At 56.1% G+C, this 115,343-nt stretch carries 97 protein-coding genes and 1 pseudogene (1 of these 98 running past the window's edge); 42 read left to right on the top strand and 56 right to left on the bottom strand.

Annotated features, from left to right (window positions below):
• The 6 genes from EJA72_RS10610 to EJA72_RS10630 form a co-directional block, all read left to right on the top strand.
• On the top strand, positions 1-1,166 hold a 1,166-nt coding region (locus tag EJA72_RS10610), incomplete at its 5' end, for an RHS repeat-associated core domain-containing protein (RefSeq protein ID WP_178129250.1).
• Complete coding sequence (locus EJA72_RS10615) at positions 1,163-1,582, top strand: hypothetical protein (protein WP_157711419.1); 420 nt, start codon at positions 1,163-1,165, stop codon at positions 1,580-1,582. The genes EJA72_RS10610 and EJA72_RS10615, both read left to right, overlap by 4 nt.
• A 463-nt stretch (positions 1,583-2,045) precedes the next feature.
• Positions 2,046-2,558 carry a DUF2247 family protein gene (locus EJA72_RS10620; RefSeq protein ID WP_157711420.1) on the top strand — a complete coding sequence of 171 codons (513 nt, stop codon included), beginning with the start codon at positions 2,046-2,048 and terminating at the stop codon, positions 2,556-2,558.
• Between the two features lie 49 nt (positions 2,559-2,607).
• Positions 2,608-2,940, top strand: coding sequence for an RNase A-like domain-containing protein (locus tag EJA72_RS28950; protein WP_178129303.1), 333 nt, complete (start codon positions 2,608-2,610; stop codon positions 2,938-2,940).
• Positions 2,937-3,236, top strand: a complete 300-nt coding sequence (locus tag EJA72_RS10625; protein ID WP_157711421.1) for a contact-dependent growth inhibition system immunity protein — start codon at positions 2,937-2,939, stop codon at positions 3,234-3,236. Before EJA72_RS28950 ends, EJA72_RS10625 begins: the two co-directional genes overlap by 4 nt.
• 506 nt (positions 3,237-3,742) lie before the next feature.
• Complete coding sequence (locus EJA72_RS10630) at positions 3,743-4,066, top strand: hypothetical protein (RefSeq protein WP_157711422.1); 324 nt, start codon at positions 3,743-3,745, stop codon at positions 4,064-4,066.
• Positions 4,067-4,493: 427 nt separating this feature from the next.
• Here EJA72_RS10630 and EJA72_RS10635 read toward each other — a convergent pair whose 3' ends face one another.
• Both EJA72_RS10635 and EJA72_RS10640 read right to left on the bottom strand, forming a co-directional pair.
• On the bottom strand, positions 4,494-6,284 hold the full coding sequence (locus EJA72_RS10635; RefSeq protein ID WP_157711423.1) for a bifunctional diguanylate cyclase/phosphodiesterase: 1,791 nt from the start codon (positions 6,282-6,284) through the stop codon (positions 4,494-4,496).
• 135 nt (positions 6,285-6,419) lie between these two features.
• A complete protein-coding gene (locus tag EJA72_RS10640; RefSeq protein ID WP_178129252.1) occupies positions 6,420-8,501 on the bottom strand; it encodes a carboxy terminal-processing peptidase in 2,082 nt (693 codons plus the stop codon).
• Positions 8,502-8,643: 142 nt separating this feature from the next.
• Here EJA72_RS10640 and EJA72_RS10645 point away from each other — a divergent pair, with 142 nt between their 5' ends.
• Positions 8,644-9,606: a zinc-binding dehydrogenase gene (locus EJA72_RS10645; protein WP_178129254.1), complete on the top strand. Its 963-nt coding sequence runs from the start codon at positions 8,644-8,646 to the stop codon at positions 9,604-9,606.
• 141 nt (positions 9,607-9,747) lie between these two features.
• On the opposite strand, the gene EJA72_RS10650 is transcribed toward EJA72_RS10645, so the two are convergent.
• The 6 genes from EJA72_RS10650 to EJA72_RS10675 form a co-directional block, all read right to left on the bottom strand.
• The gene (locus EJA72_RS10650; protein ID WP_157711425.1) at positions 9,748-10,401 is read right to left on the bottom strand and encodes an HAD family phosphatase; all 654 of its coding nucleotides are present in this window, start codon (positions 10,399-10,401) and stop codon (positions 9,748-9,750) included.
• 34 nt (positions 10,402-10,435) lie between these two features.
• Positions 10,436-11,425, bottom strand: a complete 990-nt coding sequence (locus tag EJA72_RS10655; RefSeq protein WP_157711426.1) for an ABC transporter ATP-binding protein — start codon at positions 11,423-11,425, stop codon at positions 10,436-10,438.
• Positions 11,422-12,222 (bottom strand): ABC transporter permease, encoded by an 801-nt coding sequence (locus EJA72_RS10660; protein WP_157711427.1) that lies wholly within the window; start codon positions 12,220-12,222, stop codon positions 11,422-11,424. The genes EJA72_RS10655 and EJA72_RS10660 overlap by 4 nt, the downstream gene beginning before the upstream one ends.
• On the bottom strand, positions 12,209-13,054 hold the full coding sequence (locus tag EJA72_RS10665) for an ABC transporter permease subunit (RefSeq protein ID WP_178129256.1): 846 nt from the start codon (positions 13,052-13,054) through the stop codon (positions 12,209-12,211). Before EJA72_RS10665 ends, EJA72_RS10660 begins: the two co-directional genes overlap by 14 nt.
• The gene (locus EJA72_RS10670) at positions 13,051-13,857 is read right to left on the bottom strand and encodes an alkaline phosphatase family protein (RefSeq protein ID WP_157711428.1); all 807 of its coding nucleotides are present in this window, start codon (positions 13,855-13,857) and stop codon (positions 13,051-13,053) included. The genes EJA72_RS10665 and EJA72_RS10670 overlap by 4 nt, the downstream gene beginning before the upstream one ends.
• A gap of 165 nt (positions 13,858-14,022) precedes the next feature.
• Positions 14,023-15,087, bottom strand: coding sequence for an ABC transporter substrate-binding protein (locus EJA72_RS10675; RefSeq protein ID WP_157711429.1), 1,065 nt, complete (start codon positions 15,085-15,087; stop codon positions 14,023-14,025).
• A gap of 351 nt (positions 15,088-15,438) precedes the next feature.
• Here EJA72_RS10675 and EJA72_RS10680 point away from each other — a divergent pair, with 351 nt between their 5' ends.
• On the top strand, positions 15,439-16,152 hold the full coding sequence (locus EJA72_RS10680; RefSeq protein ID WP_157711430.1) for a UTRA domain-containing protein: 714 nt from the start codon (positions 15,439-15,441) through the stop codon (positions 16,150-16,152).
• A gap of 30 nt (positions 16,153-16,182) precedes the next feature.
• Here EJA72_RS10680 and EJA72_RS10685 read toward each other — a convergent pair whose 3' ends face one another.
• Positions 16,183-16,950 carry a class III extradiol ring-cleavage dioxygenase gene (locus EJA72_RS10685; RefSeq protein WP_157711431.1) on the bottom strand — a complete coding sequence of 256 codons (768 nt, stop codon included), beginning with the start codon at positions 16,948-16,950 and terminating at the stop codon, positions 16,183-16,185.
• Positions 16,951-17,052: 102 nt separating this feature from the next.
• Here EJA72_RS10685 and EJA72_RS10690 point away from each other — a divergent pair, with 102 nt between their 5' ends.
• Complete coding sequence (locus EJA72_RS10690) at positions 17,053-17,709, top strand: thiopurine S-methyltransferase (protein WP_157711432.1); 657 nt, start codon at positions 17,053-17,055, stop codon at positions 17,707-17,709.
• 97 nt (positions 17,710-17,806) lie between these two features.
• Here the strand turns inward: EJA72_RS10690 and htpX are convergent, their stop codons facing one another.
• Together htpX and EJA72_RS10700 are read right to left on the bottom strand one after the other, a co-directional pair.
• Positions 17,807-18,694: a protease HtpX gene (gene htpX / locus EJA72_RS10695; RefSeq protein WP_157711433.1), complete on the bottom strand. Its 888-nt coding sequence runs from the start codon at positions 18,692-18,694 to the stop codon at positions 17,807-17,809.
• A gap of 317 nt (positions 18,695-19,011) precedes the next feature.
• Positions 19,012-20,223 carry a pyridoxal phosphate-dependent aminotransferase gene (locus EJA72_RS10700; protein WP_008030363.1) on the bottom strand — a complete coding sequence of 404 codons (1,212 nt, stop codon included), beginning with the start codon at positions 20,221-20,223 and terminating at the stop codon, positions 19,012-19,014.
• Positions 20,224-20,449: 226 nt separating this feature from the next.
• Between EJA72_RS10700 and msrB the strand changes: the two genes are divergently transcribed.
• The 3 genes from msrB to EJA72_RS10715 all read left to right on the top strand — a co-directional run bounded on the left by msrB (position 20,450) and on the right by EJA72_RS10715 (position 21,984).
• Complete coding sequence (msrB, locus tag EJA72_RS10705) at positions 20,450-20,845, top strand: peptide-methionine (R)-S-oxide reductase MsrB (protein WP_157711434.1); 396 nt, start codon at positions 20,450-20,452, stop codon at positions 20,843-20,845.
• A 195-nt stretch (positions 20,846-21,040) separates the two neighbouring features.
• The gene (locus tag EJA72_RS10710) at positions 21,041-21,526 is read left to right on the top strand and encodes a glutathione peroxidase (protein WP_150635967.1); all 486 of its coding nucleotides are present in this window, start codon (positions 21,041-21,043) and stop codon (positions 21,524-21,526) included.
• Positions 21,523-21,984 carry a MarR family winged helix-turn-helix transcriptional regulator gene (locus tag EJA72_RS10715; protein ID WP_157711435.1) on the top strand — a complete coding sequence of 154 codons (462 nt, stop codon included), beginning with the start codon at positions 21,523-21,525 and terminating at the stop codon, positions 21,982-21,984. The genes EJA72_RS10710 and EJA72_RS10715 overlap by 4 nt, the downstream gene beginning before the upstream one ends.
• Here the strand turns inward: EJA72_RS10715 and EJA72_RS10720 are convergent.
• Positions 21,968-24,289 carry a response regulator gene (locus tag EJA72_RS10720; protein ID WP_178129258.1) on the bottom strand — a complete coding sequence of 774 codons (2,322 nt, stop codon included), beginning with the start codon at positions 24,287-24,289 and terminating at the stop codon, positions 21,968-21,970. The two genes, EJA72_RS10715 and EJA72_RS10720, sit on opposite strands and share 17 nt — an antisense overlap.
• A 169-nt stretch (positions 24,290-24,458) precedes the next feature.
• Here EJA72_RS10720 and EJA72_RS10725 point away from each other — a divergent pair, with 169 nt between their 5' ends.
• Both EJA72_RS10725 and EJA72_RS10730 read left to right on the top strand, forming a co-directional pair.
• Positions 24,459-25,349, top strand: coding sequence for an ATP-binding protein (locus tag EJA72_RS10725; RefSeq protein WP_178129260.1), 891 nt, complete (start codon positions 24,459-24,461; stop codon positions 25,347-25,349).
• Positions 25,346-25,828 (top strand): GAF domain-containing protein, encoded by a 483-nt coding sequence (locus tag EJA72_RS10730; RefSeq protein ID WP_157711437.1) that lies wholly within the window; start codon positions 25,346-25,348, stop codon positions 25,826-25,828. The genes EJA72_RS10725 and EJA72_RS10730 overlap by 4 nt, the downstream gene beginning before the upstream one ends.
• Here EJA72_RS10730 and EJA72_RS10735 read toward each other — a convergent pair whose 3' ends face one another.
• The 8 genes from EJA72_RS10735 to EJA72_RS10770 all read right to left on the bottom strand — a co-directional run bounded on the left by EJA72_RS10735 (position 25,829) and on the right by EJA72_RS10770 (position 39,686).
• Positions 25,829-28,774, bottom strand: a complete 2,946-nt coding sequence (locus EJA72_RS10735) for an HD domain-containing phosphohydrolase (protein WP_157711438.1) — start codon at positions 28,772-28,774, stop codon at positions 25,829-25,831. It abuts the gene before it with no gap.
• A gap of 48 nt (positions 28,775-28,822) precedes the next feature.
• The gene (locus tag EJA72_RS10740) at positions 28,823-32,467 is read right to left on the bottom strand and encodes a transporter substrate-binding domain-containing protein (protein WP_157711439.1); all 3,645 of its coding nucleotides are present in this window, start codon (positions 32,465-32,467) and stop codon (positions 28,823-28,825) included.
• A gap of 8 nt (positions 32,468-32,475) precedes the next feature.
• Positions 32,476-33,102, bottom strand: coding sequence for a response regulator transcription factor (locus EJA72_RS10745; RefSeq protein WP_157711440.1), 627 nt, complete (start codon positions 33,100-33,102; stop codon positions 32,476-32,478).
• Between the two features lie 245 nt (positions 33,103-33,347).
• Positions 33,348-33,605 (bottom strand): hypothetical protein, encoded by a 258-nt coding sequence (locus EJA72_RS10750; protein ID WP_256679678.1) that lies wholly within the window; start codon positions 33,603-33,605, stop codon positions 33,348-33,350.
• Between the two features lie 516 nt (positions 33,606-34,121).
• A complete protein-coding gene (locus tag EJA72_RS10755) occupies positions 34,122-36,053 on the bottom strand; it encodes a TniQ family protein (RefSeq protein WP_157711442.1) in 1,932 nt (643 codons plus the stop codon).
• The gene (locus tag EJA72_RS10760; protein ID WP_157711443.1) at positions 36,046-36,984 is read right to left on the bottom strand and encodes a TniB family NTP-binding protein; all 939 of its coding nucleotides are present in this window, start codon (positions 36,982-36,984) and stop codon (positions 36,046-36,048) included. Before EJA72_RS10760 ends, EJA72_RS10755 begins: the two co-directional genes overlap by 8 nt.
• A gap of 8 nt (positions 36,985-36,992) precedes the next feature.
• Positions 36,993-38,927, bottom strand: a complete 1,935-nt coding sequence (locus tag EJA72_RS10765) for a DDE-type integrase/transposase/recombinase (protein WP_157711444.1) — start codon at positions 38,925-38,927, stop codon at positions 36,993-36,995.
• Between the two features lie 96 nt (positions 38,928-39,023).
• Entirely contained in the window at positions 39,024-39,686 is a 663-nt protein-coding gene (locus EJA72_RS10770; RefSeq protein ID WP_157711445.1) for a hypothetical protein, read from the bottom strand.
• A gap of 2,287 nt (positions 39,687-41,973) precedes the next feature.
• Here EJA72_RS10770 and EJA72_RS10775 point away from each other — a divergent pair.
• Positions 41,974-42,390 carry a hypothetical protein gene (locus tag EJA72_RS10775; protein ID WP_157711446.1) on the top strand — a complete coding sequence of 139 codons (417 nt, stop codon included), beginning with the start codon at positions 41,974-41,976 and terminating at the stop codon, positions 42,388-42,390.
• A gap of 125 nt (positions 42,391-42,515) precedes the next feature.
• Here the strand turns inward: EJA72_RS10775 and EJA72_RS10780 are convergent, their stop codons facing one another.
• The gene (locus tag EJA72_RS10780; protein WP_157711447.1) at positions 42,516-42,725 is read right to left on the bottom strand and encodes a hypothetical protein; all 210 of its coding nucleotides are present in this window, start codon (positions 42,723-42,725) and stop codon (positions 42,516-42,518) included.
• Between the two features lie 106 nt (positions 42,726-42,831).
• Here EJA72_RS10780 and EJA72_RS10785 point away from each other — a divergent pair, with 106 nt between their 5' ends.
• The 4 genes from EJA72_RS10785 to EJA72_RS10800 all read left to right on the top strand — a co-directional run bounded on the left by EJA72_RS10785 (position 42,832) and on the right by EJA72_RS10800 (position 45,760).
• On the top strand, positions 42,832-43,614 hold the full coding sequence (locus EJA72_RS10785) for an NAD-dependent protein deacylase (protein WP_157711448.1): 783 nt from the start codon (positions 42,832-42,834) through the stop codon (positions 43,612-43,614).
• Between the two features lie 171 nt (positions 43,615-43,785).
• Positions 43,786-44,013: a BPSL0761 family protein gene (locus EJA72_RS29500; RefSeq protein ID WP_306109993.1), complete on the top strand. Its 228-nt coding sequence runs from the start codon at positions 43,786-43,788 to the stop codon at positions 44,011-44,013.
• Positions 44,014-44,551: 538 nt separating this feature from the next.
• Entirely contained in the window at positions 44,552-44,929 is a 378-nt protein-coding gene (locus EJA72_RS29670; protein WP_372240697.1) for a BPSL0761 family protein, read from the top strand.
• Positions 44,930-45,298: 369 nt separating this feature from the next.
• Positions 45,299-45,760, top strand: a complete 462-nt coding sequence (locus EJA72_RS10800) for a hypothetical protein (protein ID WP_157711449.1) — start codon at positions 45,299-45,301, stop codon at positions 45,758-45,760.
• Between the two features lie 89 nt (positions 45,761-45,849).
• Here EJA72_RS10800 and acnB read toward each other — a convergent pair whose 3' ends face one another.
• The 5 genes from acnB to EJA72_RS10825 form a co-directional block, all read right to left on the bottom strand.
• Positions 45,850-48,450: a bifunctional aconitate hydratase 2/2-methylisocitrate dehydratase gene (gene acnB / locus EJA72_RS10805; RefSeq protein ID WP_178129262.1), complete on the bottom strand. Its 2,601-nt coding sequence runs from the start codon at positions 48,448-48,450 to the stop codon at positions 45,850-45,852.
• A gap of 70 nt (positions 48,451-48,520) precedes the next feature.
• Positions 48,521-49,186 (bottom strand): TetR/AcrR family transcriptional regulator, encoded by a 666-nt coding sequence (locus EJA72_RS10810; RefSeq protein ID WP_157711450.1) that lies wholly within the window; start codon positions 49,184-49,186, stop codon positions 48,521-48,523.
• Between the two features lie 85 nt (positions 49,187-49,271).
• On the bottom strand, positions 49,272-50,813 hold the full coding sequence (locus EJA72_RS10815; protein ID WP_157711451.1) for a DHA2 family efflux MFS transporter permease subunit: 1,542 nt from the start codon (positions 50,811-50,813) through the stop codon (positions 49,272-49,274).
• Positions 50,806-51,990 (bottom strand): HlyD family secretion protein, encoded by a 1,185-nt coding sequence (locus EJA72_RS10820; protein WP_157711452.1) that lies wholly within the window; start codon positions 51,988-51,990, stop codon positions 50,806-50,808. The genes EJA72_RS10815 and EJA72_RS10820 overlap by 8 nt, the downstream gene beginning before the upstream one ends.
• The gene (locus tag EJA72_RS10825; RefSeq protein WP_256679673.1) at positions 51,980-52,468 is read right to left on the bottom strand and encodes a MarR family winged helix-turn-helix transcriptional regulator; all 489 of its coding nucleotides are present in this window, start codon (positions 52,466-52,468) and stop codon (positions 51,980-51,982) included. The genes EJA72_RS10820 and EJA72_RS10825 overlap by 11 nt, the downstream gene beginning before the upstream one ends.
• Before the next feature lie 1,303 nt (positions 52,469-53,771).
• Here EJA72_RS10825 and EJA72_RS29675 point away from each other — a divergent pair.
• A pseudogene (locus EJA72_RS29675) lies at positions 53,772-53,897 on the top strand (HAMP domain-containing protein); the annotation flags it as partial.
• A gap of 147 nt (positions 53,898-54,044) precedes the next feature.
• A complete protein-coding gene (locus EJA72_RS29680) occupies positions 54,045-54,758 on the top strand; it encodes a methyl-accepting chemotaxis protein (RefSeq protein WP_372240701.1) in 714 nt (237 codons plus the stop codon).
• Positions 54,759-54,809: 51 nt separating this feature from the next.
• Here EJA72_RS29680 and EJA72_RS10835 read toward each other — a convergent pair whose 3' ends face one another.
• Positions 54,810-55,844, bottom strand: a complete 1,035-nt coding sequence (locus EJA72_RS10835) for an AraC family transcriptional regulator (protein ID WP_157711453.1) — start codon at positions 55,842-55,844, stop codon at positions 54,810-54,812.
• A 110-nt stretch (positions 55,845-55,954) separates the two neighbouring features.
• On the opposite strand from EJA72_RS10835, the gene EJA72_RS10840 reads away from it, so the two are divergent.
• Both EJA72_RS10840 and EJA72_RS10845 read left to right on the top strand, forming a co-directional pair.
• A complete protein-coding gene (locus EJA72_RS10840) occupies positions 55,955-57,124 on the top strand; it encodes an acyl-CoA dehydrogenase family protein (RefSeq protein WP_157711454.1) in 1,170 nt (389 codons plus the stop codon).
• Between the two features lie 9 nt (positions 57,125-57,133).
• Positions 57,134-58,246, top strand: a complete 1,113-nt coding sequence (locus EJA72_RS10845; protein WP_157711455.1) for an acyl-CoA dehydrogenase family protein — start codon at positions 57,134-57,136, stop codon at positions 58,244-58,246.
• A 168-nt stretch (positions 58,247-58,414) separates the two neighbouring features.
• Here EJA72_RS10845 and EJA72_RS10850 read toward each other — a convergent pair whose 3' ends face one another.
• From EJA72_RS10850 to EJA72_RS10885, 8 genes are all read right to left on the bottom strand, one after another.
• On the bottom strand, positions 58,415-60,796 hold the full coding sequence (locus tag EJA72_RS10850; protein ID WP_157711456.1) for an enoyl-CoA hydratase-related protein: 2,382 nt from the start codon (positions 60,794-60,796) through the stop codon (positions 58,415-58,417).
• 26 nt (positions 60,797-60,822) lie between these two features.
• Entirely contained in the window at positions 60,823-63,276 is a 2,454-nt protein-coding gene (locus EJA72_RS10855; RefSeq protein WP_157711457.1) for a CaiB/BaiF CoA-transferase family protein, read from the bottom strand.
• Positions 63,277-63,385: 109 nt separating this feature from the next.
• Complete coding sequence (locus EJA72_RS10860; RefSeq protein WP_157711458.1) at positions 63,386-64,522, bottom strand: amidohydrolase family protein; 1,137 nt, start codon at positions 64,520-64,522, stop codon at positions 63,386-63,388.
• A gap of 47 nt (positions 64,523-64,569) precedes the next feature.
• Positions 64,570-65,646, bottom strand: a complete 1,077-nt coding sequence (locus EJA72_RS10865; RefSeq protein WP_157711459.1) for an acyl-CoA dehydrogenase family protein — start codon at positions 65,644-65,646, stop codon at positions 64,570-64,572.
• A gap of 14 nt (positions 65,647-65,660) precedes the next feature.
• Complete coding sequence (locus EJA72_RS10870; protein WP_157711460.1) at positions 65,661-66,845, bottom strand: acyl-CoA dehydrogenase family protein; 1,185 nt, start codon at positions 66,843-66,845, stop codon at positions 65,661-65,663.
• Complete coding sequence (locus EJA72_RS10875) at positions 66,842-68,128, bottom strand: MaoC family dehydratase N-terminal domain-containing protein (protein WP_157711461.1); 1,287 nt, start codon at positions 68,126-68,128, stop codon at positions 66,842-66,844. The genes EJA72_RS10870 and EJA72_RS10875 overlap by 4 nt, the downstream gene beginning before the upstream one ends.
• 36 nt (positions 68,129-68,164) lie before the next feature.
• On the bottom strand, positions 68,165-68,995 hold the full coding sequence (locus tag EJA72_RS10880; RefSeq protein ID WP_157711462.1) for an enoyl-CoA hydratase: 831 nt from the start codon (positions 68,993-68,995) through the stop codon (positions 68,165-68,167).
• Between the two features lie 23 nt (positions 68,996-69,018).
• Positions 69,019-70,557 (bottom strand): class I adenylate-forming enzyme family protein, encoded by a 1,539-nt coding sequence (locus EJA72_RS10885; RefSeq protein ID WP_157711463.1) that lies wholly within the window; start codon positions 70,555-70,557, stop codon positions 69,019-69,021.
• 401 nt (positions 70,558-70,958) lie between these two features.
• Here EJA72_RS10885 and EJA72_RS10890 point away from each other — a divergent pair, with 401 nt between their 5' ends.
• The 6 genes from EJA72_RS10890 to EJA72_RS29685 all read left to right on the top strand — a co-directional run bounded on the left by EJA72_RS10890 (position 70,959) and on the right by EJA72_RS29685 (position 79,005).
• Entirely contained in the window at positions 70,959-72,044 is a 1,086-nt protein-coding gene (locus tag EJA72_RS10890) for an amidohydrolase family protein (RefSeq protein WP_157711464.1), read from the top strand.
• Positions 72,045-72,092: 48 nt separating this feature from the next.
• Complete coding sequence (locus EJA72_RS10895; RefSeq protein ID WP_157711465.1) at positions 72,093-73,406, top strand: phenylacetate--CoA ligase family protein; 1,314 nt, start codon at positions 72,093-72,095, stop codon at positions 73,404-73,406.
• On the top strand, positions 73,403-74,092 hold the full coding sequence (locus EJA72_RS10900; protein ID WP_157711466.1) for a hypothetical protein: 690 nt from the start codon (positions 73,403-73,405) through the stop codon (positions 74,090-74,092). Before EJA72_RS10895 ends, EJA72_RS10900 begins: the two co-directional genes overlap by 4 nt.
• Positions 74,093-74,107: 15 nt before the next feature.
• Positions 74,108-75,664 carry an AMP-binding protein gene (locus EJA72_RS10905; RefSeq protein WP_157711467.1) on the top strand — a complete coding sequence of 519 codons (1,557 nt, stop codon included), beginning with the start codon at positions 74,108-74,110 and terminating at the stop codon, positions 75,662-75,664.
• A 305-nt stretch (positions 75,665-75,969) separates the two neighbouring features.
• Positions 75,970-77,676: a DUF1302 domain-containing protein gene (locus EJA72_RS10910; RefSeq protein ID WP_157711468.1), complete on the top strand. Its 1,707-nt coding sequence runs from the start codon at positions 75,970-75,972 to the stop codon at positions 77,674-77,676.
• 531 nt (positions 77,677-78,207) lie between these two features.
• Positions 78,208-79,005, top strand: a complete 798-nt coding sequence (locus EJA72_RS29685) for a DUF2889 domain-containing protein (RefSeq protein ID WP_157711469.1) — start codon at positions 78,208-78,210, stop codon at positions 79,003-79,005.
• Between the two features lie 63 nt (positions 79,006-79,068).
• On the opposite strand, the gene EJA72_RS10920 is transcribed toward EJA72_RS29685, so the two are convergent.
• The 3 genes from EJA72_RS10920 to EJA72_RS10930 form a co-directional block, all read right to left on the bottom strand.
• Complete coding sequence (locus EJA72_RS10920; protein ID WP_157711470.1) at positions 79,069-80,361, bottom strand: MFS transporter; 1,293 nt, start codon at positions 80,359-80,361, stop codon at positions 79,069-79,071.
• 51 nt (positions 80,362-80,412) lie between these two features.
• The gene (locus tag EJA72_RS10925) at positions 80,413-81,627 is read right to left on the bottom strand and encodes a M20 aminoacylase family protein (protein WP_372240698.1); all 1,215 of its coding nucleotides are present in this window, start codon (positions 81,625-81,627) and stop codon (positions 80,413-80,415) included.
• A 75-nt stretch (positions 81,628-81,702) separates the two neighbouring features.
• On the bottom strand, positions 81,703-82,608 hold the full coding sequence (locus tag EJA72_RS10930) for a LysR family transcriptional regulator (protein WP_157711471.1): 906 nt from the start codon (positions 82,606-82,608) through the stop codon (positions 81,703-81,705).
• A 288-nt stretch (positions 82,609-82,896) separates the two neighbouring features.
• On the opposite strand from EJA72_RS10930, the gene EJA72_RS10935 reads away from it, so the two are divergent.
• The gene (locus EJA72_RS10935; protein ID WP_157711472.1) at positions 82,897-83,868 is read left to right on the top strand and encodes a nitronate monooxygenase family protein; all 972 of its coding nucleotides are present in this window, start codon (positions 82,897-82,899) and stop codon (positions 83,866-83,868) included.
• A complete protein-coding gene (locus EJA72_RS10940) occupies positions 83,865-84,638 on the top strand; it encodes an enoyl-CoA hydratase/isomerase family protein (protein WP_218574361.1) in 774 nt (257 codons plus the stop codon). Before EJA72_RS10935 ends, EJA72_RS10940 begins: the two co-directional genes overlap by 4 nt.
• Before the next feature lie 120 nt (positions 84,639-84,758).
• Here the strand turns inward: EJA72_RS10940 and EJA72_RS10945 are convergent, their stop codons facing one another.
• The 4 genes from EJA72_RS10945 to EJA72_RS10960 are packed head-to-tail and all read right to left on the bottom strand — an operon-like array spanning position 84,759 to position 87,603.
• Complete coding sequence (locus EJA72_RS10945) at positions 84,759-85,079, bottom strand: 2Fe-2S iron-sulfur cluster-binding protein (RefSeq protein WP_157711473.1); 321 nt, start codon at positions 85,077-85,079, stop codon at positions 84,759-84,761.
• Between the two features lie 40 nt (positions 85,080-85,119).
• Complete coding sequence (locus EJA72_RS10950) at positions 85,120-85,875, bottom strand: TetR/AcrR family transcriptional regulator (protein WP_157711474.1); 756 nt, start codon at positions 85,873-85,875, stop codon at positions 85,120-85,122.
• Positions 85,876-85,881: 6 nt separating this feature from the next.
• Positions 85,882-86,304, bottom strand: coding sequence for a DUF3237 domain-containing protein (locus EJA72_RS10955; protein WP_157711475.1), 423 nt, complete (start codon positions 86,302-86,304; stop codon positions 85,882-85,884).
• A gap of 24 nt (positions 86,305-86,328) precedes the next feature.
• Positions 86,329-87,603 (bottom strand): cytochrome P450, encoded by a 1,275-nt coding sequence (locus tag EJA72_RS10960; RefSeq protein WP_157711476.1) that lies wholly within the window; start codon positions 87,601-87,603, stop codon positions 86,329-86,331.
• Between the two features lie 202 nt (positions 87,604-87,805).
• Between EJA72_RS10960 and EJA72_RS10965 the strand changes: the two genes are divergently transcribed.
• A complete protein-coding gene (locus EJA72_RS10965) occupies positions 87,806-89,056 on the top strand; it encodes an NAD(P)/FAD-dependent oxidoreductase (protein WP_157711477.1) in 1,251 nt (416 codons plus the stop codon).
• A 57-nt stretch (positions 89,057-89,113) separates the two neighbouring features.
• On the opposite strand, the gene EJA72_RS10970 is transcribed toward EJA72_RS10965, so the two are convergent.
• Together EJA72_RS10970 and EJA72_RS10975 are read right to left on the bottom strand one after the other, a co-directional pair.
• Positions 89,114-90,463, bottom strand: coding sequence for an aldehyde dehydrogenase family protein (locus EJA72_RS10970; protein ID WP_157711478.1), 1,350 nt, complete (start codon positions 90,461-90,463; stop codon positions 89,114-89,116).
• A 13-nt stretch (positions 90,464-90,476) separates the two neighbouring features.
• Entirely contained in the window at positions 90,477-91,583 is a 1,107-nt protein-coding gene (locus EJA72_RS10975) for an NAD(P)-dependent alcohol dehydrogenase (protein ID WP_157711479.1), read from the bottom strand.
• A 268-nt stretch (positions 91,584-91,851) separates the two neighbouring features.
• Here EJA72_RS10975 and EJA72_RS10980 point away from each other — a divergent pair, with 268 nt between their 5' ends.
• The 4 genes from EJA72_RS10980 to EJA72_RS10995 all read left to right on the top strand — a co-directional run bounded on the left by EJA72_RS10980 (position 91,852) and on the right by EJA72_RS10995 (position 98,672).
• Positions 91,852-93,285 (top strand): DUF1329 domain-containing protein, encoded by a 1,434-nt coding sequence (locus EJA72_RS10980; RefSeq protein ID WP_157711480.1) that lies wholly within the window; start codon positions 91,852-91,854, stop codon positions 93,283-93,285.
• A 260-nt stretch (positions 93,286-93,545) separates the two neighbouring features.
• Entirely contained in the window at positions 93,546-94,655 is a 1,110-nt protein-coding gene (locus tag EJA72_RS10985; RefSeq protein ID WP_178129267.1) for a YCF48-related protein, read from the top strand.
• A 30-nt stretch (positions 94,656-94,685) separates the two neighbouring features.
• Positions 94,686-97,190 (top strand): RND family transporter, encoded by a 2,505-nt coding sequence (locus EJA72_RS10990; RefSeq protein WP_157711482.1) that lies wholly within the window; start codon positions 94,686-94,688, stop codon positions 97,188-97,190.
• Between the two features lie 39 nt (positions 97,191-97,229).
• Complete coding sequence (locus tag EJA72_RS10995; protein WP_157711483.1) at positions 97,230-98,672, top strand: MFS transporter; 1,443 nt, start codon at positions 97,230-97,232, stop codon at positions 98,670-98,672.
• A 68-nt stretch (positions 98,673-98,740) separates the two neighbouring features.
• On the opposite strand, the gene EJA72_RS11000 is transcribed toward EJA72_RS10995, so the two are convergent.
• Positions 98,741-99,862, bottom strand: a complete 1,122-nt coding sequence (locus EJA72_RS11000; RefSeq protein ID WP_157711484.1) for a nitronate monooxygenase — start codon at positions 99,860-99,862, stop codon at positions 98,741-98,743.
• Positions 99,863-100,005: 143 nt separating this feature from the next.
• Here EJA72_RS11000 and EJA72_RS11005 point away from each other — a divergent pair, with 143 nt between their 5' ends.
• Entirely contained in the window at positions 100,006-100,953 is a 948-nt protein-coding gene (locus EJA72_RS11005) for a flavin reductase family protein (RefSeq protein WP_178129269.1), read from the top strand.
• A gap of 48 nt (positions 100,954-101,001) precedes the next feature.
• On the opposite strand, the gene EJA72_RS11010 is transcribed toward EJA72_RS11005, so the two are convergent.
• The gene (locus EJA72_RS11010; protein ID WP_157711485.1) at positions 101,002-101,880 is read right to left on the bottom strand and encodes an acyl-CoA thioesterase II; all 879 of its coding nucleotides are present in this window, start codon (positions 101,878-101,880) and stop codon (positions 101,002-101,004) included.
• Positions 101,881-102,066: 186 nt separating this feature from the next.
• Between EJA72_RS11010 and EJA72_RS11015 the strand changes: the two genes are divergently transcribed.
• Genes EJA72_RS11015 through EJA72_RS11025 form a run of 3 tightly spaced genes read left to right on the top strand, consistent with a single transcriptional unit; the run spans position 102,067 to position 104,232 of the window.
• On the top strand, positions 102,067-102,840 hold the full coding sequence (locus EJA72_RS11015) for an SDR family NAD(P)-dependent oxidoreductase (protein ID WP_157711486.1): 774 nt from the start codon (positions 102,067-102,069) through the stop codon (positions 102,838-102,840).
• A gap of 10 nt (positions 102,841-102,850) precedes the next feature.
• Positions 102,851-103,867 carry a phosphotransferase family protein gene (locus EJA72_RS11020; protein ID WP_178129271.1) on the top strand — a complete coding sequence of 339 codons (1,017 nt, stop codon included), beginning with the start codon at positions 102,851-102,853 and terminating at the stop codon, positions 103,865-103,867.
• Positions 103,867-104,232 (top strand): DUF6285 domain-containing protein, encoded by a 366-nt coding sequence (locus EJA72_RS11025; RefSeq protein WP_157711488.1) that lies wholly within the window; start codon positions 103,867-103,869, stop codon positions 104,230-104,232. Before EJA72_RS11020 ends, EJA72_RS11025 begins: the two co-directional genes overlap by 1 nt.
• Positions 104,233-104,269: 37 nt before the next feature.
• Here the strand turns inward: EJA72_RS11025 and EJA72_RS11030 are convergent, their stop codons facing one another.
• From EJA72_RS11030 to EJA72_RS11055, 6 genes are all read right to left on the bottom strand, one after another.
• Positions 104,270-105,064 (bottom strand): enoyl-CoA hydratase/isomerase family protein, encoded by a 795-nt coding sequence (locus tag EJA72_RS11030; RefSeq protein WP_157711489.1) that lies wholly within the window; start codon positions 105,062-105,064, stop codon positions 104,270-104,272.
• 38 nt (positions 105,065-105,102) lie between these two features.
• On the bottom strand, positions 105,103-105,894 hold the full coding sequence (locus EJA72_RS11035; protein ID WP_157711490.1) for an enoyl-CoA hydratase-related protein: 792 nt from the start codon (positions 105,892-105,894) through the stop codon (positions 105,103-105,105).
• A gap of 60 nt (positions 105,895-105,954) precedes the next feature.
• Positions 105,955-106,386 carry a Zn-ribbon domain-containing OB-fold protein gene (locus EJA72_RS11040; protein WP_157711491.1) on the bottom strand — a complete coding sequence of 144 codons (432 nt, stop codon included), beginning with the start codon at positions 106,384-106,386 and terminating at the stop codon, positions 105,955-105,957.
• A complete protein-coding gene (locus EJA72_RS11045; RefSeq protein ID WP_157711492.1) occupies positions 106,383-107,576 on the bottom strand; it encodes a thiolase in 1,194 nt (397 codons plus the stop codon). The genes EJA72_RS11040 and EJA72_RS11045 overlap by 4 nt, the downstream gene beginning before the upstream one ends.
• 116 nt (positions 107,577-107,692) lie before the next feature.
• A complete protein-coding gene (locus tag EJA72_RS11050) occupies positions 107,693-108,538 on the bottom strand; it encodes an alpha/beta fold hydrolase (RefSeq protein ID WP_157711493.1) in 846 nt (281 codons plus the stop codon).
• 39 nt (positions 108,539-108,577) lie between these two features.
• Positions 108,578-109,216, bottom strand: coding sequence for a TetR/AcrR family transcriptional regulator (locus tag EJA72_RS11055; protein WP_157711494.1), 639 nt, complete (start codon positions 109,214-109,216; stop codon positions 108,578-108,580).
• Between the two features lie 129 nt (positions 109,217-109,345).
• Between EJA72_RS11055 and EJA72_RS11060 the strand changes: the two genes are divergently transcribed.
• Both EJA72_RS11060 and EJA72_RS11065 read left to right on the top strand, forming a co-directional pair.
• Positions 109,346-110,353 (top strand): NADPH:quinone oxidoreductase family protein, encoded by a 1,008-nt coding sequence (locus EJA72_RS11060; protein ID WP_256679674.1) that lies wholly within the window; start codon positions 109,346-109,348, stop codon positions 110,351-110,353.
• Positions 110,354-110,551: 198 nt separating this feature from the next.
• Positions 110,552-111,358 (top strand): FadR/GntR family transcriptional regulator, encoded by an 807-nt coding sequence (locus EJA72_RS11065; RefSeq protein WP_157711495.1) that lies wholly within the window; start codon positions 110,552-110,554, stop codon positions 111,356-111,358.
• 14 nt (positions 111,359-111,372) lie between these two features.
• Here the strand turns inward: EJA72_RS11065 and EJA72_RS11070 are convergent, their stop codons facing one another.
• The 4 genes from EJA72_RS11070 to EJA72_RS11085 all read right to left on the bottom strand — a co-directional run.
• Positions 111,373-112,332, bottom strand: a complete 960-nt coding sequence (locus EJA72_RS11070) for a cache domain-containing protein (RefSeq protein WP_372240699.1) — start codon at positions 112,330-112,332, stop codon at positions 111,373-111,375.
• 220 nt (positions 112,333-112,552) lie between these two features.
• On the bottom strand, positions 112,553-113,305 hold the full coding sequence (locus EJA72_RS11075; protein WP_157711496.1) for an enoyl-CoA hydratase-related protein: 753 nt from the start codon (positions 113,303-113,305) through the stop codon (positions 112,553-112,555).
• A gap of 19 nt (positions 113,306-113,324) precedes the next feature.
• Positions 113,325-114,521, bottom strand: a complete 1,197-nt coding sequence (locus tag EJA72_RS11080; protein ID WP_157711497.1) for an acyl-CoA dehydrogenase family protein — start codon at positions 114,519-114,521, stop codon at positions 113,325-113,327.
• Positions 114,522-114,531: 10 nt separating this feature from the next.
• A protein-coding gene (locus EJA72_RS11085; protein WP_157711498.1) for an acyl-CoA dehydrogenase family protein crosses the window boundary here: on the bottom strand, positions 114,532-115,343 show its 3' portion. It continues 301 nt past the right edge of the window; 812 of the gene's 1,113 nt are visible here — the last part of the coding sequence; its start codon lies beyond the right edge, outside the window; the stop codon is at positions 114,532-114,534.

A 115,343-nucleotide genomic window follows, 5' to 3' on the forward strand; every position in this document is an offset into this window, starting at 1 on the left:
AAAGCTTCGCCCACGACCCGGCCGGCAACCTGCTGATGCAGGACCGCCCCGGCGCCGCAACCGTCAAAGGCAACCGCCTGCTGATGCAAGGCGACCGGCATTACGACTACGACGCCTTCGGCAACCTGATCCGCGAGCGCCGTGGCAGCGGGCAACAACTCGTCACCGAGTACACCTACGACTGCCAGCACCGATTGGTCGGCGTCACGTTGCCGGATGGGCGTTGCGCCAGTTACCGCTATGACGCCTTCGGCCGCCGCATCGCCAAAACCGTCGACGGCAAAACCACCGAATTCTTCTGGCAAGGCGACACTTTGGTCGCCGAAAGCAGCCGCACGCACTACCGCAGCTACGTCTACGAACCGGGCAGCTTCAAACCGCTGGCCATGCTCGACGGTAAAGGCCCGCGCAAGGCCTGCCCGTTCTACTACCAACTCGACCATCTCGGCACGCCGCAGGAACTGACCGATTTTGGCGGCGAGATCGTCTGGTCAGCGAAGTACAACGCCTACGGCAAGGTCACGCAGTTGGCCTTCGGCGGCGGCGAGCAACTTGAGCAACCGTTGCGCTTTCAAGGGCAGTACTTCGATACCGAGAGCGGCCTGCATTACAACCGGCATCGGTACTATGATCCGACGGTAGGGCGGTACTTGACGCCAGACCCGGTGAAGTTGGCGGGTGGGTTGAATCAGTACCAGTACACGCTGAACCCGACGGGGTGGGTTGATCCGTTGGGGTTGAGCGGGAATTGCCCGCAGTCGGGGAAGCCGGGGTGTGCGGCGCCGGATGATACGACTGGCGTTAGGGTGGATGAGGGTGGGCCGGCGCTGCCTACTATAATCAGCGGAGTGGATCCAAGCACTTTGAAAAGAGCTCATTCGATAGAGGGCAAAAAGTCCACAAAGAAAGTAGAAGCTATGGCTGGAGAAATGCAAAAAAGCGGGTACGACGAAAATTGGCCAATCGATGTTGTGGAACATAATGGTAACCGCTATATAGTCGATGGACATCATCGGGCCTCTGCGGCCAGACAAACCCACACTAAAGTTAGTATCGTATTGATAAAAGATATTGTGGGGCATCGTAGTATTTTTAATAGTATCGAAGAAGTCAAGCAGTCAGCTGATAACGTCGGGCATGATAGGTTGGTGAGATCAAGAAGATGAAGAATAAAAGTCTGGAATATTTGATTGATGACTTTCTGGATCAGGTAAAGAGGGCTACGGACTTACTTGAGAGTCGGTTTGGCAAAAAATGTATACTTCCGCTTTGGGGAACAAAGGAAATTCCACAGCGAGGTGAGATTTTAGATGGCATAAGCTACGAACTGCATGGTGTCGGTTGTAGGGTGTATTTTCCGGGGGTATGCGTTGATTTCGATTATGGGCCAGACGAGCGGGTCGATGGGTTTGATGTGTGGAGACTATATAATTACGCATGTGAAGTTCCCCTGCTGCATCCAAAATATTTAGTTCAGGATGTGCTTAAGAGAGACTTCGGCGAATACCTGATTGCTGGAAAGGTAGAGAGAATTTCTGGCTCAATGTCGAGGCTCTATTTTAAGAGTGAAGTTAGTTGGTGATATTGCATTATGTGAGTTTAAGGAGGGGCGGTTTTTTTAGGAGGCATAGTGGGCGGATGTGTTTTTTCTGCTAGGGTTGATGAGGGAGCGCCAAAACTTCCAGAGCCCAGGGATAACTCAGCTCATAATGTGGCTCTTTTTGAGAGGCAACGCACGGGCTATGCAGCACAAGAAATAAATGCTGCTCAACCATTAGGAAGCGCTCTGAAAGAAGATCCAATGCACAGAGCCCCTAGCCAAGTTGTTGATCAGATACCTGCTCAGGGAGTGTCTTTTCACTAAAGGGTGGTGATGGATTAAATAATACGCTCACACAGTTGGTAGGGGTGGTGAATAACAAAAGTGGTATTTATGAATGGATTTAAATTTAAAGCTAAAGTTAACTCATTAGAAATTTATTCCGGATGGAAAAGTAAATGGAACACCAAATCAGACTCCATCCAGGCTGCCTAAGTAGATGCTAATGAAAAAACTATTGCTCGATGGCCAATACATACACAACAAAACCCCGTGGCTAAACTGGGCTGAACTTCTCTATGGGTTCGAGCACGGATTTATAGATGAAAAAGGAGTTTCGGACTACGCATGCGAAGCCTTAACTACTGAATCCTCACAAGAAGCTATTGAGCTGGCCTCACTGCTACTTGAAGAAAAATATTTGGTAAGCAACCTACTTGAATCACTGGTAAACAAAGAGCCGTCACCCAAAACGGAAGAACCTGCAAAGCCTTGGGTTTTTTTATTGCTCTCGTTTCTATTTGAGCATCAAGATGAGTATGAAGATTCACTTGGAATAGTGGGGGAGCTATACGCAGACTTCGATTATCCAGTAGAGATCTCCTCTATAATTAGGTATATGCCTCCTCCTGAAGGGCCTGAAGGGCCAGAAGGGTCTGAAGGGAAACTATTTGAAAAATGGAAAGAGGTTATTCTCACTTACAAAGTTTTTTTTGAACAGCAAAATAGATTCACCTAGCAACGATAAATGTAGAAAATGTAAATAAATCTGTCCCGTTATTTTATCCATCAAGAAGTATGAGGGGAGAGCGGACAAGCAGTTAGCTAAAAGGTTAGAAGCTGAGCCAAATATCCCTGCCGCATCAACGTTTCCTGATCGAGCTACCGCGGAGTCGGCTTCTTCGAAAGCATTGGATGCTAATAAAGCAAAAATCGAAAAATTCCTAGAAGGAAAAAAAGGGAAAACGACAGTTACTCATACATTCCCCTACCCAGTAGGCGTCAGCTTACTCAATGGAAGTAACGGCCATTTACCGGCATCAAAGGTGTTGTTGGTACTGGTAAAGGATGTCCGACGGTCTGAGGGATATTTTTTGCTAACAGGATTTGCACAAATATGAACAAAGATCTGTCCGAGTTACATGATTTTTTTGGTGCTTACTTTCATCAGGATTGGATGGTTGAGCACGGGACGGCTGAACAAGTGATCGATGTTTTTTTAGCTGACTCCGACCCTGGGGAATTAACGTTGGTCCGGGAAGAGCTCAATGTACTGCTTGATCAGCGGAAGGGCGAAGTGGAGTTAAGGGAATATCTATTCAAAGAGCTGAGCTGTTACTACTGCTACTGGAATGAGTGGAAATCAGGCGAGTTATGGTTGCGTCATATTTCTATCAAACTGGATAGAAGAACTTGATGAAAAAAATTTCGTCCCCCTCTGTTTATGTGATGAATAGATTTTATGACCGCTTCGCGCTCAATCGCGGGCAAGCACGCTCTCACAGGATTGAAGGCGTTCCCATTTTTGGCGGCCGGCTTCGGACCTGTGGGAGCGAGGCTTGCCCGCGAAGGCGGTCTGACAGTCAGCGAAATTTCTGGGCAAAGTCTTCGGAAATTTCCTTCAAGTTGTAGCGGTTTCCATGAACTGGTGTGAAATTTGTTCCCTCGATAGTCTTTGGTGGTCGCTGCAAAAGCAGTGGCAGGGTGTAGGAACCCTTCAAAACTAGAGATCACGCTTTGGCGTTGACACCTGTATTTGCGGCCGTGCACGTGCGTCCGTAAGATCAGTTGCGGCGGCTGTGCGCGGGCACGCTTCGGTGTGGTCGAGTTCTCTGGTCTCGATATTCCTACCCCGCGTATAGCTGCCACCCAAGCCTGTAGGAAGGCCGATGGTAGCTCCATTTACTACCAGAGGTCACAAGCATGAAAACCCTTCACCCCGATCCACCCTACGAAAAACCAATCCCCCACCCCGAAAACCGCTTCATGGCGCTCACCAGCAATTGCAGCGACATGCCCACCCTGTTCGTCGATACCCAAGCGCCGCTTGATGTTTTGTATGACGCGGCGAGCTATCGAATTCGTGCCGTTACCCAAGTGCTTGAGAACCTGTCGATGCGGGGTTCGATTGAGTGTGAGTCCTTTATCCTCAGTGATTTTGCGTTGCTGTGCGCCATTCCGTTGCGTGATGGGTGTGATGTGCTGGATGTGGTTGGGCGGCGGTTGCGGGTTCGATCTAACGATTAGAGCTTAGTGGAACCTGTGGCGAGGGAGCTTGCTCCCGCTCGGCTGCGCAGCAGTCGCAAAAAAGGGCGGTACTGTGTGTCAGGTATAGCCGGGTTGCTGGTTTTGGGGCTGCTTCGCAACCCAGCGGGAGCAAGCTCCCTCGCCACAGGGTTGTGTGTGCAGTGAGGAGAAATTGTTGATCCGGACTCAAGCCTTGGGTGGTGCGGTGGGTCAGGAATTACCGGGTTGCTGGTTTTGGGGCTGCTTCGCAACCCAGCGGGAGCAAGCTCCCTCGCCACAGGGTTGTGTGTGCAGTGAGGAGAAATTGTTGATCCGGACTTAAGCCTTGGGTGGTGCGGTAGGGCAAAATTACTGGGTTGCTGGTTTTGGGGCTGCTTCGCTGCCCAGCGGGAGCAAGCTCCCTCGCCACAGAGGCGAGGTCAAACAGTTAGCGATGCCCCATCAGCAATTCATTTTCTTGCACAGTCACCGCCAAACTATCAATCACATGCACGCTATGGCCCGGCACATTCTTCGCGTGATGTTTGGCCTGGGAGGCCATTTCCGCGAGCTGGCTTGCATCGAGTTGCTCACAGGCCTCTGGGTGCAAATGCACCACGCCAATCGACAGCGACAACAAGGGAAATTCTTGCCGCACCCCTTGGCGATTCGGGGCGATGAAGCAGCCGGCTTCCAGGTGTTCGCTTCGGTAGAAGCGTCGGCACTGGCTCTGGAAGTCGTCCAGCAGCTGGTTCAAACGTTTGCGCCAGTCTTCGGGGCCGAGCACCAGCAGGAAGTCATCGCCGCCGATGTGGCCAACGAAGTCGCGGGACGGGTCGACGCGGTCATTCAGGCATTGCGCCAGGCACAGCAGGACTTCATCCCCGCGGCCATAGCCGTAGATGTCATTGAAGGGTTTGAAGCTGTCGATGTCGACGTAGCAGATCACCGATTCCCGCTGCTGTTGTAGCACTCGCGTCAGGCATTGCTGGATCGGCACGTTACCGGGCAGAAGGGTCAGCGGGTTGGCGTAGCGCGCTTGCTGGATTTTCAGTTCGGTAATCAGCTTGAGCACATCGATGACCCGGCCCAAACCCAGGTAGCCGCCATTGAGGGTGATGATGAAGTCTTCTTCGATCCGCTGTCGGGCGCGACTGGTGATCAGCCGGCTGACCTGTTGCAGCGACTGACTCATTTCAACCGCGAGAAAATCGTCGTTCATCAACCGGCTGATGGGTTTGCGGGCGAACAGGTCGGTGGCAAAGGGCTTGAGCAGGGCGTCCGAGAGCGAATGCCGATGGACGATGCCGCAAGGATGGCCTTGCTCGTCGAGCACCGCCAGCGAGTTCAGGTTGGCTTGGCGGCGGAAGGCTTCCAGTACCGTGGCGGTCGGCGTATCGCGAGGCACCGCCGGTTGGTCGTTGAGCAGGGCACTCAGGTCGCTGCCTTCCTCGTTCAGCGCGATGGCGGTGGTGTCGTGTTTGGGCATCAAGGCCCGAGCATCCCTGGGCGGATGCTCTTGCGGGCGGCACAGCAAATAGCCCTGGACCAGATCGACCCCCATGTCGGTCAGCACCGCGAGCTCTTCCGGCAGCTCAATGCCCTCGGCAATCACTTGTGCCCGGGAGGCCTTGGCGATTTGCAGAATCGAGCCGACGAACTCTCGCTTGAGGGCATCCTGATGGATGCCGTCGATGAAATGCCGGTCGATCTTCACGTAATCCGGCCGCAATTCGGACCAGAGTCGCAAGCTTGAATAGCCCGCCCCCAAATCATCCAGCGCGATGGAAAAACCCATCGCCCGATAGTGATGCAGGGCGTTCTGCAACAGCTGGAAATCGTCGGTCGGTGTTTGCTCGGTCAGCTCGATCACCACCTGGCTCGGCGGTATGCCGAAATCCTCCAGCAACTGCAGGGTACGGCCGGGTTGATGGGCGGCTTCGAGCAGGGATTCCGGAGACACGTTGAGGAACAGCTTGCCGGGCAATTGCTGTTCGTTGAAACGTCGACATGCACTTTCGCGGCAGGCAATTTCCAGCTCGCTCAGGCGGCCGGCCTGGCGGGCAACGGCGAACAGCGCGATAGGGGAATGCAGCGGACTGTTGGACGGGCCGCGACTGAGGGCTTCGTAGCCGACAATGCGACGTTCAGAGAGGGAAATGATCGGCTGGAACAGGCTGTGCAAGCCGCTTTGAGCCAGTATGGAACTCAAGGCACTCAGCTGTTCTGTCGTGGTCATGGCTTTCTCTGGCGATAAAAAAAGGACTGCGAGCGGACTCTTGTTTAGAGAGGCGCGCGCAATCCCTTATTTCACGACAGATTGATGACTGTTTGATGACGCTCCGGGGAGCATCAGCATTAAATCGCCATCACCTTAGTGCTTTGCTACCGCGCTGTTGAGCTTCAGGTAGTCCAACAGAATCCGGCCCGTCTCGCTCAGGTAGGCATCGTCTTCAGGTTTGGTCTTGTCCGGCTCGGCCGCGAGGGCGTCTTCGTCTTCTTTCTTCAGCTCTTTGAGCGGCTCTTCGCCCTTGGCCTTGCGGCGGATGTTTTCCATCACCAGCTGCTTGGACTCGATATCGGCATGCTGTGCGCGACGGTCGGCTTCGTTGAGGCTGACGGTTTTTTCTTCCATCAGCTTCTGGGCCAGGGCCAGTTTGTCGCGGATGAACACGAACTCGGCGTCCTTGGCCGAACGCAGGTCATGCTCGGATTTGAGTTGCGCGATATACGGCTTGAACGGGTCAACCGCCGGCTTGATGGCCGCCTTGATGGTGTCCCATGGCATGGCTTCAGGCAGTGCGCTTTCGCCGATTTCCTTGGTGTCGATGATCGACGGGTAATCGATGTCCGGCAGTACGCCCTGATGCTGGGTGCTCTGGCCGGAAACCCGGTAGAACTTGGCCAAGGTCAGTTTCAGTTCGCCATGGTTCAGCGGCTGAATGGTCTGCACGGTGCCTTTGCCGAAGGTCTGGCCGCCGATGATCAGTGCACGGTGGTAGTCCTGCATGGCGCCGGCAAAAATTTCCGAAGCCGAGGCGGACAAGCGGTTGACCAGCAACGCCATCGGGCCTTTGTAGAAGGCGCCCGGGTTTTCATCTTCCAGGACGTCGACGCGGCCATCGGCGTTACGCACGAGAACGGTCGGGCCTTTGTCGATGAACAGGCTGGTCAGCTCGGTGGCTTCCTGCAAGGAACCGCCGCCGTTGTTGCGCAGGTCGATGACCACGCCGTCGACCTTGTCTTTCTGCAACTCGGTCAGCAGCTTCTTGACGTCGCGGGTGGTGCTCTTGTAGTCCGGATCACCGGCACGGAACGCCTTGAAGTCGAGGTAGAAGGCCGGAATCTCGATGATGCCGAGCTTGTAGTCCTTGCCATCCTGCTTGAGGTTCAGGACCGATTTTTTCACCGCCTGATCTTCAAGTTTCACCGCTTCGCGGGTGATCGGCACGATCTTGCTGGTCTGGTCGTTCGGCGCGTTGCTGGCCGGAATCACTTCCAGGCGCACCACGGTGCCTTTCGGACCGCGGATCAGCTTGACCACTTCGTCCAGGCGCCAGCCCACCACGTCGACCATCTCTTTGTTGCCTTGGGCAACGCCGATGATCTTGTCGGCCGGGGCGACCAGTTTGGTCTTGTCGGCCGGGCCTGCCGGCACCAGGCGCACGACTTTGACCTGGTCGTTATCGCTCTGCAGCACGGCGCCGATGCCCTCGAGGGACAGGCTCATGTTGATGTCGAAGTTTTCCGCGTTATCCGGCGACAGATAGTTGGTGTGCGGGTCGTAGGACATGGCAAAAGTATTGATGTACGCCTGGAAGATGTCTTCCGGACGGGTCTGGTCCAGACGCGACAATTGGTTCTTGTAGCGCTTGGTCAGGGTTTCCTGAATCTGCTTGGAGTCTTTGCCGGCGATCTTCATCCGCAGGACTTCGTCCTTGACGCGTTTGCGCCAAAGGTCATCGAGTTCTGCGGTGGACTTGAGCCAAGGCGCGTCCTTGCGATCGATCAGCAAGGTTTCCTTGGTGGTGAAGTCGATCTTGTCGACGCCCTTGTTCAGCTCCGCAAGGGCGAAGTCCAGACGCGCTTTGACGCGGTCCAGGTAGCGCTTGTAGATGGTGAACCCGGCGTTCAGGTCGCCGCTTTTGAGGAAGTCGTCGAACTGGGTTTTCCACTTGTCGAATTCGGCAATGTCGCTGGCCATGAAGTAGCTGCGCGACGGATCCAGCAGCTTGAGGTAGCTGTCGTAGATGATCACCGAGCGCGCGTCATCGAGTGGCGGCTTGCTGTAGTGATGGCGCTTGAGCAGCTCGACGACGTTCAGGCTGGCGATTACTTCGTCACGATCAGGCTGAAGCTTGTCCCAGCTATTGGCTGCGAACGTATTGCTCGACATCGGCATCAGGCCGATACCGATGAATAGGGCGAGGGCGGTGCTTGGGAACAGATGCTTCATGCTGATTCGACGCGGGGACAATTGATCACGCATATTAGGCCGTCTTTGAAGTCGCGCCGGTTCCACAAAGGGCCGGTCACATAATGCAAGAAAGCCCGGCGCTACCGCTACGGGCTCAGTCCAGACTCACTATGGAGGCACTGTGAAAGCATTGCAAGGCGTTGACGGTCAAGTGGAGTGGGTTGAAGAGCCGAGTCCTACCTGCGATGTAGGACAAGTTCGGATTCGAGTGGCGGCAGCGGGCCTCAATCGCGCCGATTTATTACAGAAGGCAGGCCTGTATCCGCCGCCGCCGGGGGCCAGTCAGGTGCTGGGTCTAGAGTGTTCGGGGGTGATCAGCGAGGTCGGCGCAGGCTCGTCCTGGCAGGTCGGCGATCGGGTTTGCGCCTTGCTGGCCGGGGGCGGGATGGCCGAAGAGGTGGTTGTCGACGGACGGCACGTGCTGCCGGTTCCCGACGAAATGTCGTTGGCCGAAGCCGCCGCACTGCCCGAAGTGTATGCAACCGTCTGGCTGAATTTGTTTCAACTGGCTGCGCTAAAACCCGGTGAGAAAGTTCTTCTGCACGCCGGAGCAAGTGGAATTGGTTCAGCCGCCATTCAGCTGTGCAAGGCGTTCGGCAACCCGTGCTGGGTCAGCGTCGGTTCCGCCGAGCGTTTGGCGTACTGCGAAGCGCTGGGCGCCCAGGGCGGCGTGTTGCGTACCGGGGATCTGGACGGCTTGAATGACCTGGGACCGTTCGATGTGATCCTTGACCCCGTCGGCGGCAACTACGCCACGCTGAACCTGAAACTGCTGGCCCGTGATGGTCGCTGGGTGTTGATCGGGTTGATGGGCGGGCGTGAGGCGAAACTGGACCTGGCCCAGGTGTTGGCCAAGCGCGTGCAGTTACTGGGGTCGACGTTGCGTGCCCGCGACGATCAATTCAAGGCCGATCTGTTCAGTGACCTTAGCCAGCATGTCTGGCCGCTGTTTGCCGAAGGGCGATTGAGCCCGCAACTGGCCCGGACGTTTGCGATCAAGGACGCCGAAGCGGCATTTGCGGAGTTGGCGAGTAACAAGGTGGCGGGGAAGTTGGTGTTGGTGATTGACGAAAGCCTGACCTGAACCCTTGCACCCAAGGCTCGGCGCAATCCTTGTAGGAGCGAGCTTGCTCGCGATGAATGTGAAGGCAACGCATTTTTCCAGGCAATAAGCGTTATCGTTCACGTCCATCGCGAGCAAGCTCGCTCCTACAGGGGATTGGGGTTACTTCCAGAGATGAATCGGCCAGCCGGCTTTTTCGGCGTGCTCACGCAGTGCCGGATCCGGGTTCACCACGTGTGGGAAATCTACCTTCAGCAGCAGCGGCAAATCGTTGCGTGAATCCGAGTAGAAACTCGCGCCCTCCAGGTTTTCCTCTTCCGCGTCCAGCCATTCCAGCAAACGGGTGATCTTGCCTTCGCGGTAGGTCAGTGTGCCGACCGTGTGGCCGGTGTAAACGCCATGCGCCACTTCCAGTTCGATGCCCAGAATCTCGTCGATGCCCAATCGGTCGGCAATCGGCCGGACCAGGTGCGTGCCGGACGCCGAGATCACCAGAATCCGGTCGCCCGCCTTGCGATGGGCGGCGATGGTTTTGGTGGCGTCGCTGAAGATGATCGGTTCGATGAAGTCTTCCACCCACGGCCCGACCAGATGTTCGACCTCTGCCGGAGTGCGCCCGATCATCGGTTCGAGGCTGAAGGTCATGTAGTCCTCCATGCGCAGCTTGCCGTGGCTGTAGGCATCCATCAGTTCGTTGTTTTGCCGCATGAACGACTCGGGATCGACCCAGCCGAGCCGGCCCATCTGTTCGCTCCAGAGGGTGGCGCAGTCGCCGTGGATCAGGGTTTCGTCCAGATCAAAAATTGCCAGGGCCATCAGTGCAGTTCTCTCTTCAACATCAGCAAGGGCATCAGGCTACCTCACGGAGGGCCGTCGGATCGATGGAAAGTGCCAGGCGCTGACCATCGGGGTGCAGATCAGCCGCCGAGCGGTTCAGCACGTCCACCACCAATTCCACGCCCCGGGCTTCGACCCGGTAGCGAATTACGTTGCCCAGAAGGCTATGACTGCGGACCTGGGCATCAAGCTCGCCGTTCAGGCTTAGCTCAATGGCCTCCGGACGGATGGCAATGCGATGGGTGATCGGCCGTTGCAGCAGTTTGGTGGCACTGTCGGCGTCCAGCAGGTTGTAGTTGCCGATGAAACCGGCGGCAAACACGTCGACGGGCGCGGTATACAGGGTTTCGGCGTCGCCGCTTTGTACGATCTTTCCCTGATTCATCAGGAAAATCCGGTCAGACATGGTCAGCGCTTCTTCCTGATCGTGTGTGACGAAGATCGTGGTCAAGCCCAGTTCGCGCTGGATCTGACGGATCTGTTCGCGCAAGTGCTTGCGAATCCGCGCATCGAGGGCCGACAGCGGTTCGTCCAGCAACAACAGCCGTGGCCGGGTCACCAACGAGCGGGCGAGGGCGACGCGCTGGCATTGGCCACCCGACATCTGATGCGGGTAGCGAGAGGCGAAATCTTGCAGCTCCACCAGCCTCAGTACTTCGGCGACGCGCGTGCGGCTGTCTTCGGCATTGACCTTTTGCATGCGCAAACCGAAGGCGACGTTTTGCTCGACGGTCATGTTGGGGAACAGCGCATAACTCTGGAACACCATGCCGATGCCGCGCTTCTGCGGGCTCAATGGCACGATGTCGACGCCATCGAGCAGGATCTTGCCGCCATCCACCGAAGTCAGCCCGGCGATGCAGCGCAGCAGCGTGGATTTACCGCAACCGGACGGGCCGAGCAGGGTGACGAATTCGCCTTTCTGGATCTCGCAGTTGATGTCGCTGAATACCGTGGTGCCTGCGTAATTCTTTTGAAGATGTTGGACGCTGACATAGCTCATTCGCTTTTGTCCTTGTTCAAGATAGTGGCCGCCCAGGTCAGAACCAGCACGAAGAAGAAGTAGGAAATCACCAGCGCGCTGGTGAAGTGGCCGCTGCTGTTGCGCATGTTGTTGAGGTAGACCTGCAGGGTTTCGAAGCGGGTGCCGACGAGGATGTTGGCGAACACGAACTCACCGAACAGGAACGAGAACGACAGCAGCAACGCCACCATCAAGCCTTTGCGCAGGTTCGGCAGCACCACCAGAAATGCCGCTTGAAAGGTGCTGGCTCCGAGCAGTTGGGCGGCGTCCATCAGGTCGCGCAGGTTGATCGCTTGCAGGTTGTTGGTGATCGCCCGGTACATGAACGGCAGTGCCACGGTGAAGTAGCAGCCGATCAATATCCACGGCGTGCCGACTATCGCAAACGGCCCCGAGCCGTACAGCTGCAACAGGCCGACCGACGACACCACCGGCGGCACCGCGAAGGGCAGCAGGATCAGGATGTTCATCAGCGCGTCGAGTTTCGGGAAGTGGTAATGCACCACGAACAGCAGCGGCAAAATCAGCACCACCGACAGAATCAACGCGCCCACGCAGACCAGCAGCGACTGCCCGAACGCATGCAGGAAACGCGGGTCACTCCACAGCTGGACGTACCACTTAAACGTAAAGCCGCTGGGCAGGATGGTCGCCGACCAGCTGCTGGCGATCGAGTAGATCAGCGTACCGGCCAGGGGCAACAACAGGATGGCAAACAGCAAATACACCACGACCCGATGGTAGACACCGGCGGGGCCCAGCTCAGCGCGAGACATGGTAGCTCCTCTTCAACAGCAACTGATGCACGATGGTCACCAGGGTCATCAGCGCGACCAACACCACGGCCAGGGCACTGGCGAGGTTCGGGTCGAGGGAAATATCCCCGGAAACCATGGCAGCGATGCGGATCGGCAGCACGTTGAAGTTGCCGGTGGTCAGGGCATACACCGTGGCGTAGGCGCCGAGGGCGTTCGCCAGCAGGATCACGAAGGTGCCCAGCAGCGCCGGGGTCAGCACCGGCAACCCGATGTGCCGCCAGAATTGCCAGCCATTGGCGCCGAGCAGTTCGGCGGACTCGCGCCAGTCTTCGCGCAGGGCATCGAAGGCGGGGTAGAGCAGCAGCACGCCCAGGGGAATCTGGAAGTAGGTGTAGAGAATGATCAGCCCGGTTTTCGAGTACAGGTTGAAATCCTGAATGATCCCGGCCTGCTTGAGCATGATGGTGAAGCTGCCGTTGAAGCCCAGCAGAATAATGAACGCGAAGGCCAGCGGCACCCCGGCGAAGTTGCTGGTCATGTTGGCGAAGGCGTTGACGAAGTTGCGCAGTTTCGAGTCGACCCGACGTAACGAATAGGCACCCAGCACGGCAATGATGATGCCGAACACGCTGGACCAGAAGCTGATTTCGAGGCTGTACTGGATCGCCTGCAGGTAGAACTTCGACTTGAAAATCTTGGTGAAATTTTCGATGCCCCAGCCGAACTCTTCCGATTGCAGACTGTTGATCATCACCCAGATCAGCGGGGCAATTTCGAACACGAAGAAGAACAGGGCAAAAGGCACCAGGCACAGCGCCGCCAGCCATTTGCCGCGAGTGATTGCATTCACTTGAGGAGCTCCCGGCACACAGGTTTGTCGTGGGGCGCGCCCAGCAATTCGCAGACCGTGCCGCAGATTTCCGTTTGTTTCGGCACGGCGTTGGCGTTGAGGCTGAACGCGTCGCCGAGGACGAACAGCGGGACTTCGCGTTCTTCGGGGAGCAGGCCGTTGTGGGAGCGGTCGTTGTTCATGCCGTGATCGGCGGTCACCAGTACCTGATAACCGGCATCGAGCCAGCCTTGCAGGTAGTCGGCCAGAATAATGTCGGCCGAGCGGGCGCTGTTGCGGTATTGCGCGGTGTCGAGGCCGTGCTTGTGCCCGGCGTCGTCGATGTTCATGGGATGCACCAACAGGAAGTTCGGCGCGTGGCGCAGGCGCAGGTTTTCCGCGTCGGCGAACAGGTGCGAATCCGGGTAGTGATCGTTCCAGTAGAAATGAGCGTGCTGAATCGGCAGGTCGGGGTTATCGGTATGCCGATCCCGGGCGGCCACGAACGGCGAACGGTTATACAGCTCGCTGACCCAGTGATAGGCCGCAGCGGCGGTTGTCAGGCCGGCATCGCGGGCGTAGTGGTAGATGCTGCGCTGGTTGGACAGGCGCGAGACATTGTTGTGCACGATGCCGCTGTCGATCGGCGTGACGCCGGTCAGGATGCATTCGTAAAGCGGGCGGGACAGGGCCGGCAATTCGCACTCCAGTTTATAGAGCGCCGCGCGGCCTGCGCCGACGTAAGCCTGCAGGTGCCCCATGGCGTGGCGTGCGACTTCGTAATTAAGGCCGTCGAGCACGACAAGGATGACGTTGTGCTTCATAGGGGACTCCGCAAAACTCGGGTTTATCTCGGTCCACTGTGGGAGCGAGCCTGCTCGCGATGAGGGACTGACAGTCAACATCAAGGTTGAATGTCAGATCGCTATCGCGAGCAGGCTCGCTCCCACAGGGATCTCCAACAGCCCTTCAAACGGTGGGTTACCGCATCACTTCATCTCGACGATGACTTCTTCGTTCCACTTCTGAGGCAGGGCCTTGGACGTTTTTTCCCACGCATCCGCGTCCTTGATCGGCGTCACGCCTTTGTACTGCTCGTTAGGCAGCAGCTTGGCTTTCACCTCTTCGGGCAGGGTCAGGTGATCGGCACGAATCGGACGGGCGTTGCCGCGCGCCAGGTTGATCTGGCCGGCATCGCTGAAGATGTACTCGCGGGCCAGTTTGGCGGCGTTCGGGTTCTTCGCGTATTTGTTGATGATGGTGGTGTAGCCGGAAATCACCGAGCCATCGGATGGGATCAGAACAACGTAGTCGTCCGGGTTGGCCATCTTGGCTTTGTAGCTGAGACCGTTGAAGTCCCAGACCACACCTACTTCGATTTCACCCTTTTCCATGGTGGCAATTGTCGGGTTGGCCATTGAGAGGCGGCCTTGCTTGGCGATGTCCGCAAACAGCAGCAGGGCGGGTTCCAGGTTTTTCTCGTTACCGCCGTTGGCCAGTGCAGCAGCCAGGACGCCGTTTGCCGCCTGGGCTGCGGTGCTGACGTCACCGATGGAGACCTTGTATTTACCGGTTTTCAGGTCGGCCCATTTGGTCGGTGCATCGGAACCATGCAGCAGCTTCTTGTTGACGATAAAGGCGATGGTGCCGGTGTAGGCCAGTGCCCAGTTGCCGTCCTTGTCCTTGGCCCAGTCCGGGACTTGATCCCAGGTGCTCGGCTTGTAGGGTTGCACGACGCCCTGCTTGACCGCGATCGGACCGAACGCCGCGCCCACGTCGCCGATGTCGGCGGTGGCGTTGTCTTTCTCAGCGGCAAATTTGGCGATTTCCTGCGCCGAACTCATGTCGGTGTCGATGTGTTTCAGGCCGTAAGTCTTGGCCAGGTCGTCCCAGGTGCCTTTCCAGTTGGCCCAGTCATCGGGCATGCCGACACTGTTGACCGCGCCTTCCGCTTTCGCAGCGGCTTCCAGGGTTTTCAAATCATCAGCCGCCATGGCGGCGGTGCACATGGCAATGGTCGAGCCTAACAGTGATGCCAGGAAAAACTGTTTCATTCCGAAGCTCCTATGGGCGTTTTCAACGCTGCGATTGCGGTTGTGTTGGTCTAGGTCAGCAATACCTGAGCCAATCTAGGCAGGTTCGATGACATTTTGATGTCGACGACCGGTAGGCCTCTATTTTTTGCACGGCGCTGCTCAGGCTTCCGGTTAAGCGTAGACCATGGCTAAAAGGCTGATATAGAAGGACTTGGCCGTGAAATTGCAGAGGTCTGGACCAACCGTTCGGCGGCTTTGTCATCTGCCAGTCATGTACCGTGCCTAGTCTTGCAGGCAGTTGATGGAGCACGGTTGATTCCGTGATTCCGCCCCGAAACAGTGCTGGTCTAGTCCAGATAGGTAACGTTGATGCGCATCGAGACAACCAAAGCGGTGACAGCCATCGGGCAAGTTCTTCAGGAACAGCTCGACCACGGGCTGTTGGCGCCCGGCAGCAAGTTGCCGGCCGAACGCAAGTTGAGCGAGTTGTTCGGTACCACGCGGATCACGGTGCGCGAAGCATTGTTGCAGTTGGAGGCCCAAGGGCAGATTTATCGGGAAGAGCGGCGGGGCTGGTTCGTGTCGCCGCCACGGCTGGCGTACAACCTGATGCAGCGCAGTCATTTTCACGCCATGGTCAGTGCTCAGGGGCGGGTGCCGTCCACCGAAGTGATTTCAGCGCGGCTGCAACCTGCGTCGGCGGCGGTCTGCGCCTGGTTGCAGTTGCCGGCGTTGTCGAGCGTGATTCAGATTCGCCGGGCGCGCAGGATTGATGAGCGGTTGGTGTTGTACGTGGAGCACTACCTCAATCCGCAGTACTTTCCCGGGATCCTGGAGTTCGATTTGAATCAGTCGATCACCGAGCTGTATGCGCGGCATTACGATCTGCACTATGGGCGGGTGCGCTTCGAGATCGTGCCGACGGCGTTGTCGGTGGATGCGGCCGCGGCTTTGCGGGTTTCGGTGGGCAGCCCCGGGCTGCGCATCGCCCGGGTCAATTACGATCAGCATGAACGACTGATCGACTGCGATCTGGAATTCTGGCGGCATGATGCGATTCACGTCGGGGTCGATGTGGTCTGAACCTGGCCGCCGCAGGTTCCGGACTCCGGGTTAGCCGAAGCGGTAAATGTCCATGCCCAAGGCGCCCATGGTGAAACCCTGGTGGACCACACCGAAGCTTCCTCCCGCACCGCGGGCGAAATACAAAGGCAGCAAATGCTCATCGCTTGGATGATTGCGCACCGCGTTCGGTGCTTGCTGGCGATAGTCGTGCAATGCGCTCTCATCGTTCGCGGCAAGCTTTTCGATTATCCAGTCACGAAAGGCCTTCGCCCAGGGTTCGACGCTTTCCGGACCGGCATGCCAATCCAGTTCACGCAGGTTGTGGGTGATGCTGCCGGAACCGATGACCAGCACGCCGTGCTCGCGCAGGCTGGCCAGCGCATGACCGACGCGGGTTTGCAGGTCTGGGCCGCCACGGGTTGGCAGCGAGACTTGCACCACCGGAACATCCGCTTGCGGATACATCAATGACAGCGGCACCCAGACGCCATGGTCGAACGGCCGCTTGGCATCAATACGTGCCGGCAGGCCGCCGATCTTCAACAGTTCGACAACTTCTGTCGCCAGTTGCGGATTGCCGGGTGCGGGGTATTGCACTTCGAACAGCGCCTTTGGAAAGCCGCCGAAGTCATGCCAAGTGTCCGGCTGGGGATTGCCGCTGACCAGCAACTCGTTGCTTTCCCAGTGCGCGGATACAATCACGATGGCCTCGGGTTTCGGCAATTCGGCGGCCAGACGCGCGAGGGCCGGCCCGCTGGCACCCGGTTCCAGGGCTAACATGGGTGAGCCATGGGATATATAGAGGCTAGGGAACATGAAAGAGCTCCTGAGAGTAAGATGGCATCATCTTCAGTCAGATCATTGATCTAAATCTAATATAAGTTTTAGCGTCTTTTGATCGAATTTTTGGGATTAATTATGCAGCCGGAGTTTTGGCACAAGCGGTGGAAGTCGAATCAGATCGGCTTTCACCTGCCGGAAGTGAATCCATATCTGCAGCGTTTCTGGCCGCAATTGGCTCTGGAAGATGGCGCGCGCGTGTTGGTGCCATTGTGCGGCAAGAGCCTCGATCTGCTGTGGCTGGCACGCGAAGGTCATGAAGTATTGGGAATTGAGCTGTCGGAAAAGGCCATTGAGGATTTTTTCAGCGAGCATCAGTTTGATCCTGACGTCAGCGAGCAAGGGCCCTTCAAGGTCTATCGAGCGGGCTCGATCGAGCTGTGGTGCGGTGATTTCTTCGAGTTGACGGCCGGCGATGTGGCCGATTGCTCAGCCTTGTACGACCGTGCCGCACTGATAGCCCTGCCGCCATTGATGCGTGAGCAATATGCCGCCCACCTCAACCGGATTTTGCCGAAGGAGTCCCAGGGGTTGTTGATTACGCTGGATTACGACCAGGCGCAAAAGGACGGTCCGCCGTTTGCCGTGCTGGACGATGAAGTGCAGCGGTTGTTCGGGGCGTCGTGGGAGCTGAAGATTCTGGAGGATCAGGACGTGCTGGCGTCGAGCTGGAAGTTCGTCGAGAGTGGCGTTACTCGGCTTGAAGAGCGGGTTTATCGGGTTTCCAGCCGTTAAGGTGTGTTGAGTTTGCTGGCCTGAAGAGCGCTGCAATAATCAGACAGACAAAAAAAGGCCCGCATCACTGCGGGCCTTTTGTTTAGTGCAGAGCCTGTCAGCCCCGACGACGCAACGCGTCAATGCGCTCTTCCAGCGGCGGGTGGCTCATGAACATGCGAGCAAACCCTTGTTTGATGCCGCCGTTGATGCCGAAGGCATTCAGGGTGTCCGGCATGTGGACCGGCAAGCCCTGTTCCGCCCGCAGGCGTTGCAGTGCGCCAATCATCGCGCTGGTGCCGGCCAGGCGTGCGCCGGCTTCGTCGGCGCGGAATTCGCGTTTGCGCGAGAACCACATGACGATGGCGCTGGCCAGAATGCCCAGGACCAGTTCGGCGAAGATGGTCGCCACGTAGTAGGCAATGCCCTGGCCTTCTTCGTTCTTGAAGATCACCTTGTCGACAAAGTTGCCGATGATCCGTGCAAAGAACATCACGAAGGTGTTCACCACACCCTGGATCAGCGCCAGGGTCACCATGTCGCCATTGGCGACGTGGCCGATTTCGTGGGCCAGTACGGCTTTCACTTCATCAGGCGAAAAGCGTTCGAGCAAGCCCTGGCTGACTGCGACCAGTGCGTCGTTCTTGTTCCAGCCCGTGGCGAAAGCGTTTGCCTCGTAGGCCGGGAAAATCCCGACTTCGGGCATCTTGATCCCGGCTTCGCGAGACAGTTGCTCGACGGTCTGCAACAGCCATTGCTCGTGACGGGTGCGCGGTTGGCTGATGATTTGGGTGCTGGTGCTCATCTTCGCCATCCATTTGGAGATGAACAGCGAGAACAGCGAACCGGCAAAACCAAAGACCGCACAGAAAATCAGCAGCTGATTGAGGTTGAGGTCAACCCCATTGGCCGCCATGAACCCGTTGAAGCCGAAAAGGCTCAGGGTGATGCTGGCAATCAGCACGACCGCCAGGTTAGTGGCCAAAAACAGCAGGATGCGCATCATGGTTGTAGAAATCTCCTTGTGCTAAAGATGTAGCGTACTGCGGGGTATATAAGGTGCTGCACCGGGCTATTCAACCAAGTGACTATTTCAAACTGTGTCCTACGGCAACAGTCTAGCTGGTTGAAGGACGTTTCCGACGCTGATGCAGGACGAGTTTGTCAGCCGATTACCCACACAGGGCCCCGTCGTTGTTAGACGCGAGCCCGTGTCGGGTCATCAGTCGGGAATTGCAGAGGTAATGCGCGGAACGGCGCAAAGATATGTTGCTGAATCAATCACCGTGCGATTCGCGCAAGCGTCGCACGGTGACAGGTCGCTTACTGGCGATAGGACTTGAGGAAATTGCCGATGCGGCCGATGGCCATGTCCAGATCGTCCACGCGGGGCAGGGTCACGACCCGGAAGTGGTCCGGCCATGGCCAGTTGAAGGCCGTACCCTGGACCACCAGCAGCTTCTCCGACAGCAGGAGGTCGAGCACGAATTTCTCGTCGTTGTGGATCGGGCAGACTTTCGGATCGATGCGCGGGAACGCATAGAGCGCGCCCATCGGCTTGACGCAGCTGACGCCAGGAATGTCGTTGAGCAGTTCCCAGGTACGATTGCGTTGTTCGAGCAGGCGACCTTGCGGCAGCACCAGATCATTGATGCTCTGATAGCCTCCGAGAGCGGTCTGGATCGCGTGCTGGCTCGGCACGTTGGCACACAGGCGCATGTTCGCCAGCATGTCGATGCCTTCGATGTAGCTTTGGGCGTGGTGTTTCGGACCGGAAATGGCGATCCAGCCCGAACGAAAACCAGCCACGCGATACGACTTGGACAGACCGTTGAAGGTCAGGCACAGCAGGTCTGGCGCCAACGAGGCGGTGCAGATGTGCACGGCATCGTCGTACAGGATCTTGTCGTAGATCTCGTCGGAAAAAACCACCAGGTTGTGCTGGCGGGCCAGTTCCAGCATGCCCAGCAGGACTTCCTTGGAATAGACGGCGCCCGTCGGGTTGTTCGGGTTGATGATCACCAGGGCCTTGGTGTTCGGGGTGATCTTGGCCTTGATATCGGCCAGGTCTGGCCACCAGTTGGCCTGCTCGTCGCACAGGTAATGCACCGGATTACCGCCCGACAGGCTCACGGCAGCCGTCCAGAGCGGGTAGTCTGGTGCCGGGACCAGTACTTCGTCGCCGTTGTTGAGCAGGGCTTGCATCGACATCACGATCAGCTCGGAGACGCCGTTGCCCAGGTAGATGTCTTCGATGCCGACGCCTTCCACCTGCTTTTGCTGGTAGTACTGCATGACGGCCTTGCGCGCGCTGAACAGGCCTTTGGAGTCGCTGTAGCCCTGGGCGGTCGGCAGGTTGCGGATCACGTCCTGAAGGATTTCATCCGGCGCTTCGAAACCAAAAGGCGCCGGGTTGCCGATGTTCAGCTTGAGGATGCGATGGCCTTCCTCTTCCAGGCGTTTGGCGTGCTTGAGCACTGGGCCGCGAATGTCATAGCAGACGTTGGCGAGCTTGTTCGATTTGCTGACCTGCATGGCGATGTGTTCCTGAAAATGAACGATCCAGGCGGCGTATGAACGACCGTGCTGGGAATCCTGCGTATTCACACAGGCCTGACGCCTTGAGATGCCGCACCCATAAATCCGTTTGAATGCGCGTGGTCTGGCTGCCAGACTGGCGTTTGACGAGGCGCAATCATACGTGCCGCCCGATCCGTGGAAAAGGTACAGATCGGGCTTTTTCAGCTGCTGAGGTGTGATGATGGAAAAGTTGGAAAAAACCCTGGAAGAATGGCGGGCGATGCTTGATCCGGAGCAGTACAACGTCTGCCGCCTCAAGGGCACCGAACGGCCGTTCTCCGGCAAATACAACGACACCAAAACCGCGGGTGTTTACCACTGCATCTGCTGCAACGAGCCACTGTTCGACTCCAAGACCAAATTCGACTCCGGCTGCGGCTGGCCGAGCTTCTACGCGCCGATCGGCGACAGCGCCATGGTCGAGATCCGCGATGTCAGCCACGGCATGATCCGTACTGAAGTGGTTTGCGCCAAATGCGATGCGCACCTGGGACACGTATTCCCGGACGGCCCGCCGCCGACCGGCCTGCGTTATTGCATCAACTCGGTGTGCCTGGACCTGGTACCGCGCGGGTAACGCAACTCCTGTAGGAGCGAGCTTGCTCGCGAAGAACGTTAACGAAAACGCGTTTAATCAGAATGAACGCGCCATTGTTCGCGTCCTTCGCGAGCAAGCTCGCTCCTACAGGGGATTGGTGTTCAATATTTGAATTGCACACAATTCAATTGCTCGCTATTTTTAACCGATCGTCCTCCATTCAGAGCCAAAACCATGAGCGACAACCTCCTGAGCATCCCTTGCACCACCATCAAAGGTGAGCAAAAGACCCTCGCCGATTACGCCGGCAAAGCCGTGCTGGTGGTCAACACTGCGAGCAAATGTGGTTTCACCCCACAATACAAAGGCCTCGAAGAGCTGTGGCAGACCTACAAGGACCAGGGGCTGGTGGTACTCGGCTTCCCCTGCAATCAGTTCGGCAAGCAAGAGCCGGGCAACGAAGGGGCGATTTCCGAATTCTGCGAGCTGAATTTTGGCGTGAGTTTCCCGCTGTTCAAAAAGATCGACGTTAACGGCGCCGGTGCTCATCCGTTGTTCGTTCAACTGAAAAAACGCGCCCCGGGTGTACTCGGTTCCCAGGGCATCAAGTGGAACTTCACCAAGTTCCTGATCGGCAAGGACGGCCAATTGGTCAAGCGCTTCGCTCCGGCGACCAAGCCGCAGGACCTAAGCCGCGAGATCGAAGCCCTGCTCAAATGAACACCTTTGCCGTCGATTCACTGAAGCTTGACAGTCAGCTGTGTTTCAAGCTGTACGCCGCTTCCCGGGCCGTCATCCGCGCCTACAAGCCGATGCTCGATCAGCTCGGCCTGACTTACCCGCAATACCTGGCGATGCTGGTGTTGTGGGAATGGCAGGACGCTGCGCCGGAGCAGCCGACCGTCAAGGCACTGGGCGAACGCCTGGCGCTGGATTCCGGCACGCTGACGCCGTTGCTCAAGCGTCTGGGGCAATTGCAGTTGGTCCAGCGTCAGCGTTCGGTACGGGACGAGCGTGAGGTGCATCTAAGCCTGTCGCCCGCCGGCAAGGCATTGCGCGATCAGGTCGGGCCGCTCAAGTCGAAACTGCTGTGTGACAGCGGGGTCGATCTGGATCGCCTGAATGACCTGCGCAATGGCCTCGATCACCTGCTGGGGCAAATCAAGGCACTGTCGTAGTGGGAATCCACAGGTCGAGTAGCGCGGCGAGCTCTTCCCGGCGGAAGGGTTTGGCCAGGTAATCGCTCATGCCCGCGGCACGGCAGCGTTCGCGTTCCTCGGACATGGCGTTGGCGGTCAGGGCGACGATGGGCAATTGTGGCCAGCGCCCGCTGCGGCGGATTTGCCGGCTGGCTTCGTACCCGTCCATCACCGGCATGTTGCAGTCCATCAGGACCAGATCGAAGTCGCTTTGCTCAAGTTGGTCCAGGGCCTCGCCACCGTGGCCGGCGACGCTCACCTCGCAACCGAGTTTTCCGAGCATCCCTTTGGCGACCAATTGATTGACCGGATTGTCCTCGACCAGCAGCACGCGTGCACGCCGTTGCGGTGAGAGGCTTTCGAGCCGGAGATCGTTGGGGGGATTCAGATCCGGCTGGAGGTTTCGCCGCAGTGCCTGATACAACGCGTTGCGCGCCAGCGGTCGTGCCTGTTGCTGCAACGGGGCGAGGGCGCTGGCTTCTTCGCTGGGCATGAAACTGCCGTAGGCCGTGACCAGCAGAATGAGCGAAGTGCAGGTGGGGCGCAGGCCGAACAGGCATTCGGGGCAATCGGTGATCACGATGTCCGGATTCAGATCGAGCATCGAGTCATCGAGCGCGCGCTGCTGGTAGTCGATCCCCCAGCCGGGCAACAGACTTTTCAACAGCTCCGCCAGACCGCTGTTTGCAGCGGTGATCGCGATCACGTTGCCCCGCAGCAGTCCAGGAGCCAGGGCCCGGGTGTGACTGGGCAATGGCAGATCGGCGCAGAACTGGCTGCCGAAGCCTGCTTCCGAACTGATCGTTAATCGCCCCTGCATCGCTTCGCACAGATTGTAAGTCAGCGCCAGGCCCAGCCCTGTGCCGCCGAACTGCCGGGTGATGCCGGCGCCGGCCTGAGTGAACGGCCGAAAGATTTTCACCTGTGCATCCTGGGGGATGCCTATTCCGGTGTCGCACACTTCGATTCGGACGCCGTCGCCGATTGTTGAGAGCCGCACGTCGACGCGGCCGAACCGGGTGAATTTGAGGGCGTTGGACAACAAATTGCTGACGATCTGCCGGACACGGGTGGGGTCCCCTAGGACCAGGGCCGGAAAGTGCGGGTCGATCAGGCAGGTCAGCTCGACGCTTGGCGCGGCGTTTTGCGACAGCAGGTTGGCGGTGTCTTCGATCAGCGCCCCGAGGTCGAACGGAATGTGTTCGAGTTCGAGCTGGCCGGCATCGAACTTCGACAGGTCGAGAATATCGTTGAGCAGTTCCACCAGGACTTTGCCCGAGTCATGGGCGATGGACAGTTGCTGCTGTTGTTCGGCATTGAGCGGGCCGTCCAGCGAGAGCGCGATCATGCCCAGCAGGCCATTGAGCGGCGTGCGGATTTCGTGGCTCATGTTGGCCAGGAACGTCGAGCGCGCTTCGGCCATGTCCAGGGCCGTGCTGCGGGCCGTTTCCAGCTCCTGATTGGATTGGCTGAGCCTGGCATTGCTGGCCTTGAGTTCCGTGGTGCGTGCCGAGACGATGTTCTCCAGCTGGCTTAAATAGTCGGTCAGGCGGTTTTCGGCGTTGCGCCGTTGCTGGATTTCGGTACCGATGTTTTCGAATTGCTGGTTAGCCACTTTGACCAACACGCCGATTTCATCCTTTTCATGGCCGGTCGGGCATTCCAGCAAGGTGGGTTCCGGACTGCGCGGATCACGGCCGCTGAGTTCGCGGATGACCCGCACCAACGGCTTGGTCAGCATGAAGTAGAACAAGGTGACCAGGATGCCGGTCAGCAGCAGGCTGCGGGCGAAGCCGTTGAGCAAGGTCACTTCGGCCCGCCGCAGGAACCGGCTGCCGAATGCGAAGGTGTCGACGTCCAGGCGTAAAGTGCCCAGGGACTCCGTCGGCAGGTGGTGGAGGTAGAGCCGGTCTTCGAATTGGCGGTTGGCGCCGAACAGGAAGTCACTGAGCACCCGATAGCCACTTTGCAAACCCTGGCGCTCTACGCTGGCCAGTACGTTGCCATTGTTATCGGTCAGTTGCGCGGAGACGATTGCCGGTGAGCGTAACAGGCCCAATGTCAGTTCCCGGGCGAGTTCGGCGTCGATGTTATAGGCGATGCGCGACGCGGGGTTATGGCTGATTTCCAGCAAGGAGCGTATTTCACGGTTGATGGAGGCGTCTTCACTGGCATAATCGATGCCTATTTGCAGCAGACTGAGCAGCGTACCCAGGATAAAACCGACCAGCACAGTAAGCCGGGCTTGCTTGTACGACAGCCGGTGGGTGAACTTGATATCCATGGGGTGTTGAACCACTTTCGTTTCCCTTCGCTGCTCAAGCATAGTCGATCATGCCGGGATGCCGATGCCCCTCGCGAGCCCTTGTGCAACAAGGAATGAACCGAGAGTCACGCGTCATGTGTCATTGCTGCATTGTCATCATTACTGTGAATGTGTCCGAGGAGAAGTCGTGGATTCCCGATTGAATGCTTTTCTTGAACGCGCCGATGCGGTCCTGGCCCGCATCGAGCCGCTGCTGCCCGCGCCTCGGCAAACCATCGACTGGACGCAATGCCTGGCTGCACGCTGGCAGCGCGAAGGGCGAAGCGGTTTTCTGTTGCCGCTCCACGTCAGCCTCGACATGCGCCTCAGCGACCTGATTGGCGTTGACCGGCAGCTGGAGCAGTTGGGGCGCAATACCCAGCAATTCATCGACGGTATGCCCGCCAACCATGCGCTGCTCTGGGGCTCGCGCGGCACCGGCAAGTCGTCGCTGGTCCGGGCGTTGCTGGCCGAGCATGCCAAAGCCGGTTTGCGCCTGATCGAGATCGAGCGCGATCACTTGGCGGACCTGCCAAGGGTAGTCGAACAGATCGCCAAATTGCCTCAGCGCTTTGTCCTGTTTTGCGATGACCTGTCGTTCGAGTCGGGCGAGGGCGATTACCGTGTACTCAAGAGCGTGCTCGACGGTTCGCTCGAACAGGCACCGGATAACGTTTTGCTGTACGCCACCTCCAACCGCCGCCATTTGGTGCCGGAGAAGGAAAGCGATAACGAAAACTGGAAACGTGTCGACGGCGAACTGCATCCCAGTGAGGCCGTTGAGGACAAGATCGCGCTGTCGGACCGTTTTGGCCTCTGGCTGTCGTTCTACCCATTTACCCAGGAGCATTTCCTGAACGTGGTCGAGCACTGGATCGGCCAACTGGCCGACAAGGCCGGCCTGCCGTGGCAGCGTGACGAAGAACTGGACATCCTTGCGGTGCGCTGGGCCACGGGCCGCGGCAATCGCAACGGGCGTTGCGCCTATCAATTTGCCCGCTATTGGGTCGGGCTCAAGCTGTTGGAGCACAAGGCATGATCGATTTACAACACAGCGGCCTAGGCCTCGAAGGCTACGGCATGCTGCACGCTCAGCTGGAATCCTTGCTGTCGGACGAGCGCGACTTTATCGCCAATGCCGCGCAGTTTTCGGCGTTTCTGTACAACCAGCTGGATAACTTGAACTGGGCCGGTTTCTACCTCAATCGCAACGAGGAACTGGTGCTGGGTCCGTTCCAAGGGCAGATCGCTTGCGTTCGTATTCCCTTCGGTCGTGGTGTCTGCGGTACGGCGGCGGCGACCTTGCAGACTCAGCTGGTCGAAGACGTTCACGCGTTCCCTGGGCACATCGCTTGCGACAGCGCATCGAACAGCGAGCTGGTCGTGCCACTGGTCAAAAATGGTCGCTTGATCGGCGTGCTTGACCTCGACAGCCCGAAACTCGCGCGTTTTACCGCGGAGGATCAGGCCGGTATCGAACAGTTGGCGGCGATTTTCCTGCGTCTCACCGACTGCTGATCAGGCCCGCAGGCCTGCCTTGAGCAGCAGGCTTGCCGGTTCCACAGCGTCGATCTGTTGTGGATCGAGGAATCGATCGGCGTACTGCCGGTAGATTCCGGCGTTGATGAACAGCTCGAACAATTGCGGGTCGATGTGGGCATCGCGGCACATCATGGCCATGATGCCCAGCGCTTCGCTCAAGGACTTGGCTTTCTTGTAGGGGCGATCGGCAGCGGTCAGGGCCTCGAAAATATCGGCGATCGCCATCATTCGTGCCGGCAGGCTCATTTCTTCGCGCTTCAATTGTTTGGGATAACCGGTGCCGTCCATTTTTTCGTGGTGGCCGCCGGCGATTTCCGCCACGTTCTTGAGGTGGCCGGGAAAGGGCAGGTGACTGAGCATCAGGATCGTCTGCACCATGTGATGATTGATGATATAGCGCTCCTCGCGAGTCAGCGTGCCCCGGCCAATGCTCAGGTTGTAGAGCTCGCCCCGGTTGTACTTGTAACGCGGCACATCGAGTTTGAACCCCCAGGGATTGTCTTCCGGAATCAGTTCGCTTTCGGCGCGCTCGAACAGATGCTCGGGTTTGTCCGCCAGCAGCGGTTCGCTGACCGGCAGCGTCGGCGCTGTTGTTCGGCCCTGGCGCCGGTTTTCTTCCCAGGAAACGCCCAGTCGATCATCCAGGGTTCGGGTCCAGGTGCGTTGGGCAATGCTGCGCAACCGTTGCAGATCGGCCTCGGCCATGGCCTCGCCGCCAAGGTTGCAGCGGGCAATGAAGGCGAAATCATCGTCCAATGCAGCCAGACTCGTATTACGCAGCTCGGCCAATGTTGGCTCGTCGCCGCCCAAGGCAATGGCTTGCCAATAATTGACCCAGGCATCGCGCTTGAGCACTTCGAAACGGGTGCGGATTTCGTGGATGCGGTCGTTCAACGTTTCCAGCTTCGTGGCTTTATCGACCACATATTCCGGGGTAGTGACCTTGCCGCAATCGTGTAGCCACGCCGCAATATGCAGCGCCTCCCACTCGTCTTCGGTGGGGTGATAGCCGCTGAAGGCCGGGTCCTGGCTTGCCGCCGCCGCCTGGGCCAGCATCAGTGTCAGCGCCGGTACCCGTTGGCAGTGGCCACCGGTGTAAGGGCTTTTGGCGTCAATCGCCCCGGCCAGCAGTTGAATGAAAGCGTCCATCAGTTGTTTTTGCCTGGCTTGCAGCCGCTGGCTTTCGATACTCACCGCCGCCGCGCCGGAGACGGCCTGGAGAAACGCGATGCGGTCCGGGCGAAGTTTTTCCAGATCGCTTTCGCTGCCACTGTCGGCCAGCAACAACACCAAAAGACCCACGGTTTCGTTATGCCGGTTGTGCAGGCGAATACCGATCAGATGAACCCGGGGGCTTTCCAGTGCCAGAAACACCTTGGACAGGTCTCCCGCCTGATCGAAGCCCAGATGGGTGACTACATTGTCGGCGGTCGACAGCTGCTGCAGCCATGCAGGGCTTTGTGAACTCATGAGCTCGTGCCCTTGAACGCCAAATGACGTCAGTGCCTGGGGCGCTCCATTGATGACCAGGCCGTGCGGCTCCATGCGATCGTCATCATTTTCGCGCAGATAGATCAGCCCGGCCTGGGCCTGGCCAATCTTCACGGTTTCAAACAACACCCGTTCCAGTAAGGGGGAGAATCGGGTCTCGGCACTCAGGCTGTCGGTGATCTGGAAAAAGCTCGCCAGGGTTTCTTTCATGCGGGCCATCGACACGCTCAGTTGATCGACTTCCAGTACCGGAGAGCGGCGAGCGGCCGGAAAATTGAAATTGAAACTGCGAATGGCGTCGGCCTCCTGCACCAGCGCACGCAGGGGTTTGACCAGGATTCTTGAGGTCAACCAGCCGAGTGGCAGGCACAGCAACAGCGTCCCGAGGGTAATCAGCGCGCCTTGCCAACGCATGCGGTAAGCATCCACCAGCAACTCGTCTTCCGGTACCAGTAACGCCAATTGCAGGCCTTGGGGGCCGCCTTCCTGCATATGGCTGCGAGCAACGATCCATTGACGCCCGGCGATGTCCAGCCGATTGCCCTCAAGTGGCTTTTTAAGCAGCGCGCCGAGGCTCGGGCTCAGGTCGGCGGCTTTGATGAGGCGGGCGGTCTGGTCATCGATGATCAGCTTGCGGCTGTCGGGATAAGCGATGGCATCGCCCTTGGCGTCGAACAGCACGATTTCGGTGCTGGGGGTGACGACGTGCTTGGCCAGCGTGGCGGAAAGTTCGGCCAGGGTCAGGTCTGCCCCCATGACCGCGTTGACGCCGCTGCGTCGGGCCAGTGTGGTGCCGATCTGGTGCGTGGAAAAAAAGATGTAGGGTTCAGTGGTGATCTGATTCTTGTCGCTGCTGGCGCTGGAGAACCAGGCGCGGGTGCGTGGATCGTAGGGCTCTTCGGTGTTGTCCTGTCGGCTGATGAGCGACAGGTCCTGATCGAAAAACAGCACTTGCGAATGGACCTGGTCGTGAGTGTTTCGCTCAATGCTCCACACTTGATAAGCCGCAGTTCCCGGGGCTTTGAGCTGGGTCTTCAGCTCGGCGGTCCGCAACGGACGTACCATGAAAAAATCCCCGTTGGCATAACCCAGGTACAGCGATGCCAGATCGGGATTGTCTTTGAGGGATTGGCTGAAGGGTTTGAGCAATGTCAGGCGCTGTGTCAGGTCTGCCGCCTGGGTCGCCGGGTAGTCTGACAGCAGGCCCAGCAGATGACGGATGGGTTCGTAGGTGGAGTGCAGGTCCAGACGGACGTCCTGTTCGACACGCTCGAAGAGCTTTTCACTGCTGGACAGAATGATCTGCGTGGTTTGCCGATAGTTGAAAAGGCCCAGCACCACCCCGGTCAGCAACAGCAGGAAGGTGAACATCACGCTGATGTGAACGTGCAGGGGGAACCGCCGTTGATCCGGGCGCAGTGGGCTGGGCATTACGAGTCTCTCCATGATGGTTAACACACTGCTCAGCGACCAGCATAGTTAAGGCTCTGTCATTCTGCTTTTATCGTTTTCTCCGATTTGTTGCCGCAGTGCCTGCTCCAGTTCCAGCATGACGCGCGCCAAGGCTTTGCTGCATTCGGCCACCTCATTGTGATGGGGCGTTTCATGGCAAGCCTTTTCCAGTGATTCACACCTGTCGATCAACCGGTAGGCCTGGACGATTCGGGCGGCACCCTTGATTTTGTGGGCAACATCGAGAAAGAACTGTCGATCACCTGATGGGGACAACGCCAGCAACTCCTCTCGGTCTGCACGGTTGCTGTTCAGCAGTTCGGTCAGCAAGCGCTGGTCCAATATCGGGTTTCCCCCTGTCAAAAGGTGCAGCCCAGCCAGACTGAACGCCGGATCGCGACGCGGTGGCTGGAGGCCTTCAACCCACTGGCTCAAGGCGGTCAGGGTCAGGGGCTTGAACAGGCAGTCATCCATTCCGGCATGCTTGCAGCGTTGTATTTCTTCAGGTTGGGCGTTGGCGGTAAATCCGAGGACAGTACAGCGTGGCCGGTGCGAATGCTGTTCATGTTGGCGAATGGCACTGGCCAGTTCATAGCCGTTCATGATCGGCATGTTGCAATCGGCAATCACCAGGTCGAATGGCTCGGCTTTCCACGCAGCGAACCCCGCCGCGCCGTCCTGGGCAACGCTGAAGCGGTGACCCAGAAACTCCAGCTGCTGGCACATCAGCAGGCGATTGGCCGGATGATCGTCGACGACAAGAATGTTCAACGGCGCCGTGGATGTAGGTATTTGCGGTTCAGCAAGCGCCGGCAACTGTTCGAGTGGCAATGTCGCCAATTGCAGCGAGACCTGGACTTGGGTACCTATGCCCGGCTGACTGCTCAATTGCAGGGTGCCACCCATCGCCTCGCACAGACTTCGACTGATCACCAGGCCAAGTCCGGCGCCACCTCTGTCGGACTGCCCGGAGTTTTCGGCTTGCGCAAAAGGTTCGAATAATCGCTGCCGGTCCTCCTCGCTGATGCCGATGCCACTGTCCTGAACCTGCAACAACATCTGCACTTGCCCCGGTTCGGTGACGGGGTGCAGGTTGACCACAATTCTGACCTGACCCCGTTCTGTGAACTTGATGGCGTTGCTGACCAGGTTCGACAGCACCTGTTTGAAGCGCATCGGGTCCAGCATGACATCGAACAGTGGATGGGCAGGATGAACCTCCACCAGCAGCGAAAGATTTTTCTGGTGCGCCAGGCCATCGAAGATCCGTACCACCGAGCCAACGATTTCGGCTGGATTGACGCGCTCCGGGCTCAGGCTCAGACGTCCGGATTCGATCCGCGCAATGTCGAGAATGTCGCCGATCAGTTCAAGCAGATCTTTCGCCGAATTGTAGGCGACATCAATCGCCGGGCGATCCGGGTGGTCATGATCGATGCGTTTCAGCGTCAGTTCGAGCATGCCGATGACCGCATTCATCGGCGTACGAATCTCATGGCTCATAGTGGCCAGGAACGTGCTTTTGGCACGGTTGGCTTCATCCGCGCGCTCTTTTGCGACACGTAACTCATCGAACAATTGCCGACGCTCACTGATGTCGATCCAGCCGCCAATGATGCCTTGAACGGTTCCGCTCGAATCCCGGTAGGGCAGGATCCAGTGATAAATCGTCAGCCTGCGACCGCCGATATGCAGTGCCCGATCAAGAATCAACGGTATGCCTTCGGCCACGACTCGCTGGTAATCGGCCTGATATTCCTGAGCTTCGAACGCGTTGCTCATGTTGCCCTGCATGACACTTTTACCAATCACATCTTCACGTTTTGCACAGAAGGCTTCGAGGTAACTGTCGTTGCAGCTTTGCAACAGGCCCTGGCGATCGCGAACGTAGATCGGGTGAGGCGTCCCGTTGACCAGCGATCGCATGAATTCGAATTGATCGTTCAGTGCGCGCTCGGCCGCCTGTCGCTGCTTGATCTGGCGACGCATGTAAGCGTTCCAGGCAACGGAAATCAGCAACAGCACGCCCGCACCGATAACGATCTGATAGAACAGACGGTGGTAGTTGCGCCAGGTGCTTTGCGAGGACGCCGAATAGCCACGCCAGCGGCTGTTGATGATGCCCAGTTCTTCCGGCGCGATGCTCAACAAGGCCTTTTCCAGGATGGAGTTAAGCTCTTTGGAATTCTGGCCGGTGGCCAAGGAGAATGCGGCCTGTCGGGTGCCGATGGTGGTGCTGATCTGGAGCTTGTGTTCGAACAACCGTGATGAAATGAAGTAATTGGCAATCACCAGTGAGTTGACCGAACCCTCTGCCTTGCCTTCGGCGAGCAGCTCGACGGCGCTGAACGTGTCCGCGGTTTCGATCAACTTGATCCGGGGGTACTCGCGACGCAGGTAGTCCACCAGCGGATTGCCTTGCGCGATGGTCAAGCGTTTGTCCTGCAGCTGGTCAAGGTTTGTCGGACTGTCGCTGGCCTTTCGTGTCAAAAGAACAAAGGAATTCTGTAAATAGGGGCGCGTGAAACTCAACATCAATTCACGCTGGGCGCTCGGGAGCAGGGCGCCGATCAGGTCTGCCTGATTGTGCATGATTTGCTCGATCATCTCGCCGTCGCTGCGGCTGCGGCGAATGTCGAAGCGCAACCCCGTGCGTAATCTGATCAGTTCGAGCAGATCGGCGGTCACGCCTCGAAAGTTGCCTTCGCTGTCAAAAAACGTCAGCGGTGCATAGGCTTCATTGACCACCACGCGGACCACAGGATGTTGCGCCAGCCAGCGTTCCTCGCTGTAACTGAGCTCCAGTTTCTGGTCGGTCAGCAGAATGTCACTGCCGGCACTCCAGCGTTTAGCAATGTTTTCTCGCTCGCTGGTAGGGATGACCATGAGCATCGCATTAATGATCCCGAGCAGTTCTGGGGTGGTCTTGTGCACCGCGAAGCTGAAACCATGGGCTTCGTGTTTACCGAAGTTAGCCATGCGGATGTTGTTCAGGTATCCCTTGTTGATCATGTAGTGCGTTGAAATGGTGTCGCCAAGGAACACGTCGGCCTGATCGAAAGCCACCGCGTTGATTGCATTCTGGTAGGACGGATAGGAGGTGATGGTCGCCTTCGGATACAGCGCCCTGACTTCGTCCAGTGGCAGATAGTGATACACCATGCTTAACCGCAGGCCGGCAAGGCCATCGGTCAGCGATCGGGTTTCGCCTTCGCGTGTCACCAGCACTGGCTGGTCTACGGCGTAGGGTGTTGAAAGCATGATGTCAGTGTTGTGCGCTTCAAATCCGTTGGCGGTACCGAGGAGGTCGACCTCACCGTTTTCGAGCGCCTCTATCGCGGCCCCTCGGGATGCGAAACGTTGCACCTTGATGGGCAGGCCGGTGGTCTTACCGAGAATGCCCGCGTAATCGGCAGTGAACCCCTCGTAATAATGGCCGCTGAGGGTCATATCGAAAGGTGGGTAATCCGGGGCTGACGTACCAAGGATCAGTTCACGTTTATTCGCCAGCCATTGTCGTTGCGCACTATCCAGTTGAACTTCCAGTTGTCCGGTCGCGGATCGGCTGAACAGGGTGTATTGCTCACTGGGGATCGGAGCCGCCAGCACTGAAGTGCCCAGGCATAATCCCGCGATCATTAGTATCAGATAATCCTTTATATGACTGGGCATCCTGTCTCTCACACCAATGCGTTACGTTTTGCCATTTCGATGAGTTCTACCAGGGATTTGGCTTTTAGTTTTTGCATGAGTCTTTTTTTGTAAGTGCTGACGGTTTTATTGCTTAGAAACATGCCTTTGGCAATTTCCTTGTTGGTTCGGCCCTGTGCGAAAAGTTGCAATACCATGAGTTCTCGATCATTGACTGATTTGAATAATTCGAGGTCGGCGTAGCGTGCGTCATCACTGCGAACTGGATTCAATGCTTGACTGGGGAAATAGTTGTAACCCGACAATACCGCTTTAATGGCGCTGACCAGTTCGCTCAGGGCTTCTTGTTTGCATACATATCCCGATGCGCCGGACTGCATGCAACGAACGCCAAAAAGTGTGGGGCATTGTGCGGTCAATACCAAAGTTTTCAGAGGGGTACTCATTGCGTTGAATCGGGCTAGAACTTCGAGGCCATCCAGTTTGGGAATACTGATGTCGAGTATGACCAGATCAGGCATGCATTCGCGAACCATCTGCATGGCATCGACCCCATTATCAGTCTCGCCTACGACTTTGTAGCCCTCATGTTCCAGCAGCATTCGAACGGCAAGTCGGATGACGGGGTGATCGTCGACAATAAAAACGGAGTTCATAATCAAATCCCATACGAGCTCAAATAAAGCGCGCACCTTAGCTCAGTTAGTTCAAAGGACGCATGAAGTGACGGTCTGGTACCAGCAATATAGGAAGAATCCTACGAACGAAGAAGAATAGGACTACGTGTCAACTGGGTTTTTTGTGAGGTTGGGCGAAAGTTTTTGTTTTCTGCTGGCAGTTTAAAGATTTGTTTTTTAAGTTGTAAGTTGTGGTGTTTTAAGGTCTTTTGCGTTTGCGGTTATTACAGGTCGCTTAAGGTCAATAAGTGTCTAAATTCAGATTGTTGCAATGGCTTGATCAAATAGCCCAGCAAGGGCAGTCCGTGTTCGTTAGCCATTCTTTTTAAATCTTCGAGTTCGGTGGATGTCAGGCTGCTTAATAGAATGGCCTGTCTGATCATCCCCCGATGGCTGGCTAACTTGACTAAATCGAGTCCGCAAAGGTCTGGCAGGCATTGATCACATAAAAGAATATCGAAAGGTTTTACGGCTTCGAGCATTTGTTGCAAGGCGCCCTCGGCACTGTCGGTGGTGGTGAGTTGGGTGAAACCATACAACGAGAATCATTAGATTTTGAATCGAGGGCTTGATTTAGAGCTGCTGGAAGGGTGGTTGGATCATTAATTTGAAATAAAAAGCCAATAGATCCTGAATTTTCAAGATCTCGGTCCATTTAATTGTGAATTTATTTTATGATAATATTTTCAAGGTGTTATACGTACTTCAACTGAAAGCTAGTTTCAACATAAGCAGCTGGGCGGCTCGGTTCGTGCTTCTCACAAAATATTAAGCTGCGCAAAGACGAACGAAAGCCCTTCGACTGAACTGTTTAAAAGTGTATAGGCCAATTAATACTATCTAAAATTTGGCTGGAGTGGCCTTAGAGCGTGGGCAGGGGGGAGCGTGCTGGAAAGCAATCTCAACTCAATCCCCGTGAGATTGCGCGGTTGCTGTAGGCTGAGTTGTTGCTAAAAAAGGGGGTAGATCCCAATGGCAGGTTTTGGAATTTGATTGGTCTAGCGAGTTTCAGATTGCAAAAGGACGTCGGATAGATTGTATAAAGACATTTTGGGGCAGTAAGCAGGATTGTCCGAGTCAATTGGTATAATAAAACCGTTTTTTATCAAACTGCGGAAGCTATAAGTGGAAAGGTGCGCATGGGAGATTACTGCACATGCGGGAACGTAAAGCATAAGTTGGCGTTCGATCTCTTTCGATATAATGGAATGGTAAAATTTTTGTGTGCCAATGATAACTGGTTTAGTAGCGTTGATATGTTCAAATCTTCTCCCGAGAAGGTTGCAATCAATGTTGAGGTGTTTTGACAGTTCCACATTGGTTTTGTACTGTTCGCGCCAGTGAGCAAGAATATTCATCGCCGTTTCTGGCTGCGCAAAAGTTTTTGTCTGGGCGTTGTAAAGTGAGTTGAGTTCCTCGATGATTTTTTTATCCAAGATTGTGTATAAGGTACGTCGTTCGATGTTGAGGACGTCCGCAAAGTGCCAGGCAGAAGTCGGACCTCTGGCCAAGGTTCTAATGTGTTTTGGCTTGTTTGCGCGTATTTTTAACAGTCTTTGTATATCACCAGTTATATTCTGTCGCTGATAGACGAATGGCAGGTCAGCAATGTTTGGGTCGCCAGATGATGCTGAGACTCCTGCGTGTTTTAATATAGCGCGTATTGTGAATATGTTTAGTGAGTATGTCCGCGACAGGAAGTTTTCTGTTATATAGTGCTGAGCGAAGTGATCCAATGCGTCTTTGCTAATCAGAATACTATCTCTTTTTCCATAAATGATTCCATCATGAAAATATCCAGCGTCTATGAGCTTCCTGATTTTTGTAGCTGAAAGACGGTGGGTAAGTTGGATCTCTTCGATGCTTTCAAACTCTTCTCTTAAGTGTGTCTCCGGGATCGGAACCCTAGTCCTTTCTTCAATGCTGTTTTTGATCGATCTACAAATATTATTACGTTTGTAAAATACTCTGTCAGAAATGGTGACTTTTTCAAATTTATGATTTGTGATAATCGATCGAGTTGCTTCTCTATTCGTTTGCAATACGGAGCAGAGCTCGTTAAAAGTAAAGGCGATCGCACCGCAGCAGTTATTTTCTGAGCAACCGCATTGATTGGTTGATCGCAGCGTTGATACAAAACTATCGGCAGTGTCACGGATCCACTGATCTCGACTAAGCATCCATGGCGATAATATGGTCTTAGGGCTAAGGTTGGGATGATTTTTGATTTTGGTAGCAATATAAAAATGAAAATAATTTTTATGCTTTTCTGCGATATTGGTGGCGAGAATCAGCTCGTTATCTATTTTTTTCGAGGTTAATAGCGGGTATTTAAGGCAATCGATGGCGGCAAAAAAACGATCTGTTGCATCCTGATCGCCAGAAATAAATAAATTTAGAAATTTTAGCGGGCCGACATCGTCAGAGTGAACAGTGTCGGCGAGGCGTAAATCATAGTGGCACCTACAATAGGGGCCATTGACGGATGACCAGTCATATTTTTTTCCGCACCCCGGGCAGCTATTAAGGTACTCCACCTGGTGATAGGGGCACACCGTTATATACTCAATATCTTGAATGAATCTCCAGTACCCGTCTTGAAGACACAGAGGGCAAAAATGAGCTCTAAATCGACATGCGCTTGATGGTACTGTCATCCCAGCAATATTTATACGATGCGTTGCTTTGAGTTGCAACGATTGGAAATAAAAAATGTCGTACTCTGAATAGGGGTTATCGTTGTTTTTTAGGAAAAAATTACTGAGTTGCTGATCGATAAATAGATTGTTAAATCCAATATATACGTTGTGTCCGATGGATCGTGCGAAAGACCTAGCGTTGCTATAGCCATTGTGAAACGCAGCTCTTGAGAATAAACTGGAAGGGCTTTCGTTGGGATAAGGCTTCGGCCAAAATATAAGATTAAGCATTTTCAAGTTCTTCAATTTTTTGTTTGATTAGCGACCACGGCAACTTAAAAGGGTTGATATATTTAAGATCCGGGGCCATTTTATTGAGTTTGTCTGCCGCGTAGATGCAGTCGCTAGGAATAACCGTATGATCACCGCGGGTTGCCGCGGCAAGCATGATCTCAAGCAGAATGGTTCTGAGTTCTCGCATGTTTCCGTGAGTATGAAGATAGAAGGCCCCTGAAATTTGACTGTCTGTTATATGCAATGGGGTGGTAAATTCGCCGAAACGATTCATTTCCAAGTTTAGCTTGGAAAGTATGGATACAAATATTTCATCGTATTTAATATTGTGCAATCGGGCGCGGTACGGGTAGCGCCCATCCAATTCTTCATATTGGTTAATCAATGATTCTGCTTTGGATTTGCCGGAAAGAATAATTGGTATACCCGTAGTGTTGGCAATATACTTGATCCATTTACAGACGTTTTTCCAGGTTTTTTCGGCGCCGCGATTAAGGAGGTCGTGAATATCATCGATAATAATCAATCGTGTTTCACAAGTAATCAGCAACCGGAAGAGTCTATTTTGATGCGTTGAGAGTTTGCCAGTTTCAGGGTCGTCACCGAGTTGTTTCAGCATCTCGATGCATAGGTCATTTATCGAGTAGGTTGCTGGTACTGCGCAGTCAAAGGCATGAACTTGTTTCGTGCATCCGGTATCACAGTAAATCGTTTGTTTCCCGCCAACGATATTAATCATCTGTGCACATGCGGTGCTTTTCCCGGTGCCGGATTCACCGATCAACAGCGTTGAACAAGGTTCGCCTCGAAGATACGTAGCGTCCATTCCGTGAAGCATAGTCTCAATTGCAGTAGAATATTGGGGGTGCATGACTATAGTTTTTTTAAATTCTAATATCTTCATTTGCATAGCAGTGGATAAAATCATGGTGTCACCTATGGAAGAATATAGGTCGGGAATTCATCTAATTGTGCTGGGGCGATTTCGTTGACAAATGTTAATGGCAGTTGAGCAGCGCTTGTGGTTTCTATTTGTGCATTTGCTGCCTGTTTATATGTCTTTGATATTCCTAATCTTTCTGCTGCTTGTAGCAGTTTTTTATCTTGTCGACTTGGATTGCGTGATTTTGATTTTGCGTTGAATTTGATTTCCCATATCATGTCGTAGATTTCCAAGAGGGCTTGGCGTGCCAAGTTTGCGTCAAATTTCTTTTCGTCTATTTTCAGTTGTTTCTGTACAAGTCCATGTGCATACAAGGTCAGGTTGTTTTGATAGAGAGGTGCGGTTGCATAGGCTTCGAACAGTTCGGTAGGTTTGTCTGGGTGAGCCACCCAAACAGTTGAAAGGTCAGTAATATCAAGATAAACCGTTGCTTTTTGTTTTGCGCTTAATCGGGTAGCTATGTCTGGTAGAGCGGGACCGGTCCAGGAGAGATTCGCATGTTGAACTCGGCCGTTATTTATGCGTTTATGTAACGGTAGTCGGAAAAGACCGTTGAGTGCTGCTGACGTATAGCGCTCAGGTGGCAATTGATTGCGTAGCGCGGAAGCCCATGCTTCGTTTGGTGATGTGCGAATTGTCTGATGGTATTCGTTGTGGTAAACGCCATAAACAAAGCGATCAAAAATCTGAACAAGTTCACTGAGCTGAAAACAGGCACCGTTTTCAGAGCTGTAAAAATTTCCAATGACGGGATTAGACCCTGTGGAACCCTCCATCGCGTGAGTTAGTTGAGTGTTAAGTGTGCCAAAGAAACGCTCGACTATTGCTTTGGCATTAGGCGTACCAGGAGGTGCGTAGTGGATATTGATACAAAGTAAATGTCCGACATTTTGGACTGAGCCGTTGGCGGCCTCTACGCCATTATCAACGGTGATTTCCACCGTTCGACCACCGTAACGCGATTCGTCTTCAGATGATAATGCCATGCGAAGTGATTTTAGAAATTTTTCAGCACATGGGGGCGTGAGCGAGAGTTCGTATCCGATGATGTAACGTGTGGAAACTTCTACTAAGACATGTAACCAAGGGCGCCCGAGAATTCTACCTATATGGTCAACGATCAGAATGTCCATTTCATGTGAGTCGCCTTGGACGAGTCTCAACAATAAGTTCGAGGGCTTTTGTTTTGTACTGTAGTTATTGCTTTTCTCCGCTTGCTTTCGGCCAAGCTGTTTAATGTCCTTGTAATATTCGTTGATGCGTTTAATGTGTCTTTTGACAGTGGATGTCGATGGTACGTCAATTTTTATCGTCGAATAGGCACTGCGGGCATCATTCTCGTTGTCGATATACGCGTGAATAAGCTTCTGCAGTGTTTTTATGGTTGGGTGTTTGGGTTGCAAATAAAATTTATGGATGAAGTCTGATATTATTGTGTCTGTCTCTGAGCTAAGTTTTTTTCCTCGAGCTCGACGGCTGGGAGCTTTGATCAGCGACGCTAGACTAAAATTGGACTCACGGTAAATTCGACACCATGTATAAAGGGAAGTGTAACAAGGCGGTTTGTCGTTGTTATAAAGCTTCGCCAGGCGCGCTGCTTCTATTTTAACCTCACTCTTTGGTAATGGGCCTTGAAAATATTCATTAAGTCCTCTGACATAATAAATTTTTCGTTGTGCCGCCATCTGCTGTTTTGTTGAAAGGCACTGCAGGCAAATTTCATAGGACTGGTCGATGAGGGCCGACGCATGCAGTCGGATTTCGCCCTTCAAGGCTAAAGCGTTAAATAATTCTGGGCTGAAGAATAGTGGGTGTTTACTCTGTACTGAGCGGAGCGAGATTCGAGTTGTTTCGACCGTGATTACTTCATATACCTTTCCATAAAGATTGTATTGGCTGCCGGGGTGAATTATGGGGTAGGTATCCATGACTACACTCATGTTTGAGTTTTATGCCGTGGAAATGGAGATATTCCGTATGTTTCAATGCGCCGATTAAGCAGCGATTTATACTTTAGTAAATTTTTAAGGCTCTTGAATCTTCGGTTTGAATAACGGCGTGTTCAAGGTGAGTGTGTTACGAAGATCAAAATTGAGCTGTTGATCAAATATAGCGGAGCATATTGCCCTTAATGATGGATGTGATTCGTGCGAAAGCAGGAGTGAGATCGAGAGCGGCCCCGTCCATGTGCAGAGACAACTCATGAGTTGCCGTTGCTCATAGTCTGTGACCCGGTGCGAACGCGAGTATAGGAGTGCGAGATTATCTAGGGTTCCATCCTTAGCAAACTCAGCCAGGTTGAATGTTTCAAAGCCATAGCCCAACATTGCCGCCGCAGTTGCGAAACTGTCTAATACGGAGTGATAGTGGCTGGAGAGTTCTGACAGGCTTCCCTTCAACTCAATAAAGTAAGCATGGCCGTCATCGCATTTAACGAAAAAGTCTGGCGTATATTGACAAGATTTTTTGGTGGAGTCATACCTGTAACTGACGGGTTGTATGTAATATTGAGTGACGTGGTGTTGATACTCCAAAAGCCAACACATATAGGCTTCGTTGTGACTCTCGCAGATGAGTTGGACGTGATTTTTTCTCGATGGAAAGTAGACCAACGATTTGCCGAAGCGTTTTTTACGTACGTCGCGTGCAGGGGCGGCATGCGAAGGCCGCCAGTTTCGATCAAACATGATGACCACCCTCTGGTTTCATGATGAAGCGATGACCGTATTAAGTTGTTTCGCGTTATCGTCGCTGTTCTCTGTAGTAAGTGTCCTCTAAGAGCTTGGGCGTTTTTCCATCTCTTGTTGACGGTTGAAAAGCGGGTCTCGATAACTAAAATTTTCAAGGGTTCAACAGGTACTAAACACTAGTCCCTCTAGAGAAATAAAAATTGGTTTGAATACCTCTCATTTGAATGGCGATGAAATGATATTTGATCTTAAATGACGGCCCTTTATTGGTGGCTGATGGTAATGATTGCTGTAGCTTGATGAGGGTAAATGTACGCCTGGTTCATTCTTTTTTCTACTGGTAAACGATGATTGTTACAATTTTCAAAAATATCAATAAATAGAACGAGTTATATTGCTTCGTGTGTAAGTTATTTACCTTAGTTGGTAAAAGTTTACCTTAGTTGGTAAATACTTTGCGGTGCCAGTGATCAGTGTTCGTTTTCACGCGTGCCAAAAAGTGTTGACACTTCTGATGGTGGTGATGGCACCAATCGGCTGGCGTTTGCGGACCGGTCTGGAGAATGGCTTGGCGCAGTGCTCATGCTGTAAAGGTAAGCTGACGTGAGTTTTCGCCTGGAGCGCCATTCCTTAGCGACCATTGATTGACCATTGATGTGCTTCGCTTAGATCAACCGACGACTCGATGTATCGGACTAGCACTGCGTTCGGGGAGTATTACTGGACGTGATTTATTGCAGGAAACTGTTTCGCCGCTTTCCGCTTTGAAAGTTAAAGGGCTTCGTTCAGATAAGCTGGACACTGAATTTACTACTCACGCTATAGTTGGCTGGTTAGACACAGGCTTAGTTTAATTTAGCTGTGTTCAGTATTTTTTTGTGCTTGTCCCACTTTTCATCTTATGTTTCATTCGCTTTTTTGAAGGGGGGTCGTATATCGGGGATAGATGGTTTTACTTCAGGGAATGGTGTGTTGGTCTTATTTGTTCTGGAGAATATGGCTATGTAAACCGATTTTAGATCTAGGTGCGACGTAATCTGCGACTTCGCACTTAGTTGGTAAGTTGATGCTTAATTGAAGATGTTGCTTGGCTGCGTTAGATAAGGCGGCTAGTTAATTTTTTGGCTTTGTAACGCCGATTTTAACTTCATAGCAGTTTTATTGTTTGTGTAGCAGCCGCTGTATGTTTAAACGTCGTTCCTCCTCTTTATATCTGCTGAGCCGTTTGCTTTCGCGGGCCCGCTCACCTTACGTATTCGCGAGTAAGAGCTGCACTAATACCAAGTCAGTTGCTTATGGGGCATCGCTAGCGCTGGTTTTTGGAAAATGCCAAGTGTCACATGTTATTGCCGGTGATTTGGCGGTCCTTCGGAGCATTCAACCAACGGTGCAACGCTTATGGCAGCAGTAGCCAAACGCTAGCGTTGGGCCACCAACCTTGTTTGATTTTTTACCTTAAGGTGTATTGATGTCTTTATGCCATACACAATACTTTTTTGAACTGTGGTACGTTGCATGTAATTACAGTGTACAAAGCTTGTGATCGAACGCTAGTTTGTAAGGCTTGTTGATGCGGGATAATCTAAAGTTACCCAAGGTGATGACCGTTTGTCGGGGGAATAGTCGAAAATTCGGTATCATTTGACGGGTAACCAGCGATTATTCAGGGCGTAGGCCCTTGCGATCATTCGCCTCCATGACAGCTTTACTTATAACCTAGGCTTAACTTTCAAGTAGTTTTGATGCCGGTTGGGCATTTAAAACTCCAGCATCGGCAGGTGTTTAGTTACATACAATAATACGACACCTTGCAAAAGTATGCCGCTGTCATTCTGCCGCGCAGTAAATAGGTGGTCGACGAACGCTGAAGCAGCCCGCCCTCACGGCGGTTTCGTGCCGTCTGGAGTGGCGTTTCCTCATCGTTTAATGCCGGCTTCGAGCTGAAGGGGCAGCCGAATGCGACATGCGCGCATGAGGTCGAGCTTGAGCTGGGCCAGTCCCAAAGGAGGCCTCGGCGGTTGAAATGGTTGAGGAGGAGCCTGCAGGAGCGTCCACGCTGGCGATGAGGTTCGACACGGTCATCCTGGTGCTTGTTGCTGTATGTAATGCCACACCCCACCCGCGAGCGTACACAGGATTCCGGTGGTTTCATTGGCCTCACGCTTGCAGTATGTTGAACTTCGCTGTCGCGTTGTTCTAATGACGGCCACCTGATAACGATTGGCCGGACGTGGGTGTACGGTCCTGCTCATCACGGCGTTCCACTCGCGGCGGGTGTCCGAAGATGTCTGATCAGCTTCTGAGATACGGTAGTTACCAATGGTTTGAAGAAACCGCAGAGGAGCTTCCGCTCAACGCGAGTGAGGTCGAGGTGCGCCTGGCTATCGCCGAGTTCGTAATCCGGCGGGTGGCCGGAACGCCGGCTGGGGAAGAAATTTTCAATGGGTTGTTACAGTATTTTGAGAATCGATATCCCCAACACAAACTGCTTTCGCATTATTTGCTCAGCCCTGGCTACTTGGCCCCAGACGCCAAGGACCTTGAGCCAGAGGCGGAAAAAACGACTTTGGGATTTGGCGCACTCGATGAGCGGCTGATCAATAACCTGCGCCATCGCGATGAAAGCCAGGAGCCACCCGGCCCGCTGGCGGGTGTCGGTCCGGATCTCCCGCCTGGCGACACTCGCCGTCGAAAACCGTAAGTCAGCAGTCCTGACAGTGACAAAAGCGGATCGACAGACGATAACGGCTCGTCTTCGGCTGTGATAAAGGGGGTAATTCACTCCCCCGTTGTGGCGTTTCGTGGGGTACAGCTCGCTTTCGATCTTCACTCCGGCGTCATCATTACCGCGAGGGTCATCTTGATGAATTCTTCATTTCGGTCGATCGCCACCAGGGCGCCGCGGACGTTATCCGCGACTTCAACCGCACCACGCAACTCTACCCAGTTTGAAAGTTCGAGGATGGCCGCTTCCAGGGCGAGTTGGTTTTCATTGAGCTTGGACAACAGGGAAGGCAGCAGGTCTGAGGTGGGCATGGTGTTTCCTCCGTGAAGGGCAAAGCGTAGCAGGGCGTGGCGGCCTTCGATGGAATTAGCTGGCAGTTGCTACTTGTGGAAAGCAACTGAGGCTGGGAGGGGTAGCATGACGGTCATAGAGCAAGCGGTAGACGCACTGCAAAAGGCTAGGAAGGTGGTCTTTTTCACCGGCGCTGGCATCTCTGCCGATAGCGGCATTCCCACGTACCGCGAAAAACTGTCTGGAATCTGGGCAGGATACGATCCAAGGGATTTAGAGACGGCCAAGGCCTTTCGGGAGAACCCCGCATTGGTGTGGGGATGGTATCTGTGGCGGCGGCTCCGCGTTGCTCAAGCAGTGCCCAATGCCGCACATCGTGCAATACCGCGGATGGCTAACTCCCAGTGCCAGGTGTCTGTTGTCACCCAGAATATTGACGACCTCCATGAGCGAGCCGGCTCGTTAAATGTGGTGCATTTGCATGGCAGTTTGGCAATGCCCAAATGCTTCGCCTGCCATCGGCCTGCGGTGGTGTCACCCGATCAATCAGCAGTGCCGGATGAAGGTGCGCTGATCGACCCTCCTAGGTGTCAGCGTTGTAACGGCAAGATGCGTCCTGCGGTGGTCTGGTACGGAGAGGATTTACCAGCCCAGGCTTGGAAAACTGCGGTGCAGCTGGTGAAAGATTGCGATCTGCTGGTCTCCGTCGGCACCTCCGGGATCGTCATGCCTGCCGCAGGCCTTCCCGATCTTGCGTTGGCGTCTGGAGCTTCGGTCATTCATGTGAACAAGGTTGACGTTGCAATGGGTGAACCGAAGGAACTCATGCTGATGGGGGCTGCCGCCGAAGTACTGTCGATGCTGCTCGAAAGGATAGAGACGGGTAAGACCAGGAAGCTTGAGCGTTGAAGCTGCGTTTCGAACACACGTTTCTGATCTGACCATTAGACCGCTACAGGCGGACGCTGAGGACGCAGGTTTATAGGGAATTATAGAGCGATTATAGAGCGACTACAGGTGACCGAATCTGGTCGCCTTGTATTGGACTGACGACCTCAACGCGTGGAGGCTTAAATGACGATGCCATTTGAACGGAGCAGGTCCGTCGCACAAACTCATGCTTTCCTGACGGAACTTGCTCGCGACACAGAAGTGCCCGAGCGGATTAGACAAAACGCTCACTTCCTTTTACGCCACTTTCCCACAAAGCAGGATGTTCTGCGGGCGGGTCTTATTGAAGAGCAGGCGAACAAATTAGGGGTAGGGAGTATCTGCCCCGTTTTTTGCTCCTCAACTGAAGACTGGTAGCAGCCATCACGGCAGGCAACTTCCGACCTACCCTGTGTGAAACGTCTGAAACTGCTCAATTTTCTGATCGTCTGGAACATGGTGGAGACGCTTATGCAGCGATTCATTTAAGGCGAGGCTCGGACGCAGGTCGTCTTGGTGCCGAAGTGCCTGGATGACTACGTTGCCAAAGAAAAGCCAGTGCAGGTGGTCGACGTTTTCGTCGATGAACCCGATCTGGGTACTCGGGTTTGTAGAGGGTTGAACGGAGTTTCGTGGGGCGCTTATGTTGGCGGGTACGATGTGCACACTGCCATGCGGCGTGTGGACGCCGACGCACCGTTCGGTGACTGGCGGTGTCACCCGGGTGAGTCAAAATGACTGCACTACGGACGATTTCGTACTGCGCTACGGCCTATGTTTTTACAGCTGTACAACGTGGTGAATTGCGGCTGGAAGTCAGTGGTTCAACAGGTATGAGAAAGCAAGATTCTCAAACCTAATGGCGTTTTTGGCGCGCGGAGGCGCAATTGGCGGTACGCCGGGGAGGAGAGTGGTGGTGATTCACGAAAAAGCCCTTGCCGATCCGAGCGATTGCGTCGATGTGCAATCGGGTTTTAGGTGTAGGCTTGAGGCGGTTGAGGGTGGAAAAAACTTTGCTGGGAGCCATCAAGCTCAGCGCGGCTGGACCATGCACTGCCTGGGTGAGGAGGAGGAGATGACGATGCCAAGCGAGCGCACGCGCGCGCTGATACAGACGCGAGACTTTCTGGCCGAACTTGCTCAAGATCCCATACTTGCAGAATCGATCCGACGTCAGGCCCGTCAACTGTTACGGCATTATCCCCATGCAAACGAGATACTGCGGGCAGGGCAACTCGACGAGCAAAGAGTCGACCGACTGACCGAGCCCTTCTTGAGCTCAAGTACCGATTAACCGCATTGACTCCCCATCATCGGCCAAAAAGCCGCTGATCCTGAGCCATTGATAGGTAGTGATTGAATAATCCATCTCGCTATCCCCATTTGCACTACAGATTCACTCATTTCTCAATGGGAGTACTACTGAGCGGGAGTTAGCTCATCGTCGTCGACCATATGGGTTCTTCGCCCATAGAACAGGTAGCAGCCTATTCGTGCAAAAAAATAGGCGCGACCTCCCCAACTTAGCCATTCCCACAACAAATCTTGCCTGTAACGCTAAAAAACTATGACCGACTATCCGACGAAATGCCCGCTTTTCTGGAAGGTCTAGAATTTACGAGGGGGATCACTTCAACGCGTCCTTACAGTCGAGAGGTTTACGATGAACATCGTATCTTCGATGGCGTTGGTGCTAGCGGTCGGATGGATCTCCGGATGTGCAACTACATCAGACAGTCAGATTACCTCCGTTCCCCTAACCGCCACTCTATATAACCCCGGGCATATGGCACAGGCCACCCTTGCGCCGATGGGCAATCAGACAGACATCAGGTTATTCATTGGTGGGGTACCGCTTGGCAGCGGTTCTCCAGCGCGTTTGTACACATATGTTTACACGGGAAGCTGTTCAAGCCTTGGGCCTAAGCCTGCTTATGATTTGAATCAGAGTGTGAGCTCGCAGTTTTATTCGCCGGAATCGAGCGCACTCGACAGCCGCGGTATCCATCTGCGCAAAAGCGTTCCCGTCGCCTATGAAACGCTACGTTCCGGTGGTTATGCATTGGTTGTGCGAGGAAGTCCGGCCGACGGCGGTCACGATATTTTCTGCGGCAATCTGGGCTGAAAATATCTTCACAGAGGAGTCGCCAACCGTCAGGCATAAAAGACGCCGCTCATCTCGCGATGGGCGGCGTTTTCTATTGCGTTGTAGCATTAGGCTTGAACGACCGGAATGTTGGCTTTCGCTGCAGCTTCACGGAACTCGGCGATTTGGTCGAAGGACAGGTAGCGGTAAACATCGGCCGCCATGCTGTCGATCTTGCCAGCGTATTCCATGTACTCCTCGACGGTCGGCAGGCGACCCAGGATGGAAGCAACGGACGCCAGCTCAGCCGAAGCCAGGTACACGTTCGCGCCGTCACCCAGACGGTTCGGGAAGTTACGGGTCGATGTCGACACCACAGTCGAGTTCGGCGCTACACGTGCCTGGTTACCCATGCACAGCGAGCAGCCTGGCATTTCCATACGAGCGCCAACCTTATCGTAAATGCCGTAGTAGCCTTCACCGGTTAGTTGGTGAGCGTCCATTTTCGTCGGTGGCGACAGCCACAGACGGGTTGGCAGCTGACCCTTGACCTGATCCAGCAGTTTACCGGCGGCGCGGAAGTGGCCGATGTTGGTCATGCACGAACCGATGAACACTTCGTCAATCTTCTCGCCAACCACGCTGGACAGCAGACAAGCGTCATCCGGGTCGTTCGGCGCGCAGAGCACAGGCTCCTTGATGTCGGCCAGGTCGATCTCGATGACTTCGGCGTATTCGGCGTCAGCATCGGCTTCCAGCAGCTCAGGGTTGGCCAGCCAAGCTTCCATCGCTTGAGCACGACGTTCCAGGGCCCTGGCATCGCCGTAGCCTTCGCCGATCATCCAGCGCAGCAGGGTGATGTTGGATCGCAGGTACTCAGCAATGGCTTTTTCCGGGAGCTTGATGGTGCAACCGGCAGCCGAACGTTCAGCCGAGGCGTCAGACAGTTCGAACGCTTGCTCGACGGTCAGGTTATCCAGGCCTTCGATCTCGAGGACGCGCCCCGAAAAAGCGTTGATCTTGCCTTTCTTCTCTACGGTCAGCAGGCCAGCCTTGATTGCGTAGTAAGGAATGGCATGGACCAGGTCTCGCAGGGTGATACCCGGTTGCATCTTGCCTTTGAAACGCACCAGGACCGATTCCGGCATGTCCAGCGGCATGACGCCGGTGGCTGCTGCGAAGGCGATTAACCCGGAGCCGGCCGGGAACGAAATACCGATCGGGAAACGGGTGTGCGAGTCACCACCGGTGCCGACGGTATCCGGCAGCAGCATGCGGTTCAGCCAGCTGTGGATGATGCCGTCACCCGGCTTGAGCGACACGCCACCACGGTTGCGCATGAAATCCGGCAGGGTGTGGTGAGTCGTTACATCGACAGGCTTGGGGTATGCGGCGGTGTGACAGAAGGACTGCATCACCAGATCGGTCGAGAAGCCCAGGCACGCCAGGTCTTTCAGTTCGTCACGGGTCATAGGACCTGTGGTGTCCTGGGAACCCACGGTGGTCATCTTCGGTTCGCAGTAGGTGCCCGGACGGATGCCGGTCACGCCGCAAGCCTTGCCGACCATCTTCTGCGCCAGGGTGTAGCCCTTGGTGCTTTCAGTCGGTGCTTCAGGTTTTTTGAACAGGTCCGAAGGTGGCAGGCCCAGCTCGGCGCGAGCCTTCTCGGTCAGGCCACGGCCGATGATCAGCGGGATACGGCCGCCGGCACGTACTTCGTCGAGCAGGACCGGGGTCTTCATTTCGAAGGTGGTCAGGACTTCGTCGGTGCCGTGCTTGCAGACCTTGCCAGCATGCGGATACAGGTCGATCACATCGCCCATGTGCATGTTGGAAACGTCGAATTCGATTGGCAGTGCGCCGGCATCTTCCATGGTGTTGTAGAAGATCGGAGCGATCTTGCTGCCGAAGCAGAAACCGCCGGCACGCTTGTTCGGCACGTAAGGCACGTCGTCGCCGAAGAACCACAGCACCGAGTTGGTCGCCGATTTACGCGAAGAACCGGTACCGACTACGTCGCCCACGTAGGCAACAGGGAAGCCGCCGTTGCGCATTTCTTCGATCTGCTTCATCGGGCCGGTGACGCCTTGTGCGTCAGGCACGATGCCGTCGCGAGCCATTTTCAGCATGGCCAGGGCGTGCAGTGGGATGTCAGGACGGGACCAGGCATCGGGAGCAGGGGACAGGTCGTCGGTGTTGGTCTCGCCGGTGACCTTGAAGACGCGCAGGCTGATCTTGTCGGCCAGGGTCGGACGCTTCACGAACCACTCGCCGTCAGCCCAGGATTGCAGCACGGCCTTGGCGTGAACGTTGCCGTTCTTGGCTTTTTCAGCCACGTCGTGGAAAGCATCGAACATCAGCAGGGTGTGCTTGAGTTCTTCGGCGGCTACTGGCGCCAGTTCGGCGTCGTCCAGCAGGTTGACCAGGGTCACGATGTTGTAGCCGCCCTGCATGGTGCCGAGCAGTTCAACAGCGCGCTTCTTGTCGATCAGAGGGGAGTTGGCTTCGCCTTTGGCGATGGCGGAGAGGAAGCCGGCCTTGACGTAGGCTGCTTCGTCCACGCCTGGCGGAACGCGATTGGTGATCAGGTCAACGAGGAAAGCTTCTTCGCCAGCCGTGGGATTTTTCAGCAGCTCGACCAGGCCTGCCGTTTGTTCGGCGTTAAGTGCCAAGGGCGGAAGCCCTTCATCGGCGCGTTTTTTCACGTGATGGTTGTAGGCTTCAAGCACTGCAGGATCTCCGGTTTTTATGTGTGTAATAGAAGTTGAGTGTCTGTCGTGAACGGCACACGGCGATGAATTAAGTGCTTAGCGCACCCATAACCATTGCAGTGAGTTGGGTCGTCAGCTGCGACGAGCCCAACGGTAGGGTTTCATCGAACCAGAACGCCACGCTGGAAAGCATGGCAAGCACCGTTTGGATAGCAGTCGGTAAGTGCTGTGAGCGAAAGACTCCGCTCTGCATACCTTTACTAATGATGTTGCTTAAACAGCTGCGGTAGCGCTTTAGGAGCAGCTTGATTTCTGCCCTCGATGCGGCGTCGAGGCTGCGCAACTCCAGATTGCTCAACAGCGATAGGGATTGGTGCTGAATGTGGACCTTGATATGAACGCGAATGAACGATCTAAGCTGCGCCAACACGTCTTTGCTCTTTCTCACCTCACGTTCAACACTCTTCAGAAGGTCTTGCAGGTGATCGTTGATCATCTCAAACAGCAGCGACTGTTTACTCTCCAGATGGTTGTAGAGCGAACCTGCACTAAGACCGAGCGGCGCCGCCAATTGGCGCAAACTGACATTGCCATAGCCTTCAGTGACAAATAGGTGCAAGGCAGTATCACGAATCTGCTGATGGCGGTCCCGAGTTTCAGAGGAGGGGTCGACTCTCAGGTGTTCCATTTTTGGCACCTGCGGATTCTTGGCGAGATCAAGCGGTGCAGAAACTTGGGTAGAGGCTCGGTGCATGATGGCGATCCAGAATTTGTGAGCCTTGCGGACTCAATCCTTGGGCGATTTCAGATTTTTACATATATATCATATGCATGATTAGTTATTCCAGCACCGGTCCGTGATCATCGCGCGCGAACACTTCAGGTGGCTTGATCACCAACAGCAGCGGCATGACCGCCAGAGAAAGCAGCATCAGCAGCTTGAAATCGTCCAGATAGGCAATCCAGACGGCTTGAGTGCTGATCATGCCGTCGAGCATGGCGCGGCCGCTCACCGTTACCGGGTCGAGGATATTGTTGAGTGGCCAGGCGTGGAGCAGGCGATTGAACCCTGTGATATGTGCGCCGATCAGCTCGTGGTTGATCTGGGTGTTTTGCACCAACAGCACGGTGACGATGGAAATCCCTACACTGGAACCGACGTTGCGCGACAGGCTGTAGAGCCCGGTGCCGTCGGCTCGGAGCGAAGCGGGCAGTGTGGCGAAGGCAATGGTGGACAAGGGTACGAATAACAGGCCCAGGCTCGCTCCCTGGATGAAACCGACATAGATGATGGTTTGCATCGACACCTGCGGTGTCCAGCCTGTCATCAGCCACATGGAACCTGCGGACAATGCCAGTCCGCAGAACAGCAGCCAACGGGTGTCGACCTTACCGATCAACCGCCCCGTGATGTACATCGTTGCCATCGTGCCCAAACCACGCGGACCCATGGCCATGCCGGCCTTGAGCACCGGATAACCCATGAGGTTTTGCAGGTAGGGCGTCATCAGCGCCAGCGACGCCAGGTAGGTAATGCCAATAATGAAAATGAACACCACGCTGAGGCTGAAGTTTCGATCCTTGAACAGAGCGAGGCTTATAAAAGGGTCTTTGGCGGTGAAGGTGTGAACCAGAAAAATATACAGGGCCGACAGGGCTATCACGGCTTCGAGCACGATCTCCGTGGAAGCAAACCAGCCCAGTTGCTCGCCTCGATCGAGGAATAACTGGGTGGCCATGATCGTGACGCTGAGCGAGCCAAAACCCAGCCAGTCCAGACGTGATCCCTTGTCCGCCGGGGTCTCGACGACATAGCGCAAGATCCCCGCCAAAGCCAGGAGGCCAATAGGCAGGTTGATGAAAAACACCCAGCGCCAGCTCAGGTTTTCGGTGAGCCAGCCGCCCAGCATCGGCCCCAATACCGGACCGACCATGACCGAAACACCGAACAGCGCCATGGCCGACCCACGCTCTTTGAGCGGATAAATATCCAGCAGGATGCCTTGGGACAGCGGCACCAATGCGGCACCCGCAAGCCCTTGCAACAACCGAAAGGCGATGATTTCCCCCAATGACTGGGCGATGCCGCAGAGTATCGACGCCAGGACGAAACCGATAATGGCCCACAGCAGCACGGTCTTGCGCCCGAAGCGCCGGGCGAGGAAGGCCGATGGCGGTGTCATGATTGCAGCGGCGACAATATAGGAGGTCAGCACCCAATTGATTTGATCGGCACTGGCCGAGACGCTGCCTTGCATATAGGGCAACGCGACATTGGCGATGGTGGTGTCCAGCGCCTGCATGATGACCGCCAGGACCACGCAGACGGTAATCATCGTCCGTTGCGTGGAGGGCGCCATGGCCGTACCACTGTCATTCATGAGGCGAGCTCTTGGTGGCCAGTGCGTTGGCCATGAACTCCGGCAGGCCGCGGGAACGACCGGTATCGATATCGGCCTCGACACTCATGCCATGACGCAAAGGTGGTTTGCCGGCCGTGTCATCGATATGTATACGAACAGGGATTCGCTGCACCACTTTCACCCAATTTCCCGTGGTGTTCTGTGCAGGCAAGAGGGCGAAGCTCGACCCGGAAGCGGGGCTGATGCTCTCGACTCGGCCATGCCAGATGACCCCCGGGTAGCTGTCCACCGTGATGGTCACCGGTTGGCCTTCCTGCATGTGGGTCAGCTCAGTTTCTTTGGGCGATGCCGCGACCCACAGGCGATCGCTCGCGACCAGGCTGAAACCCGATTGTGGTGGTTGCAGGTACGCTCCGGGAGACAGCGAGTCGACATTGGTGACAATGCCGTCGAACGGAGCGGTCACTGTCGCGTTCTTCAGGTTGCGCGCGGCCTCATCGATCCGCGCCTGGGCTTGGAGGTAGGCGGGTTGAAGCTCTAGCGGCGAATCAATGCGTCCACCGAGTTGGGCCAGAATGGTCTGTGCCTGAGCCTTGGCTACCGCAACTTTCTGCTGCGTGGTTTCCAGATTGTGATGGGCATCGTCGTAGAGGGTCTTCGATACGGCGGAGACACTGACCAATTGTTCCAGGCGTGCCAGGTTTTTCTGGTAATAGGGGATTTCCGCCTGGGCCTGAGCGATCTCGGCCTGTGCTTGGGCGTAGCTGGCTTTGAGATTCATGATCTGGTTACGCACATCAGCCAGTTGTGCCTTGGCACTTTGCAAAGCAATTTCGAAGGGTTCAGGGCGTAAGCGGAACAATACCTGACCTTTGGTTACGCTCTGGTTGTCAGTGACCTCAACCGACTCGACGATGCCGGCGACGTCGGTGGAAACACCCACGCGATCCGCCTGGATATAAGCATTATCGGTGCTAATGACTTGGCCCCCGGTGACATACAGCCAGGCGGAGCCAGCAAGCACCGCTGGCAACAATAGAAACAGTCCGAGGCGCACTCTCTGGCGTGAGGGTGGCAAAGCGCTGTCCTGAACCGGCTGAGCAGGGGCTTGCGGCTGTGCCTGCTGGGAGCCGGACGGTGTGGAAGGTGACCTTTCAGCCTCGACGGGCTGCAATCGAGTGGCATTACTGGTCATTTACGGGCTCCTCATCTTCAACCGGCCTTGCGCAGGCTTCGATCAAGTTCTCACGCATGCGAGCTAGAAACTGCTGCAGCAGTTGGTGCTCCTGTTCGGAAAAATCAGACATCGTTTCATGGCGCGTTTTTTCGCCAAGCTGACGCATCAGCTGCAGCAGTGGATGTGCCGCTTCAGTCAGAAACAGCAAGCTCATGCGCCGATCGGTTGGGTGAGGCCGCCGCTCGATCAAACCGCGTTCCTGCATTTTGTCGAGCAATCGCACCAAGGTGATGGACTCGATTTCCAGCAAATCGGCCAGACCTTTCTGGTGAATGCCTTCGTTATGCGAAAGCTTGGACAGCACCTGCCACTGAGATCGCGTGAGTCCTGCCTGTCGGGCGCGCTGTTCGAATCGCTTGCGCATCAACCGCGCCACATCGTGCAAGACAAAACCGATCGTCTGTTGAGTCGTCATCAAAATCACCGAAAAATACATAAGCATGCTTATGATAGTTTGCCTTATCAGATGCACGCTATCTATTTTTCAGTGGTGATTTTTCAGTGGACATGCCCATTGAATGAAAATGGAAATGTTGGAAAAAGCTACTGGGTATCAAGCATAATCATATGTATGATGCTGATGATTTTTGTCGAGTGAACCGAGTGGCGTTATCAACGTCAGCACCGCGTACTCAACACAAAATCAACAGCAAGCCACGGCCTACGGCAAGAACCATAATAATTAGAGGCGTTCCGTGAAAACTCTCCTGTATCCCGCTATTTCGCTTATGAATCGCCTGAGTTTCGGCCTGAAATTCAGCCTGATCAGCATCTTGTTTTTTTTGCCCATGTTGGCGACTAACGCTTATCTGATTCGAGATGCCTACGCCCAATTCGTAGGTACCAGGACGGAGTTGAATGGGCTGGAGCTCCTCAAGGGCACATTGCAAATTCGTTACGACATGCAAAGCCTGGAGAACCTCATTCGACTCCAGAACCAGGTCGGCTTGGCCAATCAAAGTGAAGAGTTGAACAATCGCATTGGCCGCCAGACTTCGAAACTGATTGAGGCCCTGCAAAAGCTCAAGGCCATAGCGCTGACTGGCACTCAAGTCGAAGACATCAATGCCAAGCGTGATGCTTTGGTGGAATGGTTGCGCGCTGCACGCGCTGATACCACGCAAGTCAAGCAGCAGCACGAGATCAAGCAGCAGCTGGCGAACGTCCAGATCCTGGTGATGTCGGTAGTTTCCGGTACCGGGATTTCACTGGATCCCGACCCGAGCGAACGCAAACTGATTAACCTGATAGTGGACAGCGCCGACGACGTCACGCTTGGGTTGGGGGATGTCCGTGCGCTAGGTGCGTATTTGTTGGCCAGCGGTTCCAGGAGCTCGGGCACCCTTACCAAGGTGGAGGCTGCGTTACAGCAGCAGGAGAAGCTGCAGGCGGAATATGGACAACATATCGAGGGTGCGCTGGTTGGCAATAGCAAGGCCCAAACGGCGTTGCAGGCGAAGGCCGCTGTCAGTCGCGACTCATTGACAGTCGGTGGCGGCTTGTTGGACAGCGAATCGTTGAAGGAGTCTGCCGACAACGTGGCATGGCCGGCATTTTATGACTCATTGAGCGCTGAAATTGAGAAAACCGGCCAGTTCACTGATGCGGTGCTGTCCTACCTGGATGGGGAGCTTCAGCGGAGACTGGCCGATGATCAACAACGAATGGTCCTGTTAGTCAGCGCGTTGCTGCTGGTATTTCTTCTCATTGGTTATCTTTACGGCGGCTTTTACGTGTCGATGTGCAGCACGTTAAAAAGCTTCAGTCTTGTCATGGACGACGTGGCGGCCGGCAACATGACGGCCAATGTAAAGATCCAGAGTCAGGATGAGCTGGGAGAATTGGGGAAGGTTATCAACGGGACCATTGGCAAGATCAATCAATTGATTCAGCGAGTGGGACAGACGGTCGTCAAAGTGAAGGGGCAGGCAGATCGCGTCGAGCTGGTTTCCAATGAAAGCAGTCAGGCTGTCTCCGACCAGCGTCAGCAGATCGAGCAAATTGCAACGGCAATGAATGAGTTGTCCGCCACTGCTCAAGAGGTGGCACGCAATGCGACTGCGGCAGTGGTCAGCGCGCAGGGGGTCAGTAAAGAGGTTGTTTCTGGCCGTACTCTGGTCGAGTCCCAGGTCGAAAGTATTCAACAACTGGCCGGCGAAATTGACCAGTCCGTGGTGGTAATCAATCAACTGGCCAGTGATAGCAGTAGCATCAGCCAGGTTCTTGATGTGATCAAAGCAATTGCAGAGCAAACTAATTTGCTGGCGCTCAACGCCGCCATTGAGGCGGCCCGGGCCGGGGAGCAGGGGCGCGGTTTTGCCGTTGTTGCCGATGAGGTGCGCAATCTGGCCAAGCGCACACAAGTGTCCACCGAAGAAATCGAACAAACGATCAGCAAATTGCACAACGGCGTCAGTGCCGCGGTCAAAGTGATGAATGCCAGTCACAGGATGGCCAGCAACACGGCCAATCAATCCACGCTGGTGCAGCGGGCTTTGGAGAACATCTTTAACGCGGTAGGCACGATCGTTGACCAGAACCAGCAGATCGCCGCAGCCGCGTCAGAACAAACGGCAGTCACTCAAGACATTGATCGCAATATCGTGCAAATCAACCAGGCCGGTGATCGCACGGCTGGCGGTGCTTGCCAGACAGAGCAGGCGAGCCGCGAGCTTTCCCTGCTGGTGGGTCAACTCAAGGAGCTGATCGGTGCCTTCCGGGTTTGACGGAGACTGATGCGCGGGTTGAACCAGTCAGTGCGTTGCATGCTTACACGTTCAATTGTTGCCTTCGCGGCGTAGCACCGAAGGATTGATTCCCGTCCATTGCTTGAACGCACGGCTGAAAGACCGGGTTTCTGAAAAACCAAGCTGCTCGGCGGCATCAGCGAGGCTTAGATGCTGATTTGCCAGCAGCTCGATGGCCTGATCGCGGCGTAGATCGTCGAGGATCCGTTGAAAGCTCGTGCCTTCCTGCTGAAGGTTCCGGTGCAAGGTTTGTGTACTCAGGCACAGTTGGCTGGCAATGGCTTGGAGGCGAGGCAAACCCATCCGTAATTTCAGTGCATCAGCCAGCAGCGCACGAACCTGGTTTGAACAGTTTTCCTTGGCATCGGGCCAGCCGAGAATGCCTTGTCCCATCAGCCGGTCAACGTTGGCGTGCCATTCGGCGCGCGTACGACTGATTGGCGTTGTCCAGTACCTGGTGTTGAGAGTCATTGTGTTGGTCGCCTGACCAGGGAGCCAGTCTCTGCGTATGTAGTGCAGCAGACGACTGGCGTCGGGAGCGTCAGGACGGGTAGAGGACAATTGCCGCACGGGCAGCAGCGCACCGATGCTCCAACTGAAAAAACGATGCAGGTACAACATGTAGTAGTCGCAGAGAAATCCCATCGGGTCCAACTCAGGCTCCGTCACCATGACACTCAGTTCGATCTGTTCGTCCGAGAGAGTGCAACGTACTTCGATGTCATCCGTCACGATCCGGAAGAAGTTTGCGACTTGCTCCATCGCCGCGCCCATGGTGCTGCAACCCAACGCCAGATCGACCATCATCGCGCAGGTCCCGCGCTTGGCGCGGTGCCGCGTGAGGCCGTACAACTCGTCGTCGAGTACTTCGGTGGTCGCCCTCAGCAGCCTGGCAAACTGATGCGCTTTGAGCGGGGCTTTACTGGAGGCGAACTCCTGCAAGCCAGCGGCTTCCCAGATGTGCTCCAAGGCTATCTGGTGACGGCGTGCCCCCATCAGCAACTGGTTGGTGGCGTAGCGATAGTTACCGCGCAGCGACCATGATTCATTCAAGTTTTCAGCCATGGGGTTCGCATTCAAATATCGGTGATGCAAAAAGTCGTTTTTTGTCCTTCATACCAAGCCTCGCATTATCGATAGTGTCGTATCAATGTCCATAACAAGAGAACAATAGGATGATTACGGATCTTAGCGATCAGCACCTGCGCTTTCGCGACCGTGTGCGGACCTACATGGTCGAGCAGATGATGACGGCCGATTTCGAAGCCGAACTCAAAGACCCCCTCTGGAGTCATGGAGGCGGCCCGATCTACTGGCAAAAGCTTGAGCAACTGGGGCGCGACGGCTGGATCAAGATGTCCTGGCCGAAGGAACTGGGCGGCGAGGGCGCCGATCCGATCGAACAGTACATTCTGGTCGAAGAGTCCAAGCGCGTGGGCTTCCCATGGCCGGCACTCTCGGCAAACTCCATCGGCCCCATGGTTGCCCGCTACGCCCAAGGCGAAGTGCGCGAAAAGGTCGTGGGTGAAATCCTGTCGGGTTCCGCCTATCTGGCCATCGGCTATTCAGAGCCTGGTGCAGGCAGCGATCTGGCCAATCTGCGTACCCGTGCGGTGCGTGATGGCGATGATTGGGTCATCAATGGGCAGAAAATCTGGACCAGTTGCGCCCCTTTCAGCCAGTACATCTGGTTGGCGGCACGGACCGACCCTGATCCAGCCAAGCGTCACAAAGGTATTACGATCTTTCTGGTACCGACCAATACTCCGGGTTATTCCTGCACAACTATCCATACCTTGGGTGTTGATACCGCGGCGACCTACTATCAGGACGTACGCGTTCCCGACAGTTATCGTGTCGGTGAGCTCAATGGCGGTTGGTCGTTGATCACCGCACAGCTCAATCTCGAGCGTCTGGCGCTGGTCAACTACGGTTACGTGGCCATGCTCTACGACCACACCTTGAGCCTGCTCAAGACCCATGAAGACTTCAAGCATCTGCTGCAACTGCCTTGGGTACAGCGCAATCTGGCGCTAGCCAAGGTCAAGCTCGAAGGTCTGAAAATGATGTGCCTGAAAGCGCTGTGGGTGATGAACAACGGCGGCAGCGGGATGGTTGAGGCCTCCTCAACCAAGGTTTACGGCTCGCAGGTGTATGTCGAGTTGGGCCGACTGATGGGCGAAATCATCGGTTCGCAAGGTTTGCTTCGCGAAGGCTCGGACGTGATTGTCAGCGGTCTGATGGAGAAGCTGTATCGCAAGGGCAGCGTGCTCACTTTTGGCGGTGGCGCCAATGAAATTCAACGGAACATTATCGCGCAGGCCGGCCTGAAACTGCCTCGTTAGGAGATTTGTATGGATTTTTCCCTGAGCGCCACCCAGCAACAGCTGACAGAGTTGGCGACGCGATTGTTTACAGACCAGGCGACTCAGCCACGTCTGCGAGCGGTGGATGCCACCGGATACCATGACACCGAACTCTGGGCTCAACTGGCCGAGACGGGTTTGCTAGGCATCCAACTCACCGAAGCCCAAGGGGGCGTAGGCGAGGATTTTGAAACCCTCTGTGTTTTTCTTGAACGAGCGGCGCAGGCTGTGGCACCGGTGCCTCTGTTGGAGGTTTTGGTTGGCGGTGCTTTGCCGTTGCTGGCACTCGGCAACGCGCCTGTGCTCGACGTGTTGTGGCCGCAGCTGGCCGCGGGTGAGGTTGTATTCACCAGCGCTACAGCGGAAACCCGGCAAAGTGAGTTGCTGGACGTCAACACCCAGGCGCAATTGGTAGACGGTCAATGGCGGCTTTCAGGTTGCAAGCACCGTGTGGCAGTGGCCGACCGACCAGGCGTGTGTTGGACTCTGGCTCGCTATACCGATGGCGTTGGCGTGTTTCTGTTTGACTTGCAAGCGGCGGGTATCGAGCGTCAACAGCAGACCACGACTACCGGCGAGTATGTCTTTACTCTTTCGCTGCAAAACGTGTCAGCCAACCTTCTGTTAAACGCTGCAGCGGCTCCGGCATTTGTCGATAATGCGCAATTGCATCTGTTCGCAGCAGCCACCGCGATGGCCGTGGGTGTTTGCAGCGCGATGACTCGTATGGGGGCTGAGTACACGTCCGAGCGGGAACAGTTCGGACGTCCTATCGCGACGTTCCAGGCAGTGGCTCATGAACTTGCTGATTGCCATATCGATACCGAATGTCTGCGAGGATTGATGGAGCAAGCGGTCAGCCGTTTGAGCCGTCCAGGTGACGTCGCATTGGCAACCGAAGCGGTACTGGCGGCAAGTGCCTACGCTTGTGAAGCCTTGCACCGTGTCAGCCATGCAGTGCAACAAGTGCACGGTGGTACGGGTGTGGATCGGGACTATCCGTTGTTTCGTTACTGCCTGCTCGCCAAGAAGCTCGAGTTGGTGCTGGGCGGGCAATCGGCGCTGCTGGCTCGGCTGGGTGGCCTCATCGCTAATGGATGACGTATAGCCGGACAGGGACAGGGACATGGCTTGGCCGCGAGTAACTGCTTCGCTGTCAAGCCATGTGCTGGTAGTTGAGCAAAGGCCTGGTGTTTTATGTTTTCGCTAAACAAGAAGGGGGCACGGATATAGATCCGCGCCCCCTTCTTGTTATCTGAGTGTGTTACCTCAGCGGTTTTTCCACAGTGGTTTGCGTTTCTGTGCGAAGGCCATGGTGCCTTCGATACGGTCTTCGCTGTTTACGACCCGATCGATTGCTTTATAGGTACTACGCACAGCGTCGTTCTCGCTGGCAAATTGCGCTTGCTCGTTGAGCAATTGCTTACTCAGGCGAATCGAGTTGGGTGACGCTTCAAGCAGCACTTCGGCCAGCTCGCGGGCCACTTGCAGTGCCTGCCCGGCTGGAGCAAGACGGTTAATGAAACCCAGGCTTCGGGCTTCCTCGGCACCCACTCGACGTCCGGTCAGGATCATGTCCATTGCTTGCTTGTAAGGAATCTGGCGGGTGAGACGTTGTAATCCACCAGCCCCGGCCAGTAAGCCGACGCGTACTTCACTCAAAGCAAACTGCGCTTCGCTGTCGGCCACCACCAGGTCACAGGCCAGCGCGATTTCGAAGCCACCGCCCATGGCATAACCATTTACCGCGCAGATTATCGGCTTTTCCCGATTCTGCCGCGCTGTCAAACCGCCAAATCCGTTGCGAGGCATCCACATGCGACGGCCGGTCGAGGCCGCCTTCAGGTCATTACCGGTACAGAAGGCTTTTTGTCCGGCGCCGGTGATTATCGCCACCCACAAGCTGTTGTCGGCTTCATAGGCGTTGAAGATCTGGTCGAGTTCGTCATTGGCCTCAGGGATCATCGCGTTGTTGACCTCGGGGCGATTGATGGTGATCTCCAGCACCGGCCCGTGACGTTCAACAAGCACATGCTCGTAGCTCGATTGCAGTTTGATTGATGGGACAGGAACGCCTTTATCCAGTGCTTGCTGACTGATAGCGAAACGATTAATTCCCTGGTTCAAGCGCATGCACACGCGCTGGCCAAGCCCATCGTTCTCGACAAAGGCAAGCAAGGTCTGTGTGTCGCCTTTAATGCTGTTGGCGACGAAGCGCTCGCCGGTGCCTTCGAGGAGGCCGATGACAATGACTTCCTGCGGTCCGGTTTTATCGTGCAGTACGGTGTAGCTTTCCACCCGGCCCCAGCCCTTGGGATCAATCGTGAATGCTGGCGCGGGCAGGGCGTCGATATACGCTTGGCGTGAGCTGCTGTCGCAATGGTGCCATTCACGTGGCGTGGTCGAGTAAATCCCTACCGCGTGAGTCGAAAGAAAACCTCCGTTGGCACCGACCATGCCCATTGAGCCTGGATCGGCGCGCAAACGCTGCACCAGTTCCACCAGGGCATGGCTGGAGTAGTTGTTGCCGGGTCCACCAAAATACGGCAGGCCACCGGTCAGGGTCAGCCCACGTGGATCATCAGCGGCAAGCCCCAAAGCATCCAGTGCAGCGAACACTGCAATGGGGAAGCAACTGTAGATATCCAGATAACGAACTTGGGCGACCGTGACGTCCGCTTCCTGCAGTGCTTGTTCGTAGGCTTGTGCCATGGCCGTCGAGCTGCCCAGGTCTTGCCGTTCAAGCACATGGCGCTCGTCCAGTGCACTGTAACCATGCAGATACACCCATTTGTCTTCACTGATGCCCAGCGCGCGCGCCGTACCAACGGTCGTCAGCAGCAGAGCCGAGCCCAGGTTGACCTGATCTCGCGCCACCACTGAAATAGGATGAGGGTCGGCAATCATGCGATTGTCCGGACCAACTGTGGCGATGGCTTCGGCGTTCCAGGGCTTTTTGTTGGAAGCATGCGGGTTGCTTTGCGCCACGCGCGAAAACGGGGCCATCAGCTCACCCATCTTCGCGGCATAGGCCTCTCGCGACAAACCCAGGCGCTTGCGACGTGCTTGTTCAAGCAACGGATAGACCGTAGTCGGCATGATCAGGCTCTGATCATTCATATGCTTGGTTCGCATGGCGCCGACGTTCCAGTGGCGATCATCCAGCGGCTGCCCGTGCTCCTCAGCCCAGCTCAGCGTTTGCTGGCTGGCCTGTGCAGCACGTTGGGTCGAAGCCGCTTCACCGCCACACAGCAACGCCAGGCGAAACTCGCCAGCGAACAAACGCTCGCAGATCTCACCGACCAGTTTTTGAGGCTCATCGCCGCAGGCCGGTGAATAAACCGCTACCTGTGGCTGTGCGCCGAGCCGTTCGGCGACTGCGGCAGGCACATTGTTTGGGCTGCCAAAAGGCGCGCGCTGAGGGCGAAGCGGGGCGGGAGCGGAGTCGGCCACGGTACGAATAGCGTAGATTGCATCGATTTTGCCGGCCAATTGCTCGACGCTCAGAGCGTCAGCGCAGGCGACCTTCGCCGCCTGAGCTGCCAGGTCGGTGGGCGACCACTGGTGATAGTCGGCGTCGTCCAGGCGCTCCGACACTTGGCCCACGCCAATCACAATAGGGGTCTGGTCGCTGACAGATTTAAGGCTCATCGGATAGTCCTTTTTATTGATTGTGTTCAGGCCTTGAGGGCGGGTTCGGCCAGGGGGGTCATGTCTTCGAGATGACCATCGGCGATCAGCGTCTCAATGTCCGCGCGGCGCAGACCCAGCAAACGGGTCGCAAGCTCGCGAGTGTGCTCGGCCTGATAGGGGGCTGGACGAATCGTTGGGGCAGGCATATGGAGTGACTGCATCAGTCGATTCTCAGTCGGAAGTGGCGCCGGCAAACCAGGATGTTCAAGGGTTGCAATGAACTCGCGCGCAGCGAAGTGAGGATCCTCGCGGTACTCGCTCAAGCGCTGCATGAAGCCTGCGCTGAGGCCTGCCGATTGAAGGCGTTCGGTGACTTCGCGTGGCGTAAGTCGCGAAGTCCACTCGATGACCAGGGCATCCAACGTCTTCTGGTTGGCGAGCCGACCGTCGCGTGTGGCAAGCGATTTATCATCGAGCAGATCCTGGCGTTGGATGACGGCCAGAAACTTTTGCCATTGCGCGTCGCTGGCAACGGAAATTGCGCACCACTCGTCTTCACCGAGGCACGGAAAAATGCCTTCTGGTGCATTGTGCCGCGAGGTGTTGCCTTGGGCCACGAAGGATCCGGGTTGCAGCGATTCCTCGAGGAACTGTTCGGTATTGGCATTAATGAAAATTTCCGCTTGCGACAGGCTGACGTTGCCACCCAGCCCTGTGCGTTCGCGGCGGATCAGTAACGCGAGTACGCCTGTGACTCCGACCCGTGCGGCCAAGTGATCTGGATAGGTGGTCACGCCATCGGCGAAATAGTCCGGCAGTTCCGGGTCACGCCACAGGGAGGCGAGGCCGGTGCTGGCACGCACCAGAGGGCCATAACCAAGCGTGCGACTTTGCGGGCCAGTGTTGCCCATGGCGCTGCTCTCAAGCATGACCAGGCGAGGGTTGACCTCTTTCAGAACGTCATAACCCAGGCTGAGGGACTCAAGTGTGCCCGGTTTGAAATTAGAGAGCAGTACGTCGGACTTCTCTACCAACTGTTTAAACAGCAGGCGACCGGCTTCGCTGCGCAGGTTGACGCCCATGCTGAGCTTGTTGCGATGACCCTGGGCAATGGATGGCGTGATGGGTTCACCGGTCATTGACTGACGGCCGCCATCAGGAAATGCACGGTTTTCCACCTTGATGACTTCCGCACCCTGGTCGGCCATCAGCCGTCCAGCCTCGGCACCCGCGATAATCACACCCAGATCGAGGACTCGAATCCCTTCCAGTGGGCGACGCTTGAAGGTTGAGGCAAACGAGCGTACGGGATCACCGCAGGTATGGCCTGCCAGGGCTTTCCAGACGCTATCGTCATGTTCGCCCAAGGCGGGTGCCGGTTTGCGGATGCCCGCGCGCTGGCCGTCGAATTCCAGATAACCCGACGGCACACGCCCGGTCCGTCCCGGTGCTACCTGGAGGTCATCGAAGGCGCCACGGACTGCGAAATGCTCATCTTGCAGCACTTGGGCCGGCGTGGCGACGATGGCCAGTGGGACACCTCGGCGCTGGCCTTCAGCCAGCAACTCGACTGCGGTTGATTGGCTGAACAGCTTGCCAATCAGTGCATTGATCTCTTGAGCCACGGCCATACGCTTGGCGATGTTGGCATACATCGGGTCGCGGAAGGGGTGCTCATCGCCCAACCAGTCGCACATACCCTGCCATTGGCGGGGATTGAGCACGCAAAGGCGCATGTATCCATCCCGACAGGCGACAATCGGATAAAGCGGCACGGCGGGTGGTCGACCATGGGGAGTGGAGTCCAGGGCCGACTTACCGGCAGCGGCACTACCGGTCACACCCATCCCCGGGTCCATCAGCTGTGCAATGGCCTCATGAATTGAAAAATCCAGATGGTCGCCAACACCGGCCTGCAAACGTTGCCAGTGGCCCAACAATGCAACCCAACTTGCCTGGATGGCCGCGGACTCCCAGCACAGTTTGCCCGGTGGCAACAACGGCGAGTGACCGGGTTTACCCGAACGGCAGAGAACGCCGCCCATGGCGGTGTGCACGGCGTGTGAGGCTTTGAAATCGCGGTAAGGGCCAGTGAGGCCAAAATCGCTGATCGACAGTTGCAGCAAGTCAGGCTTGTGCTCGCGTAATGCTTCGAAGCCCAAACCCAGAGCCTCCAGTACTCCCGGTCCCTTGCCGTCGATCAGCAGATCGGCATGTTCGAGCAGGCGCTTGAAGTCTTCACGCCCTGCATTGTCCTGTAGGTCAATGACCACGCTTTGCTTGTTAGCGTGGTGGGTGACGAAGTAAAGGCTGACATCATCAAGCAGTGGTTCGCAGGCGCGAGAGGCGTCACCCTGGGGCGGTTCGACCAGAATCACCTGAGCACCGAAGTCGGCGAGCACACGCGCAGCCATATCGGTTTTGCCGTTGGCCAGTTCGATAACTCGCATGCCATCCAGGGGCAGCGCTGAAAGGGCGATTGTCTCGTCTTGGCGCATGGGTTCGATCCTCTTGGGTTAAACCGTTATTATTGTGATGAGGCTTTAATCATATATATCATTGTAATAGCTGCGCGGCAATGCTGTGTTGGCCATTGCCGCGCCAGGATCAGGCGCTCAAAACCCGTCGGGTTTCTTCTGCCACTTGCTGGGGGGTGATGCCGAACATCCGGGCGGCGTTCAATCCGAGCAGGGCTGCCTTGTCTTCCTCACTCAACTCGGGCACTTGCTCAAACATCCCGGCCACCAGCTCGCGCGAGTAAGGGAAGGTTCCCTCGCTGTGCGGGTAGTCGGTGGCGAACAGGAAGTTGCCAATGCCCAGGCCTTTGATGGTGAGCAGGCATCCCAGGTCGTTCTGGAATGAGCAGTGCACCTGGTCGCGGACAATCTGGCTAGGTTTGCGGCTAAGCTTGGGATGAATGGAAGGCGCATGACCCTCATAGACTTCGTCCATCCGCTCCGCCAGCCCCAGCAGCCAGCCGGCACCGGCTTCGACAAACAGAATGTGCGCGTCAGGGTTACGGTCCAGAATACCGCCGCCGATCAGTGCGGCAATCACGTCGACCGCATCGTTCATCTGCCGGGCATAGTTGAACAGGGCAGCGCCGGGGCCGCGAATGGCGCGCAGATTGACGTTACCAGTGCCGGTGTGGAACACCATCGGCACTTTGGCTTCAGCGCATAGCGCAACGAAAGTATCCCAGGCCGGATCGTTGTAACGGGGGGCGGAGTCCAGCCCGGCAGGGGGCATCATGACTGCACGGAAACCTTTGGCGATCACCCGTTTGAGCTCTTCGATACCGTCTTCGATGTTCACCAGCGGGATAATCGCTGCAGGTATGAGCTTGGAGCGAATACCTTCGAGGTAATCCCAGGCCCAGTCGTTGTAGAGACGGCAGGCTTCTCGTGAGGCATCACGGTCAGGAATGCGTGAGACCAGCAACCCCAGGCTTGGGAAAACGAGCTCCGCATCGACACCATCGCGTTCCATGTCGGCAAAACGCAACTTGAGATCACGTGCGCCGAGGCGACGTACATCCAGATCGTCAGAGTCGCCGACCTTATGGGTGTGGAAGTCCACCGGGATCTTGAAAATAACGTTGTTACCGAGCTTGTTCAAACGCATGCGTTTGTCGTCGATTTCGACGTTGGGAGCCCAGTGCTGGAGGTTGGCTGGCAGGCCCTTGGTGAACAGATCAGGCGGCTCGACGATATGGGCATCGCAGCTAAAAACAAAAGGACGCATCTTTAAATTCCTCGTGAAAGTTTAAAAGGCTTTCGTTATTTGCACGATCAGGCCAATTCGCGTCTTAGTTGTGTGGCACTGCCTAACCAGGCGGAGCCGAACATCGCGCGTTTGAGATAAAGGTGAAGGTCGGCTTCCCAGGTGTAACCAAAGCCACCATGCAATTCGATGGTGCGTCTGGCGGTGCGCAGATAGGCGTCGCTCAGATGCGCCTTGGCCAATGCGGCATGACGGCTGAAGCCGGGGTCCTGGTTGGCTGTCGTTTGTGCGGCATGCCAGCACAATGGTCGATTGGGTTCGCCTTCGAGGGCGATGTCGGCAATCTGATGTTTGACCGCCTGGAACTGGCCGATCTGAACGCCAAACTGCTCGCGAACTTGCGCGTACTCAACCGCCAACTCGACACAGCGAATGGTCCCGCCGCAGGCATCTGCAGCCACAAGCGCGCGGCCAGCGGCCAGCAGGCCCGCGGCGTGTTCGATACCACCGGGTAACGGCTCGACCTGCGCTTGATCAATATCGATCTCCGCGAGAAAAGCGGCGGGATCAATGCATGGGGTGTCTCGGCGGATGACACCGTCGGTATCGGGTGTCACCAGACCCAGCCCACCACCGGCGGTGCCGACCACAATCAGCGTCGGGGCGTTGTGGCCGGGAACAGGTACAAAGCGCAGGGTGTGTTGGCCAGCGGTTTCAGGATCGGCTTGCCAGCCAGCCGGCTGCCAGGCTGGTGTTTCCGCGTGCAGGGCCACGGTGCCAATCAGCGAACCATCAGCCAGGCCGGGTAGCCATTTCGCCTTCTGTTCAGGGTCGCCGGCGCGGGCAATAGCCAAACAAGCCAGTTGATGGCCGATGAAGGGCAGGGGGGCTGCAGCAGCACCCAGGGTTTCCCCGATCAGTGCCGCATCGAACAGGTCTAGACCGATGCCACCGTACTCTTCGGGCACCAGCAAACCGGCGAAGCCCAACTCCGCAAAACCCTGCCAGAGGTTCGCAAGAGACTCTTGCCATCCATCGCTACGATCAGCGATGCGGTGCAACAAAGCAGAGTTCGCATGGGTGGCGAGAAACTTCTGTGCGGTTTCTTGAAAAGCGAGTTGATCTTCGTTGAGCAGATAATTCATGGCGAGGGCTGCCTTCAAGAAGTCGCGACGTTGTCTCGGGGTAACCCCAGACCGCGTTCGGCAATGACGTTGCGCTGAATGTTGGAGGTGCCGCCAGCGATGGCCATACCCAGTGAGCCCAGGTATTGGTTGAGCCACTTTTCCGGGCCTGCTTCGGCTTCGCGGCCAAAGGGCGACAGCATGAAATCGTTGCCGAGGATGTCTCGGGCGATATCCGCCACCTCGGCAGCAATGCGCGTGACGATCAGCTTGTTCATCAGTGCCACGTTGCCGGGCTCTTGCTTGGCCAGACGTAGCGCGAACTGACGCTGCATGTTGTGAAAGTGCGCGCTGACCATCCCCTCCAATTGAATCAAACGATCGCGTACACGCGGATCATCAATGGCCGGACGCCCATCAAGCTGGCAACGCTGGGCGAGTTCGACGAGTTTGCGATGCAGGGTGACGGAAGTCTCGGCAGCACCCATGAATCCCGAGCGTTCGGCCGACAGGGTGGTCTTGGAAACTTTCCAGCCTTCCCCGCGGGCACCGACAATCCAGGTAGCGGGCGTGCGTGCGCCGTCGAAAAAGACTTCGCTGAACTCTTCACTGCCATTGATCTGTCGCAGCGGGCGGATTGTGATCCCCGGCTGGCGCAAGTCCACCAGCAGGTAGGAAATACCGGCGTGCTTGGATGCTTGAGGCTCGGTGCGAACCAGCATGAACATGAAGTGCGCCTTGTCCGCACCCGAGCTCCAGATCTTTTGCCCGTCGATGATCCATTCGTCACCTTCCAGGCGCGCTCGAGTTCGGATGGACGCCAGATCCGAGCCTGAGTTCGGTTCGCTGTAGCCCTGAGCCCAGCGAATTTCACCGCTCAGGGTCGGCGCAATGAACCGCTCTTTCTGCCAGGGTTCGGCGCAACCGAGCAAGGTGGGCACCAGCATGCCGTAGCCGACACCAGGCACTTCCATAGGGGCCCGAACGCGATTGAACTCTTCCTGGATTATCTGTGCCCGAGCCAGGTCCGGCGCTTGCTCCGATCCTCCATAGGCCTTGGGCACATTGCGGTACAGGTAGCCACGTTCAACAGCTGCTTGTCGAAACAGTCCTTTGTCGGAGGTTTTAGGCTGCCAGTTTGCGCCGAGGAAGTCGGCGACTTCCTGGCGAAAGGCACTTAAGGCCTCGACATTCGCGAAGTGCTCGCTGGCGCTGCTCATTTGTTTTGTTTCCCGGCAGACAACTCCCAATGCCGCGCCATCATTCGTGCTGCGCGAACTTTAAGGTCGGTAGGTGGCTCAGGCAGCACAAGCGCGCCCTGGGTACGAGAAGGCAGGGCCACCACGGCATCGCAAAGCACAGTGTCCTCACCACGCTGGTTAACCATTTTCAGCTTGACGTCCACCAGGAAAAGACCGTTTTCCTCGCGCTTGCCAACGACTTCACCCGAGATGAACTGGGTGTCACCCATGTAGTTGAACTTGCGGATCTCATCGTATTGCTTGTAGACCCAGCCGCCGTCACCCACCCAGTCGGTCAGATAGCGGAACAGGTAATTTTCACGCATGACGCCATAGTCGTACGCCATCGGGTTGCCAATGGCTTTGGCCCAGTCGCTGTCCCAATGCAGGCGCTGAGCGACATCTGGAATACCCTGGGCATTTTTCACGTAGAACGGCGCGATACGCTTGCGGTTTTGATTCCACATACGACCGGTACGCAGCCCGTAAGGCACCCAACCGTAGCCGCCGCCATGGAAGTTCACGACGTCGGTCACGGTCAAAGGACCGCTTGCGCCGCCGGGCAGTGCATCACCGACATTCAGGTCATCAAAGTACAACGGCGTGGCACCGCGGGATGTTTCGGCGCTATAGATCTCGTCGATACGCGCCAGATCTTCGTCGCTGTACTGCGCCGGACTGATGTCTTTGTATTTGCCGGTCTCGCGCGCTTTTTTACGTTCGGTAAGGATTGCCCGATAGCGATACACCGAGACCACTTCACCGCGCTGGTTAACCTTGATCTGGCTGTTGAATCGAGTCACCGAACGCCCGGCGAACTCTGATTGTTTGACCTCAAGACCGTCTTCACCACCAAAGCTATAGAGGGTATCCCCTGGGAAAATGGGCCGGTAGAACGTCCATTCACCACCCGAGATGAACATGTGGATGCCACGGAACAGGCTTTTGGTGTTGGCCTTCAGCTCTGCATTCATCGGGTCACCCAGCATTGGGCGGTTGATAACGCCGGCCATCATCGACGGCGCAATGACCGAGCCCCAACGGGTGCCCGCGGCATATTCAGGGTTGCAGAACAGCGGGTTGTCACTGCCGCAGGCATAGGCGAAAGAGCGAATATTGTCGACTGTGGCGGTGCCAATCTGTTCCTGATCACGGCTGGCCATGTCTACGCCGAGCAACAGGTGGGCGCGTTCGATGTCGTGGTCGGTCAGCTCGTAGGCAGTGGCTTTCTTGAAATCTTCAGTCAGGGCTTGATCGGTCATGATGTCTCCGTGACAAACGAATAATGAGTTAAGGGCTTAGCTGCCGGTGAACTGCGGGTCGCGACGTTCCATGAACGCCTTGACCGCCTCTTTGTGGTCGTTGGTTTGCGCCGAAAGCACGTTCAGCGTGGCTTCCAGATCGAGTGAAGCCGGCAAGGGCATTTCCAGCGCGGCGTTCAGGTTCTGTTTCATGTAGCGTTGAATGATCGGCGAGCCACTCGCCAGGCGTGCAGCGAGGTCTGCGGTGGCTGCTTCCAGGTGATCGTCGGCGACCACCTGGCTCGCCAGGCCTATGCGCAACGCCTCTTCGGCCTTCAGTCGGTCACCAAGAAACATCAGCTCGCGGGTCTTGGCAGTCCCCAACAAGCGAGTGAGGAAATAACTGACGCCGTAGTCACCCGACAGACCCGCCTTGGCAAAACCCGTCATGAAGCTGGCGTTATCCGAGACCACGCGGAAGTCGCAGGCGGCAGCAATAGCCATTCCCACCGAAACGGTTGCACCACGAATCATGGCGATGGTTGGTTTGGGCATTTCGAACAACAAACGGGTGGCGTCCATGTTGCGCCGCAACCAGTCAATACGCGTTGCCAGACTGTCTGGGGCACGCGGGCGTGCCGGCGCTACAGCCGCTTCCGGGCTTTTCTCTGCCGACTTGCCGCCACCCAGGTCTCCACCCGCACAGAACCCTCGGCCCGCTCCGGTGATCACGACAACGCGCGCTTCGGGATTGGCCGCAGCGTCCTTGATGGCATCAGCGAATGCTCGCATCAACGCTGGATTGAATGCATTCAAGCGCTCGGGACGATTGAACGTCAGCGTTAGAACGCCGTTGTCCAGATGGCTCAGTAACACTGATTCAGACATGCGAGGCTCCTGTTCCAGACTGTTCATTGCGCCACCGAGGTGGGGGGAGTTTCGGCTTGCGCATCGAACAGCTGTCGAACTTCGTACTGGCTGATTTTCAGTGACGGAGTGCGAGGCAGCCTGTCGACGGCCTGCCATTTGACGGGCACCTGATAGGCCACCAACTTGTTGCGTGCGAAAGCAACGAGATCTTTTTCGTCCAGGGTGGCACCTGGCTCCAATTCAAAGGCAGCAACGGGTACGGCGCCGAGGCGTTGGTCGGGCATACCAACGATGCATATTTCCTTGATTGCCGGATGCTCGCGCAGGATCTGCTCGACATCGCGGGGCAGTACTTTGAAACCGCCACGAATAATGGCGGAATCGACCCTGCCGCGAATAAAGAGAAAACCGTCGTCGTCTATCTCGGCGAGGTCTGTGGTGCGAACCCACTGTCCCGTCCCTACCTGTGCGGAGCGCACTTCCAGCAGGCCGACGATGTTATTTCCCAACGGCGTACTGGTCTCAGGATCGATGACTCGCAGCTCGCAACCTGGCTGTGGTCGGCCAACCGATCCACGTTTATCAGCGGAATAGCGTTGATGGTCGCGCAAGCTCCAGCCGGCTACGGCACCCGCAAACTCGGTAGCTCCATAGGCATCGAGCAAGGGAATGTCATAGATGGCTTCAAAGGCTTGCTGCAACTCGGGATCAAGCGGTGCGCTTCCGGTGCGTATGGCCAGCAGACTATCGATTGATTCCTTGGGGACTTGTGCATCAAGAATCATGCGAATGGCAGTCGGTGGTAGCGACACCAGTTTAGGGCGATATTTCGATACGGCTCGCGTCCACTCTATGACCGAGAACTTCTCAAGAATGACGATTGAGCGACCGGCGATGATGGCTGCAACGGCTGCATACATGCCGCCAATGTGCACCAGGGGAATGCAAAGCATCGCGGGCGATGTCTTCAGCTCTGCTTTTCCGGATGCGTTTTTCTTATTTTCATAATGGGCAGCATCAAGCAATGAATGCTCGAAATTGGAATAAGGCAGTGCGATGCGCTTGGCAGGACCTGTGGTGCCGCTGGACAACATCATGATGGCGATCCCTGTCTGAGAGGGGGCGCTGATCCGTTCAGGGGCGACAACAATCTCCGGCAAGGCCTGGACCGTCAGTTCGGCTCGGGAGCTAATGCTCAAGGCCAGGCAGCCCTTGTCCGCCACCGCTTGGCGAATCGCAGACGACTCCCAGTCCTGTTCGTCGGCGATGACGGCATCTACCTGCACCGCCGCCAGATCGCTGGCAATTTTATCGGCCGACTGGAAAGGATTGAGGGTTACTACGCATCGGCGGGTAGCCAATACCTGCAACAGCATGGCCACTGCAGCCGGCTGGTTGCGCAACAAGATACCGACCGAAGCCCCTTCACCGAGACCGGCAGTGGCCAGCAGGGTTTCGCCCCGCTGCATGATCGAAGCCACGTCGCCCCAGCTGTACCACCGCTCCTGATACTCCAGGGCAGATTGGTCAGGGGCTAGCGCGAGGACACTGCGAATGCTTGATGCGAGGTCTAACGTCATGGTGGGCTCTCGTCACTGATTTCCATTGCTTGCCGGATTGAGGGCAAGATGTCGCGATGAAATTATCGTATCAATGAGCTGTATGATTAAGCAAATTATTTCTTTTTGATACAGAGTGCATGATTTGCGCCTGGCTCGGATAAGCCCAAGGCCGGCAACGGTTTGGTGGCAGGGAGGGAGCCTTTGGCTGGAGGTTTTGTGAGGGCGGGGTTGGCAAAATCAGAGCGGTGATGGGCGTGACCATATAGACAGCCAAAAAAACGCATGCAATGATAATCAGCATAATGATTTATAGTTTTATTCGTTCAATCCTGTTGAGCGGGCGCTGTGAGACGGCGTGGTAAATCGTCGTTATATAAGGTGCTCGATCCGTACTGCTATAAGCGATGGAGGTTTCACCCATGCCAGGCCATTTCATCTTCAGTGCGGACTCGCACGTACGTGAACCGAACGATCTCTTTCGTGATGGTTTGCCAGCATCTCTGCGTCAGCACGCTATTCATGCTGTGCGTGAAGGCGAAACCCTTATCACCCGCACCGATGAGGAAGTGATCTTCAAGATGCGACTTAACGTAGTGGACCTGGAAGGGGTCAAGCGCGTCGGGTTGCACGATCTCAATGGCCGTATCCTGGATATGGAAAAAGACGGAATCGACGCTGAAATCTGTTTCCCGAGCCTGGGTTTATGGGCTTATGCCATCAAGAATATTGACGCTGAATATGCGACGGCGCAGGTGTACAACGACTGGAACAATGGGTTCTTCGCCGGCCATCTGGATCGTTTCGTACGGTGTGCGATTCTGCCGATTCGTGATCTGCGCCACACCGTTGAAGAGCTCAAGCGCGTTGCGCGTCTGGGCTTTACCGCCGCCATGCTGCCTTCTGTTACGCCGACGGGCGTTCCTCGCTACAACGACCCGGCATGGGATCCTGTATTCCGTGAAGCCGGTGCCTTGGGTGTGGTTATTGTGATGCACACGGGGACCGGGCTTGAGACGGTGATCCATGAGCGCGGCCCTGGTGCTGCCGTGGTGAACTACACCCGACAAATGAACGACGGTATTGATGCCGTGACCTACCTGGTTTCGGGTGGGGTGCTGGATCGCAACCCTCAGTGTCAGGTCGCGATCATCGAGTGCGGTGCCAGTTGGTTGGGGGCGCTGGCCGAGCGTATGGACGAGGTTTATCACGCACACGCTGCTTTTGTTCAACCGAAGTTGTCGGTCAAGCCGAGCGAAGTCATTCGTCGGCAGATCAAGGCTTCCTTCCAGCATGACCGCGCCTGTATCGCCGCGCGTGCCGTCACCGGGCATGAAGCTTTGATGTGGGCCTCGGACTACCCGCATGCCGAAGGCACTTTCCCGCATTCGCGTGAGATCGTCGCCAGCCTGTTCGACGGGATAGAGATCAGTGAAAAGGAAAAAGCCGATATTCTGGGCGGCAACGCAGCCCGACTGTTCCGCTTGCCGCGCCCGGAGTTTCAGTAACGCGTCCGAGCGTTGTTGACAGCAGCACAACAATAATAAGGACTTGCCATGAGCAGACTAGATGACGACAGGTTCTTCGACCCGGTGATCGAAACGATGCCGCGCGAAGAAATCGAGCAACTGCAGGAGGCCCGCATTCTGCAATTGTTACCTTACGCCTATAGCCAGTCGGCGCTGGTGCGCGAGGTGTGGGATGCGGCCGGCGTCAAGCCCGAAGACATCCGCTCCCTGGCCGATTTTCGAGAGAAAGTGCCCTTTATCGACAAGGACACCATCCGCAGTTTTCGTGACCGTCACGGCGACCCCTACGGTGGATTGGCCTGTGTAGGTCCACCCCATCTGCGTGGAGTCGGTTTCACTTCCGGGACAACCGGCGACCCAACGCCATTGCCGCGCTCGGACTACCACGTTGCGCTTGCAGGTCTCAAGCGAGAACTCTGGCACATGGGTGTGCGCCCTACGGATTATTTCACCTATGCCCTGTTTACTTTCCGCGAAGGCCTGAACACTGATAAGTGGCTGGACTCGGGCATGCGCCCGATTGCAATCCAACACTTGCCGGATCAGATGCCACATTTGGTTCAGGTTTCCCGGCAGTTCCGGCCCAAGGCACTCTTCATGCTTTCAACGCCCTTGATCATGGCGCTGGAGCAGTATCAAAAGAACACCGGCGATGATCTGAGCGAGGCTTTTTCTTCGTACGGTGGTGCCGTGTTCGGCGGTGAACCGATGAGCCCGCATTTCCGTCAGGTTGTCGAGTCGTGGGGGCTTGAGATCTTCGAACTCAGTTCGCTGGGCGACATCACCACCACCATGGACTGCAAGGCCCATGACGGCATGCATACCTGGGAAGACCTGGCGATGATCGAGCATCTGGATCCGTCCGGCTCGGCCCCAGTGGCTGACGGCGAACGGGGAGAGTTGGTGGTCACAGCATTGCTGGACGATGTAGCTCCGCTGATCCGTTATCGCACTGATGACCTGGTGCAGTTCACTCGAAAACCTTGTACCTGCGGACGTACTCACGGACGTTTGAAACCGATTGGACGCAAGGGCGACGAGATGCTGATCCAGGGGCGCTCGATTCTGCCGATGGATATTTTCCCGTTGATGGAACAGTTTCCAGAAACCTGTACGGGCTTGTTCCAGATGGTGCGTCCGCAGCGCGAGATGGACGTCCTGACGTTGCGTGTCGGGTATGACGAAAGTGCATTGACCGATGGTGTCGAGGCGTTGGGCGCGAGAATTGCCGACACGTTGTCGTCAACCCTGCAGGTGCAGGTCAATGTCGAGCTGGTCAGCAATGATTCGCTGCTGAAAAACGGTCCGCCAAACAAGATCCCTCGGGTGGTGAAATCATGAACAGTGAACAACCGTCGTTTACCGTAGCTCCCATGGCTGTCGGTCGTTACCGGGATGCGGCTGGCGTACGCCAGGCATTGGCTTATTCGGCACTTGAAACCGAGCGTTCGACTCGCGCCATGAGCAGGATTCTCGGTACGTTCCACTTCCGTACCGGTGAGAATCTGATGGTGACCGCCTTGATTGACGAGTCAGTTCAGGCGCTCGGCATGGAACGGTCGATCATGCAGTACAACATGGTTGCGGTGTCCGCTGACTCATCGCTCTACGATGCCAAGCGAGTGGAATCGATTATCCGTCGTTTCAAACTGGTGGGGGCGTTTGGCATTACTCAGGCAACGCTGACCGGACTGCAAGGACTTGGCCATGACCCGGAACAACTCTTCCAGGGCATGGTGATCTGGGCCTGGCCTGGGGCTTATGAAGCCCTGGTTGGCAAGCCGGGCCTTAATGTTTATCGCTGTCTGGAGCTAGGGCCGGCAGTCGCCGTTGAGTGCAATGCCGGTGCCGGGGCGCATATTGATCGCTTCGAATGGCAAGTCGAGGAGCAGGACGGTGAAGTGACCCTGAGTAGCCGACTGGAGCGCTGTGAGGTGTTCCATCACTATCGAACGGGCATCAAAGGAAAGGTTGTTCATAGCGTATGCCGTTGTGGGAATCCTGACCCACGTATCGTTCCGGTTTGAAGGAGGGTCGATTTCATGTCACAGCAGTTAACGTCACTGGCCTCTTTCACGCAGATTCGTCAGCACGGTCTCGCCGATGTACTGAGTGAACATCGCCGCTCTCGGCCACTGCTAGACGCCGTGGTGGATGGCGATCTGCGCTTGACCTGGCCGCAACTCGATGCCCGGGTCAATCGCTTGGCCAATGCACTTGAGGCCTCAGGGCTGGGGCAGGGCAGTCGGGTGCTGTGGCTCGGGCAGAACTCGTTCAGGGTGCTTGAGTGCCTGCTGGCCGCCGCGCGTATCGGGGCTGTTTTTTGTCCGGCCAACTGGCGCCAGAGTGAGCATGAGCTGGCGTTTGTGATCGATGATTTCACCCCGGGAGTTGTCTTCTGGCAGGACGCGGAAGTTGGAGAAACGGTGAAGGGTGCCCGACGACTTTGCCAGCATGATTGTAAGTGGGTGCAATCTGATCTGGGAGGTTTCGACGGTTATGAGGACTGGCTGGCGGGGTTCCCCGAGCACCGTGAAGCGTCGCGAATTGATGAGCAACTTCCGGTGCTCGCGATTTACACGGCCGCTTTCGCAGGCAATCCAAACGCCGCATTGCTCAGTCACTCCACGATCCTCTATCAAGGCCTGATGGTGGCTTACGCTGAAAGCGTCAGCGAGTCTTCGGTGTTCCTCAATTCGGGACCACTGTTTCATTTGGGCACACTGGTCACCACGCTCTCCACCTTTATGTTCGGTGGCAAGAATGTGTTCATTCCCCGGGTCGACGCCGAACAAATGCTGGCATTGATCGAAAACGAAGGGGTCACTCATGCCTTCGTCGCCCAGCCGACGATTGAACAGATACGCAAGATCAACGCCGAAGGTCAGTACGACACATCCAGTCTGTGGAGCTCGCCATTGGCGCCGGAGTGGACCAACCCTCTGGTCATGCCAATGTCGGCCCCCCTCAATCGCAAGCCAGTGCTTTACGGCCAGACCGAGATCATGGGGTTTGCAGTCATGGGCTGGTTAGGCGGCGAAGGCGCGGGGCGACCATCGCCACTGGTGCAGGTACGCATCGTCGACGACGAGGGTCATGAGGTGCCTGCCGGGGAAGCTGGCGAAATTGAAGTGCGCGGCTTGCAGGTCATGAACGGGTACTTCAATCGACTTGAGGAGAATGATCAGCGTACTTGGGATGGTTGGTATCGCACCCGCGACTTGGGCAAGCGATTGCCAGACGGTTCTGTGACGTTCGTCGGCCCGAAAACCACCATGATCAAGTCGGGGGTAGAGAATATCTATCCAGCGGAAATCGAAGGTTGTCTGCGGCTATTGCCACAGGTTCAGGAAGCCTGCGTGATTGGTGTCCCGGATCCAACCTGGTCGCAAAACGTGAAGGCGATTGTGGTACTGCGACCTGGACAAACCCTCGCTGAGGCTGCGTTGGTCGATCACTGTCGGCAACGTCTGGCCTCCTATAAAAAACCTAAGCAGGTGGAGTTTGTTGAGGCCTTGCCCAAAGGTCGAGACGGGCAGATCGATAGAGGGGCGGTAGATCGCATGTACGGTGGTGGAGGCTATCCGTCCATAGGTTAAGGTTTTTCACACGCGCATTTTGACGCGCACGCATCGTTGGTCGCACAACGGTGGGTGCGCGTTTTTTTTTGCCCTCAACCAGGTAGCGCGTTCCGTCCTGCAGCTGTTTCTAGCTTGAAAAGCGACTGCAAAACCCTCGCAACTATTCCGGCCCTAAAAAAACCTATCGGTATTTTCAGATTAATCATATTGACGATTAATCACATACAGGATTAGTATGATTGCTATGTTAATTGAGTGGCGAACTGATACTGAAAATCGTCCCTCAGTGGTGCATGAGGCTGGGGATAGCCTGGAAGATATCGATGCTCGACATGAAGAAAAACACTCCGCATAACAAATTCAAAAAAGGTTTGGAGGTTCAAATGTTTGAAGGCAGGTTTTTGCGTGGAAGTCGTTGCAGCCGCGTTTCGATGCATGCAATTGGAGTCTGTCTCGCGGCGGGTGTCGTTCTGCCGGCGGGGGCTATGGAAATCGATACAGGCATCGAAGGTTTTACTGGCCGTTTCGATAACACCCTGCGTTACAACCTTGGAACGCGCATCGATGGTCGTGACAGGCGAATTGGTAATAACGCCAACTCGGACGAGGGCGATTACAAGTTCGATAAGGGGGATATAGTCACCAATCGCCTTGACCTGCTTTCCGAGTTGGAGCTGGACTGGCAAGAAAAGGTTGGGATGAGGTTGTCTGGTTCGGCGTGGTATGACCAGGCCTATGACGATGACGACGTCAAGAAAAACCCCGCTATTGCCGGGCCGACCAGTTACGATAACAACAAATACTCCAACTATACAAAACGCTACTACAACGGCCTTTCCGGCGAGATTCTCGATGCGTTTGCCTACACGAATTTTACCGTTGCGGAACGTCCGGTAAACGTGAAGGCGGGCCGTCACGTTGTGTACTGGGGTACCTCCATTTTCTCCCAGGCAGGCATTTCCTATAGCCAGCACCCGATTGACGGTCAGAAGAGTGCGGCTTCACCGGGTATCGAAACCCGCGAAACATTCATGCCGCTCACTCAGATCTCCATGCAAAGTCAGGTGACTGATACGCTCTCGCTGGCGGCTCAGTATTACCTTGATTGGGATCATATTCGCGTTCCACAAGGTGGCACCTTCCTCGGTTCCACGGACTTCCTGATGGAAGGTCCGGATCGCTTTGGCGGGAATACCCCGCTGGCAAATTTCCGTGCTGATGACCCGCTGGGACCCAACCACAAATCGGGTAACTGGGGGGTGGCGGCGAAACTGACTGTTCCGCAACTCAATGCCACGACCTTCGGTCTCTACTACCGGGAGTTCGATGAGAAAAACGGTTTCTGGGTGTTCCGCGAGCCGGAAAATCCGACCCAGTTTCGCGCAGTATTCCCTCGTGACACCAAGCTGATTGGTTTGAGTATGGACACTAGCATCGGTCCGTACGCTGTTGGTGCGGAACTGATGACCCGGCGTAATGCAGGTTTGAGTTCGGTGGGCTTGAGTACCGCCAATGAGGGGGCCCGAGGCAATACCTGGCACGCGCTGGTCAACACCATTTTCTCGCTGCCCAACACGCCTCTGTATGACACTGCCACAATGGTCGCGGAAGTGTCGTACGACTACCTTGAAAAAGTCACTGACAACGAAGCGTTGTTCAATAGCGAAGACAACAGCCGAGTCTGTCCGTTAGGCAAGGATTCAGGCTGTGCGACCCGCGATGCGGTAGGTTTCAATATATCGCTTACGCCGCAGTACTTGCAGGTATTCCCTGGTGTAGATCTATCGGTGCCAATGACGCTGGGTGGCGGTATCCGTGGTAACACGGCTGACTTTGGCGGTACCAGTGAAGATCTTTATACCTATTCGGCTGGCTTGCAAGCGGACTTCCGCAAGCAAATGACGGCGTCTTTGATTTTCGCCGATTCCTCTGCCGAAATCCGACGCAACGGGTCGACCTACTATGGTGCCGGCACATGGCAAACCACTGACCGTGGCCGGGTAACATTGACCCTCAAAACCACGTTCTGACAGTAGTTTCACTCGGCAAAGTGATGCCCCGGCGTATCAAGTTCTATTCGATCAACGAAGCCTTTGCCTGGCTTCGTAGTGAACTTGGACGTTGGGGCATTCCCTTGACCAGAAAAGACCTTTTGCCTGCGTAGTGTTGCCTTTGATGGCGATAACGTCAGTCTCGATTGCATTACATTGCTGACGACCGGATTCCTATACGAAGCATCGGTCTCATTCGTTCGTGCAATTGCACCACTCACCCCCCCAATTCTCACGCCTACGATTTACCGTTCGCCCGAACGCCCTTTCAGCGAGGAGAGTGAAATGGTTGAAACCGCCAAGGCAATATTTCTCGCCCGTACACTTGGTCCGTCCGGCCATGCCCCCTTACGTCGATCGGCCTCTGTCAGGCGCACATCATCTATTGACGTACTCTGGCCAGGCGGTTACGGAAGCGCCGGGCATTTCTGTGGGATTGCCCGAGACATCTATAGTGACAGGCCAGATAGCGCACCGCGTACCCTGACTTTGCAGCGCTTCGAGGCAGTGGTGAGTCGGGAGCGCGAGATCACTCGACTGAGCACCGTGCCAGCCCGGCCGGCGAGCGCTTCACTGGTTGGGCTCAATGCCGGCAGCCAATTGCGTAAAGCCCTCGAAAGTGCACTGGCTGAGGATCTGGCCAACAGTGCCCCTCTATACCTGCTGCTCGACGACTTGGCGGGCGCAAGTCTGGTGGCCAATTGGGCATGGTCGCGTTGGGAAGATGGCTGGCTGAGCCAATTCATACCGAGTTCCGATGCCTTGGCGCTGGAGCAGCGCCGTAGTCGCATGACCGGTGTTTGCACTGGTTTTGCCGAGGGCTCCTCGGCCATTTTGGATATTCGCGGTGAGTTGCATGATGCCAGGTCGGTCCCGGCGCTTGTGCACCCGGATGACCCGGCGGGCTGGCACAAGCTGCCGGCGAGCAACGGCGTGAACATGCGCCGTGCGCGTCGTATCGATGTGTGGCGTGAAGATGACCGTCTACAGATCGAGGCCATGTTTCAGGACAGTGCCAGTAGCCCCGGCGGTGAGCGTATGGCTGTGCATGAGTATGGCCTGCAAGCCACTGCCGATGCCCACAGCGGAGAGATTCTGAGCCTGGTGGCGCAGCCAAGAGTCCTGCCATACCAGGAATGCCCAGCGGCGGCTGGCAATGTCGCACGCCTGATCGGCCTGCCGCTGGCCGGGTTGCGCCAACAAGTGCTGGTGACGCTGCGACGGGAACTGGGGTGTACCCATCTCAATGATGCCTTGCGAGCACTGGCTGAGGTTCCTGCGCTGGCCGCGTACATCGAGTCTCGATGACGGGTAGCCGGTAGAGTTAGTTATTCTTCAGCGCTAGCTTGACTACGCTCGTCACCCACTCAATCAATGTGCACGAATCCAGCGCAAGTGAGGTTCAACGACCATCGCCTGGAGCTCAATCCGGGTCGACTCCGGAGTCACGACCCGAAATCCAATCAATGCGCAGATCAAAGTCGCCATCCCGAAGCCGCAAACTGCGCATTCAAACCCCTGTGCAATTTCATTTCCTTTCCAGGCGATCAACTGTCCGACAAGAGAGGGAACGAGCATGCCGGCAGAAGTCTGCAGAGCATTATGGATTGCCAGCATTGAACCTCGTTGCTGTACGGGAGTGAAATGCGAGGTGATGGTCATGCTGAAGCTGGGCAACACATTGACCAAGGCTGTTCCAAGGCCCATCAGTGCCGTGATCAGCACGGGTTGATCAGTTGAAATGCCGATCAGTGCGAAAAGCAGTCCGCCCAAGGCGCTGCACATCAATGGAGGGGCGACCATTGTCCAGAAAAGGCTTGCGCCGCGTTTTAACGCTTTCTGCGCAAGGCTGGAAACCGTCAGTCCCGTTATCATGGCCAGAACGGTTACCGTCAGCATGTAATAGCCGGCCTGCAGGGTGTTCAGGTTCAGGCCTTTTTTGAGGTAGACAACGGTCCAGCTGACACCCAGGGCGCTGGGTACGTAGCAGAAGAAGGCTAGCAACGTAATACAAACAAATGTGCGGTTGAGCAGCAGCGCCTTGTAGGGGATTTTGGTTTCGGCGCCATTCTCGGCACGGTCGCCGTGTAGTTGCTGACTGCCTTCGCGACCAAAGGCCAGCCACAAACAAAGCCAGATCAAACCAGCCACTGCCAGGCAAAAATAGGCCAGGCGCCAACCCAAGTGCTCAATGGCGTATGGAAGGATGGCGGCGCCAATCAATCCACCGAGCATGATCGAACTGTAAATGAGCGACGAGGGCAACATGCGTTCTTTAGGGTTGAACCATTTGAAGCAGGCATGTTGGGTGACTGCCGTTGCAGGCCCTGTGCCGATGCCCAGTAATAGCCGACTGACGACCAGTGCTGAAATGCCGCTGCTGAACGTCACCAGCAGTTGCGCCGCCATCCACACGAGCGACATGCCCGTCAGGATCCAGCGCGTCGGCGCACGGTTGGCAAGGAAGCCGACCAGCACGCCTGACAATGAGTAAAAAAAGAAGAATGAGCTACCGACTAACCCGAACTGTTCAGGCGTTAGCACTAATTCATCGATGATCTGCGCACCCGCGAATGCGAAGATGGTCTTATCCAGTGCACTGATGATCATCACGACCAACAGCAAGGCGATAACAACCTTTCTCCTCTTGATATTTTCCGACATGTTCTTTTCTCTCGATCGAGATACTCGACGGTACAGGGGAGGGTGTTCGGGTTAGACGAGATAGGCTTGAACCAGCCTGGCCCAGTAGCTTGCACCGTAAGGAATGGCCAAATCGTTGAAGTCATACCCAGGGTTGTGTACAGAGCAACCGGTAGGACCGCTGTTGCCATTGCCGAGCGCCACATAGCAGCCGGGAACGCGCTCAAGCATCCATGCAAAGTCTTCGCTGCCCAACCCGCCTTTGCTTGCACCTTTGATGTTGTTCGGACCGACCAGGTCGCTGATCACCTGCCTGGCGAGGGCGGTTTCTGCTTCGCTGTTGAAGAGCGTGGATACCTTGGGGCGGTAGTCGACCTCAACTTGCATGTCGTGAGTCATCGCAACGCCCCGGACAACTTCACCAATACGTTTCTGCAGGAGCGCACGCACTTCAGGCGTTGTCGCGCGCACGCTCAATTGCAAGGTTGCATGAGCAGGAATGACATTAGGCGCTTCCCCGGCATTCACCATGCCCACAGTAATGACCGCAGTTTCAGCGGCGGGTACATTACGAGCCACGATGGTTTGCAAGGCTAAAATGGCTTCGGCAACAGCGACTACGGGGTCCTTGGCCAGATGCGGCATGGCGCCATGACCGCCTTGGCCCAGCAGGCGGATGGTCACCTCATCGGAGGACGCCAGCATCGTGCCGGGCTGGACAACAAAGTACCCGACAGGCAATCCGGGGGCGTTGTGCAAGGCGTAAACCGCGTCGCACGGGAATCGCTCGAACAAACCGTCATTGATCATGCTCAATGCGCCACCCAGCGTCTCTTCCGCCGGTTGGAAAATGAGATTCAGGGTGCCGTTGAAGCATTTGCTTTCTGCCAGATACCTGGCCGCGCACAGGAGAATCGCGGTATGCCCATCGTGGCCGCAAGCGTGCATCTTTCCCGCATGCCTGCTCTGATGCGCCAGGTTGTTGTCTTCCTTGATGGGCAGTGCATCCATGTCCGCGCGTATGCCAATGGCGCGCTTTCCATCACCCAGTTCCAGCACGCCGACAACACCGGTTCCACCGATGCCCTCATGGACTTCGTATCCCCACTGGCGCAGATACCCCGCTACCAGTTTGCTGGTTTCAACTTCTTCAAAACCAAGTTCTGGATGTTGATGGATGTGTTGGCGGATCTGCATGAACTCTGCTTGAAGCGCTTCGATTTCCGGCACAAGACTGGGTAGTGAATGCATGGGGTTCTCGAGGGTTTGTCCGATGAAGTCGAGCATGCCAGAGCGTTTTTCTCTATGAGTAATCGTCTTTGCGTATGCCTATAGCTTTTCTGGTGACCCGCTGATCTTGCGCTAAAGCGGATTGGCGCAAGGGTTACCCTGGAATTCGTAAAGGATGTCCTCTGCCAGAATGTTGGCCGCTTGAGTGAGCAATTCCGCTTCGCGGCTGATGAGCGAAAAAACGAATCCAGGCACTTGTTCGGATACTTCCAACACATCGAGTCTTTCGCTGAGATTGCTCAAGGTCATATGGCGCATCGACCAGAAACTTACCGAGTCTGTGCGTAACGCCAGCTCCAGATACATGACCAGAGAGGAGCAGACCATGACATTTTCGGGAGGGGCGAGTCCGCAGTCACTGAATAGCTTGCTGACAGGTGAGTCCTCGAACGTGTCGGGAAGGATCCACATCAACTCGCGTAGTTCGGCAAGGGAGTTCAAATGCCGTTGAGGATGGCCTTTGCGCACTGCCAGCGCACCGGGTTGCAGATACAGTTCTACCGCTCGAAATCCTTCCAGTTGACGCACTCCACCATGGGAAGTCAGGACCAGGTCAAGGCGTCCTTCGCGTAATCCTTCGATGAGCTTGTTAGGCCTCAACTCTTCAATCTGTATCGAAACCTTTGGGTGGCGAGCACTGAATCGGGCCAGGCAATTGACGAACTGAGAACTCGGGGTGACGGGTGACACCCCAATGGTGATGTGACCGCTCGTTCGGCCTTTGAGTGTTTCGATTTCATCCTTGGCTCGTCTGACCTCTGCAAGAATCAGGCGGGCACGGCTCAGTAGATGTTCTCCATAAACCGTCAGCGTGATTCCTCGATTGGAACGTACCAGGAGATGTACGCCTAGCTCCGACTCGAGGTCCTTGATGCTCCGGGATAAGGATGGTTGGGAGATATGCAGGATTCTCGACGCTTCCTGGATGCTGCCGCTTTCGCAGATCGCAAGCAAGGCGCGCAGTTGATGAAGTTTCATTGCGGCTCCAATGCAGTGGTCACAGGCGCCTGCACGAGGCGTTGTCTGAACGGCGAGCAGGTTAACAACAATGTCTGCCGCTCGGTAACGTTGTTGCGATCGAGGTGGGGGCTGATAGGCCACGATTCAGGGGGAAATTTACCGGAGGCAGGTGTATCGGAACCTAGAAAGTCAGGGTCCGAGAAAGCGCTTGTTTGTACACTTGTGAATAAATAGTTGTCGGCGGATTTTGTTAATCGTTATGATCATTTCAACTATTGGCCTCATTTGAAGTAACAGGTGCCTATCATGAGGATACCTTCCGCCCTCCAGGGCCGCCTGCGCTTGCCAGTCATTGGCGCCCCGATGTTTCTGGTCTCCAGTCCGAAGCTTGTCGCTGCCCAGTGTCGTGCCGGTATCGTGGGTTCCATGCCGGCCCTGAACGCACGCACCAGCGAGCAACTCGACGACTGGCTCGCGGAGCTGACGCATGAGCTTGCCCGGCCGCGCATCGACGATTGGGTGGGTGGTCCGGCACCGTTCGCCATCAACCAGATCGTGGCGCGCAACAATACCCGTCAGGCAGCCGATCTTGCCCTGCTGGTAAAGCACAAGGTGCCAATAGTGATCACCAGCGTCGGATCGCCCGGCGAGGTAGTGGAGGCTGTGCATGGCTACGGCGGGCTGGTGTTCCACGACGTGGTCAGTGTGCGCCATGCGCAAAAAGCTGCCGAAGCCGGTGTCGATGGCATCGTCGCCGTTTGCGCCGGTGCGGGTGGGCATGGCGGCACCATGAACCCCTTTGCGTTGATCAACGACATTCGCAGCTTCTTCTCCGGCACTCTGCTGCTGTCAGGGAGCCTTGGCTCTGGCAAGGACATCCTTGCCGCTCAGGTGATGGGGGCAGACTTGGCGTATATGGGAACCCGGTTTCTCGGCAGCGCCGAATGCGAGATTGACGACCTGTACAAGCAGATGATCCTCGCTTCCAATTCCGACGACATTGTTTACACCGATCTGTTCAGCGGCCTGCGTGGTAATTACCTGAAGAAGAGTATCGCTCGCACCGGACTCGATCCGAATTCGCTGCCGCCCCTGCCAGAGAGTGGGATAGGCACCGGTGGCCATGGCGAATTCAAACTGTGGAAGGACATTTGGGCCGCAGGGCAGGGCGTCGGTGCAATCACTGACATTCCTCCAGTAGATGTCCTGATAGCTCGACTTGAGGACGAATACCGTAGCGCATTGAGTCGTTGCCAGGCACTCGGAGTTCGCCTATGACGACGATGCAGGAGGTGGTTACGCGGGAGGATCACGGCGCCTGTGTCGTGCTGACACTGAACCGCCCCGAGGCGTTGAATTCCGTTACCGATGGACTGTTGGAAGCGCTAGAGCAACACCTCGATGTTATCGAAAAGGATGTCTCGCGAGCATTGGTCATTACCGGGCAGGGCCGTGCGTTTTGCGCCGGCTCCGATCTCAATGAGCGCGATGGCGATCCAGCCGTGCGTATGGCCCGAGTTCATCGTTTGGTCGAGCGACTGGCCACTTTTCCCAAGATCAGCGTGGCCGCACTCAATGGTTTCGCGCTAGGTGGCGGGTTGGAGATTGCCATGGCGTGCACATTCCGGGTGGCTGTAGCGACGGCGAAGCTCGGTCTGCCGGAAATCAAGCTGGGCTTGATTCCGGTCTACGGGGGTACCCAGTTGTTGCCCCGCCTTATCGGTCAGAGTCGAGCGTTGCAGATGATGCTCAGCGGCGAGCCGGTAAGTGCAGAGCACGGTGAGCGCATAGGCCTGGTTGATCGAGTGGTCAGCGACGGCGACGATGTACTTCAGCAAGCGTGTGCTATGGCGCTCGCGCACGGCCAATACAGCCTGCCTGCGCAACAAGCGATTCGCCGAGCTGTTCGCGAGGGTGCGGATCTTCTGCTCAGCGATGCGCTGCGGCTCGAGCGCGAGTTGGGGCAGGTCGTTTCTTCCAGCGAGGATGCCCAGGAAGGCCTCCTGGCGTTCGTGGAAAAGCGCAAACCGGTATTCAAGGATCGCTGACGTGCGATCACGTCAATCGCTTTTGCCCCGATCGTCTGAATGAAACCGACAATCCGGGTTACGCCTACACAAAAAAACGCCGGCGATTGCGCCGGCGTTTTTTTATCTGACTCCAAAAGCTCAATACTGACGTTGCGGTAAATGCACGACGATGCCATCTAACGTCGAATCGAGTTTGATCTGACAGCACAATCGGCTGTTCTCGCGTACGTCCAATGCCCCTTCGAGCACACCCAGTTCGTCGTCAGTTGCAGCGTCGATCCTGGCAAACCAGGCGCTGTCGACATAAGTGTGGCAGGTGGCACAACTGCAGGTCCCACCGCAGTCGCCGAGGATGCCGGGCACCAGGTTTTGAGTGGCGACTTCCATGATGGATTGGCCTTCTCGGCCTTCCACTTCGTGCGCGGTTCCGTTGAATTCGATGTAGGTGATCTTGAGCATGTTGAGTACCGTGAATGACAATGTCATTGAATGACGATGGCTAGCAGGTGCGGATGCTCTGTACCTGTATGTCTTGACGAACCTGGCCTAGCAACTGATGGACTTCGACCAGGCGCTGCTCCAGATTGATAAGGCGTTTGTGCATGTCTTCCATGCTCGGCGCGACGTCGCTCGTGGCAGCTGGCATGTCCGGAACGGCGACCAGCACGGGCTTGATGAAGTGGTGAATGTGCTTGCGCAGATCGGCTTCTTGCCAGGGCGCTGCCATTTTGATCATCAGCAATTCACGGATGATCCAGTCAACCAGGAACTCAGGGTCGAGATCTTCGCGCAATTCGCCATTGGTCTTTGCTGCATCGACCACTGGAAGCAGGATGGTACTGACCTTTTTGCGAAAAACCTGGTTGAAGATCTGCACGCCCGCCTGTGTTGTTTCATTGCCGAGCAGCCGCTTGAGCAGGACGTTCTCCGGCGTTTCAATCACCGCCCAGACCAGCAGGCGCTCGACTCGCTCGCACAGATTGCCGGGACCGTTGAGGATTGCGGTTGCCTCGCTCTCGAATGGGCGAGACTGCCTTTGCAATGCAGCACCAAATATTGCTTCCTTGCTGCCAAAACGACGGTACAGGGTTGCCCGCGATATTTCAGCTTCGCGGGCGATGTCATCCACTGTGGTCTTGTCCAGGCCCAGCTTGTCCAGACAGCGTTCGGCAGCTTCTATGACCCGCTGGGTCAACTGTGCATCACGATCTTCGGGCGCACCGGACATTGTCTGTTCTCTGAGCTTGGTGGTCATGGATGCTTACTGCGCCTCGTAGATTTCATAGATCAGGCGGCCCTGCTCATCGCGGGAGCCTTTGCCAATGGCTTGAACGGTGTTCAGCCACTTGTAACGCTCGTCACCGGTCTCAAAGCGAGGCGTTGCAATCAGCGGTGTAGCGCCGGTCTGGGTCATCTGCGCACGCCCCTCGTAGGAGACGAAGATTATAGCGCCATCGTCGGTCTCCAAGGTCAAGCGCACATCGATGGACAGGGTGCCATCTGCACCGATCAGTGCCCAGTCGGCTGCGGCGCGGCCCTTGAGTTTTGCGTTCAGGCGCTCACCTTCCCAGCGAGATGCCAGTACGTCGACAATCACGCGGGTCCCGCGTGGGGTGTTCGGGATATAGACCGGTGTTTCCAATTCCAGAGTGGCAGTGGCCAACGGGATCAGAGTGATGGACATGTTGAATTCCTCTTCTTGTTGTTGTCAGGCGTGGGAGTAGGATTTGTCGGCATTGGCGGCATAGAAGGAAATCTTCTGCGCACGGTTGGCCTTGCCGGGGGTAAAGCGCACAGGCATATGGTTGATGCCATTGGTGAAGTTGGAACGCAGTCGCTCTATGTCTCCGTCCAGCCGGATATCCGGCAGGCGGGTGACGACCTCTTTGATAAAAGCCATCAGTTCGGAGCGTGCCAGCATGGCGCCGAGGCAGCGATGGATACCCGTCTTGGAACCGAAAGCCATGTGATCTCGGGCGTTTTTGCGATGGATATCGAACTCGTCGGGATTGGAGAAAATTTCTTCATCCCGGCTGCCTGAGCAATACCACATCACGACCTGATCACCTGCCTTGATGGTTTGTCCACCCAACTGATAATCCTGGGTAGCCTTGCGCGCAAAGGCCAGGGCCGGGGAGGTGAGACGCAGCATTTCCTCGACGGCATTGGGCAGCAGTGACAAGTCGCTGCGCAGCATTTGCATGGCTTCGGGGTTTTCGATGAGTAACTTGGTGCCATGCAGAATCTGCGTGCGCGTGGTTTCATTGCCCGCGGTGGCGAGAATCAGAAAGAAGCAGCCCAGATCGAATTCGGACAGCTGTTCCCCTTCCATTTCAGCCATGGCGATCTGGCTGAATACATCATCACCAGGTTGCCCGCGACGTTGATGGGCCAGTTTCATGGCGTACCCGAACATCTCCCGTCGTGCTCGCTCCATGCCGGCGTTGCTGGAAACTCGCGTATCACCGGCGCCGAACATGGCATTGGCCCAGTTGAAAAGATTCTGCCGATCTTCGGCGGGCACGCCCAACAGATCGGCCACCACTTCAATGGGCATATGGGCGCCCACATCATGGAAATCGCAGACGCCGTCTTCGATCACAGCATCAATGGAATCCACCGCCAGTTGGCGGATGTGCTCCTCGATTCTGGAAATGGCCTTGGGGGTGAAGCCACTCATGATCAGCTTGCGCAGGGCGCCGTGTCGGGGTGGGTCGCTGAGGATGATCATACGGTCGACGGTGGCGGCAAGCGTTTCCTCGGGTACTTCGGCCGGGGTGACATTGGTCCGGCTGGAGAAGACTTCGGGATTGGCCTCCACTTCCGTAATGTCCTTGTAGCGCGTTACCGACCAAAAGCCGGTACCGTTTGGACGCGCTGTCCAACTGACAGGATGTTCGCTGCGCAGGAAGGCGAAGTAGTCGTAGGGGACACCCTGTTCGAACACGTGCACATCAGATAAGTCGATATCACCAAGCTTCATGGTCTTGCGCCTCTATTGGTCTTGTATGAGACGATCAAAACATAAAGTATCTTTTAGTGATACGCAAATATTGATTTGTCTCATTGGTCCGTTTAGCTTGTATCCCACAACAACAATGCCGCTGTGTGCAGCTCTGAGACGATGTGAGTTGAACGTCTCAACAGCAAACCTGGCGGATGAGGGCAAGCGAGGAGGTGGTGTCATGCGAGATGGGGAACAGGTAGAGGTGTTGATAGTCGGGGCAGGTCAGGCCGCAGGTGAACTCGCGGTGGCTCTGCGTCAGGAAGGCCATGCGGGGCGGATACTGATCGTTGGAGAGGAGAGTTGCTTGCCGTATCAGCGTCCCCCTCTCTCCAAGGCATACCTTGCCGGCATGATCGACCTGCAAGGTTTGTTGATTCGACCGCAGACAGCTTACGAGCGCGCCGCTATCGACTTCCTGCTCGATACTCGGGTCGAGTCCATTGACCGCACGACCAAGCAAGTTCGTCTGGCCGATGGTCGATGCATCCGTTATGAGCGCCTGGCATTGGCCACGGGGGGCCATGCCCGGCGACTGAGTCTGCCTGGCAGCGATTTGCGAGGGATTCACTATCTGCGCAATCTCGCAGATGTTGACGACATTCGCCCCCAGTTCCGCCCCGGACGTAAGTTAGTGGTAATAGGCGGCGGCTATGTCGGACTGGAAGTGGCCGCTGTTGCTGTTCGTGCTGGTCTGCAGGTGACCGTTCTGGAGACCGCCTCCAGAGTATTGGCACGTGTCACGGCACCTCAGCTTTCAGCTTTTTACGAGTCTTTGCACCGCGAGAATGGCGTGCGGATATTGACAGGTATAGAGGTGCAAGGCTTTGCCCCTGGTGAATGTCCAGTGGGTGTCGGTGAAGTGTTGTGCAAGAGTGGAGAGCGGATCCAGGCGGATTTTGTCATCGTCGGGATCGGTCTCGTACCCAACGTTGAGCTGGCCCAGGCGGCAGGTTTGCTGGTCGACAATGGCATCGTTACCGATGAGACCGGACTTACTCAGGACCCGAATATTGTCGCAATAGGCGATTGTGCCAATCAACCGAGTCTCTTCTATGGAAGACGTTTGCGTCTGGAGTCAGTGCCCAGTGCAGTAGAGCAGGCGCGATGCGCGGCCGCGACGCTCTGCGGCAAACCGAGGCGTAACGATTCGCTACCCTGGTTTTGGTCGGATCAGTATGACCTCAAGTTGCAGATGGCTGGCTTGTCTCAAGGTTATGAGCGTGTCGTGATACGTGGTTCGTTCGAGCTGCGTTCGTTCGCCGTCTTCTATTTGCAAGGAGCCAGGATCATTGCTGCGGATGTGGTAGGTCGTCCAGCAGACTTCATGGCAGCCAAGCGCCTGATCGCGGAACGACTGGTGGTGGAGGACGAGAGGCTGGCCGACGATTCTCAGCCACTCAAAGTGCTATTTGCCAATTCGGTTAATTGAGGTGAGCCACCAGGCTCAATGTTTGAGCCTGGTGGTGAGACTTGCCAGCAACCGCACTTATGCCGATGGCTTGCCTTGCGTCAATACAGAGCGAGCATTGGACAGCTCGAGGAACCCGGCATGGCCGTGGTACCGACCCATGCCACTGCCATTGACGCCGCCGAACGGCAGGTTTTTCTCGACGTAGTGCATCATGACGTGATTGATCGTGACGCCGCCTGATGAGCTGCCGTGCAATGTCCGCTCAACGAAGTTCTCGTCGTCGCTGAACACGTACATGGCCAGGGGTTTGCCGTTGCCATCGATATGTTCGAGCACTTCGTCCAGTTCGTCATAGGCAAGAATGGGCAGCACGGGGCCGAAAATTTCCTCCTGCATGATTCGCGCATCCCTGGGGACGTCCACCAACACCGTCGGATGGATCGTAAGGGTTTCGCGATCCGACTGACCGCCACACAGAATGCGTGCGCCGCGTTCAAGCGCATCGTTGATGTAGCCCAGTACCCGATCGAAGTTTCGTTCATTGACGATGCGTGGCTGTTTTTCCAGCTGCAACTGCCCGTTTTCATAAAATTGATGGGCGACCATTGCCTTGACCTTTTCGCCGAATGCTTGTGCGTCGTTGCGCGGAATCCAGGCATGGTCGACGGAAAGGCAGAGCTGGCCGGAGTTGTTGAAACGTCCGCCAACTACTTTAGCGGCAGCTTGCAGCAACTCGACATCCGGTCCAATGATGGCTGGGCATTTACCGCCCAGCTCAAGCGTTACACTGCTCAGGTGCCGTGCAGCGGCTGCCATCACTCGTTTACCGACCGCCGGGCTGCCGGTGAAAAACACGTGATCAAAGGGCAGTTCCTGTAAGCGTTCTGCAACCTCGATCCCGCCTTCGAACACGGCAACATCATTAGGATTGAAGGCTTCAGCAATCAGCTTTGCAACCACTCGGCTGGTAGCAGGCGTTAGCTCGTTGGGTTTGATAATCGCGCTATTGCCGGCCGCGATGATCGGCACGAGAGGTGCCATGACCAGGGCGAACGGGAAATTCCATGCACCCAACAACAGGACGTTGCCGCGAGGCTCATACAAAATGTGTGCAGCGGTATTCGGCAGGTAAGGTGAAGAAGGCACAGGTTTGACGGCCATCCAGTCGGCCAGATGGGCCACTGCTGTGTCGATATCCCCTAATACCGAGGCGATTTCACCTGACTTGCCACCCGTAGGTGTCTTGCGCAGGTCTTCGAAAAGCGCCTGTTCGATATCGTCGATGTGCGCCACGATCACTTCGCGAAGTCGCAACAGGCGCGCTTTACGCAGGTCGACTGTTTCATCGCGACGTGCTCGTCGAGTCTGGCGCTGACTGGTGAAGGTATTTTCGATAGAGGCGTTGAAAGCGGTTTCCAGAGTCATGAATTAAAGCTCCTCAAGGCATGCGGATCACGGGCTTGATGGCAGAACCATCATGGGCGTCGTGGATGGCCTGGTTGATGTCTTTGAAGTCATAGAAACGCAGTAGCTTTTCAACCGGCAGCAGGCCAGCTTTCCAGTACTCGATGAGTTGAGGGATGAACAATGACGGTACCCCACCTTCGCCCGCCATGATGCTGCCTTTGATTCGGGTATTTCTCGACTGCACTTCCATTGGGTTGAAGGTGACGCTGGCTTGCGCACCGGCCATGCCCACAAGAACAGCCGTACCGCCGTGTCCCAGCGCCTGGATAGCCTGTTCCATTACCTTTGGAATACCTGTGGCCTCAACGACACCATCAACCCCGCCACCACTGAGTTCTCGGATAGCCTGGACGGCGTCCTGATCACCGGCATTGATGACATGCGTGGCGCCCAGTTCGAGGGCAAGCTCCAGTCGGCTTGCGACCCGGTCGACCACAATGCGTTGGGTGCAACCGGCGATTTTTGCCGCCATCAATGCCGACAAGCCCACACCGCCAGCGCCGAAGAGGGCAAAGCTGGTACCTGCGCGTGGGCGCAAGGTATTGAGCACGGCTCCGGCACCGGTCTGAATACCACAGCCTAAAGGGGCAAGGATATCCAGAGGCAATTGGTCGTCGATTTTGATCACGCTACGCTCGCTGGCCAGACAGTGGCTGGCAAACGAAGACTGGCCCAGAAAACGTGCAAACACCGGCTTACCGGCCAGTTGATGGGTGCAGCTACCGTCGCTGCAGCGGCCACCCGACATATTCAGTTCGCGAAAGGAGAGGCAGTAAGACGGCTGGCCGGAAATGCACTGAGGGCATTTGCCGCATGAAGTGGTGGTCATGATCACATGATCCCCGGGCACAACACGAGTCACTCCCGTACCGACTTTCTCGACAACGCCGGCACCTTCATGTCCGAGCAGCGCCGGCCACGGCATCTGTGGATTGGCCAATACCGTCAGGTCGGTATGGCACAGTCCTGTGGCAACAATTCTCACCAGCACATCGCCCGGTCCAGGCTCAACCAGGTCAATTTGCTCCATTTGCAGTGGGGCATTGGTATCGAAAGCCAGCGCGGCTTGAATCTTCATTGAACGTTCCCTTTAGTTGTTTTTCGGCGTTTTTGGCGCAGCAGGAGCTCAAGAGTGGCAGGCAGTGATCATGAAAATCATCTGCATGATTGTATCTATATGGCTAAAACAAATCTTTTGCGATGGCTGGAGCAGAATGCGTGCCTCAGTCCATTGACACCAATGATACACATGATTATTGTGATTACACAATTTCTTGGGAGGACCTTTCCTCTCAAACATTGGGCTTCTACCCGCCGATAAAACAAACAATAAGCTGGAGACTGCGATGAAGACAGGCAAACCAATCGTCGAAACCGAAGGTGCAGTACGCCTCTTGTCAAAAGCAGGGGGTGTGCTGGCAGTAGGGTTCACTCTGCTGTTTCATCAAGGGGTTTATGCCACTCCTGGGGTGACGCCTGAAGAGCTGAAACAGCTGGGAACGACACTCACTCCCTGGGGTTCGGAAATCGCAGGAAATAAGGACGGCACCATCCCTGCCTACACAGGGGGCGTGAAACCGCCAGCGGGTGCGAGCGCCTCCGACAAGCATCCGCTTGATCCTTTTGCCAATGACAAGCCGGTCGTGACAATCACTCCGGCTAACATGGCGCAATACGCCGATAAGCTGACGCCGGGTACCCAGGCCTTGCTGAAGCGCTGGCCTGATTACAAACTCAATATCTATCCGACTCGCCGCGGCTTTCCACAGATGGCACCGGATCGAGCTGAAGGCTCAATCAAAAACGCAGCGAATCCAGAGTGCAAAACCACGGATGATGGCGTTGGATTGCGGGGCTGCTGGTTTGGCACGCCGTTCCCGATTCCCAAGAATGGCTATCAGGCCATGTGGAACGCCCTGACGCACGAGCAGACCGAATACGAACTGCGGATGCAAAGCTGGATCGTCGACTCGTCGGGCCATCCGACGATGACCAACGATTCCATACAGCAGGCTGACTTCCCATTCTGGGATTCGACAGCTGCGCCTTATTCGGGAGTGGCTGAAAACTATTACCGCTTCCTTAACAAGACGATTGCGCCTTCACGCGATGCCGGGCAGAAATCCATCGTCTGGTACCCAGCGGAGTTCGATCACAAGGATCAGCGAATCTGGTCTTACACCACTGGCCAGCGCCGTACCCGTCTCGCGCCGGAACTGACCTACGATACGCCGAGCGCTTCATTGTCCGGGGCGTTGAATTATGACGAACTGGGTCTTTTCGCTGGTCGCATGGATCGCTTCGATTTCAAACTGGTTGGGCGTAAGGAGATGTATGTACCTGCCAATCAGTACCGCATGCTGGCAGCGTCGCCAGAGCAAGTGCTCGGTAAGCAGTTTATCAACCCGGATGTGTCGCGTTGGGAGTTGCGTCGCGTATGGGTAGTAGAAGCAACCCGTAAGGAAGGTAAGCGCCATATTGCCGCCAAGCGCAGGTTCTTCATCGACGAGGACTCCTGGTCGATTTTGACCGCTGAGTCGGAGGATGATGCCGGTAAGCTGTTCCGGGTGCAGCAATCCAATGGATGGCCGCAATACAATCGCAACGAGTTCGGTGCTGCCGGGAATATGGATTATTCCACTGTCGCCTACGACCTGAGCAAAGGTCAGTACCTGCTCAGCAGCTTCATCGATCCGGCAAGTGGTTGGGTGAAGCAGGTCAAGCGCTTCCCAGACTTTACTTTCCGCTCGGAATCCATGGCCGGTACCGGCGTTCGCTAAGCAAACCCCTTCGCCGCGGCACGATTTTTTCGTGCCGCGGTTTTTTTTCGCCTGCGATTTGTCGAGTCAATGTTCGGTTGACGATAAACATGTATAGGATTAGTATGATTATGCGAATTGCTTGGCGCGATTGCTTTGAACGGCTGCCAGGAAATTCGCTTACATCACTCCGCACAACAAGTTTAATAAGAAGTCTGGAGGTTGAAATGAGCCATTTTGGCTTACCTTTATATGCCCGCTGTTTTCGAACAGCCCTGCACATGCAAGGTGCGTCAGCTGCCAATCTCAGATGGATCGGCGGCTGCTTCATCGGCGCCGCTTTGCTGTTAGGTGCCAATGCGAGCGAGGGCACACGCCCTGCTATCGATCCCTTGTTCACTCCGGTGGTGCAAAGCAATCTGGCGCCTTCCACTCAGTTGGTCGGTCTGGCCCGTGCCGGGCAACGCCTGGTTGCGGTTGGGTGGCGAGGGCACATCGTTTACTCCGACGATCAAGGTCGCAGCTGGCAGCAGGCCGATGTGCCGGTCAGTGCCGACCTTACCGCGGTCAACTTTCCTACTGCTGAGTCAGGTTGGGCCGTCGGTCACGGGGGCGTGATTCTGCGTACCCGCGACGGTGGCAAAACCTGGGTCAAGCAACAGGATGGTTTTGCTACCGGCAAGCTGATGACCAGCTACTACCAGCAGCGCCTTGATCAGGCCAGCGAAGCCGAGCAGGCGCAATACGCAGGCTTGATGGATCAGGTGCGTCTTAATTACGAGACGGGACCCGAGCAGCCTTGGCTGGATGTGTGGTTCGAAAATGATCAGCACGGGTACGTGGTCGGTAGCTTCAATCTGATCATGGAAACCCGTGATGGCGGTGAACACTGGACGCCCATGCTCGACCGGATGGATAACCCTGAAGGCCTGCATTTATCGGCGATCAATGCCGTTGGTGAAGAACTGTATATCGCCTCGGAGCGAGGGACAGTGTTCCGTCTGGATAAAGCCAGTCAGCGCTTCATCGCATTTAATTCCGGCTATATCGGAAGCTTCTTCGGCGTGACGGGGGATGCCCGTGCGGTGGTTGCTTACGGCTTGCGCGGTAATGCCTGGCGCAGCCTGGATAAAGGTGTGACCTGGGAAAAAATCGACACGGGCACGGAGACCACTCTAACGGGAGCCGCCATGCTCGACCACGGACGCGTGGCGGTAGTCAGCCAAGGCGGTACGTTGCTCCTCGGTGACGCCGCTACCGGTGCTTTGCAGCCAACACAGCTGCTTCGTAGCGTGCCCTTCGCCAATATCGAACCCGCGGCTGCAGACAGTGTGGTCATCGTCGGCACCCAAGGTGCCCAGCTCGAGCCTTTGCCGGCTTCCGGCAGCTGAGGCTGGTGGTATGGAAAATCTGGAGAAATCATGGCTGTAGATACCGAATCACTTCGCCTGCCCGTGATACGGGACATCAAAGACTTCGACAAAAAATCGGGTGACTGGCTGGAGCGACTGATCTTCAATCATCGCGCCTGGGTGGTGATGCTGGTTGTGGTCATTACCGTTTTTTTAGGATTGCATGCTTCGCGTCTGACGGTGCAGGCCAGCTTCGATGACATGATTCCTCATTCCCACCCCTATATCCGTAACTACCTGGACAACAAGAGCGAACTGAAGGGCTTGGGCAACTCAGTGCGCATCGTGGTCGAAAATACTCAGGGTGATATTTTCGACAAGGACTACCTGGCTGTGGTGCGTGATATCAATGACAAGATATTCCTCACGCCAGGCGTGGATCGTGCCTTCATGCGTTCGGTCTGGACGCCAATCGTTCGCTGGACCGAAGTGACAGAAGAAGGCTTTCGCGGTGGTCCGGTCATGCCGTTCGACTACGACGCCAAGGAAAAATCAATAGCCCAGTTTCGCACCAATACGCTGCGCGCCGGTTTGCCTGGAACGTTAGTGGGCAAGGACCTTAAGTCGAGCATGATTTTTGTACCCCTGCTCGATGTCATTCCCGAGACCGGTAAGCCACTGGATTACAGTGAGCTTTCGACTTTTCTGGAAAAAGAGATCCGTGACAAGTATCAGGGCGCAAGCGATGGCCACTATCGTGTGCATATCATCGGCTTTGCCAAGCTGGTAGGCGACCTGATCGACGGGTTGATTCAGGTCATGATGTTTTTCGCCGTTTCGGCCCTGATCGCTTCATTGATCATCTACCTCTATACCCGCGATCTGCGAAGTACTTTGTTGTTGGTGGTGACAGCGACCATCGGCGTGGTCTGGCTGCTGGGGTTGTTGGAGTTGCTTGGCTACGACCTTAATCCCTATTCGATCCTTGTCCCTTTCCTGATTTTCGCCATCGGTTTATCCCATGGCGCCCAGAAGATGAACGGGATCATGCAAGACATCGGGCGGGGGACGCATAAGTATGTGGCTGCCCGTTATACCTTTCGCCGGTTGTTCATGGCCGGGCTGACAGCGCTGATTACCAACGTGGTTGGTTTTGCCGTGCTGATGATCATTGACATACCCGTGATTCGCGACCTGGCGATGACCACCAGTCTGGGTGTGTTGGTGCTGATCTTCACCAAGCTGTTCTTTATTCCTGTAGCACTTTCCTATATTGGCGTCAGTCAATCAGCCGCCAAGCGCAGCCTGCGTGAGAATGAGGCCGGACAGGGCATCACGGGCTTTTTGCAACGGTGCACCGAGCGTCGTCTGGCCTTGCCACTCACTTTGCTGGCCATTCTGGTTGGCGGGGGTGCCATGGCAATCAGCCTGACCAGCCTGAAGATGGGAGACCTGGATGCAGGGGCGCCCGAGCTGCGTCCTGATTCGCGCTTCAATCTGGATGTCGGATACATCAATGAGCATTACGGTATGTCGAGCGATCAATTCGCCGTCATCCTCAAAACCAAAAACGAAGGCATGCGCGACTATGAATCGTTGGTGGCGCAGGACATTCTGGCCTGGCGTCTGCAACAGCTGCCGTCAGTGCTGGCAACCGCCTCGCTGGCGGGCGGGATTCGGCGAGTCGCGTCGGGTTCGTTCGAAGGTAATCCGAAGTGGATGACGTTACCGCGCAATACCCAAACGCTCGGTAACGTCACGCAAACCCTGCTGGTGGGCAGCCCTGAGCTGATGAACCCCAACGCCAGTGTTGCTCCGGTCATTGCCTACCTTAAAGACCATCGCGCTGACACATTGAGTGAAGTGGTCAAGGTGACCGAAAAGTTTGCCGCGGAGTACAACACACCTGACCGACAGTTTTTGTTGGCAGCAGGTCCGGCCGGTATCGAGGCGGCCACCAACATTGTGGTGAAGCAAGCCAACTATCGCATCCTGGGCTTGCTTTATGCCGCTGTCGCGGTCCTGTGTTTCATCACCTTTCGCAGTTGGCGAGCGGTGGTGGTGGCCATGGTGCCGCTGGTGATTACTTCATTCCTTTGCGAAGCGTTGATGGTGATGCTGGGTATCGGCGTCAAAGTCGCTACCTTGCCGGTCATTGCCCTGGGCGTCGGCGTCGGCGTTGATTACGCCCTGTATTTGTTGTGCGTCCAGTTGGGTGCTCAGCGTCGCGGGATTTCCCTCGCACAGTCCTATGGGCTCGCTCTGAATTTCACAGGCAAGGTTGTGGCTTTGATTGGTGTGACCATGGCGGCGGGCGTAGTGACCTGGGTCTGGTCGCCGATCAAATTCCAGGCCGACATGGGCATCCTGCTGACGTTCATGTTCCTCTGGAACATGCTCGGTGCCCTGACGCTGATACCGGCATTGTCGTATTTCCTGTTGCGTGATGTCGGTCGCGACGTCAATGCGCAATCCACCACGGTATCGCTTCCCCTGGCAGGGCTCGATCCTGTAGCCGACAGTGGCATGGAGCAGGAAACAGAGCTTCAAAAACGCATGGCCAGCAGAGCTTGAAGCCTGCGCCATTCTTTGATGAGCAAGGAGGAGACTCGCATGGCCTTGAGTGATAAAGACACACGCTGGAAAACCATCATGTTGGCGTTGGTGGCTGCCGAGGTGGCTTCGGCGTTTGAGGTCAGCATGGCGTTCGCGGCGTTGCCGACGTTCTACAGGTTGTTCCAGGACCCGGCATTGGTGGGGTGGGTCATTACCGCCTATCTGTTGGTGGCGGCTGCCGCTTCGGCAATCTGTGGCCGGATCGGTGATCTGTATGGGCGCAGCCGGGTATTGATCGGCATGTTGATCCTGGCAGCGCTTGGCTCATTGATCAGTGCGTTGTCCTCCTCCCTGGAAGGGATTGTCTTCGGACGGGCCGTGCAAGGGGTGGCGGCAGCTGTCCTGCCTCTGTGTTTCGGCCTGGTGCGGGAGAATATCAGCCAGGCGCGTATACCACTCTGCATTGGTATCGTCGCGGGTACTGCTTCAACGGCGGCCGGTATCGGTTTCGTATTGGGTGGGGTGTGCATCGACTACTTGAGCTGGCACTGGATCTTTTACATCAGCACTGCGGTCGCCGTGCTGGGTTTGCTGTTGGTGATAGCGTTCCTGCCGTCCTCGGCAGGCAAGGCCAGCGACGAGAAGGTCGATATTCTCGGTGGAGTGTTGTTTGCGCCGGCAGTGGCGGGGATTCTGTTCGCCTTGACCAAAGGCAGTGCCTGGGGTTGGTACGATCAGCGCACTCTCTGGCTCGGTGGTGGCAGCCTTGTCTTGCTGGCGTTCTGGGCCTGGTATGAGGCACGGCATAGCAATCCGCTGATCGACGTCCGACTGTTCGCCAACCGCCAGTTGGCCATGTCCAACCTCTGTTATGCCTTGATCGCCTTGGGGGCAATGCAGTTTGCTCAAGTGCTGTTTGTGTTGTTGCAGCAACCCACCTGGACCGGTGTCGGGCTCGGCATGGCTGCAACGGCTGCAGCGGCATTGAAATTGCCTTCGTCGCTGGTGGCTATCGTCGCGGCACCTTGGGGCGGAGTGGTTGCGGGACGTCACGGCGGCAGACGTGCATTGCTGTATGGTCTGTTCTTCCTCGTGACGGGATGGGCGGCCTTGACCCTGCACCACAGCACTATCTGGTTTGTCGGGTTTGCGGTGATCCTCAACGGCATTGGTACGGCCATTGCTTTCAGTGCCGTACCCAATCTTATCGTCGAGGCGGTACCGGCGCAGCGGGTCAGTGAGGTGACGGGGCTGAGCCAGGTGATTCGCACCACCTTCATGGCTATCGGGGCGCAGATGATCGCCTTTATCTTCGCCACTCAAATGATCAGTGACCCGGCCCAAGGTCCCGGTACGTACCCGGCGGGACCGGCGTTCCAACTGGCGTTTTTGACCATCACCCTGTTGTGCGTGCTCAGCGTCTTCGCTGCTTTGGCCTTGCCCAAGCGCCGGCCTGATGCATCGCGCGAGGCCGTGGCGCAACCTGCCAGTCATTCGTAGCTGCATCGCACTAAAGGCCGTCGTCCGAGTGATACCGGGCGACGGCCTTCTTCGTTTTCAAGCCACGATTATTCCAATGACGCTACCAGTGTTGCCAAGCGATCGGCACTGTCGAGGAAGTCGCTGAGCAGGTCATAGAAAATCTCTTTGACTGTCGTTTCCCCATGCATGTCGCCAACGATCTGGCCTACTGGATGCGTGAGAAAGTCGCTGGCCCGGGCCCGCTCGATGCGTGCGCGGGCTTCGAACACCGACAGCGTCTGCAGCGGCATGGCCAAAGGTTTGGGGGCGCCCGGTTGTTCGAAGGCATCGGTGAACTTGCTGCGTAACATCCGGCATGGCTTGCCCGTCATGGCACGCGACTGAATGGCCTCCTCAGAACGAGCGGCAAATAAGCGGGCTTTCATTTCCGGGGTGAGCTCGCTTTTGTCGGTGCCCAGCCAGATAGAACCGCACCAGATACCGTCGGCACCCATTGCCAGGGCCGCGGCCATTTGCCGACCACGACCGATGCCTCCGGCGGCAAGCACGGGGATCGGCGCCACCGCATCGACCACCTGCGGCCAAAGCACCATCGAGGTGATTGTGCCGGTGTGGCCACCGGCTTCACTACCCTGAGCTACCAGCAGATCCACGCCTGCCTCGACTTGGGCCTTTGCATGGTCCAGTCGGCCAACCAGGGAGCCGACCTTGATGCCGCGTGCTTGCAGTTCGCGCACCTTTTCCTTGGGGGGCGTGCCCAGAGCGTTGACCACTAGCTTGATCAGAGGGTGACGCAGCGCCACTTCAATCAGCTCTTCCGCTGATTCGGGCGTCATGTGCAGGCGATCCATGTACTCACTGACCATGCGCTCGACTTCGGTTTCGGGAAGCGGCGCCATGCCAGCGTCATCGCATAGTTTCTTGAGGAAAAGCTGATTCTCTGCCGGAAGTTCAGGGCGACGCTTCTCTGTCGCGTTGCCACTGGCGGCATATTTGTTCGGGATCAGGATGTCCACCGCGTAGGGTTTGCCATCGATATGCTCGTCGATCCAGGTCAGTTCTTGCTCCAGTTGCTCCGCAGTAAAACCGCTGACGCCTAGAACACCCATACCACCGGCCCGTGACACCTCAGCGACAACATCTCGACAATGCGAGAAGGCAAAAATGGGGAGGTCGATGGACAACATCTCGCAGACTTTTGTTTTCATTGTTAGCGCTCTGACTGTCGTGGAATTCGCAATGACCGGAGCTATGACCGGTTGCCTATTATATTAATGATATATACTATTTATTCAAATAGTCCGCTGTGATCTCTGGCAGCAAGCGGTTCGAACAGAACGAGGAGAAGTCCGTGAGCAATCCCAATCTGGTAATCGACAGTAAGCAGTTTCGTAATGCATTGGGGGCTTTCGCGACCGGGGTCACGATTGTTACCACGCGCGACGGCGAGGGTACCGATGTCGGCCTCACCGCCAGTAGCTTCAACTCGGTGTCGCTCGAGCCGCCGATGATTCTATGGAGCCTGGCAAAAACCTCCGGCAGCCTCTCGGCGTTCATGACTGGCGATTACTTTGCGGTGCATGTGCTTGCTGCCGAACAGCAATCACTGTCGGATCGGTTTTCCAAGCGCGGCATCGATAAATTTGCTGGTTTGGAGCTGGAGCGTGGCCCTGGACAGGTACCTTTGCTCGGCGATTGCGCGGCCCGGTTCAAGTGCAAAACCAGCTTTCGCTATGAGGGCGGTGATCACATCATTTTTGTCGGCGAAGTCATCGAGTTTGACCATTCTGCTCATCCACCACTCGCCTTCCACGGCGGTAAATACGCCAAGGTTCACCCTCGTGCACTGGAGAATCCGGTAGACGTCGAAGATGTGAACAGCAGTTTCAACAAGGATTACCTGGGCTTTTTGCTTGGCGTGGCGTCCATGCAGCTGTACCAGCCGGTGCGCAAGGATTGGCAGCAGTTGGGTCTTACCGAGTGCGGCTATTTCGTGCTCAGTGTGCTGGCTGCCGGCAAGCACAAAACCCAGGGGCAGATCGAAGAACTGCTTAAACCCAGTGGTCACCGTCTCGGTGACGAAGAGCTGGGCAAGTTGCTGCAAGCCGAGTTGGTAACGGTGCAAGGCGATGGCCCGGCTCGTCAGTTCGACCTTACTTCACGCGGTCATGAATACGCGGTCAAGTTGTTCGTGCAGGCTAAATCGTCGGAGCAGAAAGCGATCGCCGGATTGGATTGGGACGATCTGGCATTGCTCAAGAATCTGCTGAAGAAGGTCATCCGCAATACGCGTAACTGATGGCGCACGCAATATGAAAAGCCCCGGTGCAGACCGGGGCGCAGCGCATTAGCCGAGGCGTCGAAACAGTGCATGCTGTGTGGCATTTGCGATCAGCCTGCCTTCGAGGTCATAGACGGCTGCGTTGACCAGCCCGGTGGCACCTTGCAATGAAGGGCTGTGCACATCAAACAGCAGCCACTCATCGGCACGAAACGAGCGATGGAACCAGAGGTCGTGAGTCAACGTTGGCGCAAAAAAATCACGGCTCATGCGCGTTGCCACATGTGGAAGCAGCATTGCACTGTTGATCCAGGCGTCGGACATATAAACCAGCGCTGCTTCATGCAGCCTCGGGTCATCGCTCAGGCGATCACGACTGCGAATCCAGTAGCGCATGCTCGGTCGGCGATCACCGCAAAAAAGGAAGGCCTCACCCTCCAGTGGGCGCAGCTCGTGCAGATGCCTTGCCTTGAGCATTCTACGATTACCGTCACTGAGGCGATCCTGATACAGGTCAGCCAGTTGTGCGAGATCCAGCAGTGAGTCAGGGGGCGCAACTTCGGGCGCCGAGTCCTGATGACTCGGCCCGTCTTCCTCGGTTTGAAAACACAGGCTGGCGCGGAACGCGACCTGCTGCCCGATCATTGATTGCACCTCCAGGTTGCTGAAGCTGCGGCCTTGCAGCGTGCTCTGAACCTGGTAGCGCAATTGAGGATCGAGTGGCAGCGGTTTGAGAAACGTAGCGTGCAGCGAGCGCAACCGTCTTTGCGAATCGAGGCCGTGAGCGGCGGCAGTCACTGCTTGAGCCATCAATTGCCCGCCGAAAGCGTTGCCTGTCAGATTCGCTTCACCGTATTGACTGATGAACTCATCCCCGTCGAATTCCAGTTGCAACAAGGCGGCGAAATCGCCCGGGCGTGGAATACGGCTTGAAGGTGCTTGCATGCTGATAGTCCTGTTCGAATGAAGGGCGGGCGGTCGCCTGAACCGTGGCCAAAACGGAAGAAATTTTTGGTGAAACCTGAGGCGTGTGAAATTTGTCAGGTTGATTAAACATATAACTCATTGATATGATTTTTCCAAGCCGACGGGTCTTTACCCGTCATCGGAAATTGATCACGGGAGAGGACCATGGCGAGTTTGGACTTGAATGCGCTGTTTGGTCTGGAAGGCAAGTTGGCGCTGGTGACCGGGGCGTCCAGTGGCTTGGGCTTGCACTTTTGTCGGGTGTTGGCCGCAGCCGGTGTGCATGTGGTGATGGCTGCGCGGCGTGTCGAGTTGCTGGAGGAGCTGGCTGCGCAAACGCCAGGCCTGGTTTCCACGGTTCGAATGGAAGTAAGCGATGGTGCCGGCGTTCAGCGCGCCTTTGATGAAGTGGTTGAGCGCTTTGGCGTGCCGGATATCGTACTCAACAATGCTGGAGTTACGGTCACCAAGCCTGCGCTTGCGCAGACAGAGGCAGATTTCGATGCGGTGATTGGCACCAACCTCAAAGGCGGGTGGCTCGTGGCCACGGAAGCGGCCCGGCGCATGGTTGCTGCAGGTAAGGGCGGGGTCATCGTCAATACGGCATCGATTCTCGGTGAGCGAGTCAGCGGAGCGGTGGCGCCTTATGCAATATCGAAGGCTGGTGTCATTCAGGCGACCAAGGCCTTGGCTTTGGAACTGGCCCGCCACGGCATTCGGGTGAACGCCTTGCTCCCCGGTTACGTGGTCACTGATCTGAATCGTGAGTTTCTATCCAGTGAACCCGGCGAACGCTTGCGTCAACGCATCCCGAGTCGGCGCTTCGGCGAATTATCGGATCTAGACGCACCGCTTTTGCTCTTGGTGGGCGAGGGTGGGCGACACATCACCGGCGCGACGCTCGCCGTCGATGGCGGTCATCTGGTTAGCGGTCTTTAGGAGAACACAGGTGGACGCTCAATCACGCAGTGCAATCGAGCAGTACCTGAGCGACGTGGGTCAGGCTTCTCGTGTCGAGTTGAAGTTGGCTGATTTGCTTTCAGGCGGCGCTATTCAGGAAAACTGGCGCATCGACGCCGAATTCCACGATGGACCTTATCGCGGCTTGCAAAGCCTGGTGATTCGTACGGATGCACCTTCCGGGGTGTCGGTCAGCCACGGCCGTGCCCAGGAATACGCTTTGCTGATTGCAGCTTTCGAAGCCGGGGTCACAGTCCCTCAGCCCTTATGGCTATGCGAAGACCGTTCCGTGCTGGGGCGGCCATTTTTTGTGATGCGTCGAGTTGAAGGCACTGCCAGTGCCCATCTCATTGCTCGCGCAGATTCCAGATATGGCGGTGACCGACGCGAGCTCGCCGAGCGCTTGGGCCGGGAGATGGCCCGTATCCACTCGATCCGGCCGCCACGTCAGGATCTTGATTTCCTGCCGCTCTACGACGAAGCGCCTGCTCGCTATCTGATTGCGCACGCGCGTAGTTTTCTCGATAGCTACCACACACCCTATCCCGCGTTGGAGTGGGGCCTACGGTGGCTCGAACGGCATGCTCCACCGCGTGGAGAGGTTGTGTTGACCCATCGTGATTTTCGCACCGGAAACTACATGGTCGACGAGACCGGGTTGACTGCGATCATCGATTGGGAGTTTTCCGCCTGGAGTGACCCGCTTGAGGATATTGGCTGGTTTTGCGCTCGCTGTTGGCGATTCGGCCAGCCGTCACTGGAGGCCGGTGGTATTGGCGAGCGCGAGGACTTTTATCGCGGTTACGAGACGGAGAGTGGACGACGTATTGATCGCGAACAGGTTCGGTATTGGGAGGTGATGGCACATGTGCACTGGGCGATTATCGCTATTCAGCAGGCCGAGCGACATGTTTCGGGTGAAGAGCAATCGTTGTTGCTGGCTTTGACGGGGCACATTGTCCCCAAGCTGGAATGGGAAATTCTCAACATGACGGAGAATGATTGATGCGTACGCGACCTGAAGGTGCCGATTTGCTGGAAGCTGCGCAGGGTTTGTTGCGCGAACGCCTGCTGGGGGATTTGCCTCCGCAACGTAAACATGAAGCGCTGATGATCTGCAATGCGATGAACATTGCTGCGCGTCAGTTGCGCAGTGGAGAGTTGCCGCAACGGGAGGAACTGCAATCATTGCAGGCACTATTGCAACAGGGGCAGATAGATCTGTTAGCCGGTAATCGCTTGTTGGCTTTGCGCCTTCGTGAAGGGTTTGGTGACCCGGGAGAATCAACGCGTGAACAGCTCATCGCTCATTTGCGCCGCAGTGTTGGCCAGGCGGTAGCTGAAAGCAGTCCTGAGTACCTTAAACAGTAATGTGTGGGGGCAGGGCTTTCGGCCCTGCCGTCCAGTTTTAGCGTACTTCGAACGAACGCGCTTGTTTGCGTGCAGCTTCTACGTCCATTTGAGCCTGGGCTACCGGGTTTCCAATCATCGTGTACTTCAAGGACTGGGTCAGCGCCGTAGTGCGTGGCACATCCAGAGACTCCCAGATTGCCCGCACGGTGCCTTGCACGGCCGCCGGTGGCTTTGCCGCGATCTTTGCCGCCAGCTCATGGGCTCGATCCCACAATGATTCATTCGACGTGATCTCAGTCACCAGCCCGATGCGCAGTGCGGTTTCGGCACCAATCCTTTCGTCATTTCCCAGTAAGGACATGCGCAGCACTTCGCCCAAAGGCAGGCGGTAGGACATGCCGATAGGTTCAACGGCACAAACAAGCCCGTAGGACACATGGGGATCAAAGAACTGCGCATCTTGCGAGCAAATGATCACGTCACTTTCGTTGAGCCAGTAGAAAGCCCCGGCGCAGCACAAACCGTGAACGGCAGTTACGACTGGCTTCCAGACCTTGTTAGAGCGCGCACCCAGGCTTTCGCCAGGGTCACGGGCATTCCACAGGTTGTTGGCATGGCCCACGGGCTCGGTGGCATGGGATTTCACGTCGGCTCCGGTGGAGAACGCCCGGCCTGCTGAACCGCGCAGAACCACCGCACGTACATCATCATTGTCACGGATGTGCGCCCACAGGTGGTCGAACTCGTGCAGCATCGTCAGGGTAAACGAGTTCATGGCCTCGGGACGATTGAGGGTGATGGTGCCGACGCCATCGTCGGACAGATCAAACAACAGGGTGGTGTATTCCATGGTCGCGCTCCTTGAAAATATTGTTGGTTTTGTCGGGCTCAACGGCCGGTCCATTGTGCGGGGCGTCGTTCGAGAAAGGCTTTGGGACCGATGCGCGCATCTTCACTGGTAAGTACCCGGTGAGCGGCCTCTCTATTCAGTCCCCAGAGTGCTTCCAGACTACAGTCCGTGCTTCTGTGCGCCAATTGCAGGCTTTCACGCACAGCCAGAGGGCCTGCGCTGGCAATTTTGCGGGCAAGATTGAGCGCCGTTTCGAACACCTGCTCCTGCGCCACCAGATAATTGGCCATGCCCAGTTCATAGGCGCGACGCGCACTGAGCGGCTCACCGCTGACGATCATTTCCAAAGCAACGGCCCGTGGCAGTACGCGGGGTAATCTGAACATGCCGCCACCGGCAGCTACCAGGCCACGCTTGACCTCCGGTAGTACCAGTTCAGCCTGTTCGGCGCATACCAGCATGTCACAGGCCAATGCCATTTCAAGACCGCCGCCGACCGCTGTAGCGTTGATTGCGGCGATCCACGGTTTTCTCCGGGGAGCCTGGACGAAGCCGGCAAAACCACCGCGTTTGGTTGCCAGGTTACGTGCATTGCCTGAGGCGATTTCTTTGAGGTCGGCGCCTGCACAAAACGTCTTTTCACCTTTAGCGGCAAGTATGCACACACGAATCTGCGGGTCGTCTTCTATGCGGATCAGACAAGACTCGATCAGCCCTGTCATTTCGCTGCTGATGGCATTGCGAGCTTCGGGGCGGTTGAGCGTCAGAACGGCAATGTGTTGCTCTATGATTTCAAGCAACACCGGGCTTGGAGCGATTGCATGACTCATGGGGCAATCTCGCTGGCAGCGGGGTGGACATGCCCGGCATCCTGCGACGCCGGGCCTCGATCAGCAGGCGCGAAAAATCGGCTGGCGCCAATCATCATTGATCGGGTTCCACTCGACCGAAACAGCCATGCCAATCTTTACTTGCTCCGGATCGATACCGACCAGGTTCGACACCAGGCGAATGCCCGGGGCGTCATCAAGCTCGACAACGATAGGGATGTAGATGAAGTCTTCTACGCCCGGAAACGGTGAGCGATTACACACTGCGTAGCTGTAGACCGTGCCAGTGCCAGCCAGCGTCGGCCACTGCGTGTTCTGGCTCTGACAGTGCGGGCAGTAAGGCGTGGGGGGCATGCGAAAGTGCGCGCAATCGCCGCATTGCGCGGCCACCAGTCGACCCTCGCGAGCAGCCACCCAAAAAGGTTCGGTCCAGGGGTCGGTGGTGATATGGACATGTTCGCCCGGAAGGGCACGCGACAGGTGCTGGCTCATGCGGATCTCCTGAGAATAAGGCCGGATACCGGAATCGAGGCCGGACCGCCGGTCACCAGTGCCAGTTCGGCATCGGCAACCTGATTGATAGCAGTGCCACGCAATTGCTCGACGCCTTCGAGAATGTGGGTCATGCCGATGATGTAAGCCTCGGACAACTGGCCGCCATGGGGGTTGACCGGGATAGAACCGGACATGCGGATCGCGCCGCTTTCGACGAAGGCACCGCCTTCACCCTTGCCGCAGAAGCCGTAGTCCTCCAGTTGCATCACCACCATCGGCGTGAAGTGGTCGTAGAGCAGGGCGACGTCGATATCGCTCGGCTTGACACCGGCCTTGGCGTAAAGGCGATTGGCGACATCCTTATGACCGGATGAAGCGAAGTATTCATCGCTCATACCCATCCAGGCAAAGGCGCGGCCCCATTCGGCGCGGCCGCCATGCGTGGCGGCGCTGACCAGAACCGGCTTTTGTTTGAGGTCACGCGCACGTTCGGTCGAGGTCGTGATAACTGCCACTGCGCCATCGGTTTCCAGGCAGAAATCCAGGCGGCAAAGTGGGTCGGCAAGCATGGGGGAGGCGAAATATTCTTCCAGGGTCAGTGGCGTACGGCGGATGGCCTTGGGACGATTCATGGCGTTCAAGCGGCTGTTGATAGCCACTTCAGCAAAAGCCTCGCGACGGGTACCGTACAAGTGCATGTGACGGCGTGCCAACACCGACATCAAATGCCCCGGCCCTACCAGGCCGGAAGGCTGAAGGAAGGAGTTTTCCGGATCCGGCTTGAGTGCACCGAACACCGTTCCAAGACGCTGGGCCCGCTGCTGCAGGGACATCACGGTGACTACATATTTGGCGTCGCCGGCGATAATGGCGGCCGACGCGAGACCGATGGCACCGGCCGAACCTCCGCCACCACCAGTCAGTGTGGCGGTGAAAGTGACCTCCGGAATACCTAGCATCTCCATGATGCTGGCCGTGTCCATGGTATCGATGTACCCAGCCTTGGCACCGCCGTAGTAAGCGAAACCATCGATATCGCGAACAGACAACCCGGCATCGGCACAGGCGCCGAGAATGGCTTCGCCGATCATCTCGTTGATGGTCCGGGGCCAGGATTGCCCGCGGACGTAGTACGGCGTGGCACCGACACCGACGATGGCGGTCTTGTCGCAATGTTCCCAGGTCATTCGCACTCTCCCTCTCGACATTCATCGACTAGGTGGATGAATGTCATGGATGAATAAACATATATATTATTATTGTGATATTGATGATTGGTCAAGGGCTCGTGACGAGGGGTTAATCACTTCAATCTCTGGATAAATGAGACGATGGCTTCATTGAATACGTCATTGCGATCACCAGCGACCATGTGTCCGGCGCCTTCGATATCGACATATTCGGCATGAGGCATCAGATCCAGCAGGAGGCGAGCGCCTTCTTCGCTGACAACGTCGCTCTGCCGGCCTCTGATCAACAACGTCGGTGCTCGGACTTTGGCGGCAGCGTTTTCCATACGCAGGTGCAGATCGGCCAGACGCTCACGGGCGCTTCTGGCCTGGAAGGCTGGATCCCAATGCCAGTAATAGCGGCCGTCTTCCTTAAGTCGCAGGTTTTTCATCAAGCCCTCATTAGTGGGGGGCTTGGGGCGGTTGGGGATGTAGCGCGACACAGCTGCAGCCGCTTCTTCCAGATTGGCAAAGCCTTCGGGGCTGCCCATCATGAAGTCACGAATATGCCGCACGCCTTCAGGCGACATGCGTGGCACTACGTCCACCAGGACCAGCGCTCTTGCACGTGCTGTTTGCGATTCGCCCATTGCCAACAGGGCAGTAGCGCCTCCCAGGGAGGCGCCAATCAGCACTGGCGGTTGCTCGAGCGTGTCGATGACTGCGTTCAGGTCACCAATAAAAGCATCTGTTGAATAGTTACCATCGACTGCCCAGGCGCTTTCGCCATGTCCGCGTAGATCCACTGCGAGCGTATGGAACCCGGCCAGTGCCAGCCGTCTGGCGGCTTTTCCCCAGGAATGCCGGGTTTGGCCACCCCCGTGGAGCAGGATTACCGGTGGCGCATCGGTGCGGCCACCGACATCGGCGCACAGGGCCAGATTCTGAAAGCCGGTGAAGGTTTGGCGCTGCAGTGGCATAGCTAATTCCTTGTACTTGTTTGAATGGAATTTTTTAGCTCAGGTTTTTCGGGTGGGTTTCGGCAAGTCCGGATCGAGTTCGGGATCGATGACGCCATGGCAGAACAATTGATATACCGCTTCGCCAAATCGATCGGCCAATTCCTTGCGTTGTTTGACCGTCTTGCCTTGGGAAATGGCCATCAAACCTGCGAAATCCAGGGCCGATGCGATGAAGGCGAGGGCATCCGGGTCGATTGGATCGCCCTTGGCCGGCTGGCGCATGCGCTGTTTCGAGGCTGCGCTGCGAAAGCGCCTCAAGTAGGCCATCGTGGTTGGGTCAGCCAGTGGACCTTGCTCAAGAATCCTGTAAACCCGAGAGCGAATGATTGATTCATCCTCTGCGGCCAATCGCGACACCAGTGAATAAGGGTTGCTGAAGGGGCGGGAAGCATCGGTGAGTTTGAGCAATTGTTGCTCGAGGTTGGCGTGCATCTGTTCGATCAGCGCAGCGCGGCTCTTGAAGTGGTAGTAGGCCGTGCCTCGTGTCACACCCGCGCGCTGTGCGGTGGCCTTGAGGTTGACAGCGGCTTCTCCCCCTTCGGCCATCAGTTCCACGGCAGCGGTAATCAACTGCTCGCGAGTAATGCGTCCATTTGCGCGTTCAGTGCCGGCGGCAGGTGTCGGGGGCGAGCTCAAGCGATTCTCCAGATGACAGTGTTCTGGATTTAATTGTACATGCGTGAATAAATAGTTGTAGGGCAAAAAGCGGCGTCGCTATGATGCGGGCAGGTGTGAATTCGATACTCATAAGTAAAAGGATTGCCCATGGCCTTGCCCCCTTCGCCTATGCAGATGTACGCCGTTGTAGGTCAGGAATTGAAGCTGGAAAGTTACCAGCTGCGACGCGTTGACGTCCCCGAACCTGGAGTAGGGGAAGTCCGCATTGCGATCAAGTGTACTGGGGTAGGGTTCGCCGATGGATTGTTGAGCACTGGGCAATACCAACTCAAACCACCACTGCCCTTTATTCCAGGTTGCGAGTTCAGTGGGGTAATTGATGCTCTAGGCCCGCAAGTCATAAATGTGGACATTGGACAACCGGTGTCTGCGATTGCCATGGGCGGCGGTTTCGCCGAGTACGCAGTGGTACCGCAAGCGTCGTTGACGCGACTACCCAATGGGATGGGATTTGCCGAGGCAGCAGTTTGCTGGGTTGACTACACAACAGCCTTGCACGCGTTGCGTGATCGTGGCCGGGTGCGACCTGACGAGACGGTGCTGGTGTTGGGCGCTGCGGGTGGTCTGGGTCAGGCAGCGATTCAGATTGCTCGTCTGCTGGGGGCCAGGGTCATTGCGGCAGCTTCCAGTTTGGCCAAGCGCGAAACAGCATTGAAGCTGGGGGCTTGGCAAGTGCTTGACTACACCGACTCCAGCTGGACTGAACAGCTCAAGGCACTGACTGAAGGGCGAGGAGTGGATGTCATTTTCGATCCGGTCGGTGGTGCGGGGCTGGAAACGGCTTTCCGCCGCTTGGCGTGGGGTGGCCGACATTTGGTCTTGGGATTTGCCGGCGGCACGATCCCTGCGTTGCCCACCAACCTGCCATTGCTCAAGGGGGGATCGCTGATTGGTGTGGATGTGCGTCAGTTTGATCTGTATCAGCCACTTGAGGCAGCTGAGGCGCGTGCTGAACTGGCGCAATTGATTGCTGCCAAGCGATTACAACCCGAAACCGGGCGGCGTTTCACGATGGCGCAATTTGCCGAGGCGCTCGCCGCATCCCTTGATCGGCAGCGTATCGGCAAGACAGTGCTGGAGATCAGCTCCTCATAAATGGGTGGAGGCCATGGCGTCGAATCTGATTATTTACGGTTGCGCCAAAGAAGTTGCAGAAAGTATCTATGCTAGTGGACGAATTCTCACCTTTACCGCGTCGAAAGCTGATTTTTTCTGATTGTTAATCCTATGGTGTATTTAAATGATCCAATCAGTAGAATGAATGGGACGCTACATAGCTATCAGGATTGAACAATGAACAATATTGGCGAAACGCCTTCCATCTTCGGCTCAACTGCTGTCAAGAAGCAGCCGCTGCATATTCCAAAGGCACCGCAGATCGTTGCATCGCGTTTGAAGAAGATGATTGTTGGCGGTGAGCTCAAGGAAGGGGATCTGCTGCCGGCAGAGAGCAAGCTGATGGAAGAGTTCGGCGTGTCCCGGCCGACTATTCGCGAAGCCTATCGAATTCTTGAGTCTGAGCGTTTGGTAACCGTCTCGCGTGGTGCTCGCGGTGGTGCAGTCATTCACTCGCCTGATCCAGACCTGATTTCCAACTATGCGTTGATGGTTCTTCAGTGCGAAGGGACCAAAGTGGCGGAGGTCTATCAGGCACGCATGGCGTTTGAGCCATCAGTTGTGCGATTGGTGATCAAGAACGCGCGCAAGACAGCACCGGATGCCTTGCGCCTGGCTGTGGCCAAGGAGCGTGAAGCGCTCGATGATACTTCTGCCTTTGCCCAGTCGATTGCCAATTTTCACCGTGTGCTGGTGGAGTTGTCTGGCAATCGACCTTTGATCCATTTGTGGTCGGCAATTCACCACGTGGTCGAGCGTCATCAGGCGCTGGTAGTGTCGGTGTACCGACGCAATCAAGCCACAGATGACATTATCGCCAACGCCTCGGTTGGATTACGTTCGCAAGAAAAATTGATCAAGTTGATCGAGGCCGGCGATGAGGACGAGGCTGAAAACCACTGGCGCAAACATATGCAGGCTGCCTATAAGACTTGGGTCAGCGGTTACGAAGAAATGTCACTTTCTCAGTTGCTTCAGGACTGATGCTCAACGCCAAGCTAACGCTTGGCGTTTTCGTCAGCATTTGCATAATAACCGACCGCTACTATGTAGTGTCCGCTGCGTTCCAGCAGGGTTTCTTTCGGTTCTGGCTTCTGCGTAACAGGGTTGCGCCAAAGATAGTGGGTGAGGGCTTTATCTCGCCCCTCTATGGCGGTCAGCATCTGTTGGCCAACCGGTTGTCCATCGACGGACATCAGTTGGCGAAAATCGGTACCGATCAGGCGGCGGTTGTACCCATGGGCGACCATTTTCATGTTGTCGGTATCGATGACAAAGACGTACAAGTCGTCGCGCGTCAGTTTTGGGTCCAGTTGGTTGATACGAGCAATCGTATCGTGCGGCTCATTCTTCATGTCCTTCAATGCATCGTCGAGCAAAGCTTGCGCGGCGCTCGGGCTTGAGCGAGGCAAGTAATAACCAACGGCAAAGACCTTGTCGTCGACACGCTGAAAAAAGGCGCGCTTGCGCTCGACCTTGCCATCGTGCCAATTCATCCAGTGATATTCCTGACTATGAATGGCCTGACTTTCTGGTTGGTTCAAGGCATTGGTAAAGGCCGCACCCAATGATGGATCGATCAGCGCGGTGATATTGCGGCCAATGTATAGCGCCGAAGGGCCGCCACTGGCTAGCATTACGCCGTGCGTATCGACTACGTAAACATATTGCTCACCCTGAACAAACGCACCTTGGCGGCTGAATTCGGCCAGTGCCTGGTCGCCTATTTGACGATATCGTTCGATCGCTTTCGCCAGCAATTGTTGGGCTTGGTCGGCCTGACTTTGATAGCTTGGCTCCACCGCAGCACCTTCGGCAGAGGCGTGATTGACCAAGCACGACCCAAGAAAAAGCGACAGAACAAATCCCGAAATTTTCAAACAGAACTCCAGCGGTATGGCTGCAAACCGCTTCAGCGAAGGGCCGCAGGCCAGGAAGGGTCGTACTTGGGCGCGCACTTTACGCCATCGCAAAACGAGGTCAAGCCCATTGGCTCGGCTTGTTCATGGTGGAGTTCCTGACATCCGCCCAGCAAGGAAAGGCCAAAAAACAGCAGCGCACACATGATCGTTTTCATCTTCATCCCCGATTGTTGTTATGTGAGGGTTTAAGATGGCGATCATTGTAATCGTATGCATGTATATTTCAAAGTGGCCTGGACTTCCGTTAATCAGTCCATCACCGACGTTTGTAGACGAAGTCCTCTAAAGCCTGGCGGCACTCTCGAGTTTGCAAACGTGCAATGAAGTTCAGATTCTCCTGGCGAATGATGTTGAGCACGCTTTCCTGCTGGGGTGCCTTCATCAAATGCTTGGCGGCTTGCAGTGCCTCAGGCGAGGCTGTAGCCAATCGTTCTGCGTAGTCTTGGGCAAAGTCCAGGCATTCCTGTCCTTGAGTAAAAAGATGCGTGCACAAGCCCAGGGCGTGCGCTTGTTCCCCATCGATACTTTCCCCACCAAGCAGCAAACGGGAGGCATATCCATGCCCCAATCGTTTGGGCAATAACAGGCTTGCGGCAAACTCCTGGCAGAGGCCGAGTTTTATGAAGGGCGTGGCAAAGCGACTGTTTCGAGTCGCCATTACGAAGTCGCAGTGCGACAGCAAAGTAGTGCCAATGCCAATGGCTGCGCCACAAACGGCGGCTATTAGAGGTTTGTCCAATGCCACTACTGCGGCCATGAAGCGGAAGGCAGGGGCATCGAGGCTGTCTGGAGGCGTTTGCAGAAAGTCCGCAAGGTCATTGCCTGCGGTAAAGCATTCCGGGCCGCCATGAATGATGACAACTCTCACGTTATCATCGGCTCCAGCAGACATGAGCATGCCGCTCAGGCTGTCATACATGGCATTGGTCAGGGCATTGTGTTTGTCTGGACGATTTAGCGTGATCGTCAAGCAATGCCGATGACATTCGGCCCGGATATGTTCAGTCATGCTAAAAACTTCCTTAGCGTCAGCGACATTGGGAAAACGGTATGTTTTTGTCTACCCGAATTTCTCCTGGCATGCCCAGGACTCGCTCGGCGATCTGGTTTCGCAGGATTTCGTCGGTGCCACCAGCAATTCGCAGCGCTGCCGACCATTCATATCCGTGACTGAAACGTGTCGTTGGAGCCTCGGCCAACTCGTTGGTCATGCCCTCCAGGCCCAGATTGTCCAACGCCAGGGCCGATAGCTCCTGCAGAACATTGGCGTAAACCAACTTGCTCATCGCGGAAATTGGGCCCGGGGTTTCACCTTTGGACAGGGAAGTCAGCAGACGGAAGCGGAAATAGCGCAATCCGAGTTCCCGGGTCAGCAGGCTGGCAATCTTGAAACGATCCTGAGTGACCGGACTACCGCTCTTGGAGATTTGCTCCAGCAGTTCGACCACTGACGGAAGTGCCTGGCTTTCACCACCCACGTTGACCCGTTCATTCATCAGGGTCGTCATTGCGCACTTCCAGCCGTCACCGACAGCTCCAACGCGATAGCTGTCGGGAATACGCAGATCTGTGAAGAACACTTCGTTGAATTCCGACTCTCCCGAAATTTGCTCGATTGGTCGTACGTCGATGCCAGGTTGGCGCATATCGACCAGGAAGAAAGTCAAACCCTTGTGCTTGGTGGCTTCAGAATCGGTGCGAGCAATGAGTATCCCCCAGTCCGCGACATGGGCCCAGGAGGTCCAGACTTTTTGCCCGTTGATCACCCAGTCATCGCCATCCTTGATTGCGCGGGTTCGCAGGTTGGCAAGGTCGGAGCCTGCCGACGGCTCTGAGAAAAGCTGACACCAGATCAGGTCGCCATTGAGCGTTGGACGGGTAAAACGCTCGATCTGTTCGGCTGTTCCATGGGTGCGCAGCGTCGGGATGGCCAATTGCGTGCCAATTGTGACCAGCGGGCCGACGGGGACCGCGTAGCGTGACTCTTCTTCCTGAAAGATCACTTCCTGCATTGGCGTGCCGTCCAGTCCGCCCTCGGCGCGTGGCCAACGGATGGCGGCATATCCGGCTTCTGCCTTTTTACGTTGCCACTGTCTTGCGTTTGCGGTGAATGCTTCGACATCCTGATGCCCGTCGGCACCCAGCACGCTGGACACGTTGTCTTGCAGCCAGTCGCGAACCTGTTGACGGAATTCGGCTTCAGCCGGGGAATCGTTGAAATCCATGTTCGTCTCCTCAGTGGGCTTTAAGCAGGTTCAAGGATGTATCCGACAGCAGTCGGTCGACCCATGCCCCAGGCTCGCCCAGTGTCATGGCCAGCAAGCGCGAGCGCTTATAGAAGAAGTGGCAATCGGCTTCCCAGGTGTAACCGATGCCGCCATGCACATGCAGGCATTCACGTGCTGCGTATTCGAAGGCTTCGGTTGCGCTCAATCGGCAGGTGGCGGCGGCCAATGCGCGTTCGTCCGGACTGCCGGCATGCAGGGCCCAGGCGCCGTAATAGGCATTGGAGCGGGCCAGCTCGATTTTCACTGCCATATCGGCCAGCTTGTGTTTGATGGCCTGATAGCTGCCAATAGGGCGACCGAACGTATGGCGTTCAAGGGCATAGTCGCGCGCCAGTCCGCAGGCCGCTTCGGCTCCGCCGATCTGTTCAAAAGCGGTCAAAATGGCGGACTGGTCAACCACCTGTTGCATCGCGGCTGTGGCCTGTGCTCCCGCCAGCAGCCCAATGGCCTGCACCCCATCAGCTTGCAAGGCGGAAAACGGAATGATTTCGTCAGGACTGTTTAGCGGCACTACCTTCAGACCCGAGTCACCTAGCTTGACCAGGACAACGACCGGTTGTCCGTCTTGCTGAGCTGGCAGCAATGCATATTGAGACTGGGCGGCATATGCCAGAGGTCGGCTGCGGCCGCTCAGAGTCTTGCCGTCGAACTGTAAAGGTTGGCCTTCCCAGGATTGCCCGGGCGCAACCAGGCCCGTTGCGACAATGGCCTCTTCACCGGCGATCGCCTGCAGCAGATCTTTTGCTTCAGGGGCGGCAC

This window comes from Pseudomonas sp. PB120 (assembly GCF_009761815.1).
In the GTDB taxonomy this organism is placed as follows: domain Bacteria; phylum Pseudomonadota; class Gammaproteobacteria; order Pseudomonadales; family Pseudomonadaceae; genus Aquipseudomonas.

Excerpts from the sequence above, each read along its gene's own strand:
- EJA72_RS10615 (WP_157711419.1), top strand. The coding sequence starts at position 1,163 with ATGAAGAATAAAAGTCTGGAATATTTGATTGATGACTTTCTGGATCAG.
- EJA72_RS10620 (WP_157711420.1), top strand. The coding sequence starts at position 2,046 with ATGAAAAAACTATTGCTCGATGGCCAATACATACACAACAAAACCCCG.
- EJA72_RS10625 (WP_157711421.1), top strand. The coding sequence starts at position 2,937 with ATGAACAAAGATCTGTCCGAGTTACATGATTTTTTTGGTGCTTACTTT.
- EJA72_RS10630 (WP_157711422.1), top strand. The coding sequence starts at position 3,743 with ATGAAAACCCTTCACCCCGATCCACCCTACGAAAAACCAATCCCCCAC.
- EJA72_RS10635 (WP_157711423.1), bottom strand. The coding sequence starts at position 6,284 with ATGACCACGACAGAACAGCTGAGTGCCTTGAGTTCCATACTGGCTCAA.
- EJA72_RS10640 (WP_178129252.1), bottom strand. The coding sequence starts at position 8,501 with ATGAAGCATCTGTTCCCAAGCACCGCCCTCGCCCTATTCATCGGTATC.
- EJA72_RS10650 (WP_157711425.1), bottom strand. The coding sequence starts at position 10,401 with ATGGCCCTGGCAATTTTTGATCTGGACGAAACCCTGATCCACGGCGAC.
- EJA72_RS10655 (WP_157711426.1), bottom strand. The coding sequence starts at position 11,425 with ATGAGCTATGTCAGCGTCCAACATCTTCAAAAGAATTACGCAGGCACC.
- EJA72_RS10660 (WP_157711427.1), bottom strand. The coding sequence starts at position 12,222 with ATGTCTCGCGCTGAGCTGGGCCCCGCCGGTGTCTACCATCGGGTCGTG.
- EJA72_RS10670 (WP_157711428.1), bottom strand. The coding sequence starts at position 13,857 with ATGAAGCACAACGTCATCCTTGTCGTGCTCGACGGCCTTAATTACGAA.
- EJA72_RS10675 (WP_157711429.1), bottom strand. The coding sequence starts at position 15,087 with ATGAAACAGTTTTTCCTGGCATCACTGTTAGGCTCGACCATTGCCATG.
- EJA72_RS10680 (WP_157711430.1), top strand. The coding sequence starts at position 15,439 with ATGCGCATCGAGACAACCAAAGCGGTGACAGCCATCGGGCAAGTTCTT.
- EJA72_RS10685 (WP_157711431.1), bottom strand. The coding sequence starts at position 16,950 with ATGTTCCCTAGCCTCTATATATCCCATGGCTCACCCATGTTAGCCCTG.
- EJA72_RS10690 (WP_157711432.1), top strand. The coding sequence starts at position 17,053 with ATGCAGCCGGAGTTTTGGCACAAGCGGTGGAAGTCGAATCAGATCGGC.
- htpX (WP_157711433.1), bottom strand. The coding sequence starts at position 18,694 with ATGATGCGCATCCTGCTGTTTTTGGCCACTAACCTGGCGGTCGTGCTG.
- EJA72_RS10700 (WP_008030363.1), bottom strand. The coding sequence starts at position 20,223 with ATGCAGGTCAGCAAATCGAACAAGCTCGCCAACGTCTGCTATGACATT.
- msrB (WP_157711434.1), top strand. The coding sequence starts at position 20,450 with ATGGAAAAGTTGGAAAAAACCCTGGAAGAATGGCGGGCGATGCTTGAT.
- EJA72_RS10710 (WP_150635967.1), top strand. The coding sequence starts at position 21,041 with ATGAGCGACAACCTCCTGAGCATCCCTTGCACCACCATCAAAGGTGAG.
- EJA72_RS10715 (WP_157711435.1), top strand. The coding sequence starts at position 21,523 with ATGAACACCTTTGCCGTCGATTCACTGAAGCTTGACAGTCAGCTGTGT.
- EJA72_RS10720 (WP_178129258.1), bottom strand. The coding sequence starts at position 24,289 with ATGGATATCAAGTTCACCCACCGGCTGTCGTACAAGCAAGCCCGGCTT.
- EJA72_RS10730 (WP_157711437.1), top strand. The coding sequence starts at position 25,346 with ATGATCGATTTACAACACAGCGGCCTAGGCCTCGAAGGCTACGGCATG.
- EJA72_RS10735 (WP_157711438.1), bottom strand. The coding sequence starts at position 28,774 with ATGCCCAGCCCACTGCGCCCGGATCAACGGCGGTTCCCCCTGCACGTT.
- EJA72_RS10740 (WP_157711439.1), bottom strand. The coding sequence starts at position 32,467 with ATGCCCAGTCATATAAAGGATTATCTGATACTAATGATCGCGGGATTA.
- EJA72_RS10745 (WP_157711440.1), bottom strand. The coding sequence starts at position 33,102 with ATGAACTCCGTTTTTATTGTCGACGATCACCCCGTCATCCGACTTGCC.
- EJA72_RS10750 (WP_256679678.1), bottom strand. The coding sequence starts at position 33,605 with ATGCTCGAAGCCGTAAAACCTTTCGATATTCTTTTATGTGATCAATGC.
- EJA72_RS10755 (WP_157711442.1), bottom strand. The coding sequence starts at position 36,053 with ATGCTTAATCTTATATTTTGGCCGAAGCCTTATCCCAACGAAAGCCCT.
- EJA72_RS10760 (WP_157711443.1), bottom strand. The coding sequence starts at position 36,984 with ATGATTTTATCCACTGCTATGCAAATGAAGATATTAGAATTTAAAAAA.
- EJA72_RS10765 (WP_157711444.1), bottom strand. The coding sequence starts at position 38,927 with ATGGATACCTACCCCATAATTCACCCCGGCAGCCAATACAATCTTTAT.
- EJA72_RS10770 (WP_157711445.1), bottom strand. The coding sequence starts at position 39,686 with ATGTTTGATCGAAACTGGCGGCCTTCGCATGCCGCCCCTGCACGCGAC.
- EJA72_RS10775 (WP_157711446.1), top strand. The coding sequence starts at position 41,974 with ATGTCTGATCAGCTTCTGAGATACGGTAGTTACCAATGGTTTGAAGAA.
- EJA72_RS10780 (WP_157711447.1), bottom strand. The coding sequence starts at position 42,725 with ATGCCCACCTCAGACCTGCTGCCTTCCCTGTTGTCCAAGCTCAATGAA.
- EJA72_RS10785 (WP_157711448.1), top strand. The coding sequence starts at position 42,832 with ATGACGGTCATAGAGCAAGCGGTAGACGCACTGCAAAAGGCTAGGAAG.
- EJA72_RS29500 (WP_306109993.1), top strand. The coding sequence starts at position 43,786 with ATGCCATTTGAACGGAGCAGGTCCGTCGCACAAACTCATGCTTTCCTG.
- EJA72_RS10800 (WP_157711449.1), top strand. The coding sequence starts at position 45,299 with ATGAACATCGTATCTTCGATGGCGTTGGTGCTAGCGGTCGGATGGATC.
- EJA72_RS10810 (WP_157711450.1), bottom strand. The coding sequence starts at position 49,186 with ATGCACCGAGCCTCTACCCAAGTTTCTGCACCGCTTGATCTCGCCAAG.
- EJA72_RS10815 (WP_157711451.1), bottom strand. The coding sequence starts at position 50,813 with ATGAATGACAGTGGTACGGCCATGGCGCCCTCCACGCAACGGACGATG.
- EJA72_RS10820 (WP_157711452.1), bottom strand. The coding sequence starts at position 51,990 with ATGACCAGTAATGCCACTCGATTGCAGCCCGTCGAGGCTGAAAGGTCA.
- EJA72_RS10825 (WP_256679673.1), bottom strand. The coding sequence starts at position 52,468 with ATGTATTTTTCGGTGATTTTGATGACGACTCAACAGACGATCGGTTTT.
- EJA72_RS29680 (WP_372240701.1), top strand. The coding sequence starts at position 54,045 with ATGAATGAGTTGTCCGCCACTGCTCAAGAGGTGGCACGCAATGCGACT.
- EJA72_RS10835 (WP_157711453.1), bottom strand. The coding sequence starts at position 55,844 with ATGGCTGAAAACTTGAATGAATCATGGTCGCTGCGCGGTAACTATCGC.
- EJA72_RS10840 (WP_157711454.1), top strand. The coding sequence starts at position 55,955 with ATGATTACGGATCTTAGCGATCAGCACCTGCGCTTTCGCGACCGTGTG.
- EJA72_RS10845 (WP_157711455.1), top strand. The coding sequence starts at position 57,134 with ATGGATTTTTCCCTGAGCGCCACCCAGCAACAGCTGACAGAGTTGGCG.
- EJA72_RS10850 (WP_157711456.1), bottom strand. The coding sequence starts at position 60,796 with ATGAGCCTTAAATCTGTCAGCGACCAGACCCCTATTGTGATTGGCGTG.
- EJA72_RS10855 (WP_157711457.1), bottom strand. The coding sequence starts at position 63,276 with ATGCGCCAAGACGAGACAATCGCCCTTTCAGCGCTGCCCCTGGATGGC.
- EJA72_RS10860 (WP_157711458.1), bottom strand. The coding sequence starts at position 64,522 with ATGCGTCCTTTTGTTTTTAGCTGCGATGCCCATATCGTCGAGCCGCCT.
- EJA72_RS10865 (WP_157711459.1), bottom strand. The coding sequence starts at position 65,646 with ATGAATTATCTGCTCAACGAAGATCAACTCGCTTTTCAAGAAACCGCA.
- EJA72_RS10870 (WP_157711460.1), bottom strand. The coding sequence starts at position 66,845 with ATGAGCAGCGCCAGCGAGCACTTCGCGAATGTCGAGGCCTTAAGTGCC.
- EJA72_RS10875 (WP_157711461.1), bottom strand. The coding sequence starts at position 68,128 with ATGACCGATCAAGCCCTGACTGAAGATTTCAAGAAAGCCACTGCCTAC.
- EJA72_RS10880 (WP_157711462.1), bottom strand. The coding sequence starts at position 68,995 with ATGTCTGAATCAGTGTTACTGAGCCATCTGGACAACGGCGTTCTAACG.
- EJA72_RS10885 (WP_157711463.1), bottom strand. The coding sequence starts at position 70,557 with ATGACGTTAGACCTCGCATCAAGCATTCGCAGTGTCCTCGCGCTAGCC.
- EJA72_RS10890 (WP_157711464.1), top strand. The coding sequence starts at position 70,959 with ATGCCAGGCCATTTCATCTTCAGTGCGGACTCGCACGTACGTGAACCG.
- EJA72_RS10895 (WP_157711465.1), top strand. The coding sequence starts at position 72,093 with ATGAGCAGACTAGATGACGACAGGTTCTTCGACCCGGTGATCGAAACG.
- EJA72_RS10900 (WP_157711466.1), top strand. The coding sequence starts at position 73,403 with ATGAACAGTGAACAACCGTCGTTTACCGTAGCTCCCATGGCTGTCGGT.
- EJA72_RS10905 (WP_157711467.1), top strand. The coding sequence starts at position 74,108 with ATGTCACAGCAGTTAACGTCACTGGCCTCTTTCACGCAGATTCGTCAG.
- EJA72_RS10910 (WP_157711468.1), top strand. The coding sequence starts at position 75,970 with ATGCTCGACATGAAGAAAAACACTCCGCATAACAAATTCAAAAAAGGT.
- EJA72_RS10920 (WP_157711470.1), bottom strand. The coding sequence starts at position 80,361 with ATGTCGGAAAATATCAAGAGGAGAAAGGTTGTTATCGCCTTGCTGTTG.
- EJA72_RS10925 (WP_372240698.1), bottom strand. The coding sequence starts at position 81,627 with ATGCTCGACTTCATCGGACAAACCCTCGAGAACCCCATGCATTCACTA.
- EJA72_RS10930 (WP_157711471.1), bottom strand. The coding sequence starts at position 82,608 with ATGAAACTTCATCAACTGCGCGCCTTGCTTGCGATCTGCGAAAGCGGC.
- EJA72_RS10935 (WP_157711472.1), top strand. The coding sequence starts at position 82,897 with ATGAGGATACCTTCCGCCCTCCAGGGCCGCCTGCGCTTGCCAGTCATT.
- EJA72_RS10940 (WP_218574361.1), top strand. The coding sequence starts at position 83,865 with ATGACGACGATGCAGGAGGTGGTTACGCGGGAGGATCACGGCGCCTGT.
- EJA72_RS10945 (WP_157711473.1), bottom strand. The coding sequence starts at position 85,079 with ATGCTCAAGATCACCTACATCGAATTCAACGGAACCGCGCACGAAGTG.
- EJA72_RS10950 (WP_157711474.1), bottom strand. The coding sequence starts at position 85,875 with ATGACCACCAAGCTCAGAGAACAGACAATGTCCGGTGCGCCCGAAGAT.
- EJA72_RS10955 (WP_157711475.1), bottom strand. The coding sequence starts at position 86,304 with ATGTCCATCACTCTGATCCCGTTGGCCACTGCCACTCTGGAATTGGAA.
- EJA72_RS10960 (WP_157711476.1), bottom strand. The coding sequence starts at position 87,603 with ATGAAGCTTGGTGATATCGACTTATCTGATGTGCACGTGTTCGAACAG.
- EJA72_RS10965 (WP_157711477.1), top strand. The coding sequence starts at position 87,806 with ATGCGAGATGGGGAACAGGTAGAGGTGTTGATAGTCGGGGCAGGTCAG.
- EJA72_RS10970 (WP_157711478.1), bottom strand. The coding sequence starts at position 90,463 with ATGACTCTGGAAACCGCTTTCAACGCCTCTATCGAAAATACCTTCACC.
- EJA72_RS10975 (WP_157711479.1), bottom strand. The coding sequence starts at position 91,583 with ATGAAGATTCAAGCCGCGCTGGCTTTCGATACCAATGCCCCACTGCAA.
- EJA72_RS10980 (WP_157711480.1), top strand. The coding sequence starts at position 91,852 with ATGAAGACAGGCAAACCAATCGTCGAAACCGAAGGTGCAGTACGCCTC.
- EJA72_RS10985 (WP_178129267.1), top strand. The coding sequence starts at position 93,546 with ATGCAAGGTGCGTCAGCTGCCAATCTCAGATGGATCGGCGGCTGCTTC.
- EJA72_RS10990 (WP_157711482.1), top strand. The coding sequence starts at position 94,686 with ATGGCTGTAGATACCGAATCACTTCGCCTGCCCGTGATACGGGACATC.
- EJA72_RS10995 (WP_157711483.1), top strand. The coding sequence starts at position 97,230 with ATGGCCTTGAGTGATAAAGACACACGCTGGAAAACCATCATGTTGGCG.
- EJA72_RS11000 (WP_157711484.1), bottom strand. The coding sequence starts at position 99,862 with ATGAAAACAAAAGTCTGCGAGATGTTGTCCATCGACCTCCCCATTTTT.
- EJA72_RS11010 (WP_157711485.1), bottom strand. The coding sequence starts at position 101,880 with ATGCAAGCACCTTCAAGCCGTATTCCACGCCCGGGCGATTTCGCCGCC.
- EJA72_RS11015 (WP_157711486.1), top strand. The coding sequence starts at position 102,067 with ATGGCGAGTTTGGACTTGAATGCGCTGTTTGGTCTGGAAGGCAAGTTG.
- EJA72_RS11025 (WP_157711488.1), top strand. The coding sequence starts at position 103,867 with ATGCGTACGCGACCTGAAGGTGCCGATTTGCTGGAAGCTGCGCAGGGT.
- EJA72_RS11030 (WP_157711489.1), bottom strand. The coding sequence starts at position 105,064 with ATGGAATACACCACCCTGTTGTTTGATCTGTCCGACGATGGCGTCGGC.
- EJA72_RS11035 (WP_157711490.1), bottom strand. The coding sequence starts at position 105,894 with ATGAGTCATGCAATCGCTCCAAGCCCGGTGTTGCTTGAAATCATAGAG.
- EJA72_RS11040 (WP_157711491.1), bottom strand. The coding sequence starts at position 106,386 with ATGAGCCAGCACCTGTCGCGTGCCCTTCCGGGCGAACATGTCCATATC.
- EJA72_RS11045 (WP_157711492.1), bottom strand. The coding sequence starts at position 107,576 with ATGACCTGGGAACATTGCGACAAGACCGCCATCGTCGGTGTCGGTGCC.
- EJA72_RS11050 (WP_157711493.1), bottom strand. The coding sequence starts at position 108,538 with ATGCCACTGCAGCGCCAAACCTTCACCGGCTTTCAGAATCTGGCCCTG.
- EJA72_RS11060 (WP_256679674.1), top strand. The coding sequence starts at position 109,346 with ATGGCCTTGCCCCCTTCGCCTATGCAGATGTACGCCGTTGTAGGTCAG.
- EJA72_RS11065 (WP_157711495.1), top strand. The coding sequence starts at position 110,552 with ATGAACAATATTGGCGAAACGCCTTCCATCTTCGGCTCAACTGCTGTC.
- EJA72_RS11075 (WP_157711496.1), bottom strand. The coding sequence starts at position 113,305 with ATGACTGAACATATCCGGGCCGAATGTCATCGGCATTGCTTGACGATC.
- EJA72_RS11080 (WP_157711497.1), bottom strand. The coding sequence starts at position 114,521 with ATGGATTTCAACGATTCCCCGGCTGAAGCCGAATTCCGTCAACAGGTT.